This window comes from Solibacillus sp. FSL K6-1523 (genome assembly GCF_038005225.1).
In the GTDB taxonomy this organism is placed as follows: domain Bacteria; phylum Bacillota; class Bacilli; order Bacillales_A; family Planococcaceae; genus Solibacillus.
Genome location: NZ_JBBOSU010000001.1, coordinates 2,416,861 through 2,532,203, shown reverse-complemented (window position 1 = coordinate 2,532,203; position 115,343 = coordinate 2,416,861). Strand labels below are relative to the sequence as shown.

Below are 115,343 nucleotides of genomic sequence, written 5' to 3'. Positions count from 1 at the left end.
GCAAAGTACGTGAAATATTGGTCGAACTTGTAGGGCACAATAATTTTGAGGAGCATTTAGATATTGAGAAATGCACAGCAACTTATACGTTCGAGGCTGCTGATACGATGGTAACTCGCGAAATAGATTTAACACTTGAAAGGATCATCCCGCTAAATATCGGGCTGAAGGTGGCAAGACGTGTGAGGAGTTACCTGTTTGTTCCTAGCTATATTGCATCAGGCTCCGAAATCACACTACATCCAATGAGCATCGGCAATATCGAACAACATGTGCAGACAAATAATTTAGCCGGTATCAAGACAGCATCAACAATTACTGTATTGCCAATGTAAAATATGAAAGGAGTGGTATTGTGGCTCAATACGGCACAATCATCACGAATATAGGGCTAGCACAAATTGCTAATGCCCAAGTCACACAGACAAAAGTAGGCTTAGATTATATCGCACTGGGTGATGGAAACGGTGCGCATTATGTCCCAAGCCAAAGCCAAACATCATTAGTTCGTGAAGTTTGGAGAGGACCAATTGCAGAATTATCTATTGATCCAACTAACAATAATCGTATCATCATTGATGCAGTCATTCCCGTAACAGCAGGGGGCTTCACGATTCGCGAAATCGGTATTTTTGATGACAAGAATCAATTGATTGCAGTTGGCCAATACCCAGAGAAATATAAGCCAGAGTTATCGGAAGGGGTATCCGAGGAAACGCTTATCCATTTTGTGATTGAAACAAATAATGCCGATGTCGTAAAACTAACCATTGACCCAACTGTTATCATCGCTTCGAGAAAATATGTTGATGAAAAAGTAGCAGGTATTAATAAAGGTTTAACAGAAATCACGCGAACTGTAACCGAGTTAGAAAGTGAATTTACTACACATAAGGAAGATGATAAACGACATACATCTATGCTGAATTTTATGCTTAATTCCGCAATGCCATCAGAATATCCTGAGGGAGTATCGCTCCATGTTGCCGGTTCATCAGATAACACTGCCGGATATCCGTCACCGTACGGTTTGGTAGTGACGTTCAAGTACGGTACGATACGATCTAGACAAGTATTCTATGAAAGTCTTACATCCATGGCGTGGACTCGCTCTTATGATCTTAATAAAGTGGCTTGGCTAGATTGGGTCGCTGATACTAATGAAATAATTGTTTATTCCGGTAAATTAGAAGATGTTAAGGTGTCCGGTACTTACTATTGTCACGGTGCTACCAGTGACAAACCTACAAATCATTCATATTTCGTTGAAAGTTATGTATATGACCCGGCGGCGAATTATATCAAATTAGTTGCGTATGCTGTCACTGGTAATGCAGAGATATCTTCACTCATGTATACCAAAGCCAAGGTTAATGGAGTGTGGCAACAGTGGGTTAAAGTATTGAATCAGTACGATTATGATGCGCTTTTTCAATCTGTAAGTAATGGTAAATCACAAGTCGCAAACGCCATTACCCAAAAAGGTGTCCCGACGGCATCAAATGCAGAGTTTGCGACGATGGCAACAAACATAGGAAAAATCGAAACGAATAGTACGGTATCGGGCACAGGGACATCCTATGTGAGTGGATATGATACAGTTTTTAACATTACAGGTTTACCATTTAGACCACGCGCAGTAATAATAAAATTTAATAATTTCAAGGGAAAGTTAGTATTTAATAACGATTGGGGCATTTCTGATGCAGACTCATTTGCGCTCGATAGGGAAGACGGTAACACTGGCGGTTGGCAAAATTGGAGTACTAGCGCATCCATTAACAGTAATGGCGTTATATTCAGGGTAGGTAACGACGATTTTGTAACTAGCTTTAGTTATATTGCAGTTAAGTAAGGAGGGTTATTTATGGACATAGGAAATAGAATCTATTACCAAAAGAGCAGTGGTACAGTAATATATCAGGCTGGGGAAATGTCAGATGCCCCTAATGAGCGCCCAATAATTGATGAAATAGCGTATATCGATGTACCATTCGGTAGCATTGATTATGCAAAAGATTGGATCGTTGGTGTCGACTTAGAAAGTGGTCAGCCGATAGTAGTGACTTTTAAAGACGAAACAGCAGAAGAGAAACGTATTCGTGAGTTAGAAGATGAATTATTATTACAAGCAGAAAATGAAATTGGAGGGATTTTATAATGGTAAATCAAGTGGTAGTACGAATTGCGGCAGAACGAATTATGAACGGTGGATTAAACCCGAAAACGAATGAAGTTTATTTATTAGATGATATTACTAATCCAGATTACCGTGTTGCTGTTGAGGACTATATTTTAAATGCGACTGAGGGTATTTAAATAATTGTCCCATGATGCGTAGTAACTTATCAGCAAATGAAATATCAAATTAATATTAAAGTAAGCCTTCCACATCATCATTGTGGAGGTTTTTTATTATGCATTGTGAGCGTAAACGAGCTGTACAACTACCCACAAAGTAAAATCTCGATGCGTTTCACAGTGCGTTAAATTTACCAAAAGAAGGTGTATTACATGGGCGATGATTTAGTGCGAAATGTGTACGAACGGTTAGGGGCAATTGAGGCAAAAATTGACGGTTTTACTCAAGTAAGAGAGGTCGCATATCGCGCAGAAGATAAAGCGGATGAAGCGTTAGCGAGCACAAAGAGCGCACACCACCGATTAAATAAGCTAGATAAAATTGTTTGGTGGGCTGCCACTACTATTATCGGTGCTGTCATTTTAGCACTTTTAGCGATGGTACTTAAAACAAATTAGGAGGAAAATTAATTATGAAAATTAACTGGAAAGTACGATTGAAACACAAAACTTTTCTTTTAGCACTTTTTGCGTTACTGCTTTTATTAGTGCAGCAAGTGGCTGCTGTTTTTGGAATCGACACAACAATCTATAACGAGCAAGCAACGGAGTTATTCAACACGGTGCTTGCTCTTTTAGTTTTAATTGGTGTAGTAGTAGACCCGACTACTACTGGGACAAACGATAGCCACCGAGCATTGCGATATGACAAGCCTAAAAAGGATGGTGAATAAAATGGAATGCGTAATTTGTTGTAAAGAAATAGAACCGTTAGAAGTGTATAATGGCGAACCTATGTGCAATGAATGTTACCATGCGAAAGATAATGAGGTGTTTACGGATGATTAAAAAGAAAGTTTTTATCGACCCAGGACATGGCGGAACTGATCCAGGTGCAATTGGCGCCAACTCGAAAGAATCAGCAAACGTTTTAGCAATTGCGTTGGCACTTGAAAAGAAGTTAATTGCACAGGGCTATGAAGTAAAGCTATCACGCCGTTCTGATGTATATTTGACGCTTTCACAGCGGACTAAGATGGCGAATGATTGGGGTGCTGACATCTTCATTTCCCTACATGATAATAGTGCCGTTAACAAGACTGCGACAGGCTTTGAAACATTTATTTTTAACGGTATGGCGAGTCACCTCTCAACTAAGTTGCAAACGTGTCTTCACGAAGCAATTGTAAAAGACATTGGACTTCGTGATCGTGGTATGAAGAGCGCCAACTTTGCGGTTGTACGCGAAACTAAAATGCCTGCAGCTTTAATCGAATATGGTTTTATCAGTAATTTAAATGATGAAAAAATCATTGCAAATGAAATCGAAAAACAAGCGCAATTGACGTTTGTTGGTATTAATAAATTTTACGGTGTAACTACCGATAAAAAGGAGGAAACACCAGTGTCAAAAGAAGTTTACGAAAAAAATGCAGCGCCATCTACGTGGGCTGCCGATGCAGTCAAATGGGCAATAGCAAACAGTGTATCAGATGGCACATATTTAAAACGCCCAGCTACGCGAGAAGAGATTATTACAATGATTTATAATGTACAAAGAAAAAAATAAGTTTCAAATTCAAAGCCCGTCATTACCGCAGAAATGCAGTAGTGGCGGGCTTTTTTGTTTATTCATCGTAAGGTCTGTATTTTGTATGAAGTTCTTTAGCTGCTACTTTCCGTTTCTCAACATCTTCTCTCAAAAATAACTTATCTCGACTTAATTCTTTAATAGGTACTAATTTCTCGCGTTTTACAAGTGAACCTAATGCCTGTCGAGATATTTGTAATTCTTCTAATACTTCTGAAGAGGTAAGTACTTCAGTTTGGACTAAAGCGATAAATTCGTCTTTAGATTCAACTTTATAATTCTTCATTAAATCTAACTCCGTTTCTTTTTAAAGTATATTGTGACATTAAATATAGCGAGCATTAGACACAATGCGTAAATAATAATTATCGAGTAATCGAAAAATTTAGGTTCGTTCCAATCCACCATGACTGTTAAAATGTAAAAAGCAGATACAAATATTAAGCAATAAGAAATAATTTTTTTCATAATTTAAATGGATATGATAAGATTAGGTTGAAGGAGGCGCTAACCTCCTTCGGTGTATTTATTTGCGACGTTTCTTTTGTGGGGAGCGTCGCTTTTTCTTTTGCTTATTTTTCATATCGCTTATATTTTTCAATCCACTTGTAAATTGGTTGAAGAATGTTGCGATACCTACTAGATAAGCTAACATCTTATCATAATCCACTTTGTTCACCTCCTTTCTATATATTTATTATATAATAACTACTTACATAAGTCAACAGGTTAACCCCTTTATTTTCCAAATAAAAATATTTTTACATGTTTTAAAATAAGAACAGTTGTTCTATAATGTATACAAACGAGTGTTCTTATATGGAGGTAAACATGAAAAATCAACTAATAAAAGCAATGCAGCGTAATCAAATGTTAGACATGATGTATATGGCCAAGGATGGATCCGTAACAAAACGACGTATTAAAATCATTAAAATTATTGGCGATAACTTTCAGGCTTACTGTTTTGTAAAACAGGCAAAGCGTACTTTTATCATCGATAATGTGTTAGCCGTTGCTCCGATCACTTATAAAGAGCGTAACGTTGTATGAACTACGAAAACTGCCCAAACAAATCAATTATTTGCATCGACATGAAATGTTTTTACGCAAGCTGTATCGCATTGTTAGAAGGACTTGATGTCATGGAAGTACCGATAGCAGTAATAGGGAGTTTTAAGCAACCCGGTAGCGTCGTACTAGCAGCATCCCCACCTATGAAAGAACGTTTTCGCATTAAAACGGGTAATCGCCTTTATGAAATTCCCAAACATCCAGACATCCGACTATTTGAGCCGAAAATGTCCTTCTTTTTAGATATGTCGATGGCCATAACAAATCTTATTGCTCAATTTGTACCACGAGAGGCGATTCATGTGTATAGTGTCGATGAAAGCTTTATTGATTTGACGGGGTGCAATAAAATTTGGGGATCACCTGAGCAAACAGCAAAAGCAATTCAGTTGGCTATTTTTCAGCAGTTTAACATTCGTTCAGCAGTTGGGTTAGGACCCAACATGTTAATAGCTAAGTTGGCGCTTGATTTGGAGGCAAAAAAGACAGGCTTCGTAGAATGGACTTATGAAGATATACCGAAAAAACTATGGCCTGTTCATCCGTTATCTAAAATGTGGGGCATCGGGCGTCAAATGGAAAAAAACCTAAACAACATGGGGATTTTTACGGTTGGCGGTTTAGCTAATATGAGTTTAGAGGCGTTGGAGCATCGTTTTGGCGTGATGGGAAATCAACTCTATTACCATGCCCATGGAATTGATTATTCGACCTTCGGAGAACCGATTGTTAGTGGGCAAATTAGCTTTGGTAAAGGACAAATGTTAATGCGTGATTACACTACACGTGCTGAAATTTGCGTTGTCTTGCTTGAAATGTGCGAGGATGTGGTGAGGCGTACACGTTCAGCCGGTTATGTAGGGTGCACAATTTCGTTAGGATTATCTTATAGTAACGCAACAATGACGAAAGGTTTTTACCGTTCGAAAACGATAACGGAACCGACAAATGAAACAATGGTGATTTATAAGGCGTGTAAAGAATTGCTTGATACACACTTTGTTGGGGAGCCAGCGCGCCAGTTGTCTGTGCGGATTTCTAATGTGGAACAAGAACGTAGTATTCAGCTTGATTTATTTGATACAGGAAAAGAGCAGCGTTTGCTTTTAGGGCATACGGTGGACAGAATACGAGAGCGATTTGGAGCAACATCGATTTTACGTGCTGTTTCATTTACAAAATCAGGTACCGCAATTTCACGTAAACGGTTGGTCGGTGGTCATCTAGCTTAATGCCATATTTAAAAACAGCCCAAAAAGAAATTTTGGCACTTAATGTAGATTAAGTAATCGTTATATTGTAAATTGTTGGTATGAGGGAGGGAGCGAATTGAGTGAAGTAAAAACAATATATGATATTTATCATGAAATCTTAAATGGAGAACGAAAGCGTTTCCCGGAGCAAACGTGGAACCAAACCGATAGTAAGGAAACTTTAGTGAAATTAGCTAGGTATATTATGCTCGACTTGTTAAAATTTAATAGAGATGATGTGATCGGACAAGTCACATTAGTCTTTTTGCAAAAATATAGAATTTGTGGTGCTATGCGCAAAAACTACGCTAGTACAGCGGCATTTATACAAGATTGCTTTCCTGAGTGGGACATCAAGCCTTGGGAGTTGAGGGTGGGGGTTCCAAAAGGTTATTGGAACGAGAATATAGCTATCGAAGCAACTAAATGGTTAATCGAAGAAATCCTTGATTGGGATTTAGAAACAGTCCAAAACGAAATTTCCAACTCGTACTTTTACAAAAATAACCTCGGAGGAATGTTAATGACACTCAAAATCGGAGCTATAGACGCAGTGGTATTAACTTACCCCGAGTACGATTGGTCCTATTTAAAAGATCGTAGAGGATATAAAATAACACCTGCTCAAGCAATCGAAATTCGCAAATTACATAAAGAAGGTGTATCGCAACACGAATTAGCAAGATGGTTTGAGTGCGATGTTGTGAGTATATTTTGTTGTGTGCATCGAAAAACATTTAAATAGAATGAGGTGAGGCTATGTATAAATATAAATTCGTAACAAATTGCGATTTCACGTTAGCTTTTGAGAGTAAATATCACATCGATGACTTAAAGCCACTATCACTTGCGGACGGCGATACATTCGTTGAATTTTTGGATAGCGAGATACTGGTAAATTTAAAGGAAATAAAGGATGCAGAGGTAAACGATGTTAAATTTCAAATCAAAACATACGCAAATTAAAAAATAGCCTTCCACGGAATGATATGCTCCCCATTAGGTAGACAGATTAAAAAATAAAATCTGTTTATCTAAATGGGGAGTTTTTTTCATGCCAAAAAAGGTATTTTCACTAGATGTTAAAATCTTAGCACTTCAATATTTAGAAGAAGGACGTCATACCCAACTTGAAATTTGTAAGATGTTTTCGGTCAATCGACAAACTCTTCAAGAATGGCGCGCTCTTTTTAAATTTGGAGGAATAGAGGCGTTAACACGATCTAAGAAAAATAAGGTGTACTCAAAAGAATTAAAACAAAGTGCCGTCGAGGATTATTTATCAGAACGCTATTCTATGCTTGATATCCTTGCTAAATACGGGATTAGTAGTTTAACAGTGTTCAAAAAGTGGGTGAAAATTTATACTGGTCATAGTGAATTAAAAGATTCGGGTAGAGGAATGAGCCAAACTATGACTAAAGGAAGAAAAACAACTGTAGAAGAGCGTATTGAAATTGCAAAGGCATGCCTAGCGAAGGGGAAGAATTATCAAGAAACAGCAGCACAATATGATGTGTCCTACCAACAAGTTTATCAATGGGTAAAAAAGTTTGAAGAGAGTGGCGATCACGCTTTAGAGGATCGTCGTGGCAAAACAAAACCTACAGAAGAGCGTACACCAGAAGATGGATTGCGTTTAAAAATTCAACAGATGGAGCGTGAAAACGAACGGTTACGTGCAGAAAATCTATTATTAAAAAAGTTAGAGGAAATCGAAAGGAGGCGTCGTTAAGTAGAGTTCGTATTCAGAGCCGTTACATCGCGATTCAAGAGTTGGCGGAGAATGAAAACTTATCGATTGTTTTATTGTGTGAAATCGCTGAGGTTTCACGTGCAGCTTATTATAAATGGATGAAACGTCAGCCATCTGTACGAGAAAGAGAAAACGAACAGCTAGTAGAATCGATTCAACATCTTTATTCGCAAGTAAATGGTATTTATGGCTACCGCCGCATTACAATGACAATTAATCGCCAAAGAACAAAAATGGGCCTAGCTAAAGTTAATAAGAAGCGTATTTACCGCCTGATGCAGATTTGTGGTCTGGAAGCGGTTATTCGACGTAAGCCAAAACGATACCGTAAATCAAAGCCGGATTATGTGGCTGAAAATATTTTAGCACGTGATTTTACTGCGGAAAAACCGAATCAGAAATGGTGTACCGATGTGACAGAATTTAAATACGGCAAAGGTAGAAAAGCTTATTTAAGCGCGATTATTGATTTACACGACAATTCAATTGTCAGTTATGTATTAGGACATTCGAATAACAATAAATTAGTTTTTGACACCATGATTCCTGCAATACAGGAGCTAAAAGAAGGTGAGCAACCGCTTATTCATAGTGATCGAGGTTATCAATATACATCAAAATTCTTCAAACGCATGACAGAAGAAGCGAATATGATTCACAGTATGTCGAGGGTCGGTCGTTGTATCGATAACGGACCAATCGAGGCTTTTTGGGGTACTCTGAAAGTCGAAAAGTATTATTTAAACAAATATGATACATACGAGGCGTTAGAAGAAGCAATCAATACATATATTACGTTCTATCATAACAAACGTTACCAAGAAAGATTAAACGGCTTGAGCCCTCTAGAATACAGGACGCAAGCCGCTTAAAGCATTTTTATTATTTCCACTGTCTACTTGACAGGGAGCAGTTCAGAATTTGTGGAGGGCTATTTTTGTTTCTATTGTTATTCCATGATTTTAATTATCAGTACCCCAAGTGTACCCCAAAACAATATGTTATAATATACACAAATAAAAGTAATGAAATTTTAATTAATCACAAACGTTGATAATCAAAGGCGCGAACAATAAAAAACTATTCATTGCCAATCTAATTGAACTCTGGTCCAAAAACACACCGCCAAAGTGGTTGTCATAAAAAACTCGAAGCATCCACTGATTTTTGTGGGTGTTTTTTCTGCTTAAAATGTTTGGGTTTATGTAATAAATAGATAAATATTGAACGAGCGGGAAAAATAGTTATCCAGTAGCAAAACCGCAACATTCTGTATATCAAGTATATTTATTCGTGCTTATTCAAAAAATTCTTAATAATTATGTTGGAATAGATGAAATTTTTGTGTAAATAAGGTAGAATTAAAGCATATTATATGAAAAGGGGGACTGCCGATGGTGACCGGTCAGTTAGAGCGAGCATTCCAATTAGCGGAAAAACATAAGCTCGACGTAAGCACAATTTTAGAATTAAACAAAATTATTGCAAAAGAAGTGAATAGCTCTATAAAAATGGAGGAGAAGGTTTTAAATCAATTCATTCACATTCTTGAAAACAATAAAACAATCCTAAAGGAGGCCACTTAGTAATTGGAAAAAACAATTGAACTTTATGATGATTTAGACACATTTGACTAAAGGCGTTGCTCAGCAAAAGTAATACGAGCAGCGCCTTTTATTATGCTTATTTTTAAGGAATACATATTTCAGCTACCACTAATATGCTAGAATAACCTGTTGTTATATTTTCTAGTAACCTCTTACTTTCATCACGCCCCTCCATGATTTCAAAAAAAAACTTCATACAAAATTCTATTGTTCTCCATTATTAACTCTCTAAAAATTATTTTCATAACTTATTTTTTGCATATGTAAACGATTTCTTTCATAACGTGTTGTAAATGAGTATTCCAAAAGATTGTGACGTTTATTTAACAATTTTTTACTCAAATAAACTTTATGAATGAGGAGATGCTTTTATGGATTTTACACTAAATGATGAACAAAAAATGATTCAAAAAACAGTTCGAGATTTCGTGAATAGAGAACTAAAACCGTTGGAACAAGAAGTATTAAAAAATGAAAGAGAAGGTAGACCAAGTATTTCTCGTGAAAAAATAAAAGAATTGAGAGCAAAGGCAAAAGAAATGGGATTTTGGGGTATTAATACGCCCGAGGAATACGGTGGCGCCAATTTAGGACCGATTATGTCTGTATTAATCGCGATGGAATTAGGAAGGACATATGTTCCATTCAACTTTGGGGGTACTGCTGATAATATTCTTTATTTATGCAATGAAGAACAGAAGCAGAAATATTTAATTCCTACAATTAACGGGGAAAGACGTTCTTGCTTTGCTTTAACAGAACCGGGTGCGGGATCGGATGCAAGAAGCATTCAAATGAGAGCGGTGAAAGATGGCGACGAATGGGTGTTAAACGGTGAAAAAGTATTTATCACAAATGGAAATGAAGCAGACTTTGCCATGGTATTTGCCGTAACAGATAAAGAAAAAGGGGCAAATGGCGGTGTCACTTGTTTCCTAGTCGACCGAGAAATGGGTTGGGAATCTGAATATATTCATACAATGGGCGAATGGGGACCAGCGACATTAATATTCGATAATGTGCGTGTACCTGAAGAAAATATTTTAGGGGAAGTAGGCCAAGGATTTAACTTAGGCATGCAGTGGATTGGACAAGGAAGATATATGATTCCTGCTGGAGGAATTGGTGCTGCCGAACGTTTATTACAAATGGCGATCGACTATTCGAAAACGCGCGTTACTTTTGGAAAACCGATTGCCGAACGTCAAGCAATTCAATGGATGATTGCTGATTCAGCAGTTGAAATTGAAGCAGCAAAATGGATTGTATTGAGAGCTGCATGGATGGCTGAAAATGGGATGGATGCACGTCACCAGTCATCAATGGCAAAACTAAATGGGGCAATCATGGCAAATCAAGTAGTCGATCGCGTTCTTCAAATCCATGGTGGAATGGGCTATACAAAGGAATTACCAATTGAACGTTGGTATAGAGAATTAAGACTATACCGAATTTTTGAAGGGACGGATGAAATTCAGCGTCGAACAATTGCTCGAAACTTATTAAAAGGAAATGCCAAAGTAGGAGAGTTACTTTAATTGAAGTAGCTTCTAATTATTTCTTTAACATACTATCTAGTCAGTTATTATGCCGTAATAATACTAACCGGTTAGTTATGAAAAATAAAAGAATTATCGATTGATTAGGTAAGAAGAGGGATTTATTTTGCCCTATTTCAAATTTTATAGTGAATGCCAGCACCATCCGCTTTTCGAATGTCTAGCTTCGAACGCCAATTCTTCATTTCGCTCCGGCACAGTTTTTTCGACGGAGGCAAAAGCGCACCTTGTCAGAGTTAGCAGGCGTTCCTTGCTTTTTATTAAATTGAAAGAAGATGAATATGGATGATGGATAGGAAGGCGTTCTTTCTATTAGGATTCATAATGTTTTTAACGATGACAGGTTATGGAATTGTACTTCCGACATTACCATTCTTAGCAGATGATTTGGGACTCTCATCCGTTCAAATGTCATCATTAATTATTATTTGGGCTGTTTCACAGTTAATTACTGCACCGATTTGGGGACGTTTAGCCGACAAAATAGGAAGAAAACCCGTTTTAATGATTGGAGTATTTGGCTTTGGTATCGCTTTTCTGTTATTAATTGTAGCTCAAAACTATTGGCAATTGCTTGTAGTTCGATTAATTGGTGCAGCGATTTCATCTGGTACCCAAATGGCAGCTTTTTCGATGGTAGCCGATCAAACGAAAAAAGAGTTTAGAAATCAAACCATTGCAAAAATGGGTGCAGTAAATGGTCTAGGCTTCTTATGTGGTCCAGCTATTGGGGGATTATTCTCGCCACTTGGCGTAGTAGTACCCTTCATTATTGCAGGCTCCTTAGCATTAGTAACCCTACCATTTGCCCATTTTTACATCCGAGATTCGATTACTGATCATTATAATGAAACACAGAATACGTTTGCTAGAAACAACGATACGATTTCATTTTGGAGAGCCATTACCATGATAACGAAAACGGGTTATTGGAATCATTATATGATCATTCTTGGAGTGTCCATTGCGGCTTCAAGTTTCTTCGGATTACTTGGCTATTACTTAATAGCCAAATTTGAAGCGACCCCAATCTTTGTCAGTATGGCCTTTAGCGCACAAGCTGGAACTTCTGTCATCGTGCAATTCTTTTTACTAAAAAAATGTTATGAATTATGGACTGAAGATACGATTACAAAAATTGGATTAGCCTTTGCAACAATTGGTTATTGTTTTATTAGTTTTGCTCCCTTCATTTGGGTAGCAATTTTAGGATGTGTTTTTACTGGTTTTGGGCAATCATTAGTTCGACCAACTACGATAGCGATGTTATCAAAACGAACAGAGATGGGGCGAGGCATTACATTAGGTCTCCAAGAATCAATGGATAGTTTAGGAAGAATACTTGGACCTTTATGGGGTGGCTGGGTTTTTCTCTCTCTCGTGTCGGCACCATTTATAACTTCAGCAGTTATTATAGCCATTCTACTAGGCATCGCATTTTTAATTACGCATCAACAAAAAATAAATTTTTCAATATCTCAACAAAAAGATACGAATAACTCATAATCGTCAATCGTTGTCCCTTTAAAATGAAAGCGTTTTAACACAAATCTACTATGAAAATAGTAAATAAACGTTAGGAGGGTAATATGTTACTAACTAAATTATTGGGTGAAAATATCGGGAATTTTGGTGAGTATAACCTTCTTTATTTCTATGATAAATCGTATACAAATTGTGAGACAGAAATCATTTCTAAAAAAGTTTCTAGCCTTATTCATTCACTTGGAGTGGAAAAAGGGGATCGCGTGTTAATTTGCATGCCTAATTGTCCAGAAGTTATTTTCTCTTACCAAGGAGTATTAGGCGTTGGGGGCATCATTGTACCGGCTATGTATCTTTTACATGAAAATGAAATCAATTTTATTTTAAAGAAATCAGAAGCGAAAGTTATTATTACTTCCTCTAATATGTTACGAAAATTAACAAATGCATCAAGTGATTTAACAATAAAACCGAAAATTATATGTATTGATCCACCAAGTGAGGCAGATTTACTAGGGCAGTTCGATATCATCGAATGGGAAAAGGCTCTTTCTAATCAATCAGTCTATGAGAACACTTCTTTAAAATTAAATGAATTGGATGTAGCCGTTATATTATATACATCCGGTACAACAGGTCAACCAAAGGGAGTTATGTTAACACATAAAAACCTCTACTCAAATTCAATGTCTGGATTAGAGCTGAGAGCGGAGGATGAAATAAGAAGTACGACACTTGGTGTACTTCCTTTAGCGCATATTTATGGGTTTGGCATTATGAATGGGATGTTTCTACTTGGAAGTTCTGTTGTTATTTTTGATAAATTCGATGCAGAAGAGGTATTCAAAGTAATTGAGAAATTTAAAGTGAAATCCTTTGCAGCTGTTCCGGCTATGGTACACGCGATGCTTTATCATCCAAATGCCGATAAATATGACCTATCCAGTTTAGAAACAGTTGGTTCAGGAGCTGCTGCACTAGCGGTTAGCTTACGTCACAAATTTACAGAAAAATTTGGGGCAGAGGTAAGAGATGCTTATGGGCTTTCGGAAGCATCGCCTGGAGTTGCTACACAACGCAATAATATGCCGATTAAAGAAGGTTCTGTAGGTGTCCCAATGCCTGGAGTGAACATTAAAATCGTGGATGAAAATAGGCAAGAGGTACCAGTTGGGAATGTTGGTGAATTATTAGTCCAAGGTGATAATGTTACACCGGGTTATTATGGAAATGAAGAAGCAACGAAAATGGCATTACAAAATGGATGGCTTCATACAGGAGATTTGGCAAAAGTGGATGAAGAAGGCTATTTATATATTGTAGACCGTAAAAAAGATTTAATTATTCGAGGTGGATTTAATGTGTATCCACGAGATTTAGAAGAATTACTAGTCAAGCATGATGCGGTGTTAGAAGCTGCAGTCATAGGTGTTCCTTCTGAAAAAATGGGTGAGGAAATCGTTGCTTGTATTGTAAAGAAGCCAAATATAGAAGTAAGTGTAAGTGAATTAATCGGATACTGCCAACAAAATTTAGCGAAATATAAAACCCCTCGTCATGTAGAGTTTATTCATGAACTTCCAAAAAATGGTGTTGGGAAGATTATGAAAATAAAGTTAAGAGAGCAATTTACTCATCTCAATTTAGATTAAAATTAGTCGTTCAATATACTTGAAAGGAGGCATTCGAATGGTCCAAAAAGCTAATACATTGTTACGAGTAGAAGAAATGAAAACTGTTTTTAAAACGAGAGAAGGTAATCTAGAGGCTGTTGATGGCATTTCCTTTAGTATTGCGAAAGGAGAAACAGTAGCAATCGTAGGAGAATCAGGATCTGGTAAAAGCGTTTCAGCACTTTCGATATTGCGATTGTTAGACAGCAATGGTGAAGTCACTTCCGGTAAAATCTTGTTTAATGATTTAAATTTAAAGGATTTAAGTAATGATGAAATTCGAAAAATTCGTGGAAACGAAATTGCTATGATTTTCCAAGATCCGATGACATGCCTAGACCCTGTATATACGATTGGTGACCAAATTATCGAGACGATTAAAATTCATGAAAATCTTAGTAAAAAAGAATTGCGGGAACGCGCAGTTGAATTACTAAAGCTTGTAGGACTGCCAGACCCTGAAAGTCGTATAAATGTCTATCCCCACCAATTATCAGGTGGTCAAAGGCAACGGGTAATGATTGCCATCGCACTTGCATGTAGACCGAATTTAATTATTGCCGATGAGCCTACAACTGCGCTTGATGTGACAGTACAGGCACAGATTTTGCAATTATTAAAAGACTTGCAATCCCAGTTTGGAACAGCAATTATCCTTGTTACACATGATTTAGGCGTTGTAGCGGAAATGGCGGACAAAGTTGTAGTTGTTTATGCTGGGCAAGTTGTGGAACAGTCTCATGTAAAAGACTTGTTTAATAAACCACAACATCCATATACAGAAGCTTTAATGAAAAGTATTCCAAAAATCGATACAGAGAAAGATCGTAAATTACTTACGATAAAAGGAAATGTTCCAAGCTTGAAAGAAATCCCCGCTGGATGCCGTTTTCATCCAAGGTGTTCCTTTGCTACGGATAAGTGTAGAAGTGAAGAACCACCACTTTTTGAATTAGCGAATGAGCGAGTAAGTAAGTGTTGGATTGCAGACCCTGATCTACAAGGAAATTGGGAGGCACCACTGTCAATTGATGAAAATGGATCTGAATATGATATCAATCCACATTTAGTAAGTAAAAATAACTTATTAGAAGTAACCGACTTAAAAAAATACTTCCCGATTACAAAAGGGATTTTGTCGAGAACAATCGGGCACGTTAAGGCAGTAGATGGCGTAACGCTCAACATTCATAAAGGGGAAGTTCTTGGTCTTGTTGGTGAATCGGGCTGCGGTAAATCAACTGTTGGAAGATTAATAACGGGTCTTATTGATTCAACCAATGGGGAAGTAAGTTTTGATGGGAAAAAATTATCGAAAGTAAATCGAAAAGAGAAAAAGATTATAAGGAAACGTGTTCAATTTGTTTTTCAAGATCCTTATAGTTCCTTAGATCCGAGGATGACCATTTTAGATATTATTGGTGAACCTTTAGAAGTGCACAATATAGCAAAAGGAAGTTCCAAGCGCGGGCGTGTAGGGGAATTACTTGAAACTGTTGGACTATCTAAAAAGGATATGCATAAATTTCCTCATCAATTTTCAGGAGGACAAAGGCAACGAATTGGTATCGCGAGAGCTTTGGCAACTGAACCAGATCTGCTCATTTGCGATGAGGCTGTGTCCGCATTAGATGTTTCAGTTCAAGCACAAATTCTTAATCTATTAAAAGACCTCCAATTGAAACTCGGATTATCGTATTTATTTATTTCGCATGATTTAAATGTAGTCAAATATATTTCAGATCGAATTGCTGTCATGTATTTAGGGGAAATCGTAGAAGTAACCGATGCCGAAACTTTATTTACAAACCCACTCCATCCATATGCAAAGGCACTTATATCAGCTGTGCCGATTCCTAATCCTAATATTGAACCAGATCGAATTATCCTAAGTGGTGAAGTACCAAGTCCTTCAAATCCTCCAAGTGGTTGTAAATTTCATACGAGATGTCCTTTAGCAATGGATCATTGTAAAAAGGAAAAGCCAGAACTGATAGATATAGCTGAAGGTCATGCGGTTTCCTGTCATCTCTATAAGGAGGAGGCAAGGTTATGATTGAATATATTGGTAGGCGTTTAATTTTTGGAATAATTGTATTGTTAATTATGACTACCTTCATTTTTGTCATTATGAGAGCAGTTCCTGGAGATGTTGTGACCCTTCAGTTAGCAAATTCCGGTGCAACACCTGAACAAATGGATGCATTGAAAGCTGAAATGGGTCTAGATAAAAGTGTTTTCGGTCAACTAATGGATTGGGGTAAAAATGCGCTGCAAGGCGATTTAGGGAGCTCTCTTTGGTCAGGTCAAGAAGTATCGCAAATTATATTAGCAAGACTGCCAGTTACGATTCAATTAGCCATTTTATCAATTGTTTTGGCTATCATGATCGGTATTCCAATTGGCGTGATTTCTGCTGTGAAACAAAATACTTTTATTGACCATTTTTTAAAAGTAATTTCAATTGGTGGATTATCGATTCCAAGCTTCTGGTTAGGACTAATTTTATTAACGTTTTTATCGCTAGCTTTCAATTGGATTCCACCACTAGGTTATCAATCATTTACTGACAATCCTTTTGTTAATTTGCAGCAAATATTTTTACCGGCCATTTGCTTAGCCGTTACTTTAAGTGCAAGTATTGTTCGAATGACAAGGTCGGCTGTACTTGAAGTACTGCATTCGGAGTTTATTAGAACGGTGCGGGCAAAAGGAGCGAAAGAAGCAGTTGTCATATTCAAGCATGCGCTTAGAAATTCATTAGTTTCGGTTATTACATTAATCGGTTTACAAATCGGCTATTTGCTTGGTGGGACGGTAGTGCTTGAATCGATTTTTGCTCTCCCAGGGTTAGGCAGTTTAATTTTTGAATCTGTATTAGTGAGAGACTATCCAATTGTCCAGTCCACTGTCTTGGTCTTTGGTGCGATGTTTTTATTAGTTAATTTAGCTGTGGATGTAATGTACGGGTGGGCAGACCCTAGAATAAGGGCTAGATAAAAAATACCTCAATATTCTTGTTTCAAGAAAAGGAAGTGATGCATATGTCTCAAATACAAATAGACACTGAGATGCCAAAAAAGAGAATAAAGGTGAGAAAAAACGTCCATTTGCAAAAAATGAAAGGGGATTGTAAACGCTTTATTTTAACGCAAAAAGTTGGTTCTTTATCCCTTTTGGTTATTGTACTCGTTTTCGCCGTCGCAATATTCGCATCAGCTATTGCACCGTTTGATCCAATTAGTCAAGACCGTACTGCTTTTTTGGCGGCCCCAAACGTGCAGCATGTGATGGGCACGGATGATTTAGGGCGTGACGTGTTTAGTCGCCTCATTTTTGGTTCTCAAATATCGTTGCTTGTTGGCGTTGCTACAGTCGTCATCTCCATCGTATTAGGAACGTTAATTGGCATGATCTCAGGCTACTTTGGTGGAGTAATCGATTTGGTCATTCAAAGAATAATGGATGCTATTATGTCAATCCCAGCTTTAATTCTTGCCTTGTTTATTGCAGCTTTATTAGGTCCTGCCATTCAAAATGTCATAATCGCCCTTGTTATTATCGAAATCCCTCGTTTTGCAAGAATTGTACGGGGGGAAATGATGAGAATTCGTGAATCCAATTATGTGGAAGCATCCCGTTCGGTAGGGGCAAGCCCATTTCGGATTATTTTGAGACATGGATTGCCAAATATGATGGCGCCAATCATCGTCATGGCAAGCCTGGCTTTTGGTCAAACGATTATTGCTGAAGCATCACTTAGTTTTCTTGGAATAGGAACACCGCCACCGAATCCATCCTGGGGGTTAATGTTGAGTGATGCGAGTAGATACATGGAAAGTGCACCGTGGCTCGTGCTATTCCCTGGTTTAGCTTTATGTATTTTAGTTTTGGCATTTAACTTATTTGGAGATGCACTTCGGGATTTCCTTGACCCAAAAATGTCTAAGTAAGTTCTTAAATATCATGTTTTTAGGAGGGAATATTATGGATAAAAGGTTGAAATCAATCATTTATTTATTGGTTTTTGGACTAGTAGCACTCGTATTAAGTGCTTGCTCCTCTAATGAAACATCAAATGAAACTCCAAGTGAAAAGCAAGACGATAAGAAGATTGAAGTAACGGCCAATACAGAGCCAAAAAGTGGTGGAACTTATACAATTCTTACGCCAGCAGATCCAGATATGCTTGATCCGCACCGTCAGTCTTCCATCTACACACATATGCTTGCCGGCTTAGTTTATAACAAACTCGTTAGTTATGAAACAGGGCCGGGTGTTGCCTATACGGATTATAATGTTGTGCCTGATCTTGCAGAGCGTTGGGAAATATCTGAAGATGGCAAAACGTATACATTTTACCTTCGAGAAGCGTATTGGCATGATAAGGCACCAGTAAATGGCCGAAAACTTACTGCGGAGGATGTTGTAGCGACAATGGAAAGAATTATCGATTTACCAGGTCATCAAAGAGCACTTTTATCTGAAGTAGAGAGCGTTGTTGCAGTAGATGATCAAACCGTTGTTTTCACATTAAAACAGCCATTCGCGCCATTTTTAAATTTTATGGCCAACCATTTCATGTGGATTTTACCGAAGGAAGCGATGGATGGTGAATTTAATTTAGCGACGGATTCGATTGGAACAGGTCCATTTGTGTTAGAAAAATGGGAAGATAATGTACAGGCTACGTACTCAAAAAACCCGAAATATTATGAAGAAGGAAAGCCGTATTTAGATAAAGTCATTTATAAAGTTGTACCAGATCAAAGTACGAGGATTGCAGCTTTTAGAACGGGTCAGGCAGATACAATCGGTAGTTTATCTCCAGAAGAAATCGCGCAATTACAAAAATCAAATTCAAATGTAACGATTTTTGAATCATTATTTGCTACTCAAGAACAGTTATATATGAACATGGAAAGAGAGCCTTTTACAGATTTGCGTGTACGAAAAGCAATAAGTATGGCGGTTGATCGAAAATCAATGGTGAAGGCGATTTACGGCGGCGGGGAAACGAGTGGACCTGTCAATCCGTCACTAGGTGATTGGGCATTATCTTTAGAAGAAAGAGAAGAATTATCTCCTTATAACCCAGAGGAAGCTAAAAAGCTGTTAGCAGAGGCAGGCTATCCAAACGGCTTTAATACGACAATGATTGTGACGAATGGATACGGTGAACAACTTGTGCGTGTTGCGCAATGGGTTGCGGAAGATTTAAGAAATGTCGGCATCAATGTTGAAATTGAAATTGTAGAATACGCGGCTTACTTCTCAGATAGATGGCCAAATGTGGATTATGACATGGGGATCGGCTATCAAACATATTTCCAAGAGCCGGATGAGTGGCTTCGTACGCAACTACACACAAATGGTGCACGAAATTGGTATAACAATAGTGACCCAGAACTAGATAAAATGCTTGATAAACAAAGAACGATTTTAGACGTGGAAGAAAGAAAGCAGTATGTTCATGAAATTCAACGCTATGTTTTAGAAAACTTAGTGAATCCGATTCCGGTAACAACTTATTATACGAAAACGCCTAGACAACCGAATGTAAAAGATTCCTATCCACATGCATCATATGGGTATGGCTATTTAAAAGATGTTTGGTTAGATAATTAACTTCCTGAAAGTTGGCGATTAATTGATCCAGAAATCTATCATCACATGAAAGGTATGTGAGAAAAATTTCGATAAAAGAAGGATTGAGTACCTTGCATAGAGTAGAAAAATTAGAATTGACAACGAACTTCCCTATAGGTCCAGTAAACTCATATGTTGTGTTTGGAGAGAAATTAACGCTTATTGACGCTGGTCTAAAAAATAAGCAAGGTTGGGATGATTTAAATAATGGTCTCCATCGTTTAGGTATTCAACTAACGGATCTCGAACAAATTATTATCACACATCACCATAATGATCATACAGGTTTAGTTGACTGGATTTTGGAGAAAAATCCAGCAATTAAAATACTCGCGCATAAAGATACCGAAATGATTTTACAGGACGATAGCTATTTACAATGGAGCGCTGAATTTTTTTATAACTTATTCCTAGAATTTGGTTTAACAAAAGATGCGGCTACTAAGTGGGCGTTTCGGAAACGCAGCCGTGATTACTTCCAAATGGCAAAGGTCGATGAGGTGCTAGGAGAAGGGGATATAGTGCCAGGTTTACCAACATTTCAAGTAATTGAAACACTAGGTCATTCACAGGATCATATTTCGCTTTATTGCGCGGATGAGCAATTGTTCTTTTGTGGAGACCATATTATTAAAGGCCTCCATGGGGGAATGTTTTTCGATGCACCGAAACCTGGAAGTGAACGTGCAAAACCTTTACTCCAGTATTTAAATGATTTAGAAAAGTGTAGAAAACTTCCCGCAAAATTAACCTTTTCAGGACATGGGCCAATTATTGACGATTTAAATGGTGCGATCGATTGGCATAGAAGCAATATCGAAAAGCGTGTAACTCGTGTGATCCAAACGCTAAAAAATGCGAATGGCCTTGCAACGGGGTTTGAAATTATTCAAGACATGTATCGGGAGAGGTATGAGAAAGGAATCATTACATTTTTGTTTGAAGTATTAAGCGTGCTTGATTTATTGGAAGAACGAAAAATGATTACTGTTGAAAAACAAAATGGTGTGTTGAAGTACCGATTAGTAAATAGTTAGTGCAAACGAACTTACTTATCTATTTGTAAATGTTTCGTTTCTATAAAACAATTTGAAAGATAGTAGGAGGAACTTATATGACAAAAAGATTTGAAAATAGAGTGGCTCTCATTACTGGTGGTAGCCGTGGCATTGGAAAAAGTATCGCGGAAACTTTTGCTGAGAGTGGGGCAAAAATAGCGATCATTGACATTAATGAAGAAGCGTTACAAAACGTACAGGCTGAATTTAAAGAAAAAGGTTTCGATATTTTAGCCATCAAAGCAAATGTAGTCAATTCTGAAGATGTCGCAGCAGCGATGGAACAGGTGGTGAATGAGTTCGGATCACTTGATATTTTAGTGAATAATGCCGGCATCATCCGCGACAACTTACTATTTAAAATGACCGATAATGACTGGGATCAAGTCATTGATGTTCATTTGAAAGGCGCCTTTAATACAACGCGCATCGCACAAAAATATATGGTCCAACAAAAATATGGACGAATTATTAATATTTCATCGACTTCAGCATTAGGGAATGCGGGCCAAGCAAATTATGCAACCGTTAAAGCAGGCTTGCAAGGTTTGACGAAAACATTGGCAAAAGAGGTTGCGAAATTTGGTATTACATCTAATGCGGTTGCGCCTGGTTTTATTGAGACTGATATGACAAAAGCAACTGCAGAGCGTATTGGTATTCCGTTTGAAGATTTCCTCAAAGCAGGGGCTAGCAAAATTCCGGTTGGCAGAACGGGCAAGCCAAGTGATATTGCAAATGCAGTTGCGTTCTTTGCGGACGAAAAATCTTCATTCGTAAACGGTCAAATACTTTATGTAGCAGGCGGACCGACAAATTAAAGAAGGGGGATGGAAACTTTGTATACAGCATATATTGGTCGAACTTCAAACAAAGTAAGAAATGTAGTGGAAAGAGAGCTTGTAAGGAGATTTGCTGAATCAATTGGGGATAGTCATCCAATCTATATCGATGAAGAAGTTGGGAAACAATCAAAATATGGCACGAATATAGCGCCCCCTACATTTCCGCGAGTGCTAAGATCTGGCAATGTCGAAGGACTTCAATTACCAGCAAAAGGGTTAATACATGGTGAACAAATTTATCATTTTGAACGACCTCTTTTAGTAGGAGAAGAAGTTTATTGCTACGTGAAAATAGAAGACTACTATGAAAGAGCAGGTAGCACAGGGGAAATGGGCTTCTTGAAAATGAAAAGATACGGTGAAGATCAGGACGGAAAAGTAATTTTTACGGAAGAATCAATCATCATCATTACGGAAACAGTGAGGAGGTCTTTAAACGTATGACAATTTTAGCAGCGATAAGTAAAGCGGAATCTCTTGAAACGACACTTCATCCTGTATCGAGAATGGATTTAATTAAATATGCAGGTTCTTCGGGTGACTTTAACCCGATTCATACGATTGATGAAGAAGCAAAGAAAGCGGGTTTACCAGGAATCATTGCGCATGGTATGTGGACGATGGGCAATCTTTCTAAGCTATTCACTCCTTATTATGAAGAAGGTTTTATAAAAGACTATAACATACGATTTTCAGGAATGGTGTTTTTAAATGATGTGCTTACGTTAAAGGCTGATTTAGTTGATACAGTTGATCAATCGCTAATTTTTGATGTCAAAGCGATTAATCAAAATCAAAAAGATGTAGTTAAAGGAAAAGTAATATTTGAACTTTACTAACTTGATTGAAAAAGGGGGAAATATATGAAACGAGATGCAGTCATTGTATCAGCTGTTCGTACAGCTATTGCTAAACAAGGTGGGGCATTAGCAAGTATTCCGGCTCATTTGTATGGTGGGAAAGTAATTAAAGAAGCGATTAAACGCATAAATCTAGATCCTGAAAGTATTGATGATGTGATAATAGGAAATGTTTTAAGTGGCGGGGGAAATATTGCGAGATTGACAGCTTTACAGGGTGGTTTGTCCGTCAATATACCAGGATTAACGATAGATAGACAATGCGGTTCAGGTATTAATGCGGTTGCATTAGCTGCTCAAGCGATACAATCTGGGGCAGGGGATATTTACGTTGCTGGCGGTATTGAAAGTATGAGCCGTTCGCCCTATCAATTTGAGCGTCCAGAGCAAGCGTACAGTTCTGTTCCACCAAAGCATCGGAAAACCCTTCTTGCACCTGAAGAAATCGGAAATCCAGGAATGGGAATTACAGCCGAAAATCTTGTGAAAAAATACGATATTACGAGAAAAGAACAAGATGAATATTCTTTAAGAAGTCAACAAAGAATGGCAAGGGCGATGGAAGAAGGGCGTTTTGATGAGCAAATTGTGCCGATTAGCATTCCTGTTCGTAAAGGTGAACCGATTTTATTTAATAAAGACGAGCATCCACGTCCGAATGTAACATTAGCTGCTTTAGCAAAACTAGCTCCTGCTTTTCAAAAGAATGGCACTGTAACAGCTGGCAGTAGTTCTGGCTTGAATGATGCGGCATCAGCACTGGTCATTATGTCTCGAGAAAAGGCGGAAGAGTTAGGAATTCAACCGTTAGCTACAATTAAAGGGTCAGTAGTTGCAGGAGTAGACCCTAATATTATGGGGATTGGTCCTGTACCAGCAACGCAGAAATTACTAGAAAAATTGAACCTTTCTTTATCCGATATAGATATTATCGAATTGAACGAGGCGTTTGCTGCACAAGTAATTGCTTGTAATCGGGAGTTGGAAATAGATCCAGAAAAATTAAATGTCAACGGTGGAGCAATTGCCCATGGACATCCATTAGGTGCTACAGGAGCAATATTAATAACAAAAGCTGTATATGAATTAAAACGAACAGCTGGAAAGTATGCCCTTATTACAGCTTGTATCGGTGGAGGTCAAGGAATCTCCTTAGTAATCGAAAGGGAGTCGGACTAGCAATGGATTAAAATCTAACATTTGGGGAGAACAATATTATGCGAGGAAGAATTTTAAAAGAGAGTATAGACCTTTTTGATAAAAAGGGATTCAGTAAAACTTCCATTCAAGATATTGTTGATACAATTGGGGTGACAAAGGGTACTTTTTATTATTACTTTAAAAGTAAACAAGAACTATTAATGGATATTCACTTAAGTTTTATTAAAGAGTTGCTATCTGAACAAGAAGTAACCTTAAAAGATGAATCTCTTAGTAATACAGTGAAAATAAATAATTTAATCTATTTAATTATAAAAGATATTAAGATACAAGGTAAGAGTGCAAGAGTGTTTAATCGGGAATTTCGGCATCTGGATGATATGCAAGTTAAGTTAATCAATTCTTATCGAAAAGAATTTCGAATTAATCTTCAAAGACTCATTGATGATGGGATTGAAAAGGGAGATTTCAGGAACGACCTTAGAAGTGATATTGTTATCTTTGGAATACTAGGAATGGTTAACCGTTCTTTTAATTGGTATAATCCCGACGGAGAAGTGTCAGAAGAGGAACTAGTGAGTACCTATATGGATATAATATTAAATGGCATAAAAAGTTGAAAATTATGCATGCTATAGTTGTGCAAAGCTAAAAAAATCCCACAAAAAAGCCGACAAGCTCGCTTTTACGTGGGATTTTGTGTTGGTTGGTGTATAATCTCAGATTAAATTTCATGTATAGGGGAAAAGAAAGAAATCTCCCGTCATGAAATCCACAAAAACAGTAATATTTCTGCTAGAATAGGTAAGTGAATTATTTCGGAGGTGCACAATCGTGGCAAATACATTAGAACAAACATACTTAGATCTTTTACAGACTATTTTAAATAATGGTGTAAAAAAGGAAGACCGTACTGGAACGGGAACAATTAGTGTTTTCGGTCATCAAATGCGCTTTGATTTAGCGCAAGGATTCCCATTACTGACGACAAAGCGCGTCCCATTTAAACTTGTGGCGAGTGAGCTACTTTGGTTTATGAAAGGTGATACGAATATTCGTTACTTATTGCAAAATAAAAATAACATTTGGAATGAGTGGGCGTTTAAGCGCTGGGTGGAATCGGATGAATATACAGGTCCTGATATGACAGATTTCGGAAATCGCAGTTTAGTAGATGAAGAATTTAACAAACTTTATAAAGTGGAAATGGCTGCTTATTGTGAGCGCGTATTAGAAGATGATGCATTTGCAGAAAAATACGGCGACCTTGGTAATGTATACGGGAAGCAATGGCGCCGCTGGACAGATTCAGAAGGCAATGAAATCGACCAACTACAAGATGCCATTGACCAAATAAAAAATAATCCTGATTCGCGCCGTATTATTGTCAACGCATGGAATCCGGAAGATGTCATCAATGCAGGTGCAAAAGGAAGTAAAGCAGCACTACCACCGTGCCATGTCATGTTCCAATTTTACGTAGCTGATGGAAAATTAAGCTGCATGTTAACACAGCGTAGTGGGGATACATTCCTTGGCATCCCATTCAACATCGCGAGCTATGCCTTACTTACACATTTAATTGCCCATGAATGTGGTTTAGAAGTGGGGGAGTTCGTGCATAGTATTGGAGATGCACATATTTATTCAAATCATGTGAATCAAGTGACGGAGCAATTAAGCCGTGAGCTAAAAGATTTACCAACGTTAACGATCAATCCGGCGAAAAAATCCATTTTTGATATCGAGCTAGAAGATTTAACAATCGAAGGCTATGACCCACATCCAACGATTAAAGCACCGATCGCAGTATAGTCAAAAAAGCATCCATGAGGATGCTTTTTTGTGTTTACAATAAGTTTTCTTTTTTATCACTCAGTTTAATAAAGAAAGGAAAAATAAGGACAAATAAAAGACTGATATAACCTAAAGTTAAAATGTTTTGGGTTTTTGCTGATAAATATTGTTTCACATGGCAATGGGAACAATCCTTGCCTTCCTTTGAAAAGCCAAGAGCCATCACTTCTTTAAATGACCATTTATACTTACAGTTTGTACAACTTACCACAATATCACCACCTAATTACTAGTTCATACGATTGGATTAATGAAAGGTTTCAAAACTACCGATATTTGGTATGCCTTTTCGTTTAGGAAGAAATGATAAAATTTTAACTAAAGAAGTGAATATTTAAAATCCTAAATTATTTGTTCATTTTGTTGCATTTACTAGTAGCAAAAATGAGATATAAAAAATATGTCCCCTTTTCCCCTATTTCTAGTAATACAAATTAGAAAGGGGGAATGTCCGTAAAATTATTAGAAAAGGATTTTGTCGTAATTTTCCAACCGAAATTGGCGAGGGGAGTTGGACAGAATGAGGCGTAAGTTTTGGCAAGACGCGCAAAATTGGACAACCTCCAGCACATAATTCAAAGTTAGCTAAATTCTATAATCGCACCGACATTTAAAATAAAAGATAAAGCAAATTGCAAAGTTTTAGTAGATAACACACTCAAATCTAGTAGGTTTTGTATATGCTAAAAGACATCTTAATTTTGAAGGGAGGGAATAGGAATTGACACAACCAGTAGAAATCGAAATCCATGTCGGACATTATGGTGATGGGACCGGTGCACGAGGGTATGTAGATGAGGTGCAATATGCCCGGAAATTTATGAAGCGGATTTATGAAATTTTAATCGCGAATAAAGTGCCTGCAACGTATTACGAGGATAAAATCTCTAAAAATCAAACCCAAAATATTAATCATTTAGTCGCCTATCACAACCAAGATCGCAATGGACTGATTGTGAGTGGTCACTTAAATTCAACGAGTCCGTTAACCGAACGACCAATAGGAGGGGAGGTGTTATACAGTACCCAAAATGAGTTAGCCAAGAACGTAGCAAAAGCGTTGAGCGATGCGTCCGGTCTAATTAATCGAGGGGCAAAATACCGGAACGACATTGGTGTTTTAACGAAAACATACGAACCAAGTATTTTAATAGAATTTGGATTTGTAAACAGTAAAAAAGATATCGAATTGTTAGACCAAAATTTGGAGAAGATTTGCCAAGCTATCGCAAAAGTTTTGGCAGCAGTCATTGGTCATCCATTTTCAACACCCGTAAAGGAGGAGGGGAATAAAGTGGAAACGACTAAAAATACACTAGATGCGACTGGTAAAGCAGAAGCGAAAAAGTTATTCGGAAAACTATATGAAAAAGGCGTATTTAGCGAAGATCATAGCGATAAAATCGAACAGTATTCAGATGGTAAAATTTTAAGTTTGTTAATTGCCTTTTTAAGTCGTACGGTATAATTTTCACATAGGCTAGTATAAAAATGCTTCATCCTATGTTTATTTAGGGGTGAAGCATTTTAAAATAATGGATTCACCCGAAACCCTAAATTTCGCATCATTACATATCTTCATCGAAAAATAGCCAACTATCCGAAAAAAACCTTGGATAGTTGGCTGTTTATCGTGTTTACTTAATAAATAATATGCCTCGTATCGAATAAGTAATTGATTAAGTAAAAGGACTGAGGGAAACCAAGTCCTAGCTGCCAAGCACCAACTCCCATAAGTTGATAATCAATAACTAACTGTAATTTTGCTGTTAGTGCTTGAGCATTTTCAAACCAAACAATGTTTTGGTTCCCATTTTCATCCCAGTAAATAAAAAACGGTTGTTCGTATTCAAGTGAATATTGAATAGGGACTTGATAATTTAAGGCAAGTTGTGTTGCACCAGAAACTGAAACAGCTCTTCCGCTAATTACGTTCCCATCGTCGTCCAACGTCCATTCATATCCATAACGTGGTACCCCAAGCATGATTTTCTCTCGATTCATATGTTGAAGTGCAAATTCAATCGATTTTCTTACTTCGTCAATCGGCGCAACTGGACCAGGCTCCATTGTTGGCACATGCCAGTCATAAGCCATTATAAATATAAAATCTACAGCTGCTCCAATTCCACCGAAATCATACCCTTTTAACCATGGAATATCTTCACTTGTTTTAGCTGGAACTGCAGCGGAAACAGAATATCCTTCTGGTTTTAAACGATCACTCACTAACCGTAAAAAGTCGGAATATAAATCTCTTTCTTCTTCCCTTACCCTTTCAAAATCAATATTAACGCCAGCGTAATTTTTTGATATGACAAGATTGTATATATTGTCAATGAGGAGGTCTCGCTGATCAGGAAAAGTTAATACTTGACGTGTCACTTCAGGGCTAAATCCTTCTGTTGTTAAGTTCGTAATAGTGGCTACAGGTGCTACACCATTGTTGCGTGCAGTTTGAATCGCAAACTCGTCATTAAGTGTGCTTAGTGTTCCTCCTTCAAGAATATGGTATTCAAACATGGCCAAAAACGTATTGATGGGTGCAAAAGTACGGATAATTAATTCGTCCTGTTCAGGGGTGGTCGGGTACATATAACTTAAATTTTCTGCAGAGTATTTAGGCGGAGGCGGTAAATACAAGGTCATTCCAACCATTAAAAAATCGGATTGGAGTCCATTGTATAGTCGTATCGTCTCAATCGGAATGAAACTCATTTTAGAGATTAAAAACAATGTATCACCAGGCTGGACCGTATACATATTGGTTGGGATAAGTAGATCCTGTCCGGGGACTAAACTATCGGTTGTTAATCCGTTCATGATGCGGATACTATCCATATTAACTTGATACATTACAGCAATGGAGTATAAACTATCACCCGGTTTAACCACATAAATAAACATAGAAAGGCCTCTTTTCTCGATATGAATTAATTAAATGTATGTAATTGTATTACAGAGTATAATCAATTGAGCATATAAATATATTTTGAAATTAGGGGTGCTGATTTTTGTATGTGAATTTAAAAGAATATTTAAAGCAATTAGAGGAAAGTCACATTGGGCTTGAAGTACGGGGAAGTCATGAAAAGTTAGATAAAATACTGTCAGACGAGAAATTGAAATACGTTAAGAAGTTCTATATGGATGGCAGCTGGCAATTATACTTTCATCAAGGGACAATTTCGCCATTACAATTAAGCGAAGTGCTTAAAAATACTAAATAATATCAAATGAAAATAGCCAATTCTCCATGAAGTGGCTGTTTTCATAATTCCAGACCAAAATCGTATTTCCTCCAATCTTACTTTCAATGCCTTATGGAGTTAGGAAATTTCAAATTCATGCTGTTGATTACGTTGTGATATGGCAAGGGTTTGTCCCATCATTTCATTCGTAAACTAATAAAAATTAAGGTCACACCACCAAGTAGACAAATCATTTTTGCTAATGATATTTTATCGCTTAAACCCGTCAAGCCTATGCCTGTCGTAATAATGAAAATGATGGGTCCGATTAGCGCAAGGGATGAATTCACAATAAACGCTTTTTCTAAATCATTTAATTTGAACATAATATATGCAGCTATAATATCAACGCTTCCAGAAAGGATACGTAACATTACGATATATATAAGTGCAGTTTGCATTGATCAACCACCTTTTTCATCTTAAATTTATGTTTAGTCAAATGTATGCTTGGCCATTTTCAATTATTAAAGGAAATTAATATGGCTTAGGCAGATAAAAAGTTGAAAGTGATGAATAGCGCGATCATATAGGCTAATTCGTTCCAATCATCTACGCAAAATAAAAAAGATTCAAAACTTATTTTGCAATGATAAAAATAGTTTGCTATAATGGGCGTCATAGTTGAATAGTCCTTCGGGGTCGGGTGAAAATCCCAATCGGCGGTGATGAAGCAATTCTAAGCCCGCGAGCCTTTTTGGCAGGATTTGGTGTAATTCCAAAGCCGACAGTATAGTCTGGATGAGAGAAGGATTGGTTAGGCGTTTTATGAGCCCTTTGTGTAATTTTTTCCGTTTACAAGAAGGTTTATTTCGTGATGCCTAAATGAGAATTTTCTAGTCACCCCGTAGAGCATCTTCTATGTGGTTTTTTTGTTTTTCTTAAAACCCTTTACAATTTTATATGTATTTCCTTCGGGGTCGGGTGAAAATCCCAATCGGCGGTGATGAAGAAATTCTAAGCCCGCGAGCTTTTAAGAAGCAGGATTTGGTGTGAATCCAAAGCCGACAGTATAGTCTGGATGGGAGAAGGAAATAAAAATGGTCAACTTTTTTCAAAAATACATGAAAATAAGTTTATTTGACGATGCCATTTTTATAACTCTCATCAAAACTCCGAGCTATTGTCGGGGTTTTTTCTATTTTTTTAGGATGAGGTGAGAAAGGTGTTTACAGGAATTATCGAGGAACAAGGAACGGTTCAACAAATGAAGTCAACACTACAAGCAATGGTGTTGACCATTCAAGCGAAAATGGTGTTAGAAGATGTAAAACTGGGAGATAGTATTTCAGTTAATGGCGTTTGTCTAACGGTTACAGGATTTACGGCGAATGCTTTTACAGTAGATGTGATGCCGGAAACAGTGAAAGCATCCAGCATTCAACAATTACAAATCGGCTCAGCTGTTAATTTAGAGCGAGCGATGGCTGCAAACGGTCGATTTGGTGGGCATTTCGTTTCAGGTCATATTGATGGTGTTGCTAAAATCCTTCAAAAGCGTCATGTTGCCAATGCAGTTTATATTGATTTGGCTGTGCCGAAAGAACTTTTGAAAAATTGCTTAGTAAAGGGCTCGATTACGTTAGATGGTACGAGTTTAACGATTTTTAATGTCACAACGTCCACTTTAACGGTGTCATTAATTCCCCATACGTATAAAGAAACAGTATTCGGCATGAAGAAAATAGGGGATCTCGTAAACGTTGAAACCGATTTAATCGGCAAATATATTTTGCAGCATTTAACGAATAGTCAGTCCGATAACCTATCAATGGATTTTTTACAACAACACGGATTTTAAGGAGTGAACCGAAATGTTTCATGCAATTGAAGAGGCGCTAGAGGCGTTAAAAGCAGGGGAAGTCATCATTGTAGTCGATGATGAAAACCGTGAAAATGAAGGAGATTTTTTAGTGTTAGGTGAACATGCGACACCACAAAATATTAACTTTATGGCAATGTATGGGCGCGGTTTAATTTGCACGCCGGTTTCACAAAGCATCGCGGATAAGTTGCAACTACAGCCAATGGTCCAAATGAATACAGATGTCCATCAAACGGCATTTACAGTGAGTGTTGATTATAAAACAACAACGACCGGTATTAGCGCATTTGAGCGTTCGGATACGATGTTGGCAATGCTAGATGAAGATGTTCGAGCGGAGGATTTTAGAAGTCCCGGGCATGTGTTTCCACTTCTTGCAAAAGACGGTGGTGTATTGGAACGTAGAGGGCATACGGAAGCGGCAGTTGATTTAGCCAAGCTTTGCGATTCCGCACAAGTCGGTGTAATTTGTGAAATTATGAATGCAGACGGCACAATGGCGCGCGTACCGGATTTATGGGAAATCGCTAAAAAATTTAATTTAAAATTTATAACGATTGATGCATTAGCATTGCATTTAAATAAAAATTACATCTCTGCATAATGGGGCATATATTGATCAATATAAAGTTGGTATGACAATTCCGACTACTCAAATAAAAATATAGGGGATATGAACATGGGAAAAACATTTGAAGCACAATTAGTAGGAACAGACTTAAAAATTGGCATTATTGTTGGCCGATTTAATGAATTTATAAACGATAAATTATTAAGCGGGGCATTAGATGGATTAAAGCGCCACGGTGTTTCAGAAGAAAATATTGATATTGCATGGGTACCAGGAGCATTTGAAGTACCGTTTATCGCCAAAAAAATGGTCGCAACAGGGAACTATGATGCGGTTATTGGATTAGGTACGGTCATCCGAGGTTCTACGACGCATTATGATTATGTTTGTAATGAAGCAGCAAAAGGGATTGCGAACGTTTCACTTGAATCAGGAATCCCAGTTATTTTCGGTATTGTCACAACTGAAAACATCGAGCAAGCAATTGAACGTGCTGGAACGAAAGCAGGGAACAAAGGCTATGATAGCGCCATTTCAGCTATCGAAATGGCGAATTTGAATCGTATGTTTTAGTAGTTAGGGTCTTTCAGTGAGTAAAAAATAAGCAAACTCTTGATAGTGTTTTATTAAAAGTCAAGTAATTGTTTATAAAGCTCTATAACTAAATAATTTAATTCAATGTCACACATTATATAGGGTTAAAAAGTGAGGATAGATGAAGGGGGTTACCTGCTTACATCTATCCTTTTCAGATTGATGTTGAAAGACAAAAAGTTGGGAACAAAAAAACTCAAAAAGGATTTCACCTAATAATTGAGAAATATGTTAATATAATTACAAATAATTTATGAAGAAGTTGTAATTACTTTGTTGATTCAAATGTATATAAAGATGGTTTTATCTATTATGTGTTCACGTCAGATTTAAGCTGTATATGTCTTCAAGAAAAGAATAGTTACCAAACGACGCTTTGGTTGCTCAAATGAAACCACTTTAACCACTGATGAAGAAGTTACAAACCTTGTAAATAATTATTTACAGGCTTTAGAATCGAAGAATGTAACATCAATGGTAAAATATGCTGATGACTTAAGGTTTCCAGATAAAGTTGAGCAAAAAGAGCAATATTCAAGTATCGATGATGATATTACAGACACTAAAATAGTAGAGCTTAAAAATGTCGATGAAACTAAGTTTGAGACAACGGTTGAACTAATTCGTAATGGAGATTTAGCTAAAGTTACTTTCCCTGTTGAAAAACAAAAAAAAGGGTTGGAAGGTTATCGTTGGACAAGATCTATAACGTATACATAAATACACCTAATAACATTCCCAAATGAAAATTAGGGACCCCCCGATTCAATTGAATAGGGGGGTAGCTGCTTTTAACAATAAGTACCGAAATGCTATTTTTTAGGTGCGTTTTATATTCAACTAACGTAAAACAAATAGTTCAACAAAGTAGTGGGTTAATTTAGTAAAGTAGATCCAGAGGGGAGGAAATGTAGTGAAAAATTTTATTTCTGTTTTCATAATAATTGTTGCAATCGTCTTAGTAATTAATATAGACGTCGAGAAAAATGATAGTTTCGCTTCGAACAATGATGATGAGAAACGATGGGATCGTATTGTTTCTGTACTTGAAACTGCATGGGATGAATTTGAATTATCTAGTTTTTCAGTAACCCCAGAGTCAATAATTTTCATTGAAATGGGTGAAACTAAAAGTGAATTACAACTGCTAAAGTATTTAGAGGAAAATGTAAATAAAAATGATTTAAATCAATACACCATTGATATTACTAGAAAGAGTTTACAAGATGTTGAGAACGAGCGTTTTATGGACGAGGTTTCAAGTATTGTATATGATTATATACAAGAAAAAAATTATCACGATATGGAATTTTACCATCATTCAATTGAACCTGAACCGATATTAAAAATATCAATTCTTAAATCCAATGAACAATCTAGCGAAATTATTAAAGACCGATCTAGCGAAATTATTAAAAAGGAATTAGAAGATTTATTAGCTTCTAAGAGTGCTGAACTATCAAAAAAAGATATTTCCTATGAAATCCAGGTTATAGAGCGTACTAATGAAAGTACCATTGAATCAGATGCCGTAATTAGTGCTGTTGTTGAAGATTTTCGAAGTACAGGAGACCATTTAATTATTTCTAGTACAGATATTTTTAAAGGAAATGGAATCTATAAAAAGCCTTGGACGCAACCATCAGATTCGAAGGATTATAAATTTCATGTTACAAATAACACAGGGACAAATGTAACGGTGCAAATTCAACAGAGTGGTTACACGCAAACGCAAACTTATAATTTAGTCGCTTATGGTTCTACTACATGGGTTCAATCAGATGCTTCTTCTGGTGATCATACAATAATCGTTACCACATCTGATGGAAGTATTTTTAAAGGGGATGTTTTTGTAAGTAGCTCTGATGTTCCATTGAACTAATTAGAAAGACTTTAGCAAAGTTAAATTTTTTAACAAGGGATTGAGTAGGACAAGGTTTTATAACGTATACATAACTAAACCTAAATAACGTTCCCAAACAAAAGTTTTGGGGCAAAATAAAACACTTAAAACATGTTAAATTTGAACTGCTCCCTGTCAAGTAGACAGTGGAAATAATAAAAATGATTTAAGCGGCTTGAGCTCTGTATTCTAAAGGGCTTAAGCCGTTTAATTTTTCTTGGAAACGTTCGTTGTTATAGAACTTGATGTATGTATCGATAGCGTGCTTTAACGCTTCAAACGAATCGAACTTATATAAATAATACTTCTCTACTTTTAATGTTCCCCAAAATGATTCAATGGGACCATTATCGATGCAACGGCCTACTCTAGACATACTATGAATCATTTCTGCTTTATCCAAAATCCGCTTGAATTCTTTAGATGTATATTGATAACCACGATCGCTATGTAAAAGAGGAAATTCATTATCTTGTAATGTTCGTATAGCGGGTCTTACCGTCTTAAAAACTAAGTCATTATTATTCGAATGCCCCAATACGTAACTCACAACGGACTTATCATAGAGGTCAATAATCGCACTTAAATAAGCCTTTTTCCCATTGCCGTACTTAAACTCTGTAACATCTGTACACCACTTCTGATTCGGCTTTTTTGCTGTAAATTCACGTGCTAATACATTTTCAGCCACATAATCTGGCTTTACTTTTGGGTACTTTTTTCGACGACGTCGAATAACCGCCTCCAAACCACAAATTTGCATCAGGCGATAAATTCGCTTCTTATTTACTTTTTTTAAACCTTCGGTTTCGCGTTTACGGTTAATGGTCATCGTAATGCGACGATAGCCGTATATTCCATCTACCTGTATATATAAGTGTTGAATTGACTTCACAAGCTGTTGGTTTTCTAGTTCCAGCGCAGTAGGTTGATGATTTAACCATTTGTAGTAAGCTGCTCGAGATACCTTTGCGATTTGGCATAATAAAACGATCGATAAGTTTTCATTCTTAGCTAATTCTTGAATCGCCATATAACAGTTTTGAATACGAATTCTACTTAACGACGCCTCCTTTCGACTTCCGCTAACTTTTTTAAAAATAAATTTTCTGCACGTAATCGTTCATTTTCACGTTCCATCTGTTGAATTTTTAAACCCAATTCCTCTTCTGGAGTCCGCTCTTCTATCGGTTTTTTACGCCCACGGCGATCTTGAAGAGCCTCTTCGCCATCTTGTTCAAATTTATGTACCCATTGATAAATTTGTTGGTAGGACACCTCATATTGTGTTGCAGTTTCTTGATAATTCTTACCGTTGGCAAGGCAAGCTTTTACGATTTCAATACGTTCTTCTACAGTTGTTTTTCTTCCTTTAGTCATAGTTTGGCTCATTCCTTTACCCAAATCATTTAATTCACTATGACTAGTATAAAATTTCAACCACTTTTTGAATACTGATTTACTACTAACCCCGTATTTAGCGAGGATGTCAAACATGGAATAATTCTTTGTTAAATAATCTTCCACAGCACTCTGCTTTAATTCTTCTGAGTACACCTTATTTTTATCAGGTCGAATTAAGGCTTTTGCTCCACCATATTTATAATGAGCACGCCATTCATATAGAGTAGTCATGCTTACAGAAAACATTGTGCAAATTTCTTCAAGAGTATAACGACCTTCTTCTAAATACTGAATTACTAACATTTTTACATCTGGTGTAAACGATTTATTAGGCATGAAAAAACTCCCCATTTGATAAACAGATTTTATTTTTTAATCTGTCTACCTAATGGGGAGCATATCAATTAATGCTCTAAGTGTTTTTTCTTTACTACAAACATATACAGTTTTTTATGCGAAATCGGCTGAAGCTATATATAACAAGGTTTTATCAATGCTCAAAAGAAACTGAACCTAGCGTACATTTTGAATAAAATCTTGCAAACTCAGCTGATTCCTTAACGCTGTATATCAACCTTTACCTTTCATAGAAAGACAATGAAAATAAAAAACACATCACTAAAATTTTCATTTAATGTGTATTTTTTTAATGTGTAACATTATAAAAGAAACACTATTGAAAAAGACTTAATACACAATTACTTGTACTTAATCTTACAGAGTAATGGGTTTGCATATTTAATAAGTAGGTTTTCATATTGCTTAGTGTCGGGGAGATAATTCCCGCTAGTCATTGCTACCGTAAATTAAATGTGGACTCAATAATTTCGCCGTCAGTTGTTTTCACAACGAAAGGTTCAACAATTGTGCTAATCCCAATTTCAATAAACGGTAATTTTTGTGGTTCCCCATCATCAACAATTTTGACGATCACTTCGGTATTCCCAATCGTTTTAACCTTTTTAATTAGTAATTGTTTCCCTTCGTACGCTTCACCTAATTGAATTTTCACTTTCTTACTGCCCTCGGATATTGAGGTAATTGAATAGTAACTTGTTGCGGACAACTTACTTTCTATTATATATCCCTCATTAATAATCCAGTACCCATCATCGGAAATAATTGTCCCTATGATAGATGCAAATAATAGCAATGGTGCGATAATTAAAATGGATTTGTCGAACTTGTTTATCCCAGTTTTTTTACTTGTCTTTACTATAAAAGGTAAAAGGAATGTGCCAATAATTGCTACGGCTAAAATACATACCCCAATTATTCCGTAGCCCATACCTTCAAAGCCACCGATTTTAAACATACTGTAAATAACAACAAATAGAGCAATCGCAAAAGTTACGAGAGGGGCTAAGTAGTAGTGGCCATTGATTTTTGAAATTGTAAATGTAAAAAGGAAAATAAGTATACCGATAAATGAGCCTAAAATAATAATTGTAGCCAATTTTGTCACCTCTGTTTATTTAGATTAACATCGTTATGAAAGTGTCAAAAAATAAAATAATGATGATATCGAATACAATGGATGCCCAAATCCATTTTCGATTAAAGAAAACGATGGTGAATACATTCAAAAAGATAATACTTGGAAAATAAAGCAAGAAAAGTGTAATCTTTATATATTCAATTGCTGCATCACTAGATAATTGCCAATCAAATAAAAATAAACTAGTGCCCACGATAAAAATCAATAATATAGCACGAATAATGAAAAGCATCCCTTTAAGACTTTGATTAAATTGTACTAATTTTTTTAATGGTTTTATTTTAATAGGCTCACTTTCTTCTATTTGAATATAGGAATCAGCCTCTTTCGGTTGGTTTACAAAGAGAGAATGGCAGTGCGTACATCGTTCAATATGCTCCAAAATAATTTTCTTCGCTGCGTCATCTAATTCTTCAAATACAGGGATTAACTCCTGTGAAAGAATATGAATTTTTTCGAATTCCTTCATTTTCTCACCGTCCTTTAGCCATTTGTTTTCGAATCCTAAAAACCGTAGACTTTATTGTTGAGATGGAGATATTTAAAAGTTCGCTAATTTCTTCATAGCTGTATCCATAATAGAATTTTGCCAGCACAATGGATCGATCCCTTTTAGACAAATTCTTTAAAACCGCTTCGATTTGAGCATCCATCACAGCTTTTGATTCAGGTGTTTGATAATTTACTAATAAATCCTCAATTAAATTTTCATCATGCAACAATTCGGGTTTCTTTTTCTTATAATAATCGAGCAATGTATTTTTACTGGCCTTTATTAACCAACTCTTCATATGCTGAACTTGTGAAATTTTTGCAGGGTCCTTTAGTATTTTGGAAAAAAGTTCTTGAATAATATCATCGGCTACCCCCTCATCTTTGGTGAGCTTGAGTAAATAATTTCTTAAATATGGATAATAAGCTATATAAATTTCCTCAATAGCTTCAAATGGATTCATCTTTTTCATTTTGAGCCCCCATTAATTGTCACTCACTTATGAAACGATTGAGATGTGGGAAAAGTTGTATTTGTTTTGTGATTTTTACAATTCATAAAAAAGCCTTATTCAACTCATGCGGAAATTGAATGAATTACTGGGCTTGTTATTGCGCACTGCTCATTTAGCAAATTGGTAAATCCATAGCATCTACAATCGATTTCGTGAGTGCATCAAGCGGATTAACAATATGAATACCGTGTTTCGCGCTCATTTGTCTCGCTACGTCTACCATGGAAAGTTGTGCAACAGAAGTCACTTTCTTTTCTGTCTGAATCAGTTCATCCATAAATGCAGCCAACAGCGCATCATGCTCGTTTTTTAATCCTTTCATAATAAATGAAAAGGCGTCTGGAAGAATTCGTACGTCAATATCGATATTTATCCCATTACGTTTCGCATAGTCATTTAACCGAGCAAGCCTACCGTCCACTGTGTCTGGATTTGTAAAAACGATTATTTGTGGAGCGGTTATCGAACAAATTTTTTCAAAAAAAGGCTCGTCTATTTTAATTAAAGGGATCGTTGAAGGGGAGTTAATTGAGTCCATAAGCGCTATATAATTTGTACAAGTAATAAGGATGGCATCTGGGTTCGTACTTGCAAGCCATGTAATTTGTGCATGTACTTTTTCTTTCGCTAATTGCCGATCAAAGTTCGGATTGTTTTTAATTTGGTCCATTAATCCCGGGTCGACATGGTGTGAGATTTCAATGGGGTATGGTTTTAGTAAATTTTCTATGTATGGGATATTGGAATGATGTGCGTGTAAACAAGTGAGTTTTTTCATGTGGAGGTCTCCTTCTATAATATCTGATTGTTTTGTTAATTGTAGATTAGGAGAGCTAGATTTGCTATGGGGAGCGCGGATTAATCTTGAAATTAAAAAATTATAAGTAAAATGCATTCTTATTTTACTGGTAATATTGGCGGATTATTGTAGGTATGGATTTCTTACACGAAACAATACTAACATTGAATATCAGTCTGTTACGAAAGGAAGGACGAATAACGATGGCTAAAAAAAGGGCGGGTACACCAAGCTGGAAACAAAATCATCCAAGCACTTTATTTTCTAATTCGGTTGAAAGATCAGAGCGTGCGGTGAAACAAGCAATGTCTCATCCAGAGGAAATTGCAGTAGAGCATGCCTTTCATTCATTAGAACGAACCGAAAATGCACTTCAAAACGCTGAACAACGGCAGGAACATTTGGATATTGTGGGACAAAATAAAGAGAAATTAACGGATTTAAAACAGCAATTACACGAAGTAGACGCAACATTAAACGATCCCAATTAAATCGTAAAAACTCCGTAAATTCGCTACAACTTGAAAAATTGTTTACACATAGCAAATTGTGAATCAGTAAAATGCCATGCAAAAAAGGGGCATAAAAAATTATTTTTCACTCACACTACTAAAGGAGGTGAGTGTGGAATGGGAAATAATAAACATAAAAATAATAAAACGCAAGATAACAAAAAACAGCAAAATCAAAATCAAAATGCGAACAGAGAACGTGAAAACAGAGAAGAGTTCGGAGTGGAAGTAGACTTCACTCAAGTTCAAAAACAACAGCAAAAAAATCGTTAAGCTTTTATAATGCCTGCCCCAATGCATACATTTCACAATGTGTGTATTGGGGTATTTTTATGAATTGAAACCTTAATATTAAAACAATTTTAAAGCAAAATAAAAAACCCGGAAAATGAATTCCGGGTATGATTGCACTTGCTTTTTTACGCCATGACATACTGTATGCGTTAGCATTCAGTAGATGGTCACTTAGAGAAACGATCATTCGCACTCATCGGGTTAACCCTCCTGGTCACTTTGTCTTGAAGTGAAATCTTTAATAGTATGGGTCGATATTTAAATTGTATACGTTTAAATTTTTGCGGATTAATTTTAATTAGTTTTTAGGCGTTGAATTGGATTCCACCCCAAAAAACTTCCACAATGTATTTCCCAGTTGCAATAATTAATCATTCTTCATTTTTTGTCCATTTCCGAAAGTGGGGTCTACCTTATTTTGACCTAACGGAAGAAATCTATCAATTTCACCAAGCAAACCAAAAAGTTTGGTCATTGTTTAATTTTGATAGTTTGGATTATGAGGCCAGGAAAATATAAAAAGGTGAATGCAATCGAAATTAATGTACCTTTTGCAAATAACTAATGTTTAGTAATTTTAAAAATAAAATTCACTCAAAAATATAATGCTTTAATTTTGAAGGGTATCCGATCATTTAGTGCCATCGAATACCCTTTTTTGCTGATGGAGATGATGTTAGAGCATCACAATCATCAATTTAAAATAAATTTCAATCCACGTATTGCTACGACTTTATTAATGTATGTCTAAAATTTTGAAATATGTTTGGGATATAGAGGTGCCCATTTTTTTCTTATTATAAATAGATATGTGGAACATTATAAAAAAGCTTGCATATCTTAAGTTAGGGGGGAGTAATTATGTTAATTGAACTGAGCATTAGCTGTTTTTTTATTTGGAAAGTTGGAAGTAACTATATTTTTTTGAAAGAACGACTTCTTAATTCTGGATAAATACGCAAATTTAAAGCCCCGCATCATTGTAGATGTGGGGCTGCCAATCATGCATAAATCATAATTTTTTTCAATCACCATAATTCCGACAATTATAGCGGAAATTGTAGATTGAATAAAATATAATGAAAACACTATTGAAATTGTAATATATTACCTATAAAATTAGTCATTAGTAATAGATGAGGAGGACCGAAATGTTTATTGCACATATTAGAAAAGAAGATGAAATCGAGCAACCATTAAAAGTTCATTTACTTGAGGTCCAAGCAATTTGCGAAAAAATCGGTAAAAAGTTTAATATGCCCTCAGTATTTGGCCTGGCAGGATTGTTACATGATCTAGGGAAGTATTCGGATGATTTCCAAATTTATTTACGTGAAGCGGTAGCCAATCCTGATAAACCACCCAAACGGGGAAGCGTCAATCATTCAACTGCAGGTGGACGATTGCTGATGGAAAGATTTCATGGCAAACAAGATTTCCAGTCAATAATGGTTGAAATGATTAGCAACGCGATTTATTCACATCACGGACAGCTCATGGATTTTATTAATCCAGACGGAAAATCCCCATTCTTAGAACGTGAAAATAATGACAACATTCCAATGGAAATAATTAAAAAGCGCTTTTTTGAAGAAGTAATGAGCGAAGAAGCTTTTGATGCATATGTAACGCAGGCAGTTATAGAGTTTTTTAACTTTTCAAAAAGTTTTAAGCCGAGTAAAGAAGATATCCGTTTTAAAATAGCTCCACACCTCACAAATTGTATTTTTAGTAGTTTAATTGACGCAGACCGAACAAATTCGCGTGATTTTGACGAAAATAACCCACAACAAGAAGCACTAAACATCGAGCAAACCTTCACAACCTATTTAAACACCCTAGAGCAAAAATTACATGAAATGCAACAAGAAGCGATTCCAAATAATATTACGAAGCTCCGTCAGCAAATGTCGGATAATTGTTATGACAAGGCAATGCTGCCAACGGGAATTTATTCATTATCGATTCCAACAGGTGGTGGTAAAACATTAGCGAGTTTGCGATTTGGGCTGAAGCATGCGATTGAACATGGAAAGGACCGCATCATCTACGTTGTTCCTTTCACTACAATTATCGAGCAAAATGCCCAAACAGTTCGAAAACTACTTGATACGAAGGAACTGTTAGAACATCACTCCAATGTCACAGTTGAAGAACGTGAAGCAACTACTTATGATGAGTTAACTTTACAACGCCAACTTAATAACGCGAAAGATAACTGGGATATTCCCATTGTTTTTACAACAATGGTGCAGTATCTCAATAGTTTTTACAGTGGAAAAGGCCGAAATTTGCGTCGTCTACACAACCTATCAAATGCCGTTATTATTTTCGACGAAGTACAATCAGTCCCACCAAAATGTGTATCGCTTTTCAATGAATCTATTATTTTCTTATCAAAATATGCGAAATCCACGATCGTTTTGTGCACGGCTACGCAACCAGCTTTGCAGCATGTCAAACGTAATATTCAAACAGACGGAGAGTTAGTCGAGAATTTAACGGAAATCGAGCAGGCATTTAAACGGACAGCGATTGTTCCGATGGACGAACATGATGAATGGACGACGGATCAACTCTCGGAATTTATTGAAGATAAGCTGGATTCTGTGCGGAGTATTTTAATTATTTCGAATAATAAACGGACGACGAAAGATTTATATACAAAATTTGCAAACCGCAAGCATGTGTACCATTTAAGTACGGGTATGTGCCCTGCGCATCGTCAGGAAAAACTTGAGCAAATGCGAATCGCACTTAAAAATAAAGAGCAAGTACTGTGTATGTCCACGCAATTAATTGAAGCGGGAGTAGATGTGAGTTTTGAGTGTGTGATGCGTTCGCTGGCAGGTGTTGATTCCATTGCGCAAGCGGCAGGACGCTGTAATCGAAATGGCGAGGTGGATGTTCGGGAAGTATATGTATTCCGCCATGCAGAAGAAAATTTAGGGAAGCTCGAAACGATTGAAAAGGGGCAGCGTTGCGCTTCTTATTTAATGCGTGATATGGCTGAGCATGGCATATTCGGTGGAGAGTTACTATCTTCTGCTGCGATTGAATTTTACTTTAAGCAATATTATGAGGAACTGGCACTGGAGCTTGATTTCCCAGTGAAGGATTTGGACGAGTCTTTACATCACATGTTGTTTTCGGATAATAGGCAATATGTACAACAAGAAAGCGACCTGTTAATGCGTGCTAGTTTCCAAACCGCAGCCGACCGATTCCAAGTGATTGATGCGAATACAGAAGCGATCCTTGTACCTCACGGAGAGGGAAAAAATTTAATTGTAGATTTAACGAGTGGTGATCCAGTTGACTATAAGCAATTTTTAAAAAAAGTCCAACATTATTCAGTGAATGTATTCCCACATGAAATGCGTGCGCTTCAGCAAGAAAAATTAGTCGTTGCCGTTGATTTTGGCGTCTTTAAAATTTGGATGGCGAAAGATGGCACCTATGATGAGAACTATGGATTATCTGTAACGGGAGAGGCCCGGCAAGAAGATTTAATATGGTAAGGAGGTGAGAAAATGACAAAAGTTCGAAATCAAATTGAGTTTGTAGTATCGGGGGAATATGCGTTATTTACAGACCCACTTATGAAACTTGGTGGGGAGAAAATGACGATGCAAATCCCTTCATATCAAGCGTTAAAAGGGATTACCGAATCGATTTATTGGAAGCCCTCCATTGTATGGATAATTGATGAGGTACGCGTTATAAATCCGATTCGCATGGAGTCAAAAGGTGTGCGTCCGATTAATATGTCAGGTGGTAACACACTTGCGAATTATAGTTATTTACGTGACGTGAAATATCAAGTACGAGCACATTTTGAATTTAATAAACATCGACAAGATTTGGAAGCCGATTTTAATGAGAATAAGCACCATAATATTGCAAAGCGCTGCGTCGAAAAAGGCGGGCGTCGTGATATTTTCCTTGGAACGCGTGAATGCCAGGCGTATGTGGAGCCATGTGAATTTAATACTGGTGAGGGCTTCTATGACAAAATCGATGAAATGCATTTTGGCACAATGATCCATGGGCTGAACTATCCAGATGAAACGGGAAGAAATGTACTAGAAACAAGGCTTTGGGAGCCAAAAATGAAGTTCGGTGTAATCGAATTTATTCGACCAGAAGATTGTACACTTGTAAGACCTGTTCGCACAATGGAACCGAAATCCTTTGTGTTAGGGGAAAATATTCAAGCGATTGATACACTCGCACAAGAATTGGAGGTGAGCGAATGAGTTATTTACGTGCATTGAAAAACACATACGACCAAAATACGGGTGAAGTTGGAAATCCTGTTCGTAAAGAATTTCGTGATGGGAAAACAGCAGAATATATGCTTTTGCCGATTTCTCATACGACGCAAACAGCCCATATAGAAATACTGGTAGATTTAGATGGCAATTTTTACGATGCCATTATTCTAGATAAAAAAAGTACAGTTCTGCCTTTCACAGAGGAATCCGGAAGTCGTTCAGGACAAAATTATGTTCCCCATGCGCTTCACGATAAATTGATGTACGTGGCAGGAGATTATAAAAAATACGTAGAAACCGACGAAAAAAAGGCGGCTGGTTTCACATCGTATATTGAGCAGTTAGAAGCTTGGTCTACTTCTGCATCAAGTCATCCACATATCGATGCAATTTATCACTATGTGAAAAAAGGTACGGTCATTGCAGATTTAGTGGCGCATAACAAACTATTCGTTGGTGAAGATGGCCTGCTACTGAAAAAATGGACAGGCGATCCAGCAGAAAAGCCGGAAATCTTTAGTGTCATTGCTGGGGATCAGGAAAGTGCGTTTGTCCGATTTAACGTACATATTCCTGGGGAAATCGTCACACCGATTTGGCGCAATCCTAGAATTTTCAAAGCGTATAGCGATTATTATAATACGCTCTTAAAAGAAGAGGATGTTTGCTATATTACAGGTGAAAGGGCACCGCGTGTTGAGCGCCACCCAAATAAACTGCGTAATTCAGGCGATAAGGCGAAACTTATTTCAGCCAATGATGCATCGGGTTTTACATTTAGAGGGCGTTTTGCGACAAGTTTGCAAGCTGCGAATATCAGTTATGATGCATCCCAAAAGGCACATAATGCGTTGAAGTGGCTTATTGAACGCCAAGGTAAGACGATTGATGGACGTGTATTTTTAGTATGGGGTACGAAAAATTTAGATTTACACGGGATGTCAGAGGATTTGTCAGATCTTGATATAGATTGGGAAGATCCGGATGCGATGGCCGCTAGTTTAAGTAATAAAACGGAAAAGACGGACGTATTACAGGAAGTGCTTGCGCGGCAATACCGGGCAATTCTTCAAGGGTTAACACGGAATATTAAAATTAATGAATCAAAAGATGAAAAAATATATATTTTGACGCTTGATGCAGCGACACCTGGGCGTATTGCGGTGTTATATTTCCGAGAGTTTAATAGTAGTCTTTATTTTCATAATTTAACAAAGTGGCATCAAGACTTGAGTTGGCGCCAAATGAGGAAAAAAGACAATCAGTGGGTCGATTATTATGGAGCGCCGTCATTTTATAAAATTGCCCATGCGGCTTATGGTCCACGCCCGAGCGATAAAGTAGTAAAAGGTGTGATGGAGCGGTTGATTCCGTGTGTAATCGATCAGCGTAATTTGCCACTTGATATTGTGAAAAGTGCCATTATGCGTGCATCTAACCCACAATTTTATAGTGAAACTTGGGAGTGGGAGCAAGTGCTTACAGTGACCTGTTCACTAACTAAAAAATTATATAAACAGGAGGCGTTTACGGTGGCACTTGATGTAAATTGTAAAGATCGCGATTATTTGTTTGGTCGTATGCTTGCGGTGGCGGATGTATTAGAAAGACGTGCATTAGGGAGAGAAGAAAATCGTGCGACGAATGCACTAAGATATATGAATGCATTCCAAAGTAATCCAGAACGGACATGGACAACGATTCAAAGAAATTTACAACCGTATCAAATGAAATTAAGAGATAAGGGAACGTATTATACAAGTTTAATAGATAAAATCGCAATGGAAATTCCGTTGGATCAATTTACAAATCAACCGTTGAGCGGAAAATACTTACTTGGGTATTATAGCCAACGTCAAGATTTATACACAAAAAAGGATAAGGAAGGGGAAACAACAGAATGACAACATTAGACCATAAAATTGATTTTGCTGTCGTATTTTCAGTAACAAATGCCAATCCAAACGGAGATCCATTAAACGGCAATCGCCCACGCCAAAACTTTGAAGGTTTCGGGGAAGTATCAGATGTTGCGATTAAACGTAAATTACGCAATCGTCTACAAGATTTAGGGGAGGCGATTTTTGTTCAATCAGATGATCGTGCAAATGATGGTTTTAAGTCATTAAACGAGCGTGCAGAATCTGTGGAGGAACTTGCAAAAATTAAAAAAGACAAAAAAGGTAATGCCGATACCTTTGCATTAATCGCGGCGCAAAATTGGTTTGATGTGCGTGCATTTGGACAAGTATTCGCCTTTAAAGGGGATACATTATCTGTTGGAGTACGTGGGCCAGTTTCAATTCACCCTGCGATGAGTATTGAACCAATCGATATTACAAGTACACAAATCACAAAAAGTGTAAACTCGGTGACAGGAGACAAAAAAGGCTCGGACACAATGGGGATGAAGCACCGCGTTGATTTTGGGGTGTATAAATTTGTCGGCAGTATTAATACGCAACTTGCTGAAAAAACGGGCTTTACAAATGACGATGCGGAAAAGTTAAAAGAAGCGCTTGTTTCATTATTTGAAAATGATGCTTCATCTGCACGTCCAGAAGGTTCATTGGAAGTGAAAAAGGTCATTTGGTGGGAGCATAGTTCGAAGTTGGGTCAATATTCTTCGGCAAAAGTTCACCGTGCGCTTACTGTTTCGCTTGAGGAAGGGGCACAGGAGCCAAAGATTGTTGTAACGTCGCTTGAAGGGCTGAAAGTGGATGAGCTGGACGGACGCTAATCGCAACGAAGACGATTATTTGATGCTTTCGGGCATTCAGCATTTTCGTTTTTGCCAAAGACAGTGGGCACTCATTCATGTGGAACAGCAGTGGGAAGAAAATGTACGTACAATTGAGGGGCAGCATCTGCATGAAAAAGCGGATCAACCGTTTATTCGGGAAAAGCGCAGGGATAAATTAATTGTACGTGCGATGCCAGTGAAATCGCATGAACTAGGAACGACGGGCATTTGTGATGTAGTGGAATTTATCCAACATGAAGACGGCATTTCGCTCATAGATGAAGTCGGAACATTTCGTGTAGTACCTGTGGAATACAAGCGCGGCAAGCCAAAGCAAGGCAATGAAGACGTCTTGCAGCTTGTAGCACAGGCGATGTGTTTGGAAGAAATGCTCGCTTGTGAGATTCCGGTTGGCTATTTCTATTACGACGAAATTAAGCGCCGTGTGGAAGTACACATTACAGAGGAATTAAAAGAAGAAGTGCGCGCGGTGTTTCGCCAAATGCATCATTATTTTAGCCGTCAGCATACACCAAAAGTAAAGATGGGCAAGCATTGTAAAAGCTGCTCGCTTGAAAATTTATGCATGCCTGTGTTAAATGAACGAATCAATGTCGATTCCTATATGAGGGAGTTTTTAAAATGAGAAAGCTACTCAATACTTTGTTTATTACAACGCCAAACGTATATTTGACGTTAAAAGGTGAAACGGTTGTTGTATCGCAAGAGGAGCAACAGCTAGGCCGGATTCCGCTGCATAATTTGGAGGCAATTTGTACGTTTGGCTACGCTGGTGCAAGTCCAAAGTTGATGCATGCTTGTGCAGAACATCATATTTCATTGACGTTTTTAAATGCACATGGCAAATTTTTAGCACGCGTTATTGGGGAGAGTAAGGGCAATGTCGTACTTCGAAAAACGCAATACCGTATTTCTGATAATGAGGCAGAAAGTACAAAAATTGCGCGGAATTTTATTTTGGCTAAAATTGCCAATCAAAAATGGTTGTTGGAGCGTGCAACGAGGGATAATCCGATGCGCATTGATGTCCCGGAGTTTAAGCGGATTTCGCAACGTCTGACAAATGATTTGGAAAAAATTCTTGCTTGTGAAGATTTAGAAATACTTCGCGGGTTAGAAGGACAAGCAGCGAACGCTTATTTTAGCTTATTTGATCAACTCATTTTGCAGCAAAAGGATGCTTTTTATTTCAAAACGCGAAATCGCCGTCCACCGACCGATAATGTAAATGCGCTCCTGTCTTTTAGTTACACATTATTAGCGAAAGATGTAGCAGCGGCATTAGAGACGGTGGGGCTCGATGCTTATGTTGGATTTTTGCATCGTGATCGACCAGGACGAGCTTCACTCGCACTAGATATGATGGAAGAATTACGTGGCGTCGTAGCAGACCGTTTTGTATTGAAGTTAATTAATAAAAAAATGCTAACTGAAAAAGATTTCATGAAAAAAGAAGATGGCGCGGTATTGTTGACAGACGACGGGCGCAAAAAGTATTTACAAGCATGGCAAGAACGAAAACAAGAAACGTTAACTCATCCGTTTTTAAAGGAAAAAATCAATTGGGGTTTAGTTCCTCACGCACAAGCTATGCTACTGGCCCGTTTTTTACGTGGCGACTTAGAGCAATATCCGCCGTTTATTTGGAAATGAGGTGTTATATATGCTAGTTTTAGTGACGTATGATGTTGTGACAAAAACAGCCGCGGGTCGAAAAAGGCTTCGGAGAGTTGCAAAAGAATGTGAGAATTACGGCATCCGTGTTCAAAATTCCGTGTTTGAATGTATCGTGGATGCAACCCAGTTCAAGCAATTGAAATTACGACTTACGGATTTAATAGATAGTAATGAAGACAGTCTCCGTTTTTATCAGCTAGGCAATAATTATAAATCAAAAGTCGAACATGTTGGAGCGAAGGAAACGATTGAAGTCGAGGAAGTTTTGATTTTATAATGCGGTGCGAACTGGAAGCGCACATGAAATCCTTGGGGGACTCGCACCAAAAAAAGCTTTGAAATTTGCGTTAGTAAAGAAATAATTAGAACTAAAGTAGTTTCTTTGGTTTATAAATGATGTTTTTACGTGAAAAAGTGTAATTTTACGCACTTTTTCACAGTCTCTCTCTGTTTGGAGAGAGTGGATTGAAATAAATAGTGTCGATTATAAAGCGTTGTACGAACATGTCTCTCTCTGTTTGGAGAGAGTTGATTGAAATAATGGTCGTCCATTAACACTCTTAAACTCTGCTGTCTCTCTCTGTTTGGAGAGAGTGGATTGAAATTTTAAAGTAACCAAACAAGATTTTAAAATGATGACCGTCTCTCTCTGTTTGGAGAGAGTGGATTGAAATTTCTGAAGAACCGTATCAACGTTGGTTTGGACCAGAGTCTCTCTCTGTTTGGAGAGAGTGGATTGAAATATTTCGGTGAGACGTGTCTTTATTTACGAACAGTCTCTCTCTGTTTGGAGAGAGTGGATTGAAATTTTAATGTCGGTGCATAATGAATGGCAGCGTGTGTCTCTCTCTGTTTGGAGAGAGTGGATTGAAATTGGAGGTGGTGTAATGAGAGATGGCTGAAAAATAGTCTCTCTCTGTTTGGAGAGAGTGGATTGAAATAATACAGACAATTGCGTTCTTGCTGTTAATTGCAGTCTCTCTCTGTTTGGAGAGAGTGGATTGAAATGCTAAAGAAGATATACGACCTGTTTTACCGCCGCCGGTCTCTCTCTGTTTGGAGAGAGTGGATTGAAATATTAAGCCGAATCTAGTAACCTTCGGGAAAATAACGTCTCTCTCTGTTTGGAGAGAGTGGATTGAAATCTTTATCACTTCATGGTCGTAATAATATTTTGGTCTCTCTCTGTTTGGAGAGAGTGGATTGAAATCGGCATCTACTAATTTTTGAAGATAGCGCAATTGTCTCTCTCTGTTTGGAGAGAGTGGATTGAAATTTTGATTAGAGTTAATGTTTTTTAGCGGAACTATGTCTCTCTCTGTTTGGAGAGAGTGGATTGAAATATCTTCATAAAAACGAATTTTTACATTATCCCCGTCTCTCTCTGTTTGGAGAGAGTGAATTGAAATAAACGATGGCAGACAAGATTAGGATGTGGGCAAAGTCTCTCTCTGTTTGGAGAGAGTGGATTGAAATTATAACAACCAAAAACACAGGTAAGCTCTACGTTCGTCTCTCTCTGTTTGGAGAGAGTGGATTGAAATAAATCAAATTTAGTCTTGTATTTCTTTGATATGGTCTCTCTCTGTATGGAGAGAGGATCGAAATTCAATTAATAGTAGCTAATCTTAGGGTAGTATCAGTCTCTCTGTCTACAAAGTGTAAGTTTCAAAATATAAGCGAGGATATCAATCCGCAAAACAAATAGCCATCTATCCAAGAAAAATGAGGATCGATGGCTCAAACATATGAACTTTACTTTACATTTAAAGAAAATCCCCAGTTCTTTCTAACATAAAAATATATGCCTGTTGTCATTACCAATTTACATCCACAAATCTATTTCTACACCTTTAAAAGTTGAGCGATGAGTAATGAAATTTGGATATTTAGCCGGTTATAAGGGTTAGACAAATCCATATTTAAAATTTCCTCTATCCGATTTAGGCGATAGCGGAGCGTATTGTAATGTACGTGTAATTGTTCAGCAGAGACTTGTATGACGGATTCATTATCTAAATAGATTTGTAATGTTCGGATTAAGTCAGAATTGTTTTTTTGATCATACTCAATGATAGGCTGGAGATGTTTGTTCATGAAAATTTTCATGCTTTCGGGATCTTCTGCATTAAATAGCACTCCTAGGATTCCTAAATCGTCATAGTGGACGACAGGAGAGTCCTTTTGAAAGGCGCTTGCAAATTCAGCGGCTTTTTTTGCTTCTTCAAAGCCTTTTATATAATCTTTTGGCACTTTTACAGTATTGCTGATACCTATGGATGCCTTCGTAAAAGAATTTTCGATCACATATTTCAAGACATAGTTGGACGTACTTTTCACTTTATCTTCAGGAACGATTAAAATTAGCTTTTCCCCATGTACCATGCTTAAGGGCAATGTAGAAATACCAATAATATATCTAAACTTTTCGAGCATTTGTATTAATTGATGGTCAATCATTTGTTCGTTCTTGTGCTGTTGGCTGTTAGGGGCAAGAACAATGACTTGATGATTTTTATCGAAAGAAATATTTAAATATCTCGCTCTACGTACTAAGTTTTCTTCAGAACCAAGTCCGAAAATTAAATCGTATAAGTAATCATGGCGCAATTGATTTTCCACTTCGATACTTGTACGCTCTTGATGAATTTGCAGGGCTAAAACGTTTTTCGTTTGTTCAATCGCAACAATACTTATATGATCATAGCGGTGTAATTGTTTAGGTAGAACTAAGTAAGCGACTGTTCGGTTGTGAAAGGTAATCATAAAGACAGAATAGCAAGATTCCTCTATAAAAATTTCAAATGACTGGACTTGCTCATTTATAGCGGCTATTTTTTTAAATATTGTAGAATGATTAAAGCGAAATTTTGGATTTTCCTGATGGGCTGGAAGTGCTTGATGAATTAAGTTGCCGAACTCATCTAGCAAAAGAATAGGTTCATTAATAAAATGAGCAAGTTTTTGGATAATTCCTTCATTACCACCTTTATTCAGTGCTTCTTCAAACAGTTCGTTATGTAGTCTACTAATCCTAATTTCATTCGAGTACATTTTGTTGTTATAAATGGCAATGGCAGTTTGGTAACAGTAATTTTGTAGCATTTGTAACAGATGTTCCTTAGATCCACCATTGGCATTGCGTGCTAAAAAGACGATTCCTAATAATTCCTGATGTGCGATAAGCGGAGAAGTGACCATGTTAACGATATTTTCAGATTCCAATAATAACTTTACAAATGGATCTGCTGCTAAATTTGTCTTTTTTATCTCAGTAATCGCAATCGGTTCGGAGCTACTAATCGCAAGTTTTGCAATTCCTTCATCTAAAGCTAACTCAAAATGTAATAATTTCTCTTCATTTGAACCAGAAACCGCCTCTACTCGTAAAACATCCTTGTCCTTATCTATCATTGCTATTAAAACAACATTGGTTCTTGATATGCCCTTTAGTCGATTGGCACTGAGTTTTAGAATTTCAGTGAATGATGCTGAAGAGGCAACTTCCAAATTAATTTTATGGAGTATTTCCAATGTCTTGGAAGAAAATCTGAAAAGGTTTTCTTTTTCTTTGAGCAATTGAATCGCATTAATATGCTTTTCCATCAATTGATAAGAAGGGTTATCCTTCATCAATTCCTTCACATCATCCCATTCTGAAGCTACATACCGATTTTTATCTATTAACCTTTCAAATTGCTGAATGACCTCATGGAGCTTATTCTCTTCTAATGAAGAAACAGACATTTCCACCGCCAACCTTTCAGAATTTTTTAACTATTTAGTAAGTAGTATACAACAAAATAGAAGATTATTGTGCGTTATTGCCATAGGAGTGAAATTTTTTTCGAGGTAGAATACAAATAATAGAGTATTTGGTTAATTCAAATTTATGTTTGATGGTTCCGCTGCGTTTTGATTATCACATAAAAAATGGATGAATTCTAGAGACGTATTGGGATTTTTATATTTGTGTAGAGGGGGTGGGAAGATGTATCCATTAGAAAACATTCGAATTCTCGATTTAACGAATTTATTGCCAGGCTCGTTTTCTACGATGATATTGTCAGATTTAGGTGCAGAAGTAATTAAAATTGAAAAGCCAACTGATGGCAATTCGGCTAGACAAACAATCCCGGGTTTATTTGAAGCGATAGACCGTGGGAAAAAAAGTGTTGAGCTAGACTTGAAAAATGAAGTGGATAAAGAAATTTTACGGAATTTAATAAAAGAGAGTGATGTATTAATAGAAGGTTTTAAACCAGGTGTTATGAAAAAACTCGGATTTGCTAAAGAGGATGCCGAACAGTTGAATTCTTCCATCATTTATTGTTCGATTTCTGGATATGGTCAGGACGGTCCCTATAGTTTATTGCCAGGGCATGATTTAAATTATTTGGCGGTATCTGGAATGTTAAGTATTAGTGGTGATCCAAAGGGCAGTCCTGAGGCAGCAGGAGGCGTCCAAATAGCTGAACTAGCAACATCTCTTTTTACAACGATTTCTATATTGGCGGCATTGCTACAAAGAACGACACAGCAAGACAGTGTGTATATAGATGTATCTATGGTTGAAAGCGCATTAGCATTCATGATTCCGAGAATAGCTGAATATCATGCTAGAGGCGAACCGAGTAAAGATAACTTTATGGGGCGCGGTGCATACGGAACATTTAAAACGAAGGATAATCAATATATTGCAATTGCCTGTGTAGAAGATATGCATTGGGAAAAGTTTTGTGAAACGGTTGGTATGAAAGAGTTTTTGCTAGATGAAATGTTTAATAGTTGGATGAAACGAATGGAAAATGCAGAAATCATTAATGATCGCATCGCGGGCATTATTGCGAAGAAAACATTGGTGGAATGGATGAACCTATTTGCCGGTGAAAATATACCGATTAGTCCTGTTAATTCAATTAAAGATTTAGTAAAAGACCCCCAATTGAAATACAGAAAGTCAATTTTGAAAAAAGATGGGAAATTGAGGGCATTTTACCCTGCAAAATTCGAAAATGTAGCGATAAAAAAGCAATAATCAAATAAAAATTCATTTGAAGAAAAGGGGATAAAAGAAATGACGAGATTACTAGAAGATAAAGTAGCAATCGTAACAGGTTCAGGGAGAGGTGTTGGGAGAGAGACAGCATTATTATTTGCTGAAAACGGGGCGAAGGTAGTAATTACAGATATTGACGAAGGACCGGCAAAAGAAGTACAGAACGAGATCATAAAAATGGTGGAGAAGCAATTATTGTCTGTGGGGATATTATGTTGGAGGAGTTTCCGAAAACCGTAATCGCAGAAACAATTGCTCATTTTGGCCAACTAGATATTTTGGTGAATAATGCAGGCTTTACGATCGATGCGCTCATTCATAAAATGACAGACGACCAATTCCAAAAAGTGATGAATATCCATTTGTTAACGCCTTTCCGCTTAATTCGTGAAGCCGCACCGTACATGCGTGAAACGGCAAAAAAAGAAATGGAACAAGGCATCGTCAATCATCGAAAAATCATTAATGTTTCTTCCGTTGCTGGGCTGAAAGGAAATGTGGGGCAAGCAAATTATGCATCAGCAAAAGCAGGAGTTGTTGGTCTTACAAAAGTAGTGGCACAAGAGTGGGGCCAATTTAATATTAATAGCAATGCTGTGGCCTTTGGTTTTATTGAAACGAGATTGACTCAAGCGAAGGAGCTAAGTGAAGAGGTAAATGGTGAAAAGATGGGAATTCCAGAAAAAGTGCGTCAAATGTTTATTAACAAAATTCCTCAAAAACGACCAGGACAAGCCCGAGAAGCGGCAGAAGGTATTTTGTATCTTGCATCACCACTTTCTAATTATGTAAATGGGCAAGTGTTACAAATTAATGGTGGATCTTATACGTAAGTTTTGTATTGGTGAATGCTAGGCAATGATCAGCTTCTCGTTATCATAAATTGCTGTTGAATAAATATGTATAGTCCAATTTAAGAAAGGTGTGATGGTTTTGGAAAGAAATTTAAAAAAGTTTATTGGGCAGGATTTAGAAACGTATCATTATACGATTGAAAAATCGAAAGTGGATGAGTTAGTAGCAGTTTTAAATCCAAACTCGGATGTGAAAAAGGACGATAATTATATCCCCGCAACTTTTCCAACGGTTATCGAATTTTGGGGATCTTCCATATCAATGGCTAAGGCACTGCAGCTAAATTTAGAGAAAGTACTGCACGGAGAACAAGAATATGAATATATTAAGGATTTTGCCTTAGGAGATGTGATTACTGTAGCGTCAAAAATTGAGGATGTTTATACAAAAGCATCTATGAATTTTATTGTAGTTAATAAAAAGTTTATCAATCAAAAAGATGAGCTAGTGGCGATTGGAAAATCAACTATAATTGAGCGGTTTTAAAGGGGGAAGTAACATATGAGTTACCGAAAATTGGAGAATATTGAATTCCCGGAAATTACGCATACACAATTAGTGAAGTACGCAGGTGCTTCTGGAGATTTTAATCCCATCCATACAGTGGAGCCTTTTGCCGTGCAAGCGGGATTAGGTGGCGTCATTGCACATGGAATGCTTGTGATGGGTTTTATAGGTGAGTCGATTCCGAAATGGTTTGAGCATTATTCAATCAAAAAGATTTCAGGAAGATTTAAAGGTATGACGAAACCAGGAGAAAAAATCATCGTTTCTGGTGATGTTGTAGAAGAGAAAGATGGCCGATTATTTTGTACCGCGCAAGCTGCTAATGCGGCTGGTGATATAAAGGTTATGGCTAAATTTGAAGTTGAAAAGAGACAGTAGAAATTTGAGGGGGAAATAGGAGTTTTGAATTCGGATGCAATGATGCTACTGCAAAATAGATTCAGCAACAAGTATCCAATCCCCATAACTATGTCTATAAGAAAGTTGATGAAATTAATAAAAGTAATAATAACAAAAGTTTCCCCAAACCTAATGATTCATTTTTATGAATCATTAGGTTTTTTTATCAAAATAGAAATTTTTCCGTTGATACAAGCTTACTATCTAAGGACTCTAAAAAAGTGTCGCAGTTTTAAGCTGGCTCAATCAAATAATATACGAAAAAAATCATACTTCATAGTGTTACAAAATGAATGGATTTGAAATAACAACATACAGTATGGATTTGTAAATTTTCTACAAGAGAACGGGAATCATTTGTTTAGAATTGCTATAGAATAACAAGCGATTTCCCCCTAATATTAAATGTAGAGTTCTAATTATTCTGAATATTCAAAAGTGACAATTGAGGGGGAATCATGAATGGTAGATTTTAAAGTTTCTAATGAAATCAAGGAAGTTATTTCTGCACTTTATAAGTTTATTGATGCGGAAATAGAGCCACTAAGAGAAAAGTTTAACAGAGAGCTCACAAGTGACCGCTATCTATATGACGAAGAAGGGGTCTATGTAAAAGAAATTCAGGAAGCATTGACGCAAGTTCGAGTAAAATCAGCGGAAGCAGGATTTTATAATATGTTTGGAGATCCAAAATTAGGAGGCAATGGAGATGACTACGGACCTGTTTCAGTAGCATTAATTTTCGAGAGTCTGTCAAAAAAATACGGCGTCGATCTATTCGTCAGAGAAATTTTTCCAAAAGGCCTTTTTTCAGGGGGACTCACACCGGTTCTTTTAGGGATGAAACAAGAAGTGATGGAGGAAGTTCTTCCAGAAATCGCGAGTGGGGAAACGATTCTTTGCTTTGGTTTAAGTGAGCCAGATGCAGGATCGGATGTATGGAATATACGAACGAAAGCAGTGAAGGACGGGGACCACTGGATTATAAACGGAACGAAGCAATGGATTACAAATGCCTATTATGCAAAATACATGATGACATTTGCTGTTACAGATCAGGAGCTTGTAGATAAGCGAAAAGGTGGAATTAGCTGCTTTTTAGTTCCATTTGATGGTGAGACGTGTATACCAACTTCAACCATTCCAGCATTAGGTCATTTAGGGTCTGCTACAGCGATTGTGTCAATTGAAAATGCAAGAGTCCATGAAAAATATTTAATTGGGGAATTGCATCAAGGGTTCGGAAAAGCATTGCACGGTGTGGATATTGGTCGAGTTGTAATGGCGGCAGATTGTGTTGGGATAGCAGAATGGGCTTTGGATATTGCAGTCAGTTACGCAAATGAACGAAAAACTTTTGGTACGACAATCGGCAATCATCAAGCGATTCAAATGATGTTGGCAGAATGTGCAATCGATATTTATGCGGGAAAAAACATGTTGCTAAATTGTGCGTGGAAGCTAGAGCATCAATCTGAATTTCCTATTAAAGAAATTTCAATGATAAAAGCTTTCTGTACGGAAATGTCGCAGCGAGTCGTCGATAAATGTATGCAAATACACGGTGGGATGGGCTTAACGAATGAGTTGAAGCTAGAGAAGGCGTGGCGAGCAGCAAGAATGACGAGGGTACCAGATGGGACGACTGAAATCCAAAAACGAACAGTTGCGAAAAGATTACTACAAGGCGACTTGAACTTTTAATTAGGAAAGGATGGATGAAATATGTTGAAAGGTATACGTATTATTGATCTTTCTCAATATTTACCTGGACCAAATGCAACGTTGCGTTTAGCCGATTTAGGTGCCGAAATTATTAAAATAGAATCACCAAAAGGGGATCCGGCACGCTTTCCACCAGAAAAAGATGGTGGAGAAAAATATCTTTTTCGCGCACAAAATCGAGATAAAAAAAGCGTTACACTCGATTTGAAAGAACTGGCAGATCAACGAATTGCGATGGATTTAATTAAGCAAGCAGATGTTGTCATTGAGAGTTTTCGTCCAGGCGTTACAAAGCGTTTAGGGATTAGTTATGAAGATGTCCTAAAAGAAAAATCAGATATTGTGTATTGTTCATTATCGGGTTATGGGCAAGAAGGTGTGATGAACCATTTAGGAAGCCATGATATTAATTATATGGCGTTAAGCGGTGTACTTTCACAGCTCAAAGATGATGATGAAAAACCGATTCACCCAAGTACAACAATTGCGGATTTATTTGGAGGAATTGCTGCAAGTGAATCGATTGTTGCAGCCCTTTTGAAAAAGGAAAGGACGGGAAAAGGGACTTACCTTGATATCGCATTAGCAGATGTTATGGTCACATTAATGACGAATCATATTTTAATCGAATCGGCTACAGGTAGACAAAAAGGGCTTGAAAAAATATACAAAGAGCTTGTATGCTACAGCCTTTATGAAACGAAGGATGGTCGGTTTGTCAGCTTTGGAGGACTTGAACCAAAGTTTTGGAAAAATTTCTGCTTAGCGGTAAATAAAGAAGAATGGTTACCTGAGCATTATTCAAATTCAGAGGATACGAATCCAGTATACATTGAAATGAAAAAGTTGTTCAAAAGTCGAACATTAGAGGAATGGACAACGTTTTCACTAGAAGTCGACTGCTGCATGGCGCCCGTATTGGAAACGAGCGAAGTAGCAAATCATCCTTATTATAAAGGTCGAAATATGATTCAAGAGAAATGGGGACATCGTTATGTTGCAACCCGTTTTACAGAGGGGGGTTCATTGCTAACGAACGCTGCACTTCCTCCAAAACATGGAGAACATACAGAATCTGAACTTAGCAAACTCGCGCAAGCTTTAAAATAAGTAGATACAGTTTTGTTGTTTTATAGAAACAATAATCAATCTACTAGTTAAATAGGCAAACAAAGGGGAATCCGGAAATTATGCAAAATATATTAGATCTAAACGGAAAAGTAGGGCTTGTTACGGGAGCGGGGCAAGGCGTTGGGCGTCAAATTGCGCTTCATCTTGGCGCGCATAATGCAGGTGGTGTCATTGTGAATGATTTTTACCTTGAACGTGCGGAAGCGGTAGCAGCAGAAATCGAACAAGCGGGCGGAAAGGCGATTGCATTGCAAGGAGATGTTTCTTCTTACGAAAGTGTAGAGCATATGATTAACGTAGGAAATCAACATTTTGGAAAGATTGATATTTTAGTAAACAATGCAGGAAATTCAGGTGCTGATCCCACCGCTGTGGAGCGCGGAATTCCATTTTGGGAGACAAATCCAGCATCATGGGATCCATGGTTGGATGTCAACTTACGTGGTGTGCTCAATTGTTGCCGAGCAGCGATTCCCGGAATGGTTGAGCGAAAAGAAGGTCGGATAATTACTATTATGTCCGACGCGGGTCGTGTAGGTGAGCCAGGACTTGAAGTATATTCAGCAGCCAAAGCGGGTGGAGCTGGACTTATGCGCGCATTAGCACGTTCACTTGGCAGATATATGATAACGGCAAATACAGTTGCCATTGCAGCAACAAATACACCGGCAATCGCTGCTAGATTAGAAGATGAGGTTATGCTACGTAAAATGTTAAGTAACTACGTAATTCGCCGGATTGGTGAACCAAGTGATGTAGCGAACATGGCTTTGTTTTTGGCGTCGGATGCTTCAGGTTGGATTACGGGTCAAACATATCCGGTTAATGGAGGATTTTCTTTCAATCAATAAATAGGAGGCGTTAAGAATGAATACACGTGAAGATCTTATTTTAACTGAGAGAAGAGGTCGACTTCTCATCGTTACGATTAATCGACCAGAGGCTAAAAATGCGTTTGATTTTGCAACATCATCTCAAATGAATGAGGCGATGGATATGTACGAAAATGATCCAGAATTATCTGTTGCCATTATTACTGGAGCAGGGGGAGTATTTTCAGCGGGTGCCGATTTAAAAGCGTTAGGACGTGGAGAAAAGTTGAGCGGACCAATGTTAAGCCGAGGTGGGTTCGGTATTATGCGTAAGCCACCGAATAAACCGATTATTGCAGCAATTGAAGGGCATGCAGTAGCAGGCGGGTTTGAATTGGCTCTATGTTGTGACCTAATCGTAGCCGCAAAAGGTTCTAAAATGGGTCTGCCTGAGGCAAAGCACAATTTAGTAGCTGTAGGAGGTGGGTTAATCCATTTACCTAAACGAATGCCATACCACTTAGTAATGGAGCTTGCACTTACTGCAGATATGTGGCCGGTTGAAAGGATGCATACTTACGGAGTTGTCAATCGAATCGCGGAGCCAGGGGAGTCGCTAAATGTAGCAATTGAACTTGCAGAACGCCTACTTGAAAATGGGCCAACTGCACTTATTGCGAGTAAAGAAATTATTCGTCAATCCTATGATTGGACAGTGGAAGAGGCTTGGGAAAATCAAGTGCCAATTGCAAAGCACGCTATGGAATCGGAAGACCGTGATGAAGGGTTACGTGCATTTGCTGAAAAACGTAAACCTGTTTGGACGGGACGTTAATAAGCAACTCATAGCCAGTTTGAAAGAATATAAAATAGATAGGGGTTTTCATAATGACAAATACTACAGTTTTAGAAAATAAACATCGTGCTTACTTTACTGATCAGCATATTATGTTTCGGGATTCGCTGCGTCGATTTTTAGACAAGGAAGCAAAGCCGTACTTTGATCAATGGGAAAAAGATCGACTCGTACCAAAAAGTTTTTGGAAGAAGCTGGGCGAACAAGGTTTTCTTTGTTCATGGGTAGATGAAAAATATGGTGGCATGGGCGCTGATTTTATTTTCACTGTAATTTTAACGGAGGAAATAAGACGAATTGGAGCGGGTCTAGGTGGCATTGGGGTTCATAGTAATGTTGTAGCACCTTATATCGCTAATTTTGGAACAGAGGAGCAAAAGAAAAAATACTTCCCTGGTTTAATTAGTGGAGAAACGATTATTGCTGTGGCGATGACAGAGCCGGGTGCAGGGTCTGATTTGGCAGCGATTCAAACAACAGCGGTTAAGGATGGAGACAGTTACATTATTAATGGTCAAAAAACATTTATTTCAAACGGTATTTTATCCGATTTAATCGTAGTTGTTTGTAAAACCGATCCACAGGCAAATCCAGCACATAAAGGAATTAGTCTGTTTTTAGTAGAAAGTGGCACACCAGGATTTAGCCGTGGAAGAAAACTAGATAAAGTAGGTATGCATAGTCAGGATACATCTGAGTTAGTGTTTGAAGATGTTCGCGTGCCAGCTTCCAATTTACTTGGTGTAGAGGGAAAAGGATTCTATCATTTAATGAAAGAGTTACAACAGGAAAGACTTGTTTCTGCTGTTGGAGCTCAAACTGCGGCTGAAGAAATGCTGAACATGACGATTGAATATGTAAAAGAGCGAAAGGCATTTGGACAGTCGATTAGTGATTTTCAGAATACTCAATTTAAGCTAGCTGAAATGGCGACAAATGTGCAACTTGGCCGTGCATTGCTAGATAGCCTAATTATCAAGCATATGGAAGGTCAAGAAATTAATTCTGAAGTAGCGATGGCGAAATGGTGGATTTCAGATAACTCAAGAAAAATGGCGCCGGAATGCATGCAACTTCACGGAGGCTATGGCTATATGGAGGAGTATAAAATTGCGCGCTATTATCGTGACGTTGCAGTTGGACCAATTTTCGCAGGTTCCAATGAAATTATGAAAGTGATTATTGCAAAAGGGCTTGGTTTGTAACGAATAGTTTGAAAATATAAAATATTAAACGTTGATAAGCAAATAGAGAATTATTGTAAATGAAAAATGGAGGATCTAAAATGAATATATATGTCTTAATGAAAAGAACGTTCGATACAGAGGAAAAAATCGCAATCGTTAATGGAAAAATCGTTGAAGATGGTGCAGAATTTATCATCAATCCGTACGATGAATATGCCATTGAAGAAGCAATTCAAGTTCGTGATGCAAATGGTGGTGAAGTAACAGTTATTACCATAGGAGATGAAGAAGCGGAAAAACAACTCCGTACCGCGCTGGCGATGGGCGCGAATAAAGCGGTGCTCATTAATATTGAAGATGACCTAGATGAGTTGGACGAATATACATCAGCAAAAATTTTAGCTTCCTATTTACAAGACAAAGAAGCCGATTTAATTCTTGCAGGGAATGTTGCCATTGATGGAGGTTCAGGACAAGTTGGCCCACGTGTAGCAGAGTTTTTAGGCATTAATTATGTAACGACAATTACAAGCCTTGAAGTTGAAGGTAAAGATGTGAAAATCGTTCGAGATGTCGAAGGAGACGCCGAAATGATTCAAACGTCATTGCCGATACTAATAACAGCACAGCAAGGACTAAATGAACCGCGTTATCCATCGTTACCAGGCATTATGCAAGCAAAGAAAAAGCCTCTTGAGGAGCTAGAGTTAGATGATTTAGATCTTACTGAGGAGGCGGTAGCAGCGAAGACAAAAACAGTTGAAGTTTATCTTCCAGCTGCTAAAAAAGAAGGGCGCGTACTTGAAGGAGATATTAAAAATCAAGTTTCGGAGCTCATAAATTTACTTAATAAGGAAGCTAAAGTAATCTAAATCGGAAATGTAATAGGGAGGACTCAAGCCATGTCGAAAAAAGTATTAGTACTTGGTGAAGTACGTGAAGGTGTGTTGCGTAATGTTTCGTTTGAAGCGATTGCAGCAGCGAAGAAGATTGCAAATGGTGGTGAAATCGTCGCTGTATTACTTGGGGATGCTGTTCAAAACTGTGGCGCGGAAATGATTCACTACGGAGCTGATCGTGTCGTAGCTGTCGAAGAACCGAATTTAAAAACATATACATCTGATGGTTTCAGTCAAGCTTTTTTAGCTGTTTATGAGCAAGAAAAACCAGAAGCGATTGTTTTTGGTCATACAGCACTTGGGAAAGATTTGTCGCCTAAACTTGCAAGTAAGTTAGCATCGGGATTAATTTCTGATATTACAAATATTGAAGGTGAAGGGAAGGATGCCCTTTTCGTTCGCCCGATTTATTCTGGAAAAGCGTTTGAGAAAGTTCAATTCAATGAGGGATTGTATTTCTTCACAATACGTCCCAACAACATTGCGCCACTTGAAAAAGACTTAAATCGTAGTGGTGATGTATCGACGCTATCTGTTGAAATTACAAATTTACGTACGGTTATTACAGAGCTTGTTCGTAAAGTAGCGGAAGGAGTGGACCTATCAGAAGCAAAAGTTGTAATTGCAGGTGGACGCGGTGTAAAAAGTGCTGAAGGATTCCAGCCGTTACAAGAACTGGCTAATTTGTTAGGGGGCGCAGTTGGTGCTTCGCGTGGTGCATGTGATGCAGATTACTGTGATTACTCTTTACAAATTGGACAGACCGGTAAAATCGTTACACCTGATTTATATATCGCAGTCGGTATTTCTGGAGCAATTCAACATGTCGCAGGAATGTCGAATTCAAAAATTATCGTAGCGATTAACAAAGATCCTGAAGCAAACATTTTCAAAATTGCAGATTATGGGATTGTCGGTGATTTATTTGAAGTCATTCCGATGATGATTGAAGAACTAAAACAACTTAAAGTTTCAGTTTAGATGAACGGAAATACTTGATTGTTGGTGAAATGGTAATTGATTCAACGCTTTATATATGCCCTTTGTAGAACATCTTAAGTTGAACTGCAAAGGGTTTTCCAACTTTATTAATAAGTAACTACGCATAAACGAAAAATGTATAATGCAGTGAAAAACTTAAATTAATTATAGGAGGATGGATAATTTGTTAAATTCTAAATTAGACCAATCATTACCAGCAACTACTTTCACGAAGAAAAACAATGAAGCCGTAAAACAATTCTTGAACTTTGAGGATCGTCAGGATTTTGAAAATGCAAAAAAAGGTTTTATTGCCCCACTATTATCTAAAACACTTAAAAGTGCTACTGGGAGAACGGTTTGGGATACTGGCAAGTCAGAGTTTCTTCAAACAGAAACTGATTCTGAAACAGTCAATCCAAGTTTGTGGAGAAATTCACAATTACAAGCAATTTCAGGCTTATTTAAAGTAGTTGATGGAGTCTATCAAGTTCGTGGGCAATCATTGGCAACTACTTTTTTAATAGAAGGAGATAATGGCGTCATTGTCTGTGACACAGGAGCAACGGTTGAATCAGCCAAAGCGGTTATGGAACTATATTATACGCATAGACCGAAAAAGCCAGTGACTGCGATCATTATTAGTCAAAGTCACGCCGATCATTTTAGTGGGATTCAAGGTATTTTAGACTATGCAGAACATCCGAATATTCCAATTATTGCGCCAGAGCATTTTACAGAAGAAACATTAAGTGAGAATGTTCTATTAGGTCCAATTATGAGAAGACGTGCGGAATATCAATTTGGTTTTAATTTAGATTCGGGACCTAGAGGGGTTGTGTCTATTGGAATCGGTCCTATTTCAATGAGTGGTACACAAAGCTTTGAAGTGCCGACTGTCGAGATTAATGAAGAAGTACAAAAAATGGTAGTTGATGGTATAACATTCCAGTTTTTATTAACGCCCAATACAGAAGCACCAGTCGAAATGCATTTTTACATTCCAAATTACAAAGTGCTGTTTGTTTCGGAAAATGTCAATCGGTCGATGCATCAAATTTATACTGTGCGCGGGGCTAAAACGAGAGATTCTTTACTGTGGGCAGATGCAATCGATAAGACGATTGAGTTGTTTAAAGACGAAGAAATTGATGCATTGTTAATGGCGCATGGTTGGTCAGAATGGGGAAAAGAGCAAGCGCTTGGGCACCTGAAATTACAACGTGATCTGTACAAATATATGCATGATCAAACAGTACGATTAGCAAATCATGGCTATACGATGGATGAAATAGCTGAAACGATTAAACTTCCAGATGTATTAAGTAAGCATTGGGGGAATCGAGAGTATTATGGCACTTTAAAACATAATGTTAAAGGGATTTACAATTTTTATTTAGGCTATTATAGCGGGCACCCATCAGACTTAGACGCATTACCACAAGTGGAGTCAGGAATAAAATATGTCCAGTATATGGGCGGTGCTAAAAATGTGATGAAACAAGCGAAGATAGACTTTGAAAATGGTGAATATCGTTGGGTTGCACAAGTGCTCAAAAATGTTGTAATGGCAGATCCAAATAATACAGAAGCGAAAAATTTATTGGCGGATACATTTGAACAATTAGGGTATCAAGCTGAATCAGCAAATTGGCGCAATATTTATCTCGTAGGTGCGTTTGAATTAAGAAATGGCATAGTGAAAGATCGCGCACCTCTTGATACTTCAGGATTTGTGAGCAAAACACCAGTTTTGGAATTTTTAAAGCTTTTTGCAGCAAGACTAAATGGTCTGAATGCAGATGGCAAAAAAATAACGATAAATGTAACACTATCAGATGAAAATAAAGATTATACATTGTATCTTGAAAATTCTGTCCTAACGTATAAATCTAGTCGTTTAGATACTAGTCCAGATGCTTCTTTAATTGTAGATAAATTAACATTCTACGGAATTGCAAACGGTCGCATTTCTCCACAACAAGCAGTAGCGGATGCAAAACTAGAGCTATCAGGTGATCAACATAAATTGGCTGATTTCTTATCATTATTTGACCGATTTAATCCTTTAGCGAATATTGTAATCCCGTAATGAATATTAAAGATTAATAGAAGGTTTTGCAAAGTAATAAAATGAAAGAAATAGGGAGGATGATTTAGATGGTAGATGTTAAAACGAAGCTTCAAGAGGTATTTCAGTTGCAAAAACAACAGCAGCATGTTGTAAAAATGACAAGTGCTGAAGAGAGAATTGAAAAGCTTCAAAAACTAAAGGTAGAAATTATTGCGCAAGCACCCTCTATTATGGAAGCGCTTCAACAAGATTTAGGTAAACCTGCTTTTGAAGCGGCTTCGTCAGAAATGTTAAGTGTAATTAGTGAAATCGATTACTTTACAGCAAATTTAAAGCAGTGGATGGAACCGCATGTAGTACCTGCTCGTAATGAAGGGGCGCAAACAAAAATTATTTCTGAACCTAAAGGGCAATGTCTCATCTATTCGGCTTGGAATTTCCCGTTCATGCTGCTATTCCTTCCTTTAGTACCTGCGATAGGTGCGGGGAACGTCTGTATTTTAAAACCTTCTGAATTGGCACCAGCTACAAGCGCTATTAGTGCCAAAATAATTACTAAAGTATTTGACGAATCTGAAGTGGCTATTTTAGAGGGCGGGGTAGATGTTGCTACTTTACTGTTAGAGCAACCATTTAATCATATTTTCTTTACAGGTAGTACGCATGTAGGTAGAGAAATTATGCAAGCAGCTGGCAAGCACCTCGCATCTGTTACGCTAGAACTAGGGGGGAAATGCCCAGTCATCATTGATGAAAACGTTGATTTGGAGAAAATTGTGCCTAGAATATTATCTGGTAAATATACGAATGCAGGCCAAGTTTGTCTAGCGCCGGATCATGTTTATGTGAAGGAAGAGCAAAGCCAAGAGTTTGTCCGTTTAGTAGGGGAATATATCCAACGTAGCTACTTTGAAAATGGAGAGCTAGTCAAATCCGACTTTTCTAAAATTGTAAATGAACGTAATTTAAATCGTTTAGAAGGATTGCTTCAAGATGCGGTTGCTAAAGGGGCTACTGTTCATGTAGGTGGTGAAATTGAAGACGGAAGAATGTACCCAACAGTGTTGACGGATGTATCTGTAGATGCACAAATTATGGAAGAAGAAATATTTGGGCCTATTTTACCTGTCTTAACGTATACAAGTTTAGATGATGTCATTGACCAAGTTAATGCGAGACCTAAACCATTAGCGCTTTATATTTTCAGTGAGGACCAGAATATGGCAGATTTAGTGCTTGCTAAAACTTCTTCTGGTGGTGCGGCTGTGAATGACGTCATCCGACATATGCTTGAGCCGAATTTGCCATTTGGTGGAGTGAATGAGAGTGGTATTGGAAGCTATACAGGAATTTTTGGATTTAAAGAATTTTCTCATGAGCGCGGCGTACTTTACCAAGCGCCAGTAGGAACAAATCCATTAGAGACATTTGCTCATGCACCTTACAAAGGGAAGCTAGAAATGCTAATGCAAAGAATAAAGTAAGTATTTGTATTGAATACAAAAATAAGAGATTCCTCCTGCACATTGCAATCATGTACGGGGGTAGCTCTTTAAATATTTATTCAAGCAGCTGAAAATGAATTTTGTGCCTACAAGTCATTTTATTTTACACCTCAAACTAATAATAAAATTGCCTGCAATAACCTATCCTTTGCGGGCTATTTTCGTATGCTTTTTTATTGTGGATAAGGTCCAATATGATTTGGGGGAAAATAGAATTTGCAAATTCCATAGGTGAAAAATCATTCGTCCAGTGCAATTAAATATTAATACTACCAGTAACAAAATTTAACGCTATTTATGCAATTCACTACCCCAAATATTTTCGTATGAAATCCACAAATAGATGTGTAAGAATTGTGAACATTTGACGTAGTGGGATAAATTACTATGCAGTAAAATTAAGAACACTACCTATATATACTGTAAGGGGTCGGGTGAATTTATTTGAATATAAATTCTGCTTTAAATTTTGGGGAGATAAATTAGGTAAAGCACCATTTCGTAATTGAGTTTTTAAAGGGGGATCGATTTTTATGAAAATTGATACGATACGTAAAAATTTCAATCAAAATGAATTTATAAATTTGATTGGCTTCGAGAGTGAAAATCTTGAAGAAAGAGCAATTAAATTAAAACTTTCAATAAGAGAAGAGTTATTAAATAATAATGGGTCCCTACACGGAGGAGTTCATGCCACTATGCTAGACACAATTCTAGGCATGACAATCCGTTATAAAACGAAACTTCCATGTACTACGATAAATTTGAATATAAATTATCTGAATACTGCGACAAGTGATGAGGTATATGCAACAGGGAAGATTTTAAGACAAGGCTATAAAAATGTGACAGCAGAAGGTGAAATGTACGATTCTAATGGGGTTTTATTAGCGAAGGCAATTGGTACTTTTAAATTGTTACGACAATGAAAAAGTATTTGTTTTAGGGGATTAAGCGGATGGGGAGTTTCAGTTGGTTTTGACTACAAAATCAAAAATCAATTTGAAGGAAGAAAGGAGCACGAAAATGAATAAACCTTGGCATAAATTTTATTCGAAGGGTCTTTCAAAAGAGATTGATGTTCCATTGGTTGGTCTGTTTACACTACTAGAGGAATCCGCATTTAATTATCCAGAAGCAATCGCTGTCCTGGATGCTGAAAGAGAATTTACGTATGAACAACTAAAACTTGCCGTTGATAAATTTTCTTCCGCTCTTTATAAGCAAGGTTTTCGTAAAGGCGATCGAATGGCGATTATGTTACCTAACAGTGTGGAGTATATCATTAGCTATTTTTCAATCCTTCGATTGGGTGGAATCATCTGTCAGGTGAATCCGATGTATCAGCCAATGGAATTGGAGTATATATTGAAAGATTCGGGTGCTACGTGGTTTATTAGCGAAAAAAGTCAGCAACAAAAGCTAGATGAAATTGGTGATGTGAAAGATCGATTATTCATTATTTCTGCTGATGAAAAATCAGTAGATGACAACAATCTTTATCAATGGTTGAAGGAGGACTATGAGATTATTCCTCCAATAATTATCAATCCTACCGAAGACATAGCATTGCTGCAATATACTGGGGGGACTACAGGTAGATCTAAAGGTGTTATGTTAACGCATGCAAATTTATTAGTCAATGTGCACCAATCCAATGCTTTTCAAAAGGATATTATGGACATTCCGGGTGAAAGATCATTCGGATCGTCGCCATTATTTCATATAGCGGGAATCGTTGGTTTAAATGCAGCCATTCTTAACGGATATACTTATATTGCGATTCGTAGGTTTCGAGTCGATCAAGCATTAGAGGCAATTAGAAAATATCGACCAACTATATTCCCAGGTGTCCCAACGATATTTCTTGCATTAGTAAGGCATCCCAATTTGAAAAAAGAAGATCTCTCATCATTAAAAGTTTGTGCTTGTGGTACGGCTCCACTGTCGCTAGAAACGTTTAGAGAATTGCAAAGTAAAACGGATGCTCAGATTTATGAATCTTTTGGCATGTCGGAAACGCTTATTACACATCGCTCACCTTTAGATATCGAAATAAAAGAGGGGAGTGTTGGAATCCCGTTGCCAAGTACGGATGCCAAAATTGTTGATCTTGCTACCGGATTAACTGAAGTGCCTTTCGGTGAACCAGGTGAACTGATTATTAAAGGGCCACAGGTGATGAAGGGATACTGGAAGAACGAGGAAGAAACAAATAATGCATTACGTGATGGATGGATGTATACCGGTGATATTGCCACAATGGATGAAGAAGGTTACTTTTTTATTGTCGGAAGGAAAAAAGACATGATTATTGCGGGCGGATATAATATTTATCCAACCGAGATTGAGGAAGTGTTATACAAGCATCCCGCTATTTCTGAGGTGTGTGTTTATGGTGTGCCAGACGCTTATCGCGGAGAGACAGTGAAAGCTGCAATTGTTTTAAGAGACGGACAAGAAGCTACCGAAGCTGACATTATTAATTGGTGTAACACCTATTTAGCTCGATACAAAGTGCCCCGTTTAATAGAGTTTAAAATAGAATTACCTAAAACAGCGGTTGGCAAAATATTGAGACGTCAATTAATAAAAGAAGAAAAAACGGAAGTCTAAGTTTGCCAATAACAATCGTATGAACAGGAATGCTCCCTTACGCAAATTAGTAATGAGTGGGTGTAGCCTATTCTTTTCAGCATAAAGATTTGTTAAGGGAACGCTCTTTATTTTTGTTCAATTGCAAATAAATCCTCAAGTATTTGGATTTATGAAATTCATTCATATAAATAATGGAGGGAATGCTGTGAAAAAAAGTTTAATCTTTATGATGGCTGCCATAACGAAATTGAATAAATCAATGGTATGGATCATAGGAACAATCATACTGTTAATGAGCTTACTTCTTACAGTCGATGTTATATTAAGGTACTTTTTCAACTCTCCTACGTCATGGGCTTTCAGTTTGGCGACATGGGGTACTGGTTTACTTGGTTTTGCATTAGGTGGATATACCTTAGTAATCGACCAACATGTTCGAGTTGATTTATATTTTGAAAAGTTTTCAGAGCGAACAAAAAGCATTGTAGATATGATTAGTGCATTCTTTTTATTTTTAATTGCAGGTTCATTGTTTTGGTTTGGCTTAGGATACGTGATTCATTATTATCAAATAGGTGCTACAATGACTGGCGGATTGGCAATGCCATTATGGGTAGCCTGGTTAATCGTACCTCTTGGTGGACTTTTAATAGGTTTGCAAGGGCTTGTGAAATTTATTAATGACCTATTTATTATTTTCACAGGTGAAAAAATCTATGACTATGATATAGAGGAGGGCGCATAATATGGATCCTAGTTTAATTGGCATTATATTATTTGGCTCTCTTGTTATTTTCCTCGCACTCGGCATTCCTGTTGGCTTTACAATGGGAGGCATTTCAATTATTCTCGGTTTTATATTTTGGGGCGGCATGCCAAGTGTAGATGGGTTCGTATTAGGCTCATATAGTAAAATTACAGAATCAATTCTTACTGCGTTGCCACTGTATATTTTTATGGCAGCCATACTTATGTATAGTGATTTAGCGGACGATCTATATGAGGCGGTATATCGATGGTTTGGTGGGTTTAGAGGCGGACTTGCAGCAGGAACTACGATTATTGCTGCGGTTTTCGCGGCGATGGTTGGTATCGCTTCTGTTGCAACTGCGACTTTAGGAATGGTTGCTAGACCGTCCATGTTAAAACGTGGATATGACGATAAATTAACGCTTGGTATTATTATGGCAGGCGGAACTCTAGGTGTGTTAATACCACCAAGTATTGTAATGATTGTCTATTCTGCAGAATCGGGTGTATCTGCGGGTGCATTATTTATGGCTGGAATTGTTCCAGGTATTTTGGCAGCAATTTTATTCATTATTTATGCAGTCATTTTATGTATTGTATATCCAGATAAAGGTCCAAGTACACCAGTAGGAGAGCGGTTTACTTGGAAAGAGAAGTTCGCATCTTTAAGAAGTGTAATTATACCGTTATTTGTTATTTTAATTGTATTAGGATCCATTTATTTAGGTGTAGCAACACCTACGGAGGCTGGAGCAGTTGGGGCATCAGGATCATTAATAGCTGCTGCTATACGTAAAAAACTGACTTTTCAGAATGTAAAGAAAATATTCTTGATGACTGTTCGTTTAAATGGCTTAATCTTTTGGATTTTAATAGGGGCAGTTGCTTATGCACGAATTGTGTCAGTTACGGGTGTAGGAAATTCACTTGCGAATTTAATTCTTGATGCGAATTTTAATGCATGGACTGTTCTTATATTAATGCTTGTGTTGTTTTTAATTTTAGGAATGGTCATTGATACAGTGGCTGTACTATTAATAACAGCACCTTTATTTTTACCTGCACTAGCTGCATTACAGTTTGATTTATTATGGTTTGGTGTTTTGTTTGTCATTGCGGTTTGTATTGGAAATCTATCTCCACCTTTCGGAATAAGCCTTTTTGTTATGCGTGGCGTAGCGCCTGATGTTGGTATTAAGCAAATCTATTCAGCAGTAGGGCCATTTATCGTTTTATTGTTATTTACAATGGTACTTGTCATGATTTTCCCACAATTAGCGCTTTGGCTTCCAGAAGTTATGAAATAAATTATAGATAGATATAGATGGGATAAGTGCATATAATACTCTGAAAAAAAAGGAGAGTTTTGATGAATATTGTTCATACGCTATTAGAAAGCACAAAGAAAGCGCCAAACCATTCTGCCATTGTTTACAAAAACGAAACGAAAACATACTCGGAACTAACACAACAGATGCTTCAATTAGCAGGTGGTTTTAAGCGGGTGGGAATTAAGAAAGGCGCGCATGTAGGGATGATGATCTCAAATCGACCGGAGTATATTATTACCTATTATGCTTTACTCGCTGTTGGCGCCACGGTAATTCCTATTAATCCATTATTTAAACGAGACGAGCTTACTTATATACTAATTAATTCTGATGCGGAAGCATTAATTTTTGATACGAACTCAATCAAAACAGTTCAAAACGCTATGAATGAATTAGAAAATGTTAAAACATTTATTTATTTAGGTGAAAATCAGTCAGCGGATATGCTCTCTTGGCAAGATTTATCTAAAGATGAACCATTAAAAGAGATTGCTGAGTTAGATTCGGAAGATTTGGCACAAATTATTTACACTTCTGGAACGACTGGTAGACCTAAAGGAGCAATGATTACACAAGGAAATATTAATTGGATGTCAAAAACATGCTTGGCTATGTCTAATTTGACACCAAATGATCGTATTTTACTCGTATTACCGCTATATCATGCATATGCCAAACTTCAAGGGATGGTTGCTCCATTTAGAATTGGTGCTACCGTTTATTTGGAAGAACGCTTTTATCCAGACGAGATTTTAACAATGATTGCTGAGGAAAAGATTACAAATTTTATGGGGGTTCCAACAATGTATGCGATGTTTGTTAACTCTCCAAAAATTACAGAATATGATTATTCTTCATTAAAATATTGTGGATCAGGTGGAGCGAGTTTGCCATTAGAAATAATGGAAAAGGTAAACAAGTTAATGGGTGTAGAAGTAATGGAAGGTTATGGACAAACAGAAAGTACAGTTATGATTAGCCGTACGCGGAAGGATGGAGAAAGAAGGCCAGGCTCTGTTGGATTACCTATCCCAGGAATCGAGCTGAAAATCGTTGATACGGAAGGGAATGAGGTTACATCCGATAATATTGGCGAGATTATTTTCCGGGGACCAAATGCAATGAAGGGCTATTATAAAAAACCTGAAGAAACGAGTCAAACGATTAAAAATGGTTGGGTATATACAGGTGATCTTGGTCGCATAGATGACCAAGGACATATTTACATCGTAGATCGTAGAAAAGAAATGATTATTAGAGGCGGATTCAATGTTTATCCACGAGAAGTGGAAGAAGTTTTATATACACATAAAGCGGTAGTAGAGTGTGCTGTCATTGGAGAAGCAGACCCTATTTTCGGTGAGGAAATTGCGGCTTTTATTGTGACGAAAGAGGCAATTGACAAAGATTCGATTATTTCGTTTTGTAAAGAACATCTTGTTCATTATAAAGTACCGCGAAACATTTATTTTATTGATGAATTACCAAAAAACGCAACCGGGAAAATTATGAAAAATGCAATTAAAATGATGTCCAAATTATCTGTCGAGAACTCTTAAATAAACAATAAAAATAATATTAAGGAGAATGAAAATGAAAAATAATGTAGCAGTTGTAACAGGGGGCGCATCTGGACTTGGAGAAGCCACTGTGAGAAATATCGTGTCAAAAGGTGGAAAAGCGGTTATTTTGGATGTTCAAGCAGACAGAGGTAGCCAATTAGTAAATGAGTTAGGAGAAAATGTTTTATTTGTACAAACAGATGTTACAGATGAAGCAAGCGTACAATCCGCACTAGATCAAGCGGTTAAACAGTTTGGCAAGGTTAATGTCCTTGTAAATTGTGCTGGTATTGGTAGTGCAGCACGGACATATGGAAAAAAGGGTGTACATGAATTAGCTACTTTCCAAAAAGTAATTACAGTTAACTTAATCGGAACATTTAACGTGATTCGCCTTGCAGCGGAAGTAATGAGTGAAAATGAACCAAATAGCGATGGTGAAAGAGGAGTCATCATTAATACAGCCTCTGTTGCGGCATTTGATGGACAAATTGGTCAAGCAGCATATAGTGCCTCAAAAGGTGGAATTGTTGGTATGACTTTACCAATCGCAAGGGATTTAGCGGATATTGGCATAAGAGTATTGACGATTGCTCCGGGGCTTTTTGAAACACCGTTATTAAAGGGAGCACCTGAAAATGTAAAACAAGCTTTAGGTGCAATGGTTCCATTTCCGAAGAGGCTTGGAAAACCGGAAGAATACGGCTTGTTAGTAGAAAGTATTATTAAAAACCCTATGCTAAATGGAGAGACAATCCGCCTTGATGGTGCAATTCGAATGCAACCAAAATAATTTGTAGGCAATAGATAATCATTATGAAAGCGCTTTAAAACTCAGATTAATTATAAATTGAAACCTAGGGAGGAAGATGAATATGCGAGAAGCGGTAATTGTAGAAATGGTTAGAACACCAGTAGGAAGACGGAATGGGAGCCTTAGCGGAATTCGTGCCGATGAATTGGCAGCTAAACCTTTAGCAGAAGTAATTAAAAGAGCTGGAATTCCAGCATCATTAGTAGAGGACGTTATTTTAGGATGTGTATCACAGGCAGGAGAGCAAAGTGGAGATATAGCGCGAGTTGCGACTTTAATTGCAGGATTCCCAGTTGAGGTGCCTGGAGTAACAGTAGATCGTCAATGTGGTTCGAGCCAACAGGCAGTTGAATTTGCAGCGCAGGCTATTATTAGTGGGGATATGGATATTGTTATTGCTGGTGGAATAGAAAACATGTCGCGCGTTCCAATGGGGTCGAATAGACAAGGGGTTAAACCGAGTGAGCAATTATCTTCTAAATATGAATTGATTAACCAAGGGCGCTCCGCAGAACGAATTGCAGAGTTATGGAACATTAGTCGTGAAGAAATGGATGAATTCTCATTAGAAAGTCATCGCAAAGCAATTGTAGCGCGTGAAGAAGGCTATTTTGAAAGAGAGATTATGCCGATTGAAGTGACGTTAGAAGATGGGACGACTACGATTCTTAAGCATGATGAAGGCCCAAGAGCAAATACGAGTTTAGATAAATTGGCTTCACTTAAAGCTGCTTTCACTGAAGATGGTACGGTTACAGCGGGTAATTCAAGCCAAATTAGCGATGGTGCGACAGCAATTTTACTTATGTCTCGTGAAAAGGCTGAGGAACTCGGATTAAAACCAAGATTTAAAGTGCATACACGTGTTGTCGTAGGTTCGGATCCAACTTTAATGCTGACAGGACCAATTCCAGCAACGGAAAAAGCACTGAAAAAGGCGAATTTAACAATTGACGATATTGATATTTTTGAAGTAAACGAGGCATTTGCATCCGTTCCGATTGCTTGGTTAAAAGAAACAGGTGCAGACCCTAAGAAGTTAAATCCAAATGGTGGAGCGATTGCGCTTGGGCATCCACTAGGAGGAAGTGGTGGTCGTTTAATGATTACGATGATGCACGAGTTAGAGCGAACAGGTGGCAAATACGGGCTTCAGACAATGTGTGAAGGTAATGGTATGGCCAACGCGACGATTATTGAAAGATTAGATTGATAGCTTAAGATGACAAATATAGAAGAAAGTTATCTATATATGTTGCACTTATGAAACAACCATTCAAATAGAATGAAAATCTAATTAAGAAAACGTCGCCTCCCACGGCAGCGACGCACCATGTGCAGAAAGTTTCAGATTGCCAATTTTTAAATGGAGGCTGGCCTTGCACCAAGCACAAAGATGAGTCGTACAGATTTGTGCAACAAACCTGTGCGCCTCATGTGCTTAGACAGCCTAAACTAGCTAATACTTTATTAGAAGTTTTATGAGAACACTTACATGATAAGGATAGATTCTATTGTTCAACCTATATATTATAAATGTTATTTCTAATAGAAGAGAGAAAAGGGTGAGGTGGAAAAATGATGGACGTGTTACTAAAAGAAAAGAAAAATCAAATTCTTTATTTAACATTGAATCGGCCAGAGAAATTGAACGCGTTTTCAATGGAGCTCACTTCTAGTTTGATTACTGCACTAAAAGAGGCTGAGGCGGATGATGATGTGAAAGTAATCATTCTTACTGGAGCAGGCAAATCCTTTTGTGCAGGTGGTGATGTAAGTTCAATGGGAAGTAGAAGAGATCCTGCGACAGCAATTGCTTCAATGCAGAATACATCAAAGGTAACAAAGACGATCCTTCAACTCGATAAGTATGTAATTAGTGCCGTTCATGGATATGCAGCTGGGGCGGGATTTAGTTTGGCACTGGCCTCAGATTTTATCATTGCAGATCAACATGCACGCTTTGTCTCGAGCTTTAAAAACATAGGATTAGTTCCAGATTTAGGACTCATCAAGCTCTTATCAGAAAGGGTATCGTTGCCGATCGCAAAAGAGTGGATCTCATCTGCAAAAATAGTAAGTGCCGAAGAAGCCTATGCGGAAAGAGTAATTAATCGAATTGCAACGAAAGATTTATTGGAAGTGGCAACTGAATTTGCGCAGTTTATAGTTGATGGTCCCCCTCTTGCAAATAAATTTGTGAAATACATGTTAAATAATGCGAGTGACTTTTCACATGAGGCGAGCATTATGCAGGAAAATATTATTCAAACACTGATGTTTCAAACAGAGGATGCGAAAGAAGGCGTTCGAGCTTTCGCGGAAAAAAGATCCCCAGATTTCAAAGGGAAATAGGGGTATGTAATTTAAATTCAGAATATTCAATTAAAAATTCCGTGATAACATCTTTTTCATAAAAGAGATATATAAAGGGAGGAAAGTATTTTATGGACTTTTCATTTACATTGGAAGAAGAAAAGTTTCGAGATGAATTACGAACATGGTTAGAAGTAAACTTACCAGATGGCTGGATTGAAGGAACGTATGTAATGCCTGAAGATGATGCAACAAAAGGACCCTTTTTAAGAGACTGGCAACATAAATTATCTGAAGGTGGATGGGCAGGGATTTCTTGGCCGAAAGAGTATGGAGGAAGAGGCGCTTCACTCATAGAAGAGGTGATTTATGAACAAGAAATGGCTCGAGTGAAAGCACCCACAGTGTTGAATATTATTGGGACTGCGATGGTTGGACCGACATTGTTACAAATAGGGACTGACAAGCAAAAAGAGCAATATGTTCATAAAATTTTAAATGGTGAAGAGATTTGGTGTCAAGGCTATTCTGAACCAGGTGCGGGATCGGATTTAGCCGCTATTCAAACAAGAGCAGTGAAGCAAGGTGAAAATTGGATTATCAATGGGCAGAAAACTTGGACGAGTTATGCACATTTTGCAGATCGTTGTTTTGTACTCGCTCGGACAGAAGATACGGGTAAAAAGCATGAAGGAATTACAGCTTTTCTAGTAGATATACATCAAGAGGGTGTTGAAACCCAAACAATCCGATCAATTAATGATAAACGTGAATTTAATGAGATGTTTTTCGATAACGCGGTTGTTCACGAATCCGATGTCGTTGGAGAAGTAAATGATGGTTGGCGTGTTGGACTGATTTTACTAAGTCATGAGCGTGTTGGAGTTGCGAGACAAACATTTCGATTGCAGAAGTTGTTTGAAGAACTTGTAGACTTAACGAATAATTTAAAAAGAAACGGTAAACCTCTGATTCAAGATCCAATTGTACGACAGCAATTAGCAAGCTTCCGAGCAGAAACACGTGCGATACTTTTAAATTATTATCGTCATTTAACAGAGACAATTCGCAATGGACGACCAGGTCCTGAAGGTTCCATTGATAAATTGAACTCTAGTGAATTGACCCAAAGAATCTTATCATTTGCCGTTTCATTACAAGGAGAAAGCAGTTTGTTATGGAAAGAAGACGCACTCGTTTCAGCAAGTTGGCAGCAAGCTTATTTACGTGCATATGCCCATACAATTGAGGGCGGAACTTCAGAAATTCAAAAGAATATTATAGCGGAAAGAATTCTTGGATTACCAAAGGATATTAAATACTAATACGGGGGATGAAAAGATGGATTTTTCACTAAATGAAGAGCAACTGGAGTTTCAATCGTCTGCACGTCAGATTATAGAATCTAGAGGGGGTTTGCAACTTTCTCGCCAATATACGGAAGGTGAAGAAAATGTCCTAAATGACCTGTGGGCAGAATTAGGGGAGCTTGGTTATTTTGGGATTAATATACCGGAACAATACGGTGGTTTAGGGATGGGGGCATTAACACTTGTACCTGTACTAGAAGAAATTGGGCGTGCAGTACTACCAGGCCCTTATGCAGAAACAATGGCCTTTGGTACACCATTAATAAAGGCATATGGAACCCCAGAACAAAAACAAAAATACTTATCGGAAATTGCAGTAGGAAAAAGAAAAGTATCACTCGCATTGCTAGAAGAAAGTATAGATTTCCATCCTTCAACCTTGCAATTGGAAGCTCAGGAAGTTGATTCGGGTTATGTTATTACGGGGAAAAAACTCCTTGTTCCGAATGCGGATGTTGCGGATACACTCATTGTTCCAGTTCGAACAGGGGGAGGACACGGCGAGTATGGTATTTCCTTGCTACTCGTAGATCGCGAGGACACAGGATGGGAAATTGAGCGCTTAAAAAATCTAGATGAAACTAGAAATTTATTTAATGTGACGTTTAACAACGCTCATATTTCTGAGGAACAATTGTTAGGGACGAAAAATATTGCCTGGGGAATTTTACAGGAAGGTTTAGTTTACTTAAACGCAGCACTTTGTTCTACGATGGTTGGTGGAATCGAGAAAACCGTTGAAATGTCAACGGAGCATGGAAATACGCGAATGCAATTTGGGCAACCAATTGGAAGATTCCAAGCAATCAAACATCGAATTGTTGACATGAAATTAGCATTAGAAGGCTCGCGTTCCTTATCCTATTATGCAGCATGGGCTGTTGAAAATAAATCGGTAGAAATGATAGAAGCAGTTTCACTGGCCAAGTCCTACACTTCAGAATCCTACGTTAAAGTAGCAGGGGATAATATTCAAAACCATGGTGGTATGGGCTTCACATGGGAATTTGATTGTCACTTATTCCTTAAAAGAGCTAGGGCATTAGAAAATTATCTAGGGTCACCTAATGAACATCGAGAGAAAGTGGCTGAACAATTAGGCTGGTAAAGAGTTTTGTTTTGGAGTAATTGGAATCATTAGTTTCACGTATGTAGATAATTTTTTGAATTGATGTGAGTGTTTCTTTTTCTATATATATAGCAACTGAAAAATACGAGGGGGCTAATTGATGAAGAACTTTAAAGGATTATTCTTTATTTTATCAATGGTATTTCTATTATCAGCATGTAGTGAAGATGGTAAGGAGGCTAGTTCAGGGACTGCTAAAGAAGAAACATTCACTTTAAAGTACAACTCTGCATTCCTTCCATCATCGGAAGATTGGCAAGCGAAATCTTTAGCAACAGAAAAATTTGCTAAATTAGTAGAAGAAAGATCTGAGGGTCGAATAAAGATTGATATTTTTTATAGTAACCAATTGGCAGGTCAAGCTGAATCATTAGACGCCCTTGCAAAAGGGACAATCGATCTTCAAAATATTACGCCAGTTGCTTGGGGAGATAAAATTCCTGAAGGTAGTTTCACTGCTTTACCTTATTGGAATATAAATGAAGAACATTCATTATATATAATGCGTGAAACGGAAATTGGAGAGCAGTATGAAGAGGTCACGGAAAATTATGGTGTTAAAATTTTAAGTTATTGGCCAGCAAGTGCTACTGGATATATGTCTAATAAACCGATTCGTAACGTAAGTGATTTAAAAGGAATGACAATGAACATGAGTAGCGATTTATTAGCTGGCTTTTATAAAGAAGCAGGGATAGGAATTGCAACAATTCCGTATGCTGAGCAATATGAAGGCTTGCTACGAGGGACGCTTGATGGTATTCAATTCCCGTTCTCCTCTTTAAAAGATTATAAATTAGCTGAAGTAGTTGACTATATTACGAAGCCTGCAACGATTAGTCCAGCTTTAGGAATCGTTGCCATAAGTCAAAAGACGTTGAATAAGCTTCCAGAGGATCTTCAAAAAATACTCATAGACACAGCCCTTGAAATGGAAAATGAAGGAATTGCTGCTTCGAAGAGGTTAACAGAAGAGTCCATTCTTTATGCGCAAGAAAATAATGTTGAAATCGTCAATATGACGAAAGAAGCCTATGAAGAAATTCAGGAGCTACACAAAAAAACGACATGGGCTAATTATGCAACAAAGAATGAAAGAACAAAGAAAATGGTAGATTTACTTGATGAAGAAACAGAAAAGTGGAAGAAGGAAAATCCCGAGATGGTGGAGGAATTTGAAAAATCTCTCGGTAATTAATAAGTAACATTAAAAATACGAGGGGGGGTAAATGATGAAGCACTTTAAGGGATTAATTTTTATGCTATCAATTGTATTTATACTATCGGCATGTAGCGGAGATAGTAAAGTGGCCGGAGCTGAAGAAACATTCAAATTAAAATATAACTCAGCATATAGTCCTTCATTACAAGATTGGCAAGCGAAGTCAAAAGTGACAGAGGAATTTGTTAAACTAGTAGAGGAGAGGTCTAATGGACGTATAGAAATTGATGTTTTTTATAGTAATCAATTGGCAGGTCAAGCTGAATCATTAGATGCTCTTGCAAAAAGAACGATTGATTTTCAGAATATATCGCCGGCTGCTTGGGGCGATAAAATGCCAGAAGCTAATTTTGTGTCCATACCATTTTGGAATATGAATGAAGAACATTCGTTATATGTAATGCGTGAAACAGAAATTGGTGAATTGTTTGAAGAAGCTTTAGAAGGTCATGGTGTGAAACTGTTAAGTTATTGGACAGCAAGTGCTACTGGATTTATGTCAAATAAACCAATTAGCAGTGTGGCTGATTTTAAAGGACTTACAATGAACTTGACTAGTAGCTTGCAAGCAAATTTTTATAAAAAAGCAGGTGCGGGTGTTGCTTCTGTTCCGACTGCTGATTATTATGAAGCTTTACTGAGGGGAACGCTAGATGGAATTCAATTCCCTTTTTATGCATTAGATGATTATAAATTAGCTGAGGTTGTTGACTATATTACTACACCAGCTTCCGTTAATCCAGCTATAGGAGTTGTTGCAATTAGCCAAAAGACAATGGATAAGCTCCCAGAAGATCTTCAGAAAATTATTATAGACACTGCACTTGAAATGGAGAATGCAGGAGTACCTGGTTCTAAAAAGCATACAGAACAGTCCTTTAAATATGCAGAAGAAAATGGCATAGAAATAATAAAAATGACGAAAGAATCCTATGAAGAAATGAAAGAATTATTTAAGGAAACAGCATGGGAAGAGTTCGCAGCAAAAAATGACCGTACAAAGAAAATGATAGACTTACTTGAAGTAGAAACAGAAAAGTGGAAAAAGGAAAATCCCGAAATGGTGGAGGAATTTGAACAATCGCTCGGGAATTAAAAGTATAGGGAATCAACTGATGATTTGTTGAACCCTTCTTTTTAAAAATAATATGATTGTCAGCAGACAAGGAAATGTGAGGGTGATTGAAAATGAGTAAAATTCCTGTAATTGTTTCGCCAATGTTTTTAGTATCTACGACAGAAATGGTAATTGAAGCTGGAAAAGCAGGTGTAATCGGCTCTTTTCCATTATTAAATGCTCGTACTGCCGAAATTTGTGCGCAGTGGCTTATAGAAGTGAAAAATGGATTGGATAAAGATATTCCTTGGGCAGTGAATTTTATTTGTCATAAAACAAACAATAAACGTTATGATGTGGATCTAGAATTAATTCGGAAATACGAACCACCAATTGTCATTACTTCACTTGGACATCCTGGTGAAGTGATTGACATCGTTCATGCATACGGAGGGCTTGTTTATTCGGATGTGGCACATGTAAAGCATGCGAAAAAAGCAGCGCAAGCGGGAGTAGACGGCTTAATTTTAGTATGTGCTGGAGCAGGGGGGCACGGTGGGACATTGAACCCGTTCGCGTTCATTACAGCAGTGAAGAGTTTTTACAAAGGTAAAATTATTTTATCAGGAGCCATTTCAACGGGTGCAGATGTTGCAGCTGCACAGCTAATGGGTGCGGATTATGCCTATATTGGTACTCGTTTTTTAGCGGCTAAAGAAAGTAATGCACAAGAAGATTTCAAACAAATGGTCATTGAATCGACAATTGAAGATATTTTATATACAAATTCATTTAGCGGTGTCCATGCAAACTATCTCTTACCAAGTATCGTGAAAGCAGGACTGGATCCGGCTACACTACAACCAAAGGATAAGATAGACTTATCTCATTTGAACGGTGTAAAAGCCTTTAAAGATATTTGGTCTGCAGGGCAAGGGGTAACGAGTATTACGAAACGTGAAACAACAAAGGAAATTGTTGACTTATTAATTCAAGAATATAGCGCAGCATTGGAGAGCCTTAAAAAGGTTGAAGTGAAATTGTAGGAAGGAAGTAGGGAAGATAAACTACCTTAGTAAAGGATAAAAAAAAGGAGATGTCCAAGGAATATGGGCGTCTCCTTTTTTTTATCGTATTTAAGCAGCTAAATAGTTTTGTTAGTTACCTGGAGCTGTATAGGATTCATCCATAATGAGAATTGGTTTAATGACAGAGCCGCTAGTTGAATCTTTAGCAGCTTGGTTGATGTCCTCAAACGGATAAAATTTGACAAGCTGATCAAATGGGAAGCGGCCCTCTTTATAAAACTTCACTAATTGTGGTATAGAAAGTTGTGGCACGCTATCACCCATGACAACTCCAATTATGCTTTTGCTTCCTAACATAAGTTCAGATGTGATGTTGAGCTCGGTCTTATTTGTCGATACGGCGATTGGTGCAATAACTCCACCTCTTGCTAAAGAAGCTAAAGCACTTTTTATGACAGGTGCTACTCCTGTAGTATCAACCGCATAATTGACCCCTTGATTTGCTGTAATTTCAGCTATTTTTGCAATCGGATCTTCTACTTGGCTATTAATTGTATGTGTTGCACCGAGGCTTTTAGCGATTTCTAGTCGGCTGTCATGGATATCGACGGCGATGATTGTTGAACAGCCTTCTAGTTTAGCTGCCATCATTGCTGCTAAACCGACAGCACCTGTACCAAAAACAGCAATAGAAGAGCCTACTTTTGGCTTTAGTCCGTTGATTACTGTGCCGCTACCCGTTAAGAAGCCACAGCCTAATGGACCGACTAAGCGCAAGTCCACATCTGCATCAACTTTAGTTAGGTTATTTTCATGCACTAATGTATGTGTGGCAAAGGAAGAATGTCCGTAAAAGTTTTTTACAGGTGCATCGTCCTCTGTATAGAATGTATGGCTTCCATCATCACGTACACCTAAGAAATTTAATTTCATCCAATCATTACAGACTGCTGGATGTCCAGTTTGACAGCTCGGGCAATTCCCACAATATGCATAAGACATCGCAACTTGATCGCCTACTTTGAACTTTTTGACAGCATTCCCCACTTGTTCTATAATACCAGCCCCCTCATGGCCAAGTACAACAGGGAATGCAACGCTTGTTTGACCTTTTCTAATCGTCTCATCAGACATACACATACCAGATGCAACAATTTTTACAAGAACCTCATCTGGTTGCAATTCAGCTAATTTCAAATTACTTAATTCATACTCATCTCCAGGTGCATAGACAACAGCGGCTTTTACGTTCATCAAAATTCCCCCTTAATAGTAATAGTAAACTGAGCTTGTTAACATACTGCTGAAATTGATGGAACTTACTTTTTTCATAGTGAGCATAACTCTTCTATTAGGAAGTTCAAAGTAAAATTAAAATAGTTCGCGTAACAATTGTTTGTGTAGCAACTATTGTACGCGAAATTATAAACACTATTCTATCCATCCATTCAATAAGTATGAGATAATTATATTCTAGTAGCAGTTGTCTGTCTAGTTTAATAATTCAGATAATTACAAAAAGAGGTGGGTAATTTGAAAGGAATCGAAAAATACATAAGCTATTTAATCAATCATTCAGGTACAGTTCTTAATAGCGCTGTTAAAAAACAATTTGCACCTTTTAATTTGGCACCTGAACAAAGCCTCATATTAGCGGTTTTAAAACGAGAGAATGGGCTTACGCAACATGAAATAGGGGAAAGGTTAAAGAAAGATAAGGCTAATATTACAAGAATGGCAGATAACTTGGAGAAAAAAGGGTTTATACAGCGTGTTCGTGATCCGAATAATCGCCGCGCTTTCAATGTGTTTATAACAGCACAGGGAGAGGCAACATACGACGAAGTATTAGTTATATATAAAAAAATTAATGAAGAAATTTGCAGTAGGGTAACAGCAGAAGAATTAAGTGAATTTAAACGGATACTCGGTAAACTAACAAGTGAAAAATAAATGCTTTTCTAAGGAAGTCTTTATTCTGGAAGTTTTTCAATCCAAGGCAAAACAAAGTACAAATATTTCGAAATTAGCTCGTCTAGCACCTCTGAGAGAGAAATTACAGGTGACGGTTCATCGGCTAATGAAAATCAGGCTTACAAGCAATTAATAGTGCAGGTGCAGGTTAATAATTTAAAGTGAATCCATCAACAATTTACCTATAAAATAAAACGTCTAAAAGCATGATCATAACTCATACTTTTAGACGTTTTTTAGTTTGTGTAACCAAGCTGCAAGGAAATGATTTTAGCAGTTGCTAATATTTTCTCAGCCAAATCATTGTCAATTCGTTCTAATGTTATGCGACTACTTGGACCGGAAATGCTAAAACTTGCGATGATTTTACCTGAAAAATCATAAATAGGGGCTGCAATACATCGAATGCCTTCTTCGTTTTCAATGTTATCAAGTGCAAAACCTTGCTTGCGAATAGTGTTGATCTCCAACATTAAATCCTCAGTATTTAAAATGGTGTTATTTGTCTTCTTAGTATAATGAATTCGATTGGCGATGTTAGTTAGTTCTGAATCGCTTTTATCAGAGAGCATCATTTTTCCAACACCGGTACAGTACATTGGGGCACGACTACCGATGCGAGAATACATGCGAATTGTTTGATTGCTTTCTATTTTTTCAATATACACGACTTCTTCTTTTTCCTCGATGCATAGATGGATTGTTTCATTAATTTCCTCAACAAGTTTTTGCAATATAGGTTTTGCGATGGTAATCAAACTTGAATTACTTAAAATATTCCTTGATAAATACAGTGCGCGATAACTCAGTTTGTATCGTTCGGTCTCTTCATCCTGAATAACGTATTGCAATTCAATAAGAGTCGCTAATAGGCGGTGCACGGTACTTTTAGACAAGCCTGTATTACCTGCGAGTTTCGTAATTTGCATGCCATTTGGATGTTCAGATAATTGCTCCAGTATTACAAAAGCACGTTCGATGGATTGTACGATTGCCATAAATCTCAACTCCGTTCAATAATTTCCATTTCCATTATGGATGATATTTCAAAATAAAGCTATTTGAAAAAGAATATCAAAAAATCATACAATCGCAAATAAGATTTCAGAAAAATTATTTTGTTCTTGATATTCTGATTAATCTATATATATAATTATAACTAATGGAACTGAGTTCTACAATGTGGAACTGAATTAAATGACAGCGTTTACTTAACAAGGGGGAATTAACATGAAAATTATTTATGCACACCATCCAGAAGATGTAAAAAACTATACAACGGATAAACTGCGCGAACAGTTTTTGATGGAAAAGGTATTTGTTCCAAACGAAGCTACTTTTAGTTATAGCCATGTAGATAGAATCATTTATGGTGGGATTCAACCGATTGATAGACAAGTAACACTTGATGCAGGGAAAGAACTTGCAGCACAATACTTTTTAGAACGTCGCGAAATGGGTGTCATTAATATTGGTGGACCTGGCCGTATTCATTGTGACGGAACTGCTTTTGAGGTAGGCAATAAAGAGGCACTTTATATTGGGCGTGGGACACAAGATTTAAGCTTTGAATCAGTAGATAGCGAGAATCCTGCAAAATTTTATGTGAATTGTTGTCCAGCACATAAAACATACCCAACGACAAAAATTGATTTGGAAAAAGCGATTCAACGTCCAATGGGTACGGATGAAAATATGAACAAACGAGTAATCAACCAATACATTCATCCAGATGTACTGGATACTTGTCAGTTAAGTATGGGAATGACGGTACTTGAAGAAGGTAGTGGCTGGAACACAATGCCATGTCATACACATGAACGCCGTATGGAAGTTTATTTCTACTTTAATATGGAAGAGGATACACGTGTATTTCATTTAATGGGTCAACCACAGGAAACGCGCCATATCGTAATGGCAAATGAACAAGCAGTACTATCACCAAGCTGGTCTATCCATTCAGGAATTGGGACGAAACAATATACATTCATATGGGGAATGTGTGGAGAAAACTTAGATTTCGATGATATGGATCATGTCGCGATGCAAGATTTGAAATAATCGAAACACGAACATCTTAGGGGGAATTTCATGAAAGTCATCATTACGGATTGTGATCATTCAGATATTCAAATTGAAACTGCTATTTTCAAAGATTTTAATATCGATTTTGAATTACAACAAAATAAAACAGCAGCAGATTTAATCAAAAATTGCCAGCAAGCAACGGTGGTAATAAATCAGTACGCACCATTTAACGAAGAAGTGCTATCTTCACTACCAAACTTGAAAGTAATTATCCGTTATGGTGTGGGGGTCAATAATATTGATTTAGACGCCGCAACGAAATATGGTGTACAAGTTTGCAACGTTCCGGATTATGGTACACAAGAGGTGGCCGATCATGCACTTGCAATGACATTGGCTTTGACAAGAAAAATCCCGTTAATGGATAAGCTCGTAAAAGACGGAAATTGGGATTATCAAGCGAGTGTCCCAATTTATCGTCATAGTGAACAAACAGTAGGTATTGTTGGCGTTGGGCGAATTGGTTCAGCTTTTGCACTTAAAGTAAAGGCGCTTGGTATGAAAATAATTGCCTTTGATACATCTGCCGAAAAGAAAATGCAAACGGATGAATACTCGTTTATCGAGTTTGTATCATTTGATGAACTAGTTGAACAGTCAGATGTTATTTCCATCCATTGTCCTTCAGATCAAGCGATGAATCTATTTAATAAATCCGTGTTTACTAAAATGAAAAATAGTGCATATGTAATCAATGTTTCTAGAGGTGGAATCATAGATGAAGAGGCACTTTATAATGCACTTGTTACGAAAGAGATTGCAGGTGCGGCACTGGATGTAGCGGTGAAAGAGCCGATTGACAAAGCTTCACCATTATTAACATTAGATCAATTTATTTGTACACCTCATATGGCTTGGTATTCAGAACAAGCCGCGCAAGAATTAAAACGTAAAGTGGCAGAGGAAGCAGTGAGATACGTGCAAGGACAAACCTTACACTATCCTGTGAATAAATTAAACAACTAATTAAGGGGGATAAGAAATGAGACTTTCAATTAAAAAGTTTGCGATGCTAGGTTTATTTTTATTAATGATAATGGCTTTAGCCGCTTGTGGTGGTGAGGAATCACCGACATCAGGTGCAAAAGGTGATGCAGGGACTGATGTAAAAGCACAAGTATTAAAAGTAGCGTTTAACCAACCTGAAACACATCCACAGTATAAGGCAATGGTGGAATTTGGTGAAAAATTAAAAGAGCGTACAGGTGGCGCATATGAAATCGAAATGTTCCCGAATGAACTATTAGGTGCGCAACGTGAAACAATTGAGTTAGCACAAACAGGTACAATTGCCATGTCAATTGTTGCAGGTGGTTTATTAGAAAACTTTAATGAAGATTTTGCCGTATTTAACTTACCATATGTGTTCGAATCGGCGCAGCATCAAATGTCTGTGTTAAATGATCAAGAAATTGTTGGTGATTTATATGCTTCATTAAAAGATCAAGGATTATTTGTAGCTGGGGCATTCCACTCGGGCGTACGTAATGTATATAACAGTAAAAAACCAATTAACACACCAGAAGATTTAAAAGGAATGAAGATTCGTATTATTGAGTCAGATACGAATATTCAAATGATGGATCTTATGGGTGGAGTAGGTACGCCAATGGGTCAAGGTGAAGTGTATACAGCTATTCAATCAGGTGTCATTGATGGAGGAGAAAATAACGAACTAATTTTCTCAGATTTAAAGCATTCTGAAATTTCACCTTACTATTCTTATACAAAACATTTAATGTTCCCGGACTATTTACTAATTAACTCGAAGTTATTTGATGGTATGTCAAAAGAACATCAAGAAATTTTCCAAGAAGAATTACAAGTAGCGATCGAACAAGAAGTTAAAATGTGGGATGAAGATGTTAAAAAAGCAACGGCTGATGCAGAAGCAGCAGGCGCAATCTTCAATGATGTCGATACAAACATATTCCGCGAAGCTACGAAACCTGTTATTGAAGCAAAACTTTCTTCAGATAATGCAAAAGCATTATATGAAAAAGTTCGCTCAGCAGCAAAATAATGGCGGTGATTATTAAATGGAAGCAATTAAAAAAATATTAGATAAAATTTTATCAACTATATGCGTCGTAATTTTCGGCGCATTAGTTGTCCTTGTGACGTGGCAAGTATTTACTCGTTTTATATTGAATAATCCAAGCGTCTTTTCTGAAGAGCTAGCGAAATATTGCTTTGTTTGGTTAGTATTATTCGGCGCAGCGTTTGTATTTGGTGAAAATGGACATATGCGAATCGAATTTATCCAAGATTTATTCCCAAAGAGATTGAAAATGGTCACGCAAGTTTTCATTGAAATAAGTATTATTCTCTTCTCAGCTCTCGTCCTACTATCGGGTGGTTTAACAACGACGAAAATAGCGTGGACACAAATGTCTGCTGCCTTAAAAGTGCCAGTCGGCTATTTATATGCGGCGATGCCAATTAGTGGAGCTTTCATTATTTTCTATTGTGTATACAATATTTACGTTATTTTCAAAACGAAGAAACCATTAGAAATCATTTAATTTTGATTAGGAAAGGAGTATGAGTGAGATGACTACTGCCGGTATAGCAGCTTTAATATTATTTTTAGGAGTAGCATTTTTCCTAATTATTGGTGCACCGATTAGTATCAGTGTTGGTATTGCTTCGGTTCTTGCCATGTTTTCAATATTAGGACCAGAAAATGCACTTCAAACATCTGCGCAACGTATGTTCACAGGTATGAATTCCTTTACGTTATTAGCAATCCCATTTTTCATCCTAGCAGGAGTTATTATGAATAACGGTGGGATTGCGATGCGTTTAGTAAATTGTGCGAAAGTACTGGCGGGAAGAATGCCTGGTTCACTTGCGCAAACAAATGTATTGGCCAATATGATGTTCGGCTCGATTTCGGGCTCAGCAGTTGCAGCGGCAGCCGCAGTTGGTTCAACAATGTCACCACTGCAAGAAAAAGAAGGCTATGACCGCTCATTTAGTGCAGCTGTTAATATTGCATCTGCACCAACAGGGATGCTCATTCCACCAAGTAATACATTAATCGTGTTCTCATTAGTAAGTGGTGGGACATCGATTGCTGCGTTATTTATGGCGGGTTATGTACCAGGTATTTTGTGGGGATTAGGTTGTATGATTGTTGCCTTTATTATGGCAAAACGTAAAGGTTATAAATCTGATGAGCGTGTAACATTAAAGCAAGCAGTTAAAGTATTTATTGATGCTATTCCAAGTTTATTACTAATTGTTATCGTAATTGGTGGGATTGTTAAAGGCGCATTTACAGCGACAGAAGGTTCAGCGATCGCAGTCGTCTATGCACTATTATTATCATTTATTTACCGTACGATTAAAGTGAAAGATTTACCAAGAATTTTATTAGAATCAACGCGAACAACGGCCATTGTTATCTTCCTAATTGGCGTTTCTACTATTATGTCATGGGTTATGGCCTTTACAGGAATTCCAAAATTGATTGCCGATGCTCTACTTGGGTTTACAGATAACATGTTCATAATCTTAATTATTATGAACATTGTGCTATTAATCGTGGGAACATTTATGGACCCAACACCAGCGATTTTAATTTTTACACCTATTTTCCTGCCGATTGTTTTGCAGTTTGGTATGGATCCTGTTCATTTTGGAATCATGGTTGTATTTAACTTAAGTATTGGAACAATTACACCACCGGTAGGACCTGTATTATTCGTCGGTGCACGTGTAGCGAAAATGAAAATTGAACAAGTAATAAAACCTTTATTGCCGTTCTTTGCTGTAACAGTGGCTGTTTTATTGCTCGTTACTTATATTCCGCAGCTTTCATTATGGTTGCCAAAGTTATTAGGCTTTATTAAGTAAGTTAATGAACGGTACATTTCTCCATTTATGAAATGTACCTCATTTAAGTTATTTCAGTGGGTTTGAAACCCCACTGAATAGGGGAACTCTGGCTAAAAACGCCGCGTCCTGCGGCAACGCCTGAGTGACCAACCTCGTGTTGGCCCAAAGCCCCGGCGGATGTCACGGATTTTTAGAGGAGATTTTCGAGCGTGTTCGAAAAAATCTGGACAAAAGTTAGCCAAGGCATAATTGATAAATAGGAGGTTATGTTCATGAAAGCGATTTTTTATACAGCACCTCAAATTGTTGAGTGTGGAGAAACTGAAAAACCAGCCGTTGCGGAAGGTTATGTATTATTGAAAAATGCATATGCAGGTATTTGCGGAACGGATTTAAATATTTTTGCGGGAACACACCCGCGTGCACAAGCACGATTAATTATTGGGCATGAATTTTCAGCAACAATTGAAAGTGCTCATCCAGTTTATCCGATTGGTACAAAGGTGACAGTCAATCCATTAATTAGTTGCGGTACATGTATCCCTTGTCAAACGGGGCAAACACATGTATGTGATGATTTGAAATTAGTCGGGATTGATGTGGATGGAGGAATGGCTAATTATGTGGCTGTTCAAGCAGATAAGATTATTCCATTACCAGACGAGCTTTCATTAAAAGTAGGTTCACTTGCAGAACCAGTTGCGGTTGCCGTTCATGCTGTTCGAAAAGCAAGATTTTTACCAGGGGATCGCGCTGTTGTTTACGGAGCTGGAACAATTGGTTTATGTGTGGCACTCACTTTACGTGCATATGGTGCATCAGAAGTGATCGTCATTGAAAATAATGACTTGAGGCTAAAAAAGGCAAATGAATTAGGGTTTACTACATTTAATCCAGCAACAGATTCAATCGTAGAACAGTTAAAAACATTAACAAATGGCGCAGGAATCGACTATGTGTTTGATTGTGCAGGTCATCCAGCTGTGCTAGCTCAAGTAACGGAAATTGTGAAAGTGCAGGGGACAGTTGTTATTGTGGCCGGCTATAAAAAACCAGCAGAATTGAATTTACTACAAGGCATGTTTAAAGAACTATCAATGCAATTTGTTCGTGTTTATACAAATCGCGATATTGAACTAGCACTTGATTTATTAGTAAAACATAAGCAATTTGAAGAAATTATTACGCATGTACTTCCGGCTGAACAAGCAAAAGAAGGCTTTGAACTACTCACAACACCAACAGATGCAATAAAAGTTTTATTCGCATTTTAGGAGGATTTTTATGCAAACATTATTTAGTTTACAAGGTAAAAATGCAGTTGTTACAGGAGGCAGTCGCGGATTAGGAAAAGAAATGGCGCTCGGTTTAGCTAGTGCGGGTGCGAATGTCGCGATTATTTCACGAACGGAATGCCCAGAAGTTGTAACAGAATTAGAAGCACTTGGTGTAAAAGCGATTTCAGTTGCCTTTGATATTGGTGACATCGCGAATCATGCACAGTTAGTAACGATTATAAATGAAAAATTAGGTCACATTGATATTTTAGTAAACAATGCAGGTGTTCAAAAGAGACATCCCTCTGTAGAATTCCCCCAAGATGATTGGGAGTTTGTTATGAATGTCAATGCGAATGCAGTCTTTAGTTTATGTCAAAAGTTTGGGAAGCCGATGTTGGAAAAAGGTAAAGGGAAAATTATTAATTTAGCTTCTTTATTATCATTCCAAGGCGGTTTAACTGTACCAGCTTACGCAGCGAGTAAAGGGGCTGTCATGCAATTTACGAAGTCTTTAGCAAATGAATGGGCTTCTAAAGGTGTCAATGTCAATTGTATCGCACCTGGGTATATGGCGACAGAAATGAACGATGCATTAATGAAAGATGAAGTGAGAAGTCGACAAATTATGGATCGAATTCCAGCAGGACGTTGGGGCTCTGGGCAAGATATGCAAGGGACGGTCATTTTCCTCGCATCGGATGCATCCAATTACATTCATGGCTTTACCATTGCAGTGGATGGCGGTTGGCTAGGTCGTTAAGAACGAAGGGGTTATGAAAATGGCAAATATAAAAGCGTATGGAATATTAGTATTTGTCATGTTGATATGGGGAATTAATGTTCCTGCTGTGAAGTATTTAACTTCCAATGCGTCACCAATTACGATGACATCGCTCCGTATTTTTATTGCAGCTATTGTCGTATTTATCATTTTATTTTCGTTGGGGATTGTTCGTCGATTAACGAGAACGGAATGGAAATATGTGCTCATAGGGTCCTTATTAAATGTTGTTTTGCATCATTCATTAATGTCGATAGGTGTTAGCAAAACAACGAGTGCTAATGCGAGTTTAATTATTGGGACAGGTCCGATTTTAACAGCAGTGTTAGGAACATTACTGTTGAAAAACTTACCAACCATTATTCAGTGGATTGGTTTTATCATTGGGATGTTGGGAATTGTAGTTGCGGTCATTTTTACAGGTGGAGAAACGGCTCTATTATCCGCGGGTGATGCATTTGTATTTTTCTCTATATTCTCTCAAGTATTTAGTTTTATTATTATTTCAAAAGCATCAAAAACGATGGATCCTCGACTGCTAACAGCTTATATGTTTTTAATTGGCTCATTTACTTTAGCGGTGTTGAGCTTACTACTTGAACCAAGTGGATTTAAAGAACTTCCGTATAGCAATCTTCAGTTTTGGGCGGTATTAATTGGATCTGGGGCGATTGCAACAGCACTTGGTCACATGCTTTATAACAATACGATTCCACAAGTTGGTGCGGCAAAGTCATCAATTTTCATCAATTTAAATACATTATTCGCATTAATAGGATCGGCTATTTTATTAGGAGAGCCGATTACAGTCATACACTGGATCAGTTTAACACTCATCATTTTTGGTGTGTTGCTCGGTTCAGGTGCATTAGAGCATTTTATCCAGTATAGAAGGAGGGAATTAAAATGAATTTTCAATTAGACTTTTTTTCACTAAAAGGGAAGACAGCGTTAGTAACAGGTGCTCGTACAGGGATCGGGCAAGCCATTGCGGTTGGTATGGCAGCTTCAGGAGCACATGTGATCTTAGTAGGTCACCAAAATAATATGCAAGAAACGCAAGAAGAAATTACAAAAGTAGGCGGTAAATTTGATACATATTTAATTGATTTAAGTGATGTTGAAAATTTACGCGGAAAAATACAGCCACTATTAAAAAAGCATGAAATAAATATTTTAGTCAATAACGCAGGCATTATTTATCGTGAGCCAGCTGCACAACACCCAGAAGACGAATGGAACCGTGTCATGAATGTGAACGTAAATGCTGTATTTACGCTATGTCAAGAAGTTGGAAATCAAATGATCCAAAATGGAAGCGGCAAAATTGTAAATATCGCTTCCTTATTATCATTCCAAGGTGGGATAAATGTCCCGAGTTATACTGCAAGTAAACATGCGGTAGCGGGGCTTACGAAGGCATTGGCGAATGAGTGGGCTGCGAAGAATATTCAAGTGAATGCAATTGCACCGGGTTATATTTCAACAAATAATACAGAAGCACTGCGAAATGATGAAACGCGTAGTACAGCGATTTTAGAGCGTATTCCTGCAGGGCGTTGGGGGCAAAGCGAAGATATTGCAGGAGCAGCGGTCTTTTTAGCGTCAAAAGCATCAGATTATGTGACGGGGCATGTTTTAGTTGTTGATGGAGGCTGGATGGGTCGTTAATTTTAGGACAGCGAGAGGGTGCAGGAATGGATATTATAACAATTGGGGACGGCATGATTACGTTTGACCCGGGTGCAAAAGGGCCTTTACGTTTTGTCAATCAATTTGAACGTAAAATTGGTGGTGCAGAACTAAATGTGATTATTGGCTGTGCTCGTTTAGGATTACAAACAGGCTGGATTAGCCGTTTAGGAAAAGATGAATTTGGACGTCATATTTTGAATACCGTTCGAGGAGAAGGCATCGATATTTCGGAAGTGAAATTAGTAGAAGGATATGCGACATCTTTAAACTTTAAAGAAATTCGCGAATCTGGAGACGCAAAAACATTTTATTATCGAAAAAACTCTCCTACTGAAACACTGACGCCGGAAAATTTACCTATAGCGTATATTAAATCGGCGAAAATACTTCATGTAACAGGTGTGTTTCCTGCAATTACCGAACAAAATCGACAAGTCATTTTGGAAGCGATTAAACTCGCAAAAGCAAACGGGGTAAAAGTTTCATTGGATCCAAATATTCGGTTAAAGCTTTGGTCGAAGGAACTGGCAAGAGAAACGATTTTAACGTATTTGCCATATGTTGATTATCTCTTAACTGGAAGAGATGAGTTAGAGCTTATTTTTAATACAACGGATGATGATATACTATTTGAAAAAATTTCAGCGTATTCATTTGAACATGTCATTGTGAAAGAGGGAGCTAAAGGTGCTTCCTTTTATCAAAATAATAGTTGGATTACGATACCTGGATTTGAAGTGAATAATGTTGTAGATACAGTAGGTGCAGGTGATGGATTTGACGCAGCATTTTTATATGGAATTTTACAAGGTTGGGCGCTGGAAAAGGTAATTCATCTAGCAAATGCTGTTGGCGCAATGGTAATTCAAGTGCAGGGGGATAATGAAGGGTTACCTTATTTTGAGGATCTTGAAGTATTTTTAGGTACAAGAGAAAACATAGAAAGATAAGGGGCACACAGTGATGTATACAATTTTAAATGATATCAATTTGATTCCGGTTTTACGTAAAGTTCCTTATGAAAAAAGTGAAGAAGTGATCCGTGCCCTGATTGATGGGGGCATTCGAGCGATTGAAATTACGTTGGATACAGTCAAAGCGATTGAAATGATTCAACAGGCTAAAGAGCAGTTTGGTCACCAAGTGTTAGTCGGTGCTGGTACGGTATTAACGGTTTCGCAATGCGAAGAAGCCATTCAAGCAGGAGCTCAGTTCATTGTTTCACCGTCATTAAATTTAGAGGTTGTAAAATATGCACTGAGCGCTAATATTCCTGTTATACCGGGAGTGTTTACGCCATCAGAAATGCAAACAGCTTATGCAGCAGGCGCGGAAACGGTCAAATTATTCCCTGCATCTTCGTTAGGTCCGAAATTTATTAAAGATGTGAAAGGTCCACTCGCGCATATACAAATAATGACGACTGGTGGAATTTCGATTGAAACAGCTAAAAGTTATTTAGAAGCGGGCGCTATGGCTGTAGGTGCAGGTAGTGATTTACTGAAAAAAGAGTGGATTCAAAAGAATGAGTGGGTCCTCCTTGCTAAAGAAGTAAAAGCATGGCTTGAAGTGATTAAATAAAGCGGTATGAGGAGCTGTCTGAAAATGGACAGTTCCTTTTTCAATGGTGTGGATGCTTCTAGTTCTTTAGTTTATGTGAAAGCATTACTAAAGAATATCCATATAAGAGAAGGGTTAATACAAAGACTGTCGAATATTGTAGGTAGTTGAGGTGAGTAAATGGGCGTGTATTGAGGTGTTGAAACAAAAGTTGAAGGCGTATGAGATTCCGGATTATTGGGCGACAGAAAGTGATCTATCGAAACACGAAGCAATACTTATGCTTAAATTTTTTGGGACACACATAGTTTGTAGCTCACTTTTAGTAACAACTCCAATTGAATGAGTCAAAAAATGTGGATAGGGCGAAATGATATAAATAATTTGTGCCAAGCAAATCTACATTGTGATTTTTTATATGGTGCGAATCATAAGCAAACATGAAAACCCTGGAACACTCGCACCAATTATTCTATAGATTGTTACCTGTTTTTTTATTGTTATTCAGGACTTAAGTGTTGTAAAGGTGATATTTTTGTTAGTTTTAAGTGAAATATGATGTTTATACACCTAATTTCACAGTCTCACCTTGTATTAGGTGAGTGGATTGAAATGAATACCACCCTTGTTAGTTTTTTTGTGGGCTGGTCTCACCTTGTATTAGGTGAGTGGATTGAAATCAGTGGACAGTGTTTTAGTTGCTAAAACTGCTCGTCACACCTTGTATTAGGTGAGTGGATTGAAATGTTAATGCTGCGTAAGATAGACATAGCCAAATGTGTCTCACCTTGTATTAGATTAGTGGATTGGAATCTCACGCAAAAGAGAGTTAATCATTAATCCACTAGAACAAAATCCAAATACAGGTGAGCAACAGATTGCATTATTAATGAAAGCAAATTTTAAAAATGAATTTAAAGCAAAATACAGGCTAATAAGAGGGGAGCCCACGTAACAAAAATTCTCCCCAAAATAATTTCTTTTAAAATAGAAGTTTCAATTTCTTATTTCCGGGTATTATATAAATATGCTCATGTTAATAAATGTGGGTAGTAGGTCTCTCCCCCAATAGTAGACTTGAAAAGATGTCCTTTCGCGCATAAAAAGGACATTCTTTTTTCGTAAGGAATTCAACAACTAATAAAAAAACGCGTTCAATTGAATAGGGCAGCCCCTTCAATCGAACGCGTATTTTATTTATAATCGGCTATATTTTAAAACGGCTAATGGCAACGGCTAAATCATTGCTTAAACTGTTTAGTTGCTCAGAGGCTTCGGCAACCGATTGAATGGCACGGAGCTGTTCATCGGAGGAAGCGCTCACTTCTTCACAAGTAGCGGCAACGGTTTGCGCATTTGTCGACATTTCCCCGATTGTGGAAAGAACATTATCCTTGTAAAGAATCATTTCTTGAATTTCTGCTGCGAGTAATTCAAAAGAGTGTTCGATTGTTGTCATGTTGTTCGACAATTGGTTAAATGTTTGTGTTGTTTCTTCCACTACAATGCCTTGATTGTCAAAGGTTTGTTCCATTTCATACATTTGTGTTGTAACGGAATGCGATTCGACTTCTAATGCAGAGATGGTTGCTCTCACTTGCTCGGTAGCGGCAGCGGATTGCTCGGCTAGTTTTCGTACTTCCGTGGCAACAACAGCAAAGCCTTTTCCGTGAACGCCAGCCCGTGCTGCTTCAATGGAGGCGTTTAAGGCAAGTAAATTCGTTTGGGCAGAAATGGAAGAAATACTGTCAATGACAGACTCAATTGACGTAATTTTCGTTTCAAGTGCTGCTACGACATTCGACATTGCATACAAATCATGTTTGGAATGCTCGAAGCTTTTTAACAAGTCGCGCATTTTCTGTTGGCCCAATGTATTTAATTGCCCCATTTCAGTCGTTGTTTGTTGAACGGCTATTGTTTGCTCATGCATTTTATCAATTTCGGAACCTAATTGCGTCGCTTGTAGCGTAACTGCATCCGCGTGTTCAGATGACTCCGTAGCACTTGCTGCAATTTCTCCAATAGCTTGTGAAACTTCAATGCTAGATGCACTCGTTTCTTCCGCCATCGCACTTAAATGATGGGAACGACTTTCAACATTGGAAGAAGAATGCTGGACGACGCCAACAATTTCTTTCATATTCGTAATCATTTGATTAAAATGATGTGCAAGTCGGCCAATCTCATCCTGTGTTTTGACTTGAATTTGTACCGTCAAATCCCCATTTGATACGCGTCCCATCAATGTTCCAAGCGTGTAAAGAGGCTTGATCATTCGCGAAATAAAGAAGTAAAGTACGATAAAAGTTATGATTAAAATAAAAATAGTGACGAAGAAAATAACTTTCTGAATGTCTGTAGCAGTTGCATTAAGGTTCGATTCTTTATAAACTGCAGCAATCGTCCAATTAATATCAGGGACTTTTGCATAGATAATTGTATGATTTTCCCCGTCTATTTTTGCTTTTACGGCATCATTCATTGCTGACGATGCGAGTATGCTGGCTATGGTCTCTTGTTCCTTAAGATTTTCGCCTACATTGGTCGGGTGAACAATTGCAATTCCCCTTGAATCAATGATAATTGGGTAGCCTTCATAGCCTAACTCAATATCTTCAACCATCGCAGTTAATTGGGATATTAAAATGTCGACACCGAGAACCCCAACAATTTTCCTGTCAACTTTCACCGCAACAGAAGCGGTAAGTGTATATTCTCCTGTCGCTTTATCAATATAAGGGGAAGACCATTGCACCTTATCTGCGTTGTGGATACTGTTTTGATACCATGTACGTGTCAGGGAGCGAATATTTTTGATGTCATCAAAATGTGGATGAATCGTAATCAGGTCTTGGTTCGCAAAATAAATAGCTGAGGTTGCAGGAAAGCTTGTCGTAAAATTTTCGAGTTGTTTCCGGTAGAGCGAATCTGCCTCGCCGTTATAAGTATGGTCCTCGGCTTGCGCAAACTTTTTGACCTCTTCTGAAATGGACATATTATAGAGTACTTGCTCATATGTGCTTAAAAAGGTTGTGATTGTAGAGGATACTTGTGTGACAAGGGTACCACTTTGTTCGGTAACGGAATCAACCGTTTTATTTTTAATGATTGTTGAACTAATTGTAGCTAATGAACCAAGTCCCGCAATGACGATGACTACAACAAGTCCAATTATTCGCCATCGAATGGATAATTTCATAAATTTGAGCCTCCCTAGAAATACGTATGTATGACTGAATCCTATTTTTCTAATAATTATTTCGGATTAGCATAATTAACTGACAATTTAAAATGATGTAAAATAAATTTAAGAGAAAATATTGGATTTAATAGTATTATAATACTATTAATATTGTAACATTTCAATTTATTATTAATGTTCGAATGTCCTACACAATGCAATCATGTATTTTTAGTGTAAATGGTATATAATTTAAGGAATGTGAAACCTTTTATGTGTTAATTCGTATGTAATAATAGACTATAAAAACGGGGGATATAGATGACAGAGAATCCATTATTTGATGACTTAGATAAACGTACGCAGCAGCAAGAGCAGCCGATTCACGAGGTGACAACGCCTGCACCTGCACCTGCACCACAAGTTTTAGTGAATGAGCAAGAGCTATCGCAAATTCGCCAACGACAAGAGGCATTGAAACAACAACCATCCGTTCAAACATTGGCACAAAAAATCGACGTAAAAAATCAAATTGCTGTATTAGAATTTGGTAAGGAAACAGCTACGGGTATTTCGACATTTTCAGACCGTATGTTGGCAACGATTAAGCAAAGCAATTTAGAAAAATCAACGACACTATTGAATAATTTAAATAAAATTATGGATCGTTTTGACCCAGTTGATTTCCAGGAAGAAGAGAAAAAAGGCTTTTTGAAGAAATTGTTCTCAAAAAGTAAAGAGAAGCTTGACAGCATCTTGTCAAAATACGATACGATGAATAAGGAAGTCGACGTAGTTTACACGGAAATCCAAAAATATGAAATCGAAATGAAACGCAATACGGTTCAGTTGGAGCAAATGTATGATGAAAACTTAAATTATTTCCATACATTAAGTGAGCATGTGGCGGCGATTGATTTAAAAGTTATCGAGTTACGTGACAAATTACCGGCTCTTTCTGCACAAGCAGATGCGGGAGATCATGAAGCCATTATGGAGCTTGAAACGGTAACGCGCGGCATTGAATTACTTGAGCAACGTGCTTATGATTTAGAAATGGCACAGCAAGTTTCATTCCAATCGGCGCCTCAAATCCGCTTGATGCAGCAAGGGAATAATCACCTTATTGGAAAGATTAACTCTGCGTTTGTGACGACGATTCCTATTTTTAAGCAAGGGTTAATTCATGCGGTAACGATGCAACGTCAAAAATTAGTTTCGGAATCGATGGCGGAGCTTGATAAACGTACAAATGAAATGCTCGTGCGCAATGCAGAAAATGTACGTCAAAATTCGGTGAACATTGCACGTCAAGCAGGTAGTCCAAGCATTAAGGTTGAAACAATTGAAACAACTTGGCGATCAATTATGGCGGGAATTGAAGAAACGAAGCAGATTCAAGCCGAAACAGTACGCAATCGTGATGAAGGACGAAAACGTATTGAGCAGTTACAACTGGAGTATGAAAAACTGAAAAGAATGTAATGTTCAAAGCCTAACAGATTGGAGCACCTCCGAATTGTTAGGCTTTTTTTGTATAAAAGGTATTTGCAATTTAAGGTGGAGTTCTTTATAGTTATAACATAGTAAGTTTATAGGGATTGAAAGGATTGGGTATTCACAACTAAAACGTAATGAACTAAACGAAAAGGAACGTGAGAAGCAATGGCGAATTTATTGGAAAATACAAAACGTTATTTAGCGAATAAAAATAAATTACCTTCATTGGCATCAATGGATTACGCTAAGGCAAGAAGAATGCGAGCAGCTATGCCGAAAAGTGATTTCCAATTAGCTCCGTTAGCAAAAGTAGAAGAGCGCTTTATTACCGTTCGTGATGGACAACAAATTGCTATACGAATTTATACGCCTTTTGGGGACGGACCATTTCCGGTAATTGTTTATTTTCATGGTGGCGGTTGGGTTTTGAATGATTTAAATACATGCCATGAAAGCTGCTCACATTTAGCGCACGTAACAAACCAAATTGTCGTATCTGTTGCGTATCGGTTAGCGCCAGAGCATAAATTTCCAGTGCCCGTAAACGACGCATGGGATAGTGCACTTTGGACACTCGCACATGCAGAACAATTCAACGGAATCGGCAGCCAAATTTCAGTTGCAGGGGATAGTGCGGGTGGCAATCTCGCCATCGCGGTTTGTCAGCTTGCAAAGGAGCAGGGAAATTTGCCGATTACCGCACAAATTTTACTTTATCCTGTAACGGACTTGAGCTATAGTAGCAACTCCTATACACTATTTGAGAAAGGTTTTGGGCTCGATAAAGATGTGATGCAATGGTTTGGTAATTACTATATTAACGCACAAATAGATGCAAAAAATCCGCTCGTCGCTCCTTTACAGCTAAAGGATTTTTCATCATTACCGCCTGCTATTATTATTGTGGCAGAAAATGATGTTTTGCGTGATGAGGCTGTACAGTACGGAGAAGAATTGCGCGCAGTAGGGACGAAAACGGAAATTGTAACAATGGAAGGTGTTGTGCATAGTTTTTTCACAAATAATGACGCGTTTCCAATCCAAATCCAAGAAGCTATCGACCAAATTCAAACTTTCTTAGTAACAATCGCTGATTAGATGGAGGAGTTATGTGCAAGTACTAAGTCGTAAATTTTCAATCGCACTAATATCAATCGTTTTATGTAGTTTCATACTAACAGTCGTAAGCATAGCCGTTTCACAAAAATATGATATCCCGTTTAGCACATTATGGATGACATTTATCATTTTAAGTGCACCGATGTTTTTAATTGTAGGCGTGCTTTCTTCGTTTATTTATGGGAAATTTATTCGGTCTACGCTCATTCGTTTCATTTGCTATGTTATAACCGGTACAATTCTCATCATCCCATTTTCAAAATACTATTTTCATGATTCGAATGCGCTACGATTTGCTATTATTGGCGCGTGTGGGGCAATGCTCTTTTTCGTAATCGAATGGTTGTTTGAGCGCTATCTTTTTCGTGGACATTATCCGAAAAAGAGAAAATTATCTTAAATAGTTTATTGAAATCCACTATGAGCGCTTTTTGCCATGGTGGATTTTTACTGTTGACTTAAACAATTATTCACTCCAAAGAAAGTATAATCCATGCGCGTGTTTGTCTACACTGTAAAAAATGAGTGATGCTCAATCATGAAGGGAAGAAAATGAAAATGGATGTAAATGTGTTAATGATCGATGAACTGTTAAACATGTCAAAAAATCGTGTTCGAAAAGCAACGGAAAGAGATGTTTTAAATATAAAAAATGAAATGCTTTTGCTATTAAATGATAAATTCAACACAGAAGAATCAACAGCTATTCGCACATTAATTAACGAATTACATTATTTGAATGTCTATGTTGAAAAAGAAGATGACCATAAAATTATTTACTCTTATGAACCACCAAAATTTTCGCCAAAAAAACTGACGATTAAGGAAGCGGGATGGATCAAAATTGATAAATAAAGGGCCTTTCTGAAACCAAACCTGTAAAATAAAGAAACAATGGATGCCTAAGTGTAAAAGCTTAGGTATTTTTTATACACATTTCAGGGTAAAGATAATAATCAATTGAAAACGGAAAATGGAGGCGTCAAGATATGGAAGCATTCGACTATTTTACGTTACATGAAAAGGAAATTATTGAAGATATAAAGCGACTCGTTCAATTTGATTCACCGTCGCAAAATAAAGCGCTTCTGGATCGTTGTAAGGAACTGATTCAAACGATGTTTTCCGATGCGTTTCTAATGAAGGCAACGGAATATATAATGCTGCAAAATGGTAATCATTTACGTTTTGAAATGGGGGATGGGCCTGCGCAAATTTTAATGATTGGTCATTATGATACAGTATGGGATCCAGGTGTACTGCAATACCGCGAAGAAGCAGATAAACTATTCGGTCCAGGAATTTTAGATATGAAATCGAGCATTGTGAGTGCGATTTGGTTTTTTAAATACGTCAAAGAAATGAAGTTACCTTTGAAAAAACGGGTTGTGTTTTTTATGAATAGCGATGAAGAAATTGGGAGCCCGTCGTCCAGACCATTGATAGAGTCAGAAGCGAAAAAATCGGTGGCGGCATTTGTGCTGGAGCCTGCTGTGACGGTATCTGGAAACTTAAAAGTTGCACGAAAAGGGACGTCACATTATTTGCTCAATTTAAAAGGAGTTGCTTCCCATGCAGGAAACAATCCGCTTGATGGGGTCAGTGCGATTACCGAGGCGGCGCGGCAAATTTTAGATATTGAGCATTTAAATGATTATGATAGAGGAACGACGCTCAATGTTGGCATGATGCAGGGTGGGGGCAAGTTAAATGTGATACCTGATGAGGCACATTTAGGCGTGGACGTGCGCTCTGTGACGAAACAGGAGCAACTGCGCATCGACGACTATTTTGAAACGATACAACCGCATGATGCACGTGTAAAAATTGATGTAGAAGGTGGCATTAATCGACCACCAATGGAGCAGGATGCAGAAAGTGAAGAACTATTTGAAGTAGCGCAAGAGGAAGCGAAACAGTTAGGATTTAACGTGGGGGAGTCGGCAGTCGGGGGTGCGAGTGACGGCAATTTCACAGCACTATATGTACCGACACTAGACGGACTAGGCCTTGTCGGCAATGGCATTCATGCTGAAACCGAGCATATATTAAGGGCACATATTGTAGAACGCTTTGCCTTGTTAACGAAAACTGTATTGCAAATTGCGAATGATTAAATCGATCAGCATTATCATTAAAAACAGGAATTTCAGTTGTATTTGTTAGAAAAGAAGCAATATCCTATGGTACATGCAAACTGGCTGAAGGTATTGATATTCGAAATAAAAATATTTGTATTATCGAGGATGTTGTAACTACTAGTGGACAAATCCTACTAAGTGCAGAAGTTTTGAAAAATATTGGAGCAAAGGAAAAAAATGCGTTATGTGTAATCGACAGAAATCAGTCAGATAAAGAAAACTTATTCGAAGCAGAATTGCTATTACACTCGCTGCTTACAATGGAAGATTTACTCGCAGTTACAAAACAACAAAAGAATAAATAGTTTTTCTTATATAGGTAATGGAGGCGTTGATCCAAGAAGGGATTAACGCTATTTTTATAGAACTTGTTCAATTAGAAATCGATTAAAATTGAATGGTGGTTTGTACAAATGAATATATTTATTGAAAAATTACGTGCTTCAGACGCAGAAGATTTGCTAAATTTTGAACTTGAAAACAGAACTTTTTTCGAGGAAATGGTTCCGACGCGTGGAGATGAATACTATAACCCAGAGTATTTTAAAAAAAGACATGAAACGTTACTTGAAGAACAAGTTAAAGGAAGTTCATATTTCTACTTAATTAAAGATAAAGATAGCTCCATTCTAGGAAGGATAAATTTAGTGGATATTGATGAATCTGATAAAATCGGTTACCTCGGTTATAGGGTGGGGCAAGCATATACTGGTAAAGGAATTGCTAATAAAGCATTGAAAATATTAGTAGATACCATAACTAACGAAGACGTAAAACAGATCAAAGCCAAAACAACAACTAATAACTTAGCATCCCAAAGAATTTTAGAGAAAAATGGATTTGAGAGAATAGGTATTAGTAGTGAAGCATTCGAAATGAATGGACAGAGGCTAAGTTTCGTTTATTACGCTTTGAATATTTCATCTTCTTGAAATACGAACGAGGGCTTTACTTGAAGATAATTGAGTTGCAAATACAGTTCTTTTTTTGTTATTGAACTAAAGGGAAGTTTTCTTGGGAGGGATTTTATGAAATTTGTTCATATATTTGGACCACAAGCGGTTGGTAAAATGACAGTTGGGCAGGAGCTAGCAAAAATAACAGATTTAAAACTTTTTCATAATCATATGACGATTGATTTAGTTAATCATTTTTTTGATTACAGTACAAAAGAAGGGAAAAGATTAGTAAATTTGTTTCGTCAGGAAATTTTTGAAGAGGTTTCAAAGAGTAATTTGTATGGAATGGTCTTTACTTATGTTTGGTTGTTTGATCTAGAGTCGGATTGGGATTATGTTAAGCGCCTTACCCAACTTTTCGAGTCTAGAGGAGCCACTGTTTACTATGTGGAATTGGAGGCAGACGTAGAAGAGAGACTTGAGCGAAATAAAACCCCAAATAGGCTAGAACATAAGCCTAAAAAAAGAGATATTGAATGGTCTGAGAATGACTTAAAATGCACAATGGAGAAACATAGATTAAATTCGTTAGAAGGTGAAATCACATTCCAAAACTATATCAAGATTAACAATACAAACTTAAGTGCTAAAGAAGTAGCGAAGATAGTTAAGAGGGAATTTCATTTATAGGTAAATGAGTGATTTATAAAATCGTTCGGTATTGTACTGGACTCATTTTTAATTTTGCCTTCACTCGTTTCGAAATATAAAAATCAATACACTTTTCTAATTCTTTTATGAAATGCTCGATACTTTCAATTTCCTTAAATTTTTTATTTTAGCTGCTGGAATACTTTTCATACGTCGGTCTTCATGTAACGATCGAAATAATGCCTTCATAAATCGTAACCTCAACTACATGAATTAATGATATTCAACTCATACTAATTTAAATAATTAATTTGAAGTTGAGGTCATGAAACGAAAAATAGTAATTGTACTTATTAGCTTTCTTGTCATCTGAAATGATCTTGTAATAGCAGTTGCTATTTCTCCAATAAAAGAGGTGGATGAAATCACAATAAATTCTACAAAGAAACCCATTATACTAATAGTTGTAGACTCATTAATGAGTGACCCATTACAAAAAGCAGTAAAAGAAGGAAACGCACCAGCCTTTGCATTTTTGATTAACAATGGACATCTTCATGAGGAAATGATTAGCTCTTACCCGACGATGTCTGTCACGATTGATAGTACGTTACTAACTGGTACGTATCCAGATCAACATAAAGTTCCAGGATTGATTTGGTTTAAAGAAGATGAATATCGAATGGTTAGTTATGGAAGTGGGGTCAGTGAAATATGGCATAATGGGGTGAGAAATGTTGCGCTGGACGGTGTTGTTCATCTCAATAAAAATCATTTAAGTAAAGAGGTTCAGACGATTCATGAAGAACTAGCGAATCGTCAACTTTCATCTGCTTCGATTAATGGTCTTTTATACCGTGGAAGTATTGAACATCAACTAAACGTCCCGAAACTTGTTTCAATGGCTAATCTTTTGCCAAAAGAAATTGAAATAAAAGGACCAAAACTGTTTTCACTTGGTGCGTTATCTAAGTATAGTCCAGAAAATATTCGTTATAAATTTATATGGAACCGTATGGGGGTCAATAATAAATTCACTCGAAATGAGCTAAAATACTTAATCGAACAAAATAAGTTACCCTCCTTTACCCTGGCCTATTTACCAGATTCGGATGCGTCCGTACACTTTCATGGTCCGGAAGATTTAAAGGGTATTGAAAAAGCAGATCAGTCGCTACAAGAAATATTAAATAACTTTTCATCTTGGGAAGAATCAATTCAAAAGGTAACTTGGATCGTACTAGGAGATAGTGGCCAATCATCTATAAATAAAGAGAAAGAAACTTCTTTAATTGATTTAAATCATTCATTGAAGAATTATACGTTTTGGAAACGAAAAAAGAAGAATGCCCAATTGGCAATCGCGATTAATGAGCGTATGGCGTACATTTACGTAAACGATCCAAACGTTGAATTGTCTGAAATTGTGAACACTTTAAAAGAAGACGAGCGTATTGGCTTTATCGCATGGAAAGATGAAAAAGAAAACTATGTTGTAAGTCCAAAAAGTGAAGAGGAATTAATATTTTCACCAAAGGGGACGTATGTGGATGATTATGAACAATCGTGGCGAATTGCTGGGAATGAATCCGTCTTAGGTTTGAAGGTTACTGCTGAAAGACGCATTCAGTATCAAGATTATCCAGATGCCCTTGCAAGGCTACACGGAGCGCTTCATTCACAGGAAGGGCGTGTCATTATCGTGGATGCCAAGCCATCTTATGAGTTTATAGAAGAACATAGTTATAACCATGCGGGAGGTGGGGCGCATGGTTCTCTTCATAAAGTAGATTCCATTGTTCCGATCATTATTACTGGAACGAATGAATTCCCTGAATATAATCGACTTGTTGATATGAAGAAGTGGCTTCTCCAACTATTGAGCAGTTCATAATTTGGATGACCGTATAAATTGTTTTTTTAGGCTATGAGATCGTGAACATTTAAATAATTGGTATGAATGAGGTGTTTCTTTTAATTAAGAAGCATCTCATTTTTCTTGAAATAGGAATTTTAATTATTCGTTCGATTGAACAAAAAGATTTAGTGGATGTAATAAGGGGTTACTTTAACAAGTTACTGGAATCAGATTTCCCGTTTTGATAAGCTTACGATAATAATAATCCGTCAAGATATTACTTGAGGGTTTAACGCGTTTTCAAAAGGAGGATTTACATGACAGCTTCAACTTTAGCGCAGTGGATGTTGCAGTCCAATTCAACGGTCATTTTAACGGGAGCAGGGATGTCGACTGAATCCGGTATTCCTGATTTCCGCTCACGTACAGGCTGGTGGAAAAATATCGATCCACGAACGGTTGCATCGGTGGAAAGCTTACAGCAAAATTACGAGCTGTTTCGTGAATTTTATCAAATGCGAATAAAAAGCTTAGCGGATTGTACACCGCATCGTGGGCATGAAATTTTAGCAGATTGGGAAACGCGGGGGCTCCTAAAGCTCGTTGCGACTCAAAATGTGGATCGTTTTCATCAGCAGGCAGGGAATAAGGCAGTAGCAGAGCTGCACGGTAATATTGTCACGATTCGTTGTCAAGCTTGTGGGAAGCCGCTTCCACTTGGGCATTTTATGGATAATGCCGTATGTACATATTGTAAGGGCAAGCTTCGTCCAAATGTTGTGCTTTTTGGGGAAACATTGCCCCAAGAGGCATGGAACCGTTCGTTAAAGGAAATCCAAAGTGCGGATTTAGTCATTGTCATTGGGACGAGTTTGGAAGTGTACCCGGTTAATCAATTGCCTGCGATGAGTAAAGGAAAGCTTGTATATATAAATCTAGATGTTGCAGGCAATAGCCAAAATTTTGATTTGATTCTACAAGGAACTGCTGGAGAGGTGCTTGCCGAGGTGGACAAGTATTTATAGTGACCTATTGTTGAATCGTGCTTATAAACTTTTCAGCAGCGTAAATTCTGTATATCGTATTGGTATCATTCACATTCATGATAGTTGCTGTATGATCCTGGTTTACCCACAAGTAATAGTTGCTTTTACCTACCTTTAAGTGATAATGCGGGTCGGCCATGTCAACTTTACCATCCAATTTTTTGGCGGAGTTTATCGAATTTGTAATTGATAAAATATCCTCTTGATTTGCAAGTACTTGAAGGGTATTTGGCCTTTGTTCAGAAAAGCTAATCATTTCATTAATTTCGATTGGTTGGAGATTTTTTGTTGATTGTTCATTACCTGTGCAAGCGGCTAAGTAGATTGAACAAAGTATTGCTAAAATAAGAAGTTTGATTTTCATTTTTTCACCCCATATGAGATTAGACGTGGGAATAACTGTGTGGTTACATTTTTTACATATTAAAGGGGATAAAAAATTATTTTTCTTTAGCCTAACATTCATGAAGATGTATTTATTGAGAAAAAATAATAAAGGGTGATCAAGTGAATACAGAGATACTAAAGGTTTTTGATGTGAATGGCAAACTATTAGGGACATCTACAAGGGAGAATGTTCATAGTAAAGGTTTATGGCATGAGACATTTCATTGTTGGTTTGTAAGTATTGAAAATAATAAACAATATATACACTTTCAGTTGAGAAGTAATCAAAAGAAAGACTATCCCAATATGTTAGATATATCAGCGGCAGGACATTTAAATGCAACGGAAAGTGTCGCTGATGGGATTAGAGAAGTACATGAAGAGTTAGGTGCCAATGTATCCATAGAGGATTTAATTTATATTGGAAAAATTCCAGACGAGATTATTAACGAAGATATGATTGATAGAGAGTTTGGGCAAGTATTTATATATATAATACCAAATGAATTTACAATTAACTTTAAATTCCAAGTTGAAGAAGTAGCTGGAATAATTAAGGTAGAATTAGATTCCTTTGAACAATTATGGTTAGAAAAAATAGAGAGTGTTCAAGCTAAAGGTATCGTTTTAAATGAGCAATTAAAAAAAGTTGAATTAAAAAGATGGGTGCGAAAAGGCGATTTTTTACCGCATAATAATACTTATATTTTTAAGTTTTTAAAAGAACTAAGATACATTTTAAATGAATCAATTTCATAACGAATCATTTCATCGAATATAAATTGTTACGTTTATTCACATGCCTTAAACATTCAATATAGGGCATATAAATTATTACAACGGCTAAGTTTATTGAACAGTAGAGTGCATCTAATCACTTAACATTAATTTAACACCCAATGATTTATACTAAGTACAATGAGGTGATTTCTATATGAGAATACTAGTTGTTGAAGATGAGTTAGATTTGCAGGAAGCAATCGCTGAAGGACTTCGAATGGAAGGCTATGCAGTGGATACTTGCAGTGATGGCGAAGATGCCTATGAATTGGCGTTTGTTGAAAAGTATGACTTAATTATCCTAGACTTAAATCTTCCGAAAATGGATGGATTACATGTATTAGAAAAGATAAGAGAAGAAAATAAAGAAGTAAAAATTTTAGTACTAAGTGCAAGAAGTACCGTCAATGACAAAGTGAAAGGTTTAGATATGGGTGCGAATGATTATTTAACGAAGCCATTCGACTTTGCGGAATTGGAAGCAAGAATAAGAAATTTAATGAGACGGAAATTTGTGCAAGAGAGTAGCTTGTTAACTTGTGGGAAAATTAGTATGGATTTAACGAAACGTACCGCATTTGTAGAGGGACGGGAATTGCTTCTTACCAAAAAGGAACTGGCTTTACTAGAATGCTTCTTGCTACATCAAGAAAAAGTAGTTAGCCAAGAAGAGTTGATGGCACATGTTTGGGATCAAAATGCCGATAGTTTTAGTGGTGTTATACGCGTCCACATTGCATCATTGAGAAAAAAATTAAAGGCACTTTTAACGACTGATCCAATCCGCACAAAAATTGGTGAGGGCTATTTTATTACGAACAATAAAGGTGACGCGTAATGTTAAAAAAATGCCCATTCGGCTGAGGCTTACTGCGATGATGGTCCTATTATTAATCATTTGCTGTGTCGGACTTACGATCATTTTAAATTTTTCTGCTGACATTATGGCTACAAAAATTGATGCTGCTGCGACAACACCTGCACAACAAGTAGGTGAAAATGAGCAAATTTTTGACGATATTCTAATGCCTCCAATGGTTCCTATGATGCCAATCGTATCTACAGAGGCGCAACAAGCAAAAACGGAATTTCGTTTAGAAAGTGTGCTTTATTTACTTTTAATCATCGTTTGTGGTGGTGCTTTAACATACTATGTATCTGGCAAAGTACTTAAGCCACTGGATACATTAAATAATCAAATTAAAAATCGAACGGTGCACAATTTGGCGGAAACGATGGACATGCCTCTAGCAGATGATGAAATCGCGGAGCTCACGCAGTCTTTTAATGAAATGACAGACAAGCTAAATGAAGCTTTCCTCATGCAAAGCCGCTTTACTGCCAACGCAGCACATGAACTCCGAACACCGCTTGCTGTTTTGAAAACGAAGGTGGATGTATTTAAAAAGAAAAATGTCCATACTACTGATGAATATGATGCACTCATTACCGTTTTTGAAAAGCAAATAAAGCGTTTATCCGTGCTTGTCATTGCCCTTTTAGAGATGACGAACATGAATGATGAAATCGAGCAGGAACCGATTTGCTTGCAGGATATTTTACAAGAAATGTTTGCCGAACTTACTCCTATTGCCGATAAAAAAGAAGTTCAATTATATTTGGACTGTGATGATAGCATTGTTTACGGCAATCCAAACTTGCTTTATCGTGCCTTTTATAACCTCGTTGAAAATGGCATTAAATACAATGTTGTAGGTGGTAGCGTAAAGATTGAAGTGAAATCCAATGATACGCAAACAGTCGTTGCCATTAAGGATACCGGTATAGGAATCCCTGAAGATTTGAAAAAAACGATATTCGAACCGTTTTATCGTGTGGATACATCACGTTCTCGTGAAACGGGTGGTGTCGGATTGGGTCTTTCCATTGTGCAAAGTATCGTAAAAAAACACAATGCAAAAATCACCGTGACAGATTATGAGAATAGCGGTACATGTTTCGAACTAGTATTTAGTAAAAATAAAGGAAGAAATTGAAAAGGGTTAAAAATAGCAATAGAAGATTTATAATGTTTAGCAAAAAAATCTATTTTGTACTATGACTGTTGGTTCTATAATTTGGATATTATGCGGAACAACCATTGAAAGTATTAGACTTGTTTGTAATAATTTATTTATAAACAATAAAAGCGAAAAGTTTGAAAGGATAATGGTATGTATACAATAGGGAAATTATCGAAAATATGTGATTTACCTGTAAAAACATTGCGGTATTATGATGATATTGGTTTACTAAAACCTTCATACGTAGACGCTGAAACTAATTATCGCTATTATGACTATGACAAAATTGAAGCGATTAAAATAATACTGCTTTTAAAAAGTTTGCATATGCCATTAGCTGATATTAAGCAAATGATGGAGTGCGCGGATTCAATACAGTGGAATAGCATTATCGAACAAAAACTTTCTGAACTGGAAAAGCAAAAAGAACAAATCACTAAAGAAATAGAAGACATGAAACAATTGAAAGTAAAGATGGAAGTCGGTATTCCAATCATTCAGGGGCCGATTTTCTCAGAATGTTATTTTGAAAATCGGGAGGATACATTAGTGTATACTCTTCGTAAAAAAATTCAGGTTAAATTTATAGATAAACTTGTGCAAAACTTATTCAATCGAGTATATGCCTTTAATCTAGAGGTGAATGGAAAACTTATGGCTATTTTCCATGAGAGATACTTAATGGAGAATAAAGCAGATGTTGAATTACTTGTACCTGTTAAAGAATCGAATAATATAGATGGCTGCAAAATATTAGTCAATGGTAAGTACGCCTGTATTACAGTTAAAGGATCATACACAGACTTGGCGATGGGCTATGAAATATTGAAAAAGTGGATCGTTGAAAATGATTTGACTCAAAACGGGAATATGATGGAAATATATGAAAGAGGACTTGTACCTATAAATTTAGATTTACGAGATTTGCGTCCAAACTTAATCAGTAATCCATCAGACTTTCTTACAAAAATATGTGTACCTGTTATCTAGAATTGTTATTAAATAAATTTTATAAAATACAGGTAAACTCTCCACTCGCTGGAGGGTTTATTATTTTATATATAAAGACTTTGCTTAATAACAAAGGAGGAAATGAATATGTATCATCCGAGATTAAAGGGAGATCCATACGAGGCAGGGAAGCATTATGCGAAATTATTATTTAAAAATGGATTTCGTTTTCCACAAGTTACGGAAGAGAAATTGAATTACGGTAAATTATGTATACCAATTCTATCTGAGTTTGATGTAGACATAGTAAAGGAAATACAAGGTTTTGCTGATGGATGCCATGCCTCTTTTGAGGAAGTAAGTTCCTTTCTGTTAAGTATAGGAGTTTTTGAACCAGCAGGCCAATGTAGTATTTTTGCTGCGTTTAATGGGAGTGAAGTCATTATTGGACGTAATTATGATATGCTCTTTAGTTTGAAGAAAATTACAGAGTCATCATTGGTTTGTTTTGATGGAAAAAATAAATATCTAGGTCACTCAGATTGTTTTATTGGAAAAGTAGATGGTATTAATGAACACGGTTTGTTTGTAGGCATTACAGCAGTCCCTCATGAAGGAATTAAACCGGGTTTAAATTTTTATTTTGCATGTAAACATATTTTAGAAAATTGTAGTAGTGTTGAAGAAGGAATCAAGGTGTTAGAAAGTTTTTCAAGTTCCGTAGCGAATAACTATTTATTGGCTGATTCATCAGGAACTATGGCAGTTGTTGAAGTTACTCCAAACGGATGTCAAGTTCGTCTACCGAAAAATAATTATATACATTGCACGAACCATCATATAGGTAAATCTGTTTCAGAAAGCTGGAATTGGAGCAAATCAAAAGATCGTTTTGAAACATTAGACAAAGTTCTTGCTGAAAATAACAATGGTATGACACTCTCCATTGCCCAATCAATTATGTCTGATACCAAGGGGCATGTCTGTTTAAATTTAACAGAGCATAAATTTGGAACCCTTTTCTCGGTAGCTGCAAACTTAAATACACTAGAAATAACTAGGGCTGAAGGACAGCCGAACAAAGCAAAATATATTGTAGATCAGAGGTTGACGGATGCTGTTTTAAAAGAAAAGAAGCGAGCTATTATTCAATAAATAGAAATAATAATCTTTATTTTTCATTATTCAACAATCGGGCGCTTTTCTGGAGTAACGAAAGAATCCAATTTCTCAATTATAAGAATGAGAAGTTGGATTTTTCAATAGTGTAATTTCCTGATAATAATCCTTTTTATAAAAAGCAATATTATGGGTAGTATAACTGGATGAAATGCTGGCACTCAATGAAGTATTATATGAACTTTACCTTTTCCTCAATCGGAAGGCGTGTTGTTTGAAAGGCAGGTATGTTTTCTTTGCCTATTGAGTACGAACTGACAGCTCCATGTTTTGAATTCATAGAAGTATTTAGAGCGGTTATGCACTGGGCAAGGAAAAGAGAAGAGTTTTTGAAAGGCAGAAAATAAGCAATAAAGAGGAACAGAGTCTTATCAACGACCTACCTTCGTAACAGACTATCTGTGTGTGTTGTTATTATAATTAAAAAATTTAGTAGATGATCTTTTATCATTATCCGACAGGAGACTCCCACTTCAAGGTATGTGTAGGGTGTAGCCCAATGAGTAAGTGGGAGATGAATGTCGGTAGGCGGTAGCCTAAAAATTCCTTTCCAAACTTGCGAACGTATATTCTGTTTGGTAGAATAAAAGAAAGGGAGGTGATCCAATTGGTGACCTATAAAGCGTATAAATTCCGACTCTATCCGACAAAAGAACAGACGACGCTAATCAATAAAACAATCGGCTGTTGTCGCTATATTTTCAACCATTGTCTAGCTGAGTGGCAAGCCACATACAAGGAAATAGGAAAAGGCTTGTCGTATGCAAAATGCTCCGCGATGCTACCAAAGTTAAAACAACAAGAAGAAACAAGCTGGCTAAAAGAAGTAGATAGCATTGCTCTTCAAACAACGGTACGACATTTAGCGGATAGCTATGACCGTTTTTTCAAACAACAAAACGAAGCACCGCGTTTTAAATCAAAGAAAAACCCCACACAAAGCTATACGACAAAAATGACGAATGAAAATATCAAAATAATTGCCAACCGCATCCAACTCCCGAAACTAGGTCATGTGAAATTCGCAAAATCCAAAGAAATTACAGGAAAAATCATGAGCGCAACCATTAGAAGAAACCCTACAGGCAAGTATTTCATCGCAGTTTTAGCTGAAACGGACGTCCAAGCCTACCCAAAAACAATGAAAAACGTAGGCATTGATGTTGGTCTCAAAGAATTCGCGAAATTATCTGACGGTACAACCTATGCCAACCCGCAGTTATTCCGTAAGCTAGAGGCAAAATTAGCAGAAGAACAACACATTTTAGCCTGTAAAAAAGAGAGGGCAATCAAACGAAACTGTCCACTAGATGAAGCGAAAAACTATCAAAAACAACGCATAAAAGTAGCAAAAGTTCACGAGAAAATCCGCAATGCACGGCATGACTACTTACACAAAATTTCCACTGAAATTGTCAAAAACCACGACATCATTGGAATAGAAGATTTGCGTGTCAGTAAGATGCAAAAGAATCACCTACTTGCCAAGGCTATTAGTGATGCGAGCTGGTCAGAATTCGCGCATATGCTCGAGTACAAAGCAAGGTGGTACGGTAAACAGGTTATTCGAGTAGGTAAAACATTTGCCTCCAGCCAGCTTTGTTCACATTGCGGCTATCAACACAAAGACGTGAAGAATCTCGCCATCCGCACATGGACGTGTCCAAACTGTCATACGCAACATGACCGAGATCTTAACGCAAGCATCAATATTCTACAAGAAGCATTAAGGCTTCAAACCGTAGGGACTACGGGGTTAGCTCGGTGAATCTCCATCTAATAGAGATTTCAGCCAAGAATCTCCCTCCTCTAAGCGATAGCGTAGGTGGGAGTAGTTCAAACTGGTAAAGATGAGCCCGTTTATTCTATTAGCTATGATGTAAAAGATTTTAATGATATCATGCCAGTTAGTGAAATGCTTCAAGAAAATAAAATTGACAGCAAAAACGCAGCGAGTGAAGTAGGCGCATTGCAAAGCACATTTAAAAGTTTAAGCCGATTATTCCTGACGATTTCAATTTTGATTTTAGCAATCGGATTATTCATCAGCGTCGTATTGCTAGTGAAACTACAAAATTCAAGATTTAAGGAGTTAGGGCTATTAGCAGCATTAGGCTTTAACAAAAGCTCGATACAAAAAATGATTCTAAGCGAAAATGTTCTTTTATCTGCAATGGCAGCCATTTTCAATGCGGTGCTTTTCGGAGGGGCCTATTTCATTGGTAAGATTTTTGATGTAGCCATAAGCGTTTCACCGTTACAAATTTTTGTTTCGATAGTAGCGACAGGAATTTTAGTTGTGATTATTAGTATTTTTGCGAGCTATAAGTTGATTAATACTGAGCCAGCTGTTGCATTAAGAAAATAAAGGTAACTTCTTAACTCGACATTTTCCCCATAATTTTAGATAAAGTTATTTTGATTGTACATTTTAAAATAAGATTGATTGTAACCATCTTACCCCTATTAATTTTATAGGAGTGAGATGGTTTTTGTGTTGGTTATTTATGTTAGTATTCACTTTAGATGTAAAATGGTGTTTTCCACTTTATTTCAAATGTTATGCATCCTAAGTAGCCATTCCGTCGCCTAAAGGGGTAGAAATAGTAAAGGAGGTTTTCCTCATGGATCAAGAAACACTAATAATACGGATTCGGAACGGTGAGGACGAAGCTTTTGCTCAACTCGTTAATCCATTAATTGAAAAAGGGTACAGAACCAGTTTCGGTATTCTTAAATCGAAGGAAATGGCAGAAGAAGTTGTCCAAACTGCGCTAATTGAGGTATATCGAGATATTATGAGTGGAAAAGATATCATTTATTTTAGCACCTGGTTTTATAAATTGGTCTCGCACCGTTCAATTGATGCATGGAGAAAGAAGAGCCGAGAGAAAGAATTACCGCTTGAAATCGATGTGGTGACAGACAATTACAACGCGATAGAAAGTGTGCTACAAGAGGAAACCGAATTGGAGATAAAAAATGGCATTTCATCCCTTGATAACAGCGACTATAGAAACGTTCTCATACTCTACTATTACCAAGAATTAGACATTCAAGAAATCTCAATTTTGTTGGGGCTGAAAAGTTCGACGGTCAAATCCCACCTGCGCAGAGCGAGACATGCTTTG

The 115,343-nt window shown here is 37.3% G+C and carries 112 protein-coding genes, 3 pseudogenes, 1 CRISPR repeat array and 2 riboswitches (2 of these 118 only partly in view); of the genes and pseudogenes, 99 read left to right on the top strand and 16 right to left on the bottom strand.

Annotated features, from left to right (window positions below):
• From MHI10_RS12015 to MHI10_RS11985, 7 genes are all read left to right on the top strand, one after another.
• Nucleotides 1-335: the 3' portion of a putative phage tail protein gene (locus MHI10_RS12015; RefSeq protein WP_340785705.1), read on the top strand. 277 nt of this gene lie to the left of the window's left edge; 335 of the gene's 612 nt are visible here — the last part of the coding sequence; its start codon lies off the left edge, out of view; its stop codon occupies nt 333-335.
• A 20-nt stretch (nt 336-355) separates the two neighbouring features.
• Nucleotides 356-1,855 carry a phage tail protein gene (locus tag MHI10_RS12010; RefSeq protein ID WP_340785704.1) on the top strand — a complete coding sequence of 500 codons (1,500 nt, stop codon included), beginning with the start codon at nt 356-358 and terminating at the stop codon, nt 1,853-1,855.
• Between the two features lie 12 nt (nt 1,856-1,867).
• Nucleotides 1,868-2,161, top strand: coding sequence for a hypothetical protein (locus MHI10_RS12005; protein ID WP_340785702.1), 294 nt, complete (start codon nt 1,868-1,870; stop codon nt 2,159-2,161).
• Nucleotides 2,161-2,319, top strand: a complete 159-nt coding sequence (locus MHI10_RS12000; protein ID WP_340785701.1) for a hypothetical protein — start codon at nt 2,161-2,163, stop codon at nt 2,317-2,319. Before MHI10_RS12005 ends, MHI10_RS12000 begins: the two co-directional genes overlap by 1 nt.
• A 195-nt stretch (nt 2,320-2,514) precedes the next feature.
• Entirely contained in the window at nt 2,515-2,760 is a 246-nt protein-coding gene (locus tag MHI10_RS11995) for a hemolysin XhlA family protein (protein WP_340785700.1), read from the top strand.
• A gap of 14 nt (nt 2,761-2,774) precedes the next feature.
• Nucleotides 2,775-3,035: a phage holin gene (locus MHI10_RS11990; protein WP_340785699.1), complete on the top strand. Its 261-nt coding sequence runs from the start codon at nt 2,775-2,777 to the stop codon at nt 3,033-3,035.
• Between the two features lie 107 nt (nt 3,036-3,142).
• Nucleotides 3,143-3,871, top strand: coding sequence for an N-acetylmuramoyl-L-alanine amidase family protein (locus tag MHI10_RS11985; RefSeq protein ID WP_340785698.1), 729 nt, complete (start codon nt 3,143-3,145; stop codon nt 3,869-3,871).
• A 58-nt stretch (nt 3,872-3,929) separates the two neighbouring features.
• On the opposite strand, the gene MHI10_RS11980 is transcribed toward MHI10_RS11985, so the two are convergent.
• Nucleotides 3,930-4,178, bottom strand: coding sequence for a DNA-binding protein (locus tag MHI10_RS11980; protein ID WP_340785696.1), 249 nt, complete (start codon nt 4,176-4,178; stop codon nt 3,930-3,932).
• Nucleotides 4,179-4,418: 240 nt separating this feature from the next.
• Nucleotides 4,419-4,562, bottom strand: coding sequence for a hypothetical protein (locus tag MHI10_RS11975; RefSeq protein WP_340785694.1), 144 nt, complete (start codon nt 4,560-4,562; stop codon nt 4,419-4,421).
• Nucleotides 4,563-4,723: 161 nt separating this feature from the next.
• On the opposite strand from MHI10_RS11975, the gene MHI10_RS11970 reads away from it, so the two are divergent.
• The 20 genes from MHI10_RS11970 to MHI10_RS11875 all read left to right on the top strand — a co-directional run bounded on the left by MHI10_RS11970 (nt 4,724) and on the right by MHI10_RS11875 (nt 25,687).
• Nucleotides 4,724-4,945, top strand: coding sequence for a transcriptional regulator (locus MHI10_RS11970; protein WP_340785693.1), 222 nt, complete (start codon nt 4,724-4,726; stop codon nt 4,943-4,945).
• Nucleotides 4,942-6,198 (top strand): Y-family DNA polymerase, encoded by a 1,257-nt coding sequence (locus tag MHI10_RS11965; RefSeq protein ID WP_340785691.1) that lies wholly within the window; start codon nt 4,942-4,944, stop codon nt 6,196-6,198. The genes MHI10_RS11970 and MHI10_RS11965 overlap by 4 nt, the downstream gene beginning before the upstream one ends.
• Nucleotides 6,199-6,295: 97 nt before the next feature.
• Nucleotides 6,296-6,964 carry a DUF4046 domain-containing protein gene (locus MHI10_RS11960; protein ID WP_340785689.1) on the top strand — a complete coding sequence of 223 codons (669 nt, stop codon included), beginning with the start codon at nt 6,296-6,298 and terminating at the stop codon, nt 6,962-6,964.
• Nucleotides 6,965-6,978: 14 nt separating this feature from the next.
• Nucleotides 6,979-7,185, top strand: coding sequence for a hypothetical protein (locus tag MHI10_RS11955; protein ID WP_340785686.1), 207 nt, complete (start codon nt 6,979-6,981; stop codon nt 7,183-7,185).
• 88 nt (nt 7,186-7,273) lie between these two features.
• Nucleotides 7,274-8,847 (top strand): IS3 family transposase gene (locus tag MHI10_RS11950; protein ID WP_340784669.1). Its coding sequence is split into 2 segments (ribosomal slippage): nt 7,274-7,913 and nt 7,913-8,847, totalling 1,575 coding nucleotides; the frame shifts between segments, so codons are not numbered across the junction.
• A 522-nt stretch (nt 8,848-9,369) separates the two neighbouring features.
• Nucleotides 9,370-9,561, top strand: coding sequence for an ABC transporter permease (locus MHI10_RS11945; protein WP_340785685.1), 192 nt, complete (start codon nt 9,370-9,372; stop codon nt 9,559-9,561).
• Nucleotides 9,562-9,953: 392 nt separating this feature from the next.
• Entirely contained in the window at nt 9,954-11,120 is a 1,167-nt protein-coding gene (locus tag MHI10_RS11940) for an acyl-CoA dehydrogenase family protein (protein WP_340785683.1), read from the top strand.
• A 306-nt stretch (nt 11,121-11,426) separates the two neighbouring features.
• Nucleotides 11,427-12,647, top strand: coding sequence for an MFS transporter (locus MHI10_RS11935; protein ID WP_340785681.1), 1,221 nt, complete (start codon nt 11,427-11,429; stop codon nt 12,645-12,647).
• An 83-nt stretch (nt 12,648-12,730) separates the two neighbouring features.
• The gene (locus MHI10_RS11930) at nt 12,731-14,278 is read left to right on the top strand and encodes a class I adenylate-forming enzyme family protein (RefSeq protein ID WP_340785680.1); all 1,548 of its coding nucleotides are present in this window, start codon (nt 12,731-12,733) and stop codon (nt 14,276-14,278) included.
• Between the two features lie 37 nt (nt 14,279-14,315).
• The gene (locus MHI10_RS11925; protein WP_340785678.1) at nt 14,316-16,355 is read left to right on the top strand and encodes an ABC transporter ATP-binding protein; all 2,040 of its coding nucleotides are present in this window, start codon (nt 14,316-14,318) and stop codon (nt 16,353-16,355) included.
• The gene (locus MHI10_RS11920) at nt 16,352-17,299 is read left to right on the top strand and encodes an ABC transporter permease (protein ID WP_340785676.1); all 948 of its coding nucleotides are present in this window, start codon (nt 16,352-16,354) and stop codon (nt 17,297-17,299) included. The genes MHI10_RS11925 and MHI10_RS11920 overlap by 4 nt, the downstream gene beginning before the upstream one ends.
• A gap of 44 nt (nt 17,300-17,343) precedes the next feature.
• Complete coding sequence (locus MHI10_RS11915; protein ID WP_340785674.1) at nt 17,344-18,252, top strand: ABC transporter permease; 909 nt, start codon at nt 17,344-17,346, stop codon at nt 18,250-18,252.
• A gap of 34 nt (nt 18,253-18,286) precedes the next feature.
• Entirely contained in the window at nt 18,287-19,927 is a 1,641-nt protein-coding gene (locus MHI10_RS11910) for an ABC transporter substrate-binding protein (protein WP_340785672.1), read from the top strand.
• 92 nt (nt 19,928-20,019) lie between these two features.
• Nucleotides 20,020-20,985: an MBL fold metallo-hydrolase gene (locus MHI10_RS11905; RefSeq protein ID WP_340785670.1), complete on the top strand. Its 966-nt coding sequence runs from the start codon at nt 20,020-20,022 to the stop codon at nt 20,983-20,985.
• 77 nt (nt 20,986-21,062) lie between these two features.
• Complete coding sequence (gene fabG / locus MHI10_RS11900; RefSeq protein WP_340785668.1) at nt 21,063-21,827, top strand: 3-oxoacyl-ACP reductase FabG; 765 nt, start codon at nt 21,063-21,065, stop codon at nt 21,825-21,827.
• Between the two features lie 18 nt (nt 21,828-21,845).
• Nucleotides 21,846-22,295 carry a MaoC family dehydratase N-terminal domain-containing protein gene (locus MHI10_RS11895; protein ID WP_340785666.1) on the top strand — a complete coding sequence of 150 codons (450 nt, stop codon included), beginning with the start codon at nt 21,846-21,848 and terminating at the stop codon, nt 22,293-22,295.
• A complete protein-coding gene (locus tag MHI10_RS11890) occupies nt 22,292-22,690 on the top strand; it encodes a MaoC/PaaZ C-terminal domain-containing protein (RefSeq protein ID WP_340785664.1) in 399 nt (132 codons plus the stop codon). Before MHI10_RS11895 ends, MHI10_RS11890 begins: the two co-directional genes overlap by 4 nt.
• Nucleotides 22,691-22,714: 24 nt before the next feature.
• Nucleotides 22,715-23,890, top strand: a complete 1,176-nt coding sequence (locus MHI10_RS11885) for a thiolase family protein (protein WP_340785663.1) — start codon at nt 22,715-22,717, stop codon at nt 23,888-23,890.
• Between the two features lie 38 nt (nt 23,891-23,928).
• Nucleotides 23,929-24,492 carry a TetR/AcrR family transcriptional regulator gene (locus MHI10_RS11880; protein ID WP_340785661.1) on the top strand — a complete coding sequence of 188 codons (564 nt, stop codon included), beginning with the start codon at nt 23,929-23,931 and terminating at the stop codon, nt 24,490-24,492.
• 214 nt (nt 24,493-24,706) lie between these two features.
• Entirely contained in the window at nt 24,707-25,687 is a 981-nt protein-coding gene (locus MHI10_RS11875; RefSeq protein ID WP_340785660.1) for a thymidylate synthase, read from the top strand.
• Nucleotides 25,688-25,721: 34 nt separating this feature from the next.
• Here MHI10_RS11875 and MHI10_RS11870 read toward each other — a convergent pair whose 3' ends face one another.
• Nucleotides 25,722-25,940, bottom strand: coding sequence for a hypothetical protein (locus MHI10_RS11870; RefSeq protein ID WP_340785659.1), 219 nt, complete (start codon nt 25,938-25,940; stop codon nt 25,722-25,724).
• A 510-nt stretch (nt 25,941-26,450) separates the two neighbouring features.
• Between MHI10_RS11870 and MHI10_RS11865 the strand changes: the two genes are divergently transcribed.
• Nucleotides 26,451-27,197 (top strand): N-acetylmuramoyl-L-alanine amidase, encoded by a 747-nt coding sequence (locus MHI10_RS11865; RefSeq protein WP_340785658.1) that lies wholly within the window; start codon nt 26,451-26,453, stop codon nt 27,195-27,197.
• Between the two features lie 173 nt (nt 27,198-27,370).
• Here the strand turns inward: MHI10_RS11865 and MHI10_RS11860 are convergent, their stop codons facing one another.
• The gene (locus tag MHI10_RS11860; RefSeq protein WP_340785657.1) at nt 27,371-28,636 is read right to left on the bottom strand and encodes a glycosyl hydrolase family 18 protein; all 1,266 of its coding nucleotides are present in this window, start codon (nt 28,634-28,636) and stop codon (nt 27,371-27,373) included.
• 113 nt (nt 28,637-28,749) lie between these two features.
• Here MHI10_RS11860 and MHI10_RS11855 point away from each other — a divergent pair, with 113 nt between their 5' ends.
• Nucleotides 28,750-28,959, top strand: coding sequence for a hypothetical protein (locus MHI10_RS11855; RefSeq protein WP_340789217.1), 210 nt, complete (start codon nt 28,750-28,752; stop codon nt 28,957-28,959).
• 158 nt (nt 28,960-29,117) lie between these two features.
• On the opposite strand, the gene MHI10_RS11850 is transcribed toward MHI10_RS11855, so the two are convergent.
• On the bottom strand, nt 29,118-29,381 hold the full coding sequence (locus MHI10_RS11850) for a DUF2619 domain-containing protein (protein WP_340785656.1): 264 nt from the start codon (nt 29,379-29,381) through the stop codon (nt 29,118-29,120).
• Between the two features lie 227 nt (nt 29,382-29,608).
• Nucleotides 29,609-29,737, top strand: a riboswitch (FMN riboswitch).
• A 149-nt stretch (nt 29,738-29,886) separates the two neighbouring features.
• Nucleotides 29,887-30,017: riboswitch (FMN riboswitch) on the top strand.
• Nucleotides 30,018-30,145: 128 nt separating this feature from the next.
• On the opposite strand from MHI10_RS11850, the gene ribE reads away from it, so the two are divergent.
• From ribE to MHI10_RS11825, 5 genes and pseudogenes are all read left to right on the top strand, one after another.
• Nucleotides 30,146-30,781, top strand: coding sequence for a riboflavin synthase (gene ribE, locus MHI10_RS11845; RefSeq protein ID WP_340785655.1), 636 nt, complete (start codon nt 30,146-30,148; stop codon nt 30,779-30,781).
• A 13-nt stretch (nt 30,782-30,794) separates the two neighbouring features.
• Nucleotides 30,795-31,373 (top strand): annotated as a pseudogene (gene ribB / locus MHI10_RS11840) (3,4-dihydroxy-2-butanone-4-phosphate synthase); the annotation flags it as partial.
• A 111-nt stretch (nt 31,374-31,484) separates the two neighbouring features.
• The gene (ribH, locus tag MHI10_RS11835; RefSeq protein ID WP_340785654.1) at nt 31,485-31,949 is read left to right on the top strand and encodes a 6,7-dimethyl-8-ribityllumazine synthase; all 465 of its coding nucleotides are present in this window, start codon (nt 31,485-31,487) and stop codon (nt 31,947-31,949) included.
• A 495-nt stretch (nt 31,950-32,444) separates the two neighbouring features.
• The gene (locus MHI10_RS11830) at nt 32,445-32,690 is read left to right on the top strand and encodes a hypothetical protein (RefSeq protein ID WP_340785653.1); all 246 of its coding nucleotides are present in this window, start codon (nt 32,445-32,447) and stop codon (nt 32,688-32,690) included.
• Between the two features lie 193 nt (nt 32,691-32,883).
• Nucleotides 32,884-33,852, top strand: a complete 969-nt coding sequence (locus MHI10_RS11825; protein WP_340785652.1) for a DUF4030 domain-containing protein — start codon at nt 32,884-32,886, stop codon at nt 33,850-33,852.
• 187 nt (nt 33,853-34,039) lie between these two features.
• Here MHI10_RS11825 and MHI10_RS11820 read toward each other — a convergent pair.
• The 5 genes from MHI10_RS11820 to MHI10_RS11800 all read right to left on the bottom strand — a co-directional run bounded on the left by MHI10_RS11820 (nt 34,040) and on the right by MHI10_RS11800 (nt 38,560).
• Nucleotides 34,040-35,613 (bottom strand): IS3 family transposase gene (locus tag MHI10_RS11820; RefSeq protein ID WP_340785651.1). Its coding sequence is split into 2 segments (ribosomal slippage): nt 34,040-34,959 and nt 34,959-35,613, totalling 1,575 coding nucleotides; the frame shifts between segments, so codons are not numbered across the junction.
• 460 nt (nt 35,614-36,073) lie between these two features.
• Complete coding sequence (locus tag MHI10_RS11815) at nt 36,074-36,733, bottom strand: YesK family protein (RefSeq protein ID WP_340785650.1); 660 nt, start codon at nt 36,731-36,733, stop codon at nt 36,074-36,076.
• 19 nt (nt 36,734-36,752) lie between these two features.
• The gene (locus tag MHI10_RS11810; RefSeq protein ID WP_340785648.1) at nt 36,753-37,244 is read right to left on the bottom strand and encodes a hypothetical protein; all 492 of its coding nucleotides are present in this window, start codon (nt 37,242-37,244) and stop codon (nt 36,753-36,755) included.
• A gap of 4 nt (nt 37,245-37,248) precedes the next feature.
• Nucleotides 37,249-37,740 (bottom strand): RNA polymerase sigma factor, encoded by a 492-nt coding sequence (locus MHI10_RS11805; RefSeq protein ID WP_340785646.1) that lies wholly within the window; start codon nt 37,738-37,740, stop codon nt 37,249-37,251.
• A 154-nt stretch (nt 37,741-37,894) separates the two neighbouring features.
• Nucleotides 37,895-38,560, bottom strand: coding sequence for a hypothetical protein (locus MHI10_RS11800; RefSeq protein ID WP_340785645.1), 666 nt, complete (start codon nt 38,558-38,560; stop codon nt 37,895-37,897).
• A gap of 224 nt (nt 38,561-38,784) precedes the next feature.
• Here MHI10_RS11800 and MHI10_RS11795 point away from each other — a divergent pair, with 224 nt between their 5' ends.
• The 9 genes from MHI10_RS11795 to cas2 all read left to right on the top strand — a co-directional run bounded on the left by MHI10_RS11795 (nt 38,785) and on the right by cas2 (nt 48,382).
• On the top strand, nt 38,785-39,072 hold the full coding sequence (locus tag MHI10_RS11795) for a hypothetical protein (protein WP_340785644.1): 288 nt from the start codon (nt 38,785-38,787) through the stop codon (nt 39,070-39,072).
• 138 nt (nt 39,073-39,210) lie between these two features.
• The gene (locus tag MHI10_RS11790; protein WP_340785643.1) at nt 39,211-39,366 is read left to right on the top strand and encodes a hypothetical protein; all 156 of its coding nucleotides are present in this window, start codon (nt 39,211-39,213) and stop codon (nt 39,364-39,366) included.
• Nucleotides 39,367-40,538: 1,172 nt separating this feature from the next.
• Complete coding sequence (cas3, locus tag MHI10_RS11785; protein WP_340785642.1) at nt 40,539-42,908, top strand: CRISPR-associated helicase Cas3'; 2,370 nt, start codon at nt 40,539-40,541, stop codon at nt 42,906-42,908.
• Nucleotides 42,909-42,920: 12 nt separating this feature from the next.
• The gene (cas5c, locus tag MHI10_RS11780; protein WP_340785641.1) at nt 42,921-43,646 is read left to right on the top strand and encodes a type I-C CRISPR-associated protein Cas5c; all 726 of its coding nucleotides are present in this window, start codon (nt 42,921-42,923) and stop codon (nt 43,644-43,646) included.
• A complete protein-coding gene (gene cas8c / locus MHI10_RS11775; protein WP_340785640.1) occupies nt 43,643-45,568 on the top strand; it encodes a type I-C CRISPR-associated protein Cas8c/Csd1 in 1,926 nt (641 codons plus the stop codon). Before cas5c ends, cas8c begins: the two co-directional genes overlap by 4 nt.
• Nucleotides 45,565-46,404, top strand: a complete 840-nt coding sequence (gene cas7c, locus MHI10_RS11770; protein WP_340785639.1) for a type I-C CRISPR-associated protein Cas7/Csd2 — start codon at nt 45,565-45,567, stop codon at nt 46,402-46,404. The genes cas8c and cas7c overlap by 4 nt, the downstream gene beginning before the upstream one ends.
• A complete protein-coding gene (cas4, locus tag MHI10_RS11765; protein ID WP_340785638.1) occupies nt 46,385-47,053 on the top strand; it encodes a CRISPR-associated protein Cas4 in 669 nt (222 codons plus the stop codon). Before cas7c ends, cas4 begins: the two co-directional genes overlap by 20 nt.
• The gene (cas1c, locus tag MHI10_RS11760; protein ID WP_340785637.1) at nt 47,050-48,081 is read left to right on the top strand and encodes a type I-C CRISPR-associated endonuclease Cas1c; all 1,032 of its coding nucleotides are present in this window, start codon (nt 47,050-47,052) and stop codon (nt 48,079-48,081) included. The genes cas4 and cas1c overlap by 4 nt, the downstream gene beginning before the upstream one ends.
• 10 nt (nt 48,082-48,091) lie before the next feature.
• Nucleotides 48,092-48,382 (top strand): CRISPR-associated endonuclease Cas2, encoded by a 291-nt coding sequence (gene cas2 / locus MHI10_RS11755; protein WP_340785635.1) that lies wholly within the window; start codon nt 48,092-48,094, stop codon nt 48,380-48,382.
• A 162-nt stretch (nt 48,383-48,544) separates the two neighbouring features.
• Nucleotides 48,545-49,649: direct repeats of the CRISPR family, unit length 33 nt; unit sequence GTCTCTCTCTGTTTGGAGAGAGTGGATTGAAAT.
• A gap of 301 nt (nt 49,650-49,950) precedes the next feature.
• Here the strand turns inward: cas2 and MHI10_RS11750 are convergent.
• Entirely contained in the window at nt 49,951-51,852 is a 1,902-nt protein-coding gene (locus MHI10_RS11750; RefSeq protein WP_340785633.1) for a helix-turn-helix domain-containing protein, read from the bottom strand.
• A gap of 244 nt (nt 51,853-52,096) precedes the next feature.
• Here MHI10_RS11750 and MHI10_RS11745 point away from each other — a divergent pair, with 244 nt between their 5' ends.
• The 26 genes and pseudogenes from MHI10_RS11745 to MHI10_RS11615 all read left to right on the top strand — a co-directional run bounded on the left by MHI10_RS11745 (nt 52,097) and on the right by MHI10_RS11615 (nt 81,290).
• Nucleotides 52,097-53,143 carry a CaiB/BaiF CoA transferase family protein gene (locus MHI10_RS11745; RefSeq protein WP_340785631.1) on the top strand — a complete coding sequence of 349 codons (1,047 nt, stop codon included), beginning with the start codon at nt 52,097-52,099 and terminating at the stop codon, nt 53,141-53,143.
• Nucleotides 53,144-53,182: 39 nt separating this feature from the next.
• Nucleotides 53,183-53,997 (top strand): annotated as a pseudogene (locus MHI10_RS11735) (SDR family NAD(P)-dependent oxidoreductase).
• Nucleotides 53,998-54,097: 100 nt separating this feature from the next.
• On the top strand, nt 54,098-54,505 hold the full coding sequence (locus MHI10_RS11730) for an FAS1-like dehydratase domain-containing protein (protein WP_340785629.1): 408 nt from the start codon (nt 54,098-54,100) through the stop codon (nt 54,503-54,505).
• A 15-nt stretch (nt 54,506-54,520) separates the two neighbouring features.
• Nucleotides 54,521-54,904, top strand: coding sequence for a MaoC/PaaZ C-terminal domain-containing protein (locus MHI10_RS11725; protein ID WP_340785627.1), 384 nt, complete (start codon nt 54,521-54,523; stop codon nt 54,902-54,904).
• A gap of 483 nt (nt 54,905-55,387) precedes the next feature.
• Nucleotides 55,388-56,629: an acyl-CoA dehydrogenase family protein gene (locus tag MHI10_RS11720; RefSeq protein WP_340785626.1), complete on the top strand. Its 1,242-nt coding sequence runs from the start codon at nt 55,388-55,390 to the stop codon at nt 56,627-56,629.
• Nucleotides 56,630-56,650: 21 nt separating this feature from the next.
• Nucleotides 56,651-57,760 carry a CaiB/BaiF CoA transferase family protein gene (locus tag MHI10_RS11715; protein WP_340785625.1) on the top strand — a complete coding sequence of 370 codons (1,110 nt, stop codon included), beginning with the start codon at nt 56,651-56,653 and terminating at the stop codon, nt 57,758-57,760.
• Nucleotides 57,761-57,840: 80 nt separating this feature from the next.
• Nucleotides 57,841-58,632: an SDR family NAD(P)-dependent oxidoreductase gene (locus MHI10_RS11710; protein WP_340785624.1), complete on the top strand. Its 792-nt coding sequence runs from the start codon at nt 57,841-57,843 to the stop codon at nt 58,630-58,632.
• Nucleotides 58,633-58,648: 16 nt separating this feature from the next.
• Nucleotides 58,649-59,428 (top strand): crotonase/enoyl-CoA hydratase family protein, encoded by a 780-nt coding sequence (locus tag MHI10_RS11705; RefSeq protein WP_340785622.1) that lies wholly within the window; start codon nt 58,649-58,651, stop codon nt 59,426-59,428.
• Nucleotides 59,429-59,481: 53 nt separating this feature from the next.
• Complete coding sequence (locus MHI10_RS11700) at nt 59,482-60,654, top strand: acyl-CoA dehydrogenase family protein (RefSeq protein ID WP_340785620.1); 1,173 nt, start codon at nt 59,482-59,484, stop codon at nt 60,652-60,654.
• 80 nt (nt 60,655-60,734) lie between these two features.
• Nucleotides 60,735-61,508, top strand: coding sequence for an electron transfer flavoprotein subunit beta/FixA family protein (locus tag MHI10_RS11695; protein WP_340785619.1), 774 nt, complete (start codon nt 60,735-60,737; stop codon nt 61,506-61,508).
• A gap of 30 nt (nt 61,509-61,538) precedes the next feature.
• Complete coding sequence (locus tag MHI10_RS11690) at nt 61,539-62,516, top strand: electron transfer flavoprotein subunit alpha/FixB family protein (RefSeq protein WP_340785615.1); 978 nt, start codon at nt 61,539-61,541, stop codon at nt 62,514-62,516.
• A gap of 184 nt (nt 62,517-62,700) precedes the next feature.
• Complete coding sequence (locus MHI10_RS11685; RefSeq protein ID WP_340785614.1) at nt 62,701-64,608, top strand: alkyl/aryl-sulfatase; 1,908 nt, start codon at nt 62,701-62,703, stop codon at nt 64,606-64,608.
• 68 nt (nt 64,609-64,676) lie between these two features.
• Nucleotides 64,677-66,074, top strand: coding sequence for an aldehyde dehydrogenase family protein (locus MHI10_RS11680; RefSeq protein WP_340785613.1), 1,398 nt, complete (start codon nt 64,677-64,679; stop codon nt 66,072-66,074).
• 554 nt (nt 66,075-66,628) lie between these two features.
• The gene (locus MHI10_RS11675) at nt 66,629-67,024 is read left to right on the top strand and encodes a PaaI family thioesterase (RefSeq protein WP_340785611.1); all 396 of its coding nucleotides are present in this window, start codon (nt 66,629-66,631) and stop codon (nt 67,022-67,024) included.
• 97 nt (nt 67,025-67,121) lie between these two features.
• Entirely contained in the window at nt 67,122-68,711 is a 1,590-nt protein-coding gene (locus tag MHI10_RS11670; RefSeq protein ID WP_340785609.1) for a long-chain-fatty-acid--CoA ligase, read from the top strand.
• Nucleotides 68,712-68,898: 187 nt separating this feature from the next.
• Nucleotides 68,899-69,438 (top strand): TRAP transporter small permease subunit, encoded by a 540-nt coding sequence (locus tag MHI10_RS11665; protein WP_340785607.1) that lies wholly within the window; start codon nt 68,899-68,901, stop codon nt 69,436-69,438.
• Between the two features lies 1 nt (nt 69,439).
• Nucleotides 69,440-70,750: a TRAP transporter large permease gene (locus MHI10_RS11660; RefSeq protein ID WP_340785605.1), complete on the top strand. Its 1,311-nt coding sequence runs from the start codon at nt 69,440-69,442 to the stop codon at nt 70,748-70,750.
• 62 nt (nt 70,751-70,812) lie between these two features.
• A complete protein-coding gene (locus tag MHI10_RS11655) occupies nt 70,813-72,333 on the top strand; it encodes a long-chain-fatty-acid--CoA ligase (RefSeq protein ID WP_340785603.1) in 1,521 nt (506 codons plus the stop codon).
• Nucleotides 72,334-72,361: 28 nt separating this feature from the next.
• Complete coding sequence (locus MHI10_RS11650) at nt 72,362-73,129, top strand: 3-hydroxyacyl-CoA dehydrogenase (RefSeq protein WP_340785602.1); 768 nt, start codon at nt 72,362-72,364, stop codon at nt 73,127-73,129.
• Nucleotides 73,130-73,211: 82 nt separating this feature from the next.
• Nucleotides 73,212-74,363 (top strand): thiolase family protein, encoded by a 1,152-nt coding sequence (locus tag MHI10_RS11645; RefSeq protein WP_340785600.1) that lies wholly within the window; start codon nt 73,212-73,214, stop codon nt 74,361-74,363.
• Between the two features lie 368 nt (nt 74,364-74,731).
• Nucleotides 74,732-75,505, top strand: a complete 774-nt coding sequence (locus MHI10_RS11640) for an enoyl-CoA hydratase/isomerase family protein (protein WP_340785599.1) — start codon at nt 74,732-74,734, stop codon at nt 75,503-75,505.
• Between the two features lie 92 nt (nt 75,506-75,597).
• Nucleotides 75,598-76,791 (top strand): acyl-CoA dehydrogenase family protein, encoded by a 1,194-nt coding sequence (locus MHI10_RS11635; protein WP_340785598.1) that lies wholly within the window; start codon nt 75,598-75,600, stop codon nt 76,789-76,791.
• A gap of 16 nt (nt 76,792-76,807) precedes the next feature.
• Complete coding sequence (locus MHI10_RS11630) at nt 76,808-77,944, top strand: acyl-CoA dehydrogenase family protein (protein ID WP_340785597.1); 1,137 nt, start codon at nt 76,808-76,810, stop codon at nt 77,942-77,944.
• 121 nt (nt 77,945-78,065) lie between these two features.
• Complete coding sequence (locus MHI10_RS11625) at nt 78,066-79,163, top strand: TRAP transporter substrate-binding protein (RefSeq protein WP_340785596.1); 1,098 nt, start codon at nt 78,066-78,068, stop codon at nt 79,161-79,163.
• Nucleotides 79,164-79,197: 34 nt separating this feature from the next.
• Complete coding sequence (locus MHI10_RS11620; RefSeq protein ID WP_340785595.1) at nt 79,198-80,283, top strand: TRAP transporter substrate-binding protein; 1,086 nt, start codon at nt 79,198-79,200, stop codon at nt 80,281-80,283.
• 92 nt (nt 80,284-80,375) lie between these two features.
• Nucleotides 80,376-81,290: an NAD(P)H-dependent flavin oxidoreductase gene (locus MHI10_RS11615; protein ID WP_340785593.1), complete on the top strand. Its 915-nt coding sequence runs from the start codon at nt 80,376-80,378 to the stop codon at nt 81,288-81,290.
• 111 nt (nt 81,291-81,401) lie between these two features.
• Here the strand turns inward: MHI10_RS11615 and MHI10_RS11610 are convergent, their stop codons facing one another.
• Nucleotides 81,402-82,526: an NAD(P)-dependent alcohol dehydrogenase gene (locus tag MHI10_RS11610; RefSeq protein ID WP_340785592.1), complete on the bottom strand. Its 1,125-nt coding sequence runs from the start codon at nt 82,524-82,526 to the stop codon at nt 81,402-81,404.
• Between the two features lie 279 nt (nt 82,527-82,805).
• Between MHI10_RS11610 and MHI10_RS11605 the strand changes: the two genes are divergently transcribed.
• Nucleotides 82,806-83,225: a MarR family winged helix-turn-helix transcriptional regulator gene (locus MHI10_RS11605; protein WP_340785590.1), complete on the top strand. Its 420-nt coding sequence runs from the start codon at nt 82,806-82,808 to the stop codon at nt 83,223-83,225.
• A gap of 257 nt (nt 83,226-83,482) precedes the next feature.
• On the opposite strand, the gene MHI10_RS11600 is transcribed toward MHI10_RS11605, so the two are convergent.
• Nucleotides 83,483-84,244, bottom strand: coding sequence for an IclR family transcriptional regulator (locus tag MHI10_RS11600; RefSeq protein WP_340785587.1), 762 nt, complete (start codon nt 84,242-84,244; stop codon nt 83,483-83,485).
• A 232-nt stretch (nt 84,245-84,476) separates the two neighbouring features.
• Between MHI10_RS11600 and kduI the strand changes: the two genes are divergently transcribed.
• The 11 genes from kduI to MHI10_RS11545 all read left to right on the top strand — a co-directional run bounded on the left by kduI (nt 84,477) and on the right by MHI10_RS11545 (nt 94,514).
• Nucleotides 84,477-85,307 carry a 5-dehydro-4-deoxy-D-glucuronate isomerase gene (gene kduI / locus MHI10_RS11595; RefSeq protein ID WP_340785585.1) on the top strand — a complete coding sequence of 277 codons (831 nt, stop codon included), beginning with the start codon at nt 84,477-84,479 and terminating at the stop codon, nt 85,305-85,307.
• 30 nt (nt 85,308-85,337) lie between these two features.
• Nucleotides 85,338-86,300 carry a C-terminal binding protein gene (locus MHI10_RS11590; RefSeq protein ID WP_340785583.1) on the top strand — a complete coding sequence of 321 codons (963 nt, stop codon included), beginning with the start codon at nt 85,338-85,340 and terminating at the stop codon, nt 86,298-86,300.
• Between the two features lie 16 nt (nt 86,301-86,316).
• On the top strand, nt 86,317-87,357 hold the full coding sequence (locus MHI10_RS11585) for a TRAP transporter substrate-binding protein (protein ID WP_340785580.1): 1,041 nt from the start codon (nt 86,317-86,319) through the stop codon (nt 87,355-87,357).
• A gap of 16 nt (nt 87,358-87,373) precedes the next feature.
• A complete protein-coding gene (locus MHI10_RS11580) occupies nt 87,374-87,859 on the top strand; it encodes a TRAP transporter small permease (protein WP_340785579.1) in 486 nt (161 codons plus the stop codon).
• Nucleotides 87,860-87,887: 28 nt separating this feature from the next.
• Nucleotides 87,888-89,195 (top strand): TRAP transporter large permease, encoded by a 1,308-nt coding sequence (locus tag MHI10_RS11575; protein ID WP_340785577.1) that lies wholly within the window; start codon nt 87,888-87,890, stop codon nt 89,193-89,195.
• Between the two features lie 254 nt (nt 89,196-89,449).
• A complete protein-coding gene (locus MHI10_RS11570) occupies nt 89,450-90,451 on the top strand; it encodes a zinc-dependent alcohol dehydrogenase (protein ID WP_340785576.1) in 1,002 nt (333 codons plus the stop codon).
• Between the two features lie 10 nt (nt 90,452-90,461).
• Nucleotides 90,462-91,217, top strand: a complete 756-nt coding sequence (locus MHI10_RS11565) for an SDR family NAD(P)-dependent oxidoreductase (RefSeq protein WP_340785573.1) — start codon at nt 90,462-90,464, stop codon at nt 91,215-91,217.
• Between the two features lie 19 nt (nt 91,218-91,236).
• Nucleotides 91,237-92,148, top strand: coding sequence for a DMT family transporter (locus tag MHI10_RS11560; protein ID WP_340785572.1), 912 nt, complete (start codon nt 91,237-91,239; stop codon nt 92,146-92,148).
• Nucleotides 92,145-92,909, top strand: a complete 765-nt coding sequence (kduD, locus tag MHI10_RS11555) for a 2-dehydro-3-deoxy-D-gluconate 5-dehydrogenase KduD (RefSeq protein WP_340785571.1) — start codon at nt 92,145-92,147, stop codon at nt 92,907-92,909. Before MHI10_RS11560 ends, kduD begins: the two co-directional genes overlap by 4 nt.
• Nucleotides 92,910-92,935: 26 nt before the next feature.
• The gene (locus tag MHI10_RS11550; RefSeq protein ID WP_340785570.1) at nt 92,936-93,883 is read left to right on the top strand and encodes a sugar kinase; all 948 of its coding nucleotides are present in this window, start codon (nt 92,936-92,938) and stop codon (nt 93,881-93,883) included.
• 13 nt (nt 93,884-93,896) lie between these two features.
• A complete protein-coding gene (locus MHI10_RS11545) occupies nt 93,897-94,514 on the top strand; it encodes a bifunctional 4-hydroxy-2-oxoglutarate aldolase/2-dehydro-3-deoxy-phosphogluconate aldolase (RefSeq protein WP_340785569.1) in 618 nt (205 codons plus the stop codon).
• 1,186 nt (nt 94,515-95,700) lie between these two features.
• Here MHI10_RS11545 and MHI10_RS11540 read toward each other — a convergent pair.
• Nucleotides 95,701-97,695 (bottom strand): methyl-accepting chemotaxis protein, encoded by a 1,995-nt coding sequence (locus MHI10_RS11540; RefSeq protein ID WP_340785568.1) that lies wholly within the window; start codon nt 97,693-97,695, stop codon nt 95,701-95,703.
• A 303-nt stretch (nt 97,696-97,998) separates the two neighbouring features.
• Here MHI10_RS11540 and MHI10_RS11535 point away from each other — a divergent pair, with 303 nt between their 5' ends.
• From MHI10_RS11535 to MHI10_RS11500, 8 genes are all read left to right on the top strand, one after another.
• Nucleotides 97,999-99,162: a toxic anion resistance protein gene (locus tag MHI10_RS11535; RefSeq protein WP_340785567.1), complete on the top strand. Its 1,164-nt coding sequence runs from the start codon at nt 97,999-98,001 to the stop codon at nt 99,160-99,162.
• Nucleotides 99,163-99,342: 180 nt separating this feature from the next.
• Nucleotides 99,343-100,275: an alpha/beta hydrolase gene (locus tag MHI10_RS11530; RefSeq protein ID WP_340785566.1), complete on the top strand. Its 933-nt coding sequence runs from the start codon at nt 99,343-99,345 to the stop codon at nt 100,273-100,275.
• Between the two features lie 13 nt (nt 100,276-100,288).
• Entirely contained in the window at nt 100,289-100,696 is a 408-nt protein-coding gene (locus MHI10_RS11525; protein ID WP_340785565.1) for a hypothetical protein, read from the top strand.
• Between the two features lie 152 nt (nt 100,697-100,848).
• Entirely contained in the window at nt 100,849-101,151 is a 303-nt protein-coding gene (locus MHI10_RS11520) for a cytosine deaminase (RefSeq protein WP_340785562.1), read from the top strand.
• Nucleotides 101,152-101,285: 134 nt separating this feature from the next.
• Nucleotides 101,286-102,413, top strand: coding sequence for a M20 family metallopeptidase (locus MHI10_RS11515; protein WP_340785561.1), 1,128 nt, complete (start codon nt 101,286-101,288; stop codon nt 102,411-102,413).
• Nucleotides 102,414-102,586: 173 nt separating this feature from the next.
• Nucleotides 102,587-102,742: a hypothetical protein gene (locus MHI10_RS11510; RefSeq protein WP_340785559.1), complete on the top strand. Its 156-nt coding sequence runs from the start codon at nt 102,587-102,589 to the stop codon at nt 102,740-102,742.
• A gap of 108 nt (nt 102,743-102,850) precedes the next feature.
• Nucleotides 102,851-103,369 (top strand): GNAT family N-acetyltransferase, encoded by a 519-nt coding sequence (locus MHI10_RS11505; RefSeq protein WP_340785558.1) that lies wholly within the window; start codon nt 102,851-102,853, stop codon nt 103,367-103,369.
• Nucleotides 103,370-103,465: 96 nt separating this feature from the next.
• The gene (locus MHI10_RS11500) at nt 103,466-104,026 is read left to right on the top strand and encodes an AAA family ATPase (RefSeq protein WP_340785556.1); all 561 of its coding nucleotides are present in this window, start codon (nt 103,466-103,468) and stop codon (nt 104,024-104,026) included.
• A 13-nt stretch (nt 104,027-104,039) separates the two neighbouring features.
• On the opposite strand, the pseudogene MHI10_RS21435 reads toward MHI10_RS11500, so the two are convergent.
• Nucleotides 104,040-104,162: pseudogene (locus tag MHI10_RS21435) on the bottom strand (IS3 family transposase); the annotation flags it as partial.
• Nucleotides 104,163-104,402: 240 nt separating this feature from the next.
• Here MHI10_RS21435 and MHI10_RS11495 point away from each other — a divergent pair.
• On the top strand, nt 104,403-105,881 hold the full coding sequence (locus MHI10_RS11495) for an alkaline phosphatase family protein (RefSeq protein ID WP_340785555.1): 1,479 nt from the start codon (nt 104,403-104,405) through the stop codon (nt 105,879-105,881).
• A gap of 281 nt (nt 105,882-106,162) precedes the next feature.
• The gene (locus MHI10_RS11490; RefSeq protein ID WP_340785553.1) at nt 106,163-106,870 is read left to right on the top strand and encodes an NAD-dependent deacylase; all 708 of its coding nucleotides are present in this window, start codon (nt 106,163-106,165) and stop codon (nt 106,868-106,870) included.
• A gap of 4 nt (nt 106,871-106,874) precedes the next feature.
• Here the strand turns inward: MHI10_RS11490 and MHI10_RS11485 are convergent, their stop codons facing one another.
• Nucleotides 106,875-107,255, bottom strand: coding sequence for a hypothetical protein (locus MHI10_RS11485; protein WP_340785552.1), 381 nt, complete (start codon nt 107,253-107,255; stop codon nt 106,875-106,877).
• 143 nt (nt 107,256-107,398) lie between these two features.
• Here MHI10_RS11485 and MHI10_RS11480 point away from each other — a divergent pair, with 143 nt between their 5' ends.
• The 8 genes from MHI10_RS11480 to MHI10_RS11445 form a co-directional block, all read left to right on the top strand.
• The gene (locus MHI10_RS11480; protein WP_340785551.1) at nt 107,399-108,037 is read left to right on the top strand and encodes an NUDIX hydrolase; all 639 of its coding nucleotides are present in this window, start codon (nt 107,399-107,401) and stop codon (nt 108,035-108,037) included.
• A gap of 175 nt (nt 108,038-108,212) precedes the next feature.
• On the top strand, nt 108,213-108,896 hold the full coding sequence (locus MHI10_RS11475) for a response regulator transcription factor (RefSeq protein WP_340785549.1): 684 nt from the start codon (nt 108,213-108,215) through the stop codon (nt 108,894-108,896).
• 37 nt (nt 108,897-108,933) lie between these two features.
• Nucleotides 108,934-110,055 carry a sensor histidine kinase gene (locus MHI10_RS11470; protein ID WP_340785547.1) on the top strand — a complete coding sequence of 374 codons (1,122 nt, stop codon included), beginning with the start codon at nt 108,934-108,936 and terminating at the stop codon, nt 110,053-110,055.
• Between the two features lie 177 nt (nt 110,056-110,232).
• The gene (locus MHI10_RS11465; protein ID WP_340785546.1) at nt 110,233-111,072 is read left to right on the top strand and encodes a MerR family transcriptional regulator; all 840 of its coding nucleotides are present in this window, start codon (nt 110,233-110,235) and stop codon (nt 111,070-111,072) included.
• A 108-nt stretch (nt 111,073-111,180) separates the two neighbouring features.
• Entirely contained in the window at nt 111,181-112,188 is a 1,008-nt protein-coding gene (locus MHI10_RS11460; protein WP_340785545.1) for a C45 family peptidase, read from the top strand.
• 634 nt (nt 112,189-112,822) lie between these two features.
• Complete coding sequence (gene tnpB, locus MHI10_RS11455; RefSeq protein WP_445683221.1) at nt 112,823-113,980, top strand: IS200/IS605 family element RNA-guided endonuclease TnpB; 1,158 nt, start codon at nt 112,823-112,825, stop codon at nt 113,978-113,980.
• Nucleotides 113,981-114,037: 57 nt separating this feature from the next.
• A complete protein-coding gene (locus MHI10_RS11450; protein ID WP_340785543.1) occupies nt 114,038-114,580 on the top strand; it encodes an ABC transporter permease in 543 nt (180 codons plus the stop codon).
• Between the two features lie 256 nt (nt 114,581-114,836).
• Nucleotides 114,837-115,343, top strand: the 5' portion of a protein-coding gene (locus MHI10_RS11445) for an RNA polymerase sigma factor (RefSeq protein ID WP_340785542.1). Its footprint extends 48 nt past the window's final position; the window shows 507 of its 555 coding nt (coding positions 1-507); the start codon lies at nt 114,837-114,839; its stop codon lies beyond the right edge, outside the window.

Excerpts from the sequence above, each read along its gene's own strand:
- MHI10_RS12005 (WP_340785702.1), top strand. The coding sequence starts at position 1,868 with ATGGACATAGGAAATAGAATCTATTACCAAAAGAGCAGTGGTACAGTA.
- MHI10_RS12000 (WP_340785701.1), top strand. The coding sequence starts at position 2,161 with ATGGTAAATCAAGTGGTAGTACGAATTGCGGCAGAACGAATTATGAAC.
- MHI10_RS11995 (WP_340785700.1), top strand. The coding sequence starts at position 2,515 with ATGGGCGATGATTTAGTGCGAAATGTGTACGAACGGTTAGGGGCAATT.
- MHI10_RS11990 (WP_340785699.1), top strand. The coding sequence starts at position 2,775 with ATGAAAATTAACTGGAAAGTACGATTGAAACACAAAACTTTTCTTTTA.
- MHI10_RS11985 (WP_340785698.1), top strand. The coding sequence starts at position 3,143 with ATGATTAAAAAGAAAGTTTTTATCGACCCAGGACATGGCGGAACTGAT.
- MHI10_RS11980 (WP_340785696.1), bottom strand. The coding sequence starts at position 4,178 with ATGAAGAATTATAAAGTTGAATCTAAAGACGAATTTATCGCTTTAGTC.
- MHI10_RS11970 (WP_340785693.1), top strand. The coding sequence starts at position 4,724 with ATGAAAAATCAACTAATAAAAGCAATGCAGCGTAATCAAATGTTAGAC.
- MHI10_RS11965 (WP_340785691.1), top strand. The coding sequence starts at position 4,942 with ATGAACTACGAAAACTGCCCAAACAAATCAATTATTTGCATCGACATG.
- MHI10_RS11955 (WP_340785686.1), top strand. The coding sequence starts at position 6,979 with ATGTATAAATATAAATTCGTAACAAATTGCGATTTCACGTTAGCTTTT.
- MHI10_RS11945 (WP_340785685.1), top strand. The coding sequence starts at position 9,370 with ATGGTGACCGGTCAGTTAGAGCGAGCATTCCAATTAGCGGAAAAACAT.
- MHI10_RS11940 (WP_340785683.1), top strand. The coding sequence starts at position 9,954 with ATGGATTTTACACTAAATGATGAACAAAAAATGATTCAAAAAACAGTT.
- MHI10_RS11935 (WP_340785681.1), top strand. The coding sequence starts at position 11,427 with ATGATGGATAGGAAGGCGTTCTTTCTATTAGGATTCATAATGTTTTTA.
- MHI10_RS11930 (WP_340785680.1), top strand. The coding sequence starts at position 12,731 with ATGTTACTAACTAAATTATTGGGTGAAAATATCGGGAATTTTGGTGAG.
- MHI10_RS11925 (WP_340785678.1), top strand. The coding sequence starts at position 14,316 with ATGGTCCAAAAAGCTAATACATTGTTACGAGTAGAAGAAATGAAAACT.
- MHI10_RS11920 (WP_340785676.1), top strand. The coding sequence starts at position 16,352 with ATGATTGAATATATTGGTAGGCGTTTAATTTTTGGAATAATTGTATTG.
- MHI10_RS11915 (WP_340785674.1), top strand. The coding sequence starts at position 17,344 with ATGTCTCAAATACAAATAGACACTGAGATGCCAAAAAAGAGAATAAAG.
- MHI10_RS11910 (WP_340785672.1), top strand. The coding sequence starts at position 18,287 with ATGGATAAAAGGTTGAAATCAATCATTTATTTATTGGTTTTTGGACTA.
- fabG (WP_340785668.1), top strand. The coding sequence starts at position 21,063 with ATGACAAAAAGATTTGAAAATAGAGTGGCTCTCATTACTGGTGGTAGC.
- MHI10_RS11890 (WP_340785664.1), top strand. The coding sequence starts at position 22,292 with ATGACAATTTTAGCAGCGATAAGTAAAGCGGAATCTCTTGAAACGACA.
- MHI10_RS11885 (WP_340785663.1), top strand. The coding sequence starts at position 22,715 with ATGAAACGAGATGCAGTCATTGTATCAGCTGTTCGTACAGCTATTGCT.
- MHI10_RS11880 (WP_340785661.1), top strand. The coding sequence starts at position 23,929 with ATGCGAGGAAGAATTTTAAAAGAGAGTATAGACCTTTTTGATAAAAAG.
- MHI10_RS11860 (WP_340785657.1), bottom strand. The coding sequence starts at position 28,636 with ATGTTTATTTATGTGGTTAAACCGGGTGATAGTTTATACTCCATTGCT.
- MHI10_RS11850 (WP_340785656.1), bottom strand. The coding sequence starts at position 29,381 with ATGCAAACTGCACTTATATATATCGTAATGTTACGTATCCTTTCTGGA.
- ribH (WP_340785654.1), top strand. The coding sequence starts at position 31,485 with ATGGGAAAAACATTTGAAGCACAATTAGTAGGAACAGACTTAAAAATT.
- MHI10_RS11830 (WP_340785653.1), top strand. The coding sequence starts at position 32,445 with ATGGTAAAATATGCTGATGACTTAAGGTTTCCAGATAAAGTTGAGCAA.
- MHI10_RS11810 (WP_340785648.1), bottom strand. The coding sequence starts at position 37,244 with ATGAAGGAATTCGAAAAAATTCATATTCTTTCACAGGAGTTAATCCCT.
- MHI10_RS11805 (WP_340785646.1), bottom strand. The coding sequence starts at position 37,740 with ATGAAAAAGATGAATCCATTTGAAGCTATTGAGGAAATTTATATAGCT.
- MHI10_RS11800 (WP_340785645.1), bottom strand. The coding sequence starts at position 38,560 with ATGAAAAAACTCACTTGTTTACACGCACATCATTCCAATATCCCATAC.
- MHI10_RS11795 (WP_340785644.1), top strand. The coding sequence starts at position 38,785 with ATGGCTAAAAAAAGGGCGGGTACACCAAGCTGGAAACAAAATCATCCA.
- MHI10_RS11790 (WP_340785643.1), top strand. The coding sequence starts at position 39,211 with ATGGGAAATAATAAACATAAAAATAATAAAACGCAAGATAACAAAAAA.
- cas3 (WP_340785642.1), top strand. The coding sequence starts at position 40,539 with ATGTTTATTGCACATATTAGAAAAGAAGATGAAATCGAGCAACCATTA.
- cas5c (WP_340785641.1), top strand. The coding sequence starts at position 42,921 with ATGACAAAAGTTCGAAATCAAATTGAGTTTGTAGTATCGGGGGAATAT.
- cas8c (WP_340785640.1), top strand. The coding sequence starts at position 43,643 with ATGAGTTATTTACGTGCATTGAAAAACACATACGACCAAAATACGGGT.
- cas7c (WP_340785639.1), top strand. The coding sequence starts at position 45,565 with ATGACAACATTAGACCATAAAATTGATTTTGCTGTCGTATTTTCAGTA.
- cas4 (WP_340785638.1), top strand. The coding sequence starts at position 46,385 with ATGAGCTGGACGGACGCTAATCGCAACGAAGACGATTATTTGATGCTT.
- cas1c (WP_340785637.1), top strand. The coding sequence starts at position 47,050 with ATGAGAAAGCTACTCAATACTTTGTTTATTACAACGCCAAACGTATAT.
- cas2 (WP_340785635.1), top strand. The coding sequence starts at position 48,092 with ATGCTAGTTTTAGTGACGTATGATGTTGTGACAAAAACAGCCGCGGGT.
- MHI10_RS11750 (WP_340785633.1), bottom strand. The coding sequence starts at position 51,852 with ATGTCTGTTTCTTCATTAGAAGAGAATAAGCTCCATGAGGTCATTCAG.
- MHI10_RS11745 (WP_340785631.1), top strand. The coding sequence starts at position 52,097 with ATGTATCCATTAGAAAACATTCGAATTCTCGATTTAACGAATTTATTG.
- MHI10_RS11725 (WP_340785627.1), top strand. The coding sequence starts at position 54,521 with ATGAGTTACCGAAAATTGGAGAATATTGAATTCCCGGAAATTACGCAT.
- MHI10_RS11720 (WP_340785626.1), top strand. The coding sequence starts at position 55,388 with ATGGTAGATTTTAAAGTTTCTAATGAAATCAAGGAAGTTATTTCTGCA.
- MHI10_RS11715 (WP_340785625.1), top strand. The coding sequence starts at position 56,651 with ATGTTGAAAGGTATACGTATTATTGATCTTTCTCAATATTTACCTGGA.
- MHI10_RS11710 (WP_340785624.1), top strand. The coding sequence starts at position 57,841 with ATGCAAAATATATTAGATCTAAACGGAAAAGTAGGGCTTGTTACGGGA.
- MHI10_RS11705 (WP_340785622.1), top strand. The coding sequence starts at position 58,649 with ATGAATACACGTGAAGATCTTATTTTAACTGAGAGAAGAGGTCGACTT.
- MHI10_RS11700 (WP_340785620.1), top strand. The coding sequence starts at position 59,482 with ATGACAAATACTACAGTTTTAGAAAATAAACATCGTGCTTACTTTACT.
- MHI10_RS11695 (WP_340785619.1), top strand. The coding sequence starts at position 60,735 with ATGAATATATATGTCTTAATGAAAAGAACGTTCGATACAGAGGAAAAA.
- MHI10_RS11690 (WP_340785615.1), top strand. The coding sequence starts at position 61,539 with ATGTCGAAAAAAGTATTAGTACTTGGTGAAGTACGTGAAGGTGTGTTG.
- MHI10_RS11680 (WP_340785613.1), top strand. The coding sequence starts at position 64,677 with ATGGTAGATGTTAAAACGAAGCTTCAAGAGGTATTTCAGTTGCAAAAA.
- MHI10_RS11675 (WP_340785611.1), top strand. The coding sequence starts at position 66,629 with ATGAAAATTGATACGATACGTAAAAATTTCAATCAAAATGAATTTATA.
- MHI10_RS11670 (WP_340785609.1), top strand. The coding sequence starts at position 67,122 with ATGAATAAACCTTGGCATAAATTTTATTCGAAGGGTCTTTCAAAAGAG.
- MHI10_RS11660 (WP_340785605.1), top strand. The coding sequence starts at position 69,440 with ATGGATCCTAGTTTAATTGGCATTATATTATTTGGCTCTCTTGTTATT.
- MHI10_RS11655 (WP_340785603.1), top strand. The coding sequence starts at position 70,813 with ATGAATATTGTTCATACGCTATTAGAAAGCACAAAGAAAGCGCCAAAC.
- MHI10_RS11650 (WP_340785602.1), top strand. The coding sequence starts at position 72,362 with ATGAAAATGAAAAATAATGTAGCAGTTGTAACAGGGGGCGCATCTGGA.
- MHI10_RS11645 (WP_340785600.1), top strand. The coding sequence starts at position 73,212 with ATGCGAGAAGCGGTAATTGTAGAAATGGTTAGAACACCAGTAGGAAGA.
- MHI10_RS11640 (WP_340785599.1), top strand. The coding sequence starts at position 74,732 with ATGGACGTGTTACTAAAAGAAAAGAAAAATCAAATTCTTTATTTAACA.
- MHI10_RS11635 (WP_340785598.1), top strand. The coding sequence starts at position 75,598 with ATGGACTTTTCATTTACATTGGAAGAAGAAAAGTTTCGAGATGAATTA.
- MHI10_RS11630 (WP_340785597.1), top strand. The coding sequence starts at position 76,808 with ATGGATTTTTCACTAAATGAAGAGCAACTGGAGTTTCAATCGTCTGCA.
- MHI10_RS11625 (WP_340785596.1), top strand. The coding sequence starts at position 78,066 with ATGAAGAACTTTAAAGGATTATTCTTTATTTTATCAATGGTATTTCTA.
- MHI10_RS11620 (WP_340785595.1), top strand. The coding sequence starts at position 79,198 with ATGAAGCACTTTAAGGGATTAATTTTTATGCTATCAATTGTATTTATA.
- MHI10_RS11615 (WP_340785593.1), top strand. The coding sequence starts at position 80,376 with ATGAGTAAAATTCCTGTAATTGTTTCGCCAATGTTTTTAGTATCTACG.
- MHI10_RS11610 (WP_340785592.1), bottom strand. The coding sequence starts at position 82,526 with ATGAACGTAAAAGCCGCTGTTGTCTATGCACCTGGAGATGAGTATGAA.
- MHI10_RS11600 (WP_340785587.1), bottom strand. The coding sequence starts at position 84,244 with ATGGCAATCGTACAATCCATCGAACGTGCTTTTGTAATACTGGAGCAA.
- kduI (WP_340785585.1), top strand. The coding sequence starts at position 84,477 with ATGAAAATTATTTATGCACACCATCCAGAAGATGTAAAAAACTATACA.
- MHI10_RS11590 (WP_340785583.1), top strand. The coding sequence starts at position 85,338 with ATGAAAGTCATCATTACGGATTGTGATCATTCAGATATTCAAATTGAA.
- MHI10_RS11585 (WP_340785580.1), top strand. The coding sequence starts at position 86,317 with ATGAGACTTTCAATTAAAAAGTTTGCGATGCTAGGTTTATTTTTATTA.
- MHI10_RS11580 (WP_340785579.1), top strand. The coding sequence starts at position 87,374 with ATGGAAGCAATTAAAAAAATATTAGATAAAATTTTATCAACTATATGC.
- MHI10_RS11575 (WP_340785577.1), top strand. The coding sequence starts at position 87,888 with ATGACTACTGCCGGTATAGCAGCTTTAATATTATTTTTAGGAGTAGCA.
- MHI10_RS11570 (WP_340785576.1), top strand. The coding sequence starts at position 89,450 with ATGAAAGCGATTTTTTATACAGCACCTCAAATTGTTGAGTGTGGAGAA.
- MHI10_RS11565 (WP_340785573.1), top strand. The coding sequence starts at position 90,462 with ATGCAAACATTATTTAGTTTACAAGGTAAAAATGCAGTTGTTACAGGA.
- MHI10_RS11560 (WP_340785572.1), top strand. The coding sequence starts at position 91,237 with ATGGCAAATATAAAAGCGTATGGAATATTAGTATTTGTCATGTTGATA.
- kduD (WP_340785571.1), top strand. The coding sequence starts at position 92,145 with ATGAATTTTCAATTAGACTTTTTTTCACTAAAAGGGAAGACAGCGTTA.
- MHI10_RS11550 (WP_340785570.1), top strand. The coding sequence starts at position 92,936 with ATGGATATTATAACAATTGGGGACGGCATGATTACGTTTGACCCGGGT.
- MHI10_RS11545 (WP_340785569.1), top strand. The coding sequence starts at position 93,897 with ATGTATACAATTTTAAATGATATCAATTTGATTCCGGTTTTACGTAAA.
- MHI10_RS11540 (WP_340785568.1), bottom strand. The coding sequence starts at position 97,695 with ATGAAATTATCCATTCGATGGCGAATAATTGGACTTGTTGTAGTCATC.
- MHI10_RS11535 (WP_340785567.1), top strand. The coding sequence starts at position 97,999 with ATGACAGAGAATCCATTATTTGATGACTTAGATAAACGTACGCAGCAG.
- MHI10_RS11530 (WP_340785566.1), top strand. The coding sequence starts at position 99,343 with ATGGCGAATTTATTGGAAAATACAAAACGTTATTTAGCGAATAAAAAT.
- MHI10_RS11520 (WP_340785562.1), top strand. The coding sequence starts at position 100,849 with ATGAAAATGGATGTAAATGTGTTAATGATCGATGAACTGTTAAACATG.
- MHI10_RS11515 (WP_340785561.1), top strand. The coding sequence starts at position 101,286 with ATGGAAGCATTCGACTATTTTACGTTACATGAAAAGGAAATTATTGAA.
- MHI10_RS11505 (WP_340785558.1), top strand. The coding sequence starts at position 102,851 with ATGAATATATTTATTGAAAAATTACGTGCTTCAGACGCAGAAGATTTG.
- MHI10_RS11500 (WP_340785556.1), top strand. The coding sequence starts at position 103,466 with ATGAAATTTGTTCATATATTTGGACCACAAGCGGTTGGTAAAATGACA.
- MHI10_RS11490 (WP_340785553.1), top strand. The coding sequence starts at position 106,163 with ATGACAGCTTCAACTTTAGCGCAGTGGATGTTGCAGTCCAATTCAACG.
- MHI10_RS11485 (WP_340785552.1), bottom strand. The coding sequence starts at position 107,255 with ATGAAAATCAAACTTCTTATTTTAGCAATACTTTGTTCAATCTACTTA.
- MHI10_RS11475 (WP_340785549.1), top strand. The coding sequence starts at position 108,213 with ATGAGAATACTAGTTGTTGAAGATGAGTTAGATTTGCAGGAAGCAATC.
- MHI10_RS11470 (WP_340785547.1), top strand. The coding sequence starts at position 108,934 with ATGATGGTCCTATTATTAATCATTTGCTGTGTCGGACTTACGATCATT.
- MHI10_RS11465 (WP_340785546.1), top strand. The coding sequence starts at position 110,233 with ATGTATACAATAGGGAAATTATCGAAAATATGTGATTTACCTGTAAAA.
- MHI10_RS11460 (WP_340785545.1), top strand. The coding sequence starts at position 111,181 with ATGTATCATCCGAGATTAAAGGGAGATCCATACGAGGCAGGGAAGCAT.